Below are 111,868 nucleotides of genomic sequence, written 5' to 3' on the forward strand. Positions count from 1 at the left end.
GTGCCTGCAGCAGTTGCGCCGGCTCATCCACGCCCTGGTCGTCGAAATCGCCGGTCAAATCACCACCTGCGACCACCTGCGCGACCTCCACCGCCTCATTCAGTGGCCGCACGATACTGCGGGTGAACAACATGGCGAGGAACACCGTCAGCACTACGGCCACCAACATCAGACTAAGCGCCAGCGTGAAGGCACGCTCATAGGCCGCCTTGTTAGCCTCGGCCGCCTGTTGCGCGCCCGAGCTGTTCAGATCAGTCAGCTCGACCAGTGCCTTGGTCATGGCGTCTGCATGGGTGTTGAGCACACCGCTGGCCACGGCGATGGCCTCGTCAAGATCATCGGCCTCCGAGTGGCGCATGATCTTTTCCTGCTCGCGCAGATAAGCCTCTTGAGCCACCTCAAAACGCTTATAGGCGGCGCGTTCTTCAGGGCTTGAAATCAACGTCTCATAGCGATCCTGGGCGCGCCTGAGGTCCGCTTTGAGCTCACCCAGGCGCTGCACGTTCTGCTGCAGGATTGTTGGGTCCCGCACCACGATGAGCCGCAGAGTGGCGGCGCGAATTCGCAGAATATCCTGGCTAACATCACTAAGAGCCATGATGCTTGGCAGCCAATTCTCATCCACCTCCGTAGAAGCTTGATGCATCTGACGCATTTGCAGCAGCGAAAAGCCGCCAACCAGCAGAACGAGCAGCGCGAGAATGGTGAAGCCAAGGGCAGAGCGAGGGGCGATACGCAAATTTCTCAACAGCATGGCGATTTCCTTTCAGACGGACTGGCCCGCTACGCATCAGAGTAGTGCGCGCTGGTCTTGATGCCAGCCTGCGCAGCGGTCATTGCGCTACACCAGCGCATCGGCATTGCTGAAAAGAGCTTGAGCAGCAAATAAAAAACCCGGCACTTGGCCGGGTCTGGTCAGGCTGCAGGCAGGTTCAACGCACGGTGAAGCGCTGCTCAAGCAGTTTGCGGTCGCCCTGGAACACCATGAACTGCCACTCGCCCGGCACCACCTCATAATGTTCGGTGAACTCGAAGGCCATCACGTCCTGCGGCGCGCCCACCACCAGCTTCTGCTGCAGCTCGATCTTGTCCTGACGCTTGCCGTCCGGCCCGATCAGCCCCGGGGTGAAATACATCAGGGTGAGCGGCTGCTCGGTCTCACTCTTGCCCGCCAGCTGATAGCGCACGCCGAACTTGGTGCCCAGACGCGCCGGCACCACCTCGGTCGGCTCGATCGGCTGGTTGGCGCGGCTGAGAATCCGCTCGCCCGGCTGTGGGTCCTTGATCGGCGCACTGGCAAACACACCGTACTCGATCGGCCCCTCGACACGCACATCGGCCACGGCCAGGTTGGCGGAAAGGCCCAGGGCCAGGGCAGACAGACTCAACAGTTTCATCTCGCGCTCCTTGAGGAAAGTTGGCGCGAGGCTATGACGTCGCGGTTACAGGCTGATGACAGTCAGTCGCGCACTGCGGCCTGTCGCTGGCGAGGCAGTACGGCAAGAAAATTGTCACGCGCCACGCCCCGCGCCACTTTCTCCGGCAGCGCATCGAGAAACGGCGCGAAGGCCTGCATGGCCTCCGTCAGCCCGTCGAACTTGCCGACCACATCGGAGCCGAGCATGAAGCGCGTCGGGTAGCGGCTGACCAGCTCGACCCAGCGCGCGTCGGGTTTGCCATCAGTATCGAGCAGATAAGGCTGCAGCACGCTCCAGGACAGGTCGACGTAGAGGTTGGGATACTCGCCGAGCAGGCGCTCCAGGGTTGGCAGAAGGAAATCCAGCTTCTGCTGATGCCGATGGATCTCCATGCTCGTACCGGCGTGGGCCCAGATGAAACGCACATGCGGGTGGTTGCGCAGCGGCTCCTCGAGCTCCGCCAGGTACAGCGGATTGCGCTCGCGCTTGGAGGTGATGTTGCTGTGCAGCAATACCGGCAGGTCGTACTCGGCGGCCAGGTGGTAGACCCGCGTCATCGCCTCGTTGTTGGCCCGTGGCGTCTCGCCATAGGTCAGCGCGGTGAGGTCATCATGGCGGGTGAACACCTCACCGATACCCTGCCACAGCCCGGGGTCGAGCTCGAGCATGCGGCGGATATGGGCGTCGGAGTTCTTGTCGTTGGGATTGAATCCGCTGAGAAACGGATGGAAGCGCTCGCGCTGTTCGGCCGGCAGGCGCTTGACCGCATCGGCCACCAGCACATCGGTGGCGCTGTACCAGTAGGCGCCGGCGTCATCGCCCGCGTAGTAGCGCGGGCGCTTGGGCTCGTCCTCATGCCATTTCTTGGCCACCGGGATGCCACTGATCAGTACATGATCGATGCGCCCGGCGGCCATGGCCTCCAGCAGGGGCGTCATGCCCTCGCTTTCCTGGAAGAAGTCGACGTAGTGCAGATGGGCGTCGCTGTAGCGGTAGTCGCGAGCCTGCGCGCAAACGCTCAGCAGACTCAGCATGGCGGCCAGCACGGTGCGATGAATGAACAAAGGCGTCACTCCCTGGCGGTTGGGGCAAGAGTAGACCGCCATCCACGCCGTGCCGTTCACTGGCGAGAGCGTCAGCCAGGGACCATCATGACTATCCACCTGCGCCAACCCGGTGCCGCCCATGACCCGCTTCGTCGCCCTCCTCGCCATGCTCTGCGCCATGTCCTCGGTCGCCGAGACGCTCACCTATCCGCGGCACTCCAGCGGCGCGGACCCGGAAGCCTATGTGGTCGAACTGCTGCGCGGGGCCCTGAGCAGGAGCGGCGGCGACTACCGGCTGCAGCCTTCCTCGCGGCCCATGCCGCAAAGCCGCGCCGAACAGTCACTGGAGCAGAATGACGGTGCCGTGCAGCTGATGTGGAGCATGACCACCAGAGCGCGCGAGGAAACCCTGCTGCCAATCCGCATCCCCCTCTACAAGGGCTTGATCGGCTGGCGCGTGCCTCTGGTGCGGCGCGAGGACAAGGATTGGCTGGCCAGTGTCCGCAGCCTCGACGACCTCAAGCCCATGCGCTTTGGCCAGCGTGCCGACTGGCCGGATACCCGTATCCTGCGTGACAACGGCCTGCAGGTGATCACCAGCCAGAGCTATGAAAGCCTGTTTCGCATGCTCGGCGCCGGGCGTTTCGACCTGTTCCCGCGCGAAGTGGTAGTGGCCTGGAACGAACAGGCCCAGGCGGCAACTGATGGGCTGGAACTGGAGGTCGACGAACACATCGTCATCCACTACCCCACGGCCTTCTACTTCTTCACCTCGCGCGCCCGCGCCGATCTCGCCGGCAGCATCGAGCGCGGTCTGGAGGCGATGATCGCCGATGGCAGCTTCGAGGCGCTGTTTCAACAGCATCATGGCGCTACCCTGGAGCGTGCCCGCCTGGACAGGCGGCGAGTGATCGAGTTGGAGAACCTCGATCTGCCGGCACAGACGCCGTTTCGTCGCCCCGAACTGTGGTATCGCCCAGGCGCACCACCATAGCGCGCGACGCACCAGATAAGAGCAGCACAAAAGACAATTACCCGGCGCCAGCCTTGTGACGCAGCGCACAACACATGATGGCACCTTGCTTGCACTTCTCCCGATAGAACTCTCAGGGAGATGCACCATGCTGCAGTTACTGCGCAAACCCTCGCGGCGCGAACGGGATGAAGAAGCCCTCGCTGCGCTCTTTACCGGCCATGACCTCACCACCCGCTTGCCGGAGCAACAGCCCTGGATGGGCCGCCTCAATCGCTTCAGCGACGGCCTGCACCAGCGCATCCGCACCAGCCTGGGCGCCGCCGTCGGCATTGCCGCGCACGCGCCGCAGCTGGCCAGCATTGCCAGTGCCAACCAGGAAAGCGGCCAAAGCCTGGCGCAGACCTCGGAGTTGATTGCCAGCGCCAGCGAACAGGTCACTACCACGCTGGATGCCGAGTTGGTCCCCGGCGCCGCCGAAGTGGCACGCTTGTCCAGCGAAGTGGCGGCCACCCTGCGCCAGTGCCAGCAGAATGGCCAGGCTGTGCTTGTTCAGGTCGATGCCATCGGTGCCTGCGAGGCGCAGCTGGAGAGCGTGATCGGCAACCTGACGGCGCAGCTGGAGGAAGTCAGCAAGGTCATCGGCGTGATCGCCAGCATTTCTCAGCAGACCAACCTGCTGGCCCTCAACGCCGCGATCGAAGCCGCGCGCGCCGGCGAACACGGTCGCGGCTTCGCCGTGGTAGCCGAAGAGGTCCGCCGCCTGGCCGGTCACACCACCGAAGCCACCGGTCAGGTCGGACAGATCATCGAGCGTTTTCGCGATGGCATGGACCAGCTCGGCGCCGCCGGCGAGCGCATGCACCAGGCCGTGCAGGAGGGCCGCAACGGCATGCTGCAGGTCGGCAGCGGCCTGGACAGTACCCGCCAGGCCATGGACCGCCTGGACGAGCGGGTTGGCCACATCGCCACCGGTACCGAGCAGATCGGCGCGGCCGTGCGTTCGATCAACGGCGACGTGCAGCAGATCGCCCAGGTTGCCGGCGACCTGCTCGGCAAGGCCGGCCAGGTGCTGCGCCACAGCCAGGCCGTGCGTGAAGACGGCGATCGCCTGCTGCAAGGCCTGGGCGACTTCCGCCTGGAGCTGCACCGTTCGGTGCAGCAGAGCGTCGAGCAGCTGGCCGCCGATGCGCGCCTGAGCGGCGACATCGCCGCTGCCGAACGCCTGCTCAGCGAAACGCTGCGGCGTGATGCGCGCTTCGAGCTGTTCTACCTGGTCGACGCCAGCGGCGTGCAACTCTCGGAAAACATCTTCGCCAGCGACGTGCCGCATCAGGAAGGCCCCAGCTGCCGCGGCCGCCACTGGGGACAACGCCCCTGGTTCCGCAGCGTGGCGGACGACCTGCGCAGCCACATCACCCCGGTCTACCGCTCCTCGGCCACCGACGATTTCTGCTTCACCGTGTCGGCCCCCGTCCTCGGCGCCGATGGCCGTCTGCTGCGTGTTCTCGGCGCGGATGTGCGCCTCTCCGTGCTGGTCTGAGCCGAGCTACCTGGGCTAGGCTGGATCGACCCACCTAGCCCGGGAGCCACCATGATCCGCATCAGCACCGAATCCGGCCTGCGCCACAGCATCGAGATCGGCCCGCACCTGCTGCACACCGATGTCCCCGAATCCCTCGGCGGCGGTGCCTCCGGCCCCGAACCGCACGACCTGTTCGACGCCGCCCTGGGCGCCTGCAAAGCCCTCACCCTGATGCTCTATGCCAAGCAGCGCGGCTTGCCGCTGGACAGCCTGGACGTGCATCTGGTCCGCGACGACAGCCAGGAACGCCAGGGCATCTACCGCCTGGCCGTGGAACTGGACCTGCACGGCGCGCTGGATGAGGAGCAGCGCCAGCAGCTGCTGCGCGTCGCCGACAAGTGCCCGATCCACAAGCTGATGACCCACGTCGAGGTGCAGGTGGAGACCCGCCTGAGCGAAGGCGCATGAGCACGCTGCTGCTGATCACGCCCAAAGCCGAGGACATCGCCGGCCAGCCGATCCTGCGCCCGCTACCGGCGGCCAAGTGCCGCAGCGTCGGCCCCTTCGTGTTCTTCGACCACATGCTGGAAAAGGCCTACGCCCCCGGCAGCGGCATGAACATCAACCAACATCCGCATATCGGCCTGTCCACCCTCACCTACCTGTTCGAAGGCGAGCTGCAACACAAGGACAGCCTCGGCTCGGACCAGTTGGTGAGGCCCGGCGATGTCAGCTGGATGAGCGCGGGACGCGCCGTTGCGCATGTCGAACGAACGCCTGATCACCTGCGGCAGAAGGGCTCGCGCCTTCATGGCCTGCAGGTCTGGCTGGCGCTGCCGCAAGCGCTGGAGCAAGGCGAGCCGAGCTACAGCCACCACCCTGCCGCCAGCCTGCCGCGCCGCGAGTCCATGGGCGTGCAGATCACCCTGATTGCCGGCAGCGGCTTCTGCCTGCAGTCCCCCGTGCGGGTGCCCTCGCCGACGCTCTATGCCGAGCTCAAGCTGGCGGCGGGTGCCAACCTGCTGATTCCCGCCGAGCACCGCGAGCGGGCGCTGTACCTGATCGCCGGCGAGGCGCAACTGGAAGGCGATGATCTACCGCGACACAGCCTGGCCGTGCTGCCGGAGGGTGAGGAACTGCTGCTGTCAGCCTGCGGCGAATGCCACCTGGCGCTGATCGGCGGCGAGCCCTTGGGGCCGCGACGCATGTACTGGAACTTCGTCGCCAGCGACGCCGCGCTACTGGAAAAAGCCAAGCAGGACTGGGCGGCCTGGAACTGGCCGCGGGTGCCTGGGGAAACAGCGCGGATCGAGCTGCCGGCACGCACCCCGTAGGGCGGGAGAAACCCGCGAAGGAACAAGCAGGCAACGCTGCCCTACCAGGGGCCGCGCCGGTTGGGAGCTTGCTCCGCTCAGCCCTGCAGCTCTCTGGCCTCCTCTTCGGCCAGACGCCGGATATAGGCGGCAAAATCCGGGTCCTCGCCGCGCAGCAGGTGCGGCAGGCGCGCGCGGAAGTCCTCGCGGCGGCTCCATTCGCGCATGTAGTCCTCCCAGGAATGCCAGCGCCTGCGCTGCTTGGCGTCCATGTCTTCCTGGTAGGCCAGCAGGTAGGCACGCTCGAACAGCGAAATCAGCATGTCGAAGATCACCCACATGCGCTCGCGCTGCTCGTCGCTGAGGTTGGGCGTGGCGTTCTGGCTGCGCAGGCGCAGGTCCGGGTTGGCCAGCACCACTTCGAGGAAATCGATATAGGCGTCGGAAATCTGCTGCCAGATGGCTTCCTCCTCGTTGGCGCGCTCCTTGCGCTGCTCGAACAGGAACACACCGATGGCGAACGGCAACGCCACTACGGTGACGATATAGGACAACAGCTCCCAGTTTGACAGACTCATGATGGCTCCTGACGAGTGAAGCCGACATTGTGCCCTAGTCGCGCTCGGCCCAGCGCTCCTTGATCTCGAGAATGGCCGGCAGCTGGCCGAGGAACAGCTCCACCAGCTCGGGATCGAAATGCCGCCCGCTCTGCTCACGCAGCAGCTGAACGGCCTCCTCCACCGGCCAGGCCTTTTTGTACGGCCGTTCGCTGGTCAGCGCATCGAATACATCGGCGATGGCGATGATACGTGCCTCGACGGGAATCTCGGCGCCACTGATGCCGCGCGGATAACCGCTACCATCCCACTTCTCATGGTGATTGAGAGCGATCTCCCGCGCCATGCGCAGCAGGCCCGAAGGGTGTTCGCCGATGATGTCCGCGCCGATCTGCGCGTGCTGCTTCATCACCTCCCACTCCTCGCCATCCAGCTTGCCGGGCTTGCGCAGCACGGCGTCGGGAATGCCGATCTTGCCCACGTCGTGCATCGGCGCGGCATTCAGCAGTTCCTCGGCCTGCGCTTCGCTGAAACCGGCTGCCAATGCCAGCACACGGCTGTAGTGGCTCATGCGGATGACGTGCAGGCCGGTCTCGTTGTCCTTGTATTCGGCCGCCAGGCCCAGGCGCTGGACGATCTGCAGGCGGGTCTCGCGCAGCTCCTCAACCCGCACCAGTGACAGGTGGGTTCTTACCCGCGCCTTGACGATGGCCGGGCTGACCGGCTTAGTGATGTAGTCCACGGCGCCGACGGCGAAGCCTTGCGCCTCGTCCTCGACATCCGCCAGGGCGGTGACGAAGATAACCGGAATGGTGGACGTCGCCGGTGTCGCCTTGAGCTGCGCACAGACTCCGTAACCGGTCATTCCCGGCATCATCACATCCAGCAGGATCAGCTCGGGCTTCTCTCGTGCGGCAAGCTCCAGCGCCTTGGCTCCATCCTTGGCAAACAGCAGCCGATAGTCCTCCTGCAGGATATGCCGCAGCACCTGCAGGTTGGCCGGCTCGTCATCAACCACCAGCAGTTGCGGGCGGCGGTCCTGGGTAGATGTCTGGTTCACTCGGCAGTCTCCCGCGACAACAATTGGCGCACCGCACGCAAATGCTCCAGCGCCTGTTCGAATTCGAAATCATCCACGGCCTGGCGCACGGCACGCATTTCGTTCTGCGCTTCCGGCAGGCCCTGCTCCAGCAGGCGCAGCGCGGCCTCGTCAAGACCACCGCGCTCCAGTTCGGCGCTGAGGCTTTGTAGCGCCAGTAGCAGTTGCGCGGTATCGACACTCGTCACCGACATGGCAGCGGCTTCGGGCTGCAGCGGCAAGGCCGTGCGCACCGCAGCGAACGCCTCGGCCCAGGCCTCGATCAGCGCGCTGCAGCGCGCCGCGGCGCCAGCATGGGCAGCCTGCTCCAGATTGAAGGCCGCCTGGCTCAGCTTGACCAGGCCGAGGTTGCCGGCCACACCCCGCAGGCGATGCGCCAGTTGCTCCAGACCATTGAAATCCTTCTGTTGCAGGGCCGCGCGCAGCGGTTCGAGATCGGACTGTTCCTCGAGGAAACGGGCGATAGCCGCCGCCATCTGCAACGGCCCGCCCCACAGGCGGGCGCCCCGCACCCAATCGAACAAGCCCTGCGTCCTGTCGTTGGCAGTCGGCGCCGCCTGCGCGGTACCCGCCAGCCCGAGGACACTGGACATCTCCGCCACCAGCGCGGACATCTCCAGAGGCTTGCCGGCAAAACCGTTCATCCCAGCATCCAGCGCGTCCTGGCGATCGCGGTCGAGTACGCTGGCCGTGAGGGCAATGATCGGTACCGGCACGCGCTGCTCGCGCTGTTCCCAGGCACGAATCCGCCGACTGGCCTCCAGGCCATCGGTGCCGGGCATCTGAACGTCCATCAGCACCAGGTCGAAAGGCTCGCGGGTGAACCGCTCGACCGCCGCTTCGCCATCGGCGACCGTGGCCACCTGGTGTCCCAGGCGCTCGAGGTTGAGCACCAGCAACTCCAGGTTCTGTGCCACATCGTCAGCCGCCAGAATCCGCAGCGGCGGCAAGCGCGGGGCCTGGCGGCGCTCACGCGGGCGCTCGATACCCTGGCCGGCCGACAGCGGCAGCTCGACGGTGAAGCGGCTGCCAACGCCCAGCTCGCTCTCGACACGAATGCGCCCACCCATCAGCTCCACCAACTGGCGCGAAATGGTGGTACCCAGGCCGGTGCCACCAAAACGCCGACTCATCGAGGCATCGGCCTGGGCGAAGGGATCGAAGATACGTTCGAGGCGATCGGCAGCGATGCCGATGCCGGTATCGTGCACAATCAGGCGCAGCGCGCCCGGCGTGCCGGTCACCTGCAGACGCACCTCACCGCGCTCGGTGAACTTCACCGCATTGCCCAGCAGATTGCTCAGTACCTGCTGCAAGCGCAGCGGGTCACCCTTGAAGTAGTCGCCCAACGCCTCGGCGTAGTCGAGACGCAGCTCGAGCCCCTTGCGCTCGGCCGTCAGCCGCTGGGTATCGCAGACCTGCTCACACAGCTCGCGCAGCGAGAAATCCAGGCTTTCCAGCTCGATGGCGCCACGATCCAGCTTGGCGGTATCGAGAATGTCGTTGAGCAAGCCGAGCAGCGAGCGCGAGGCCTGCTGCACGGTGCGCAGGTGGCGGCGCTGGGTCTCTTCCAGTGCGGTATCGAGCAGCAGCTCGGTAAAGCCAATGATGGCGTTCATCGGCGTACGGATCTCGTGACTCATGTTGGCCAGGAAGCTGCTCCGCGCGGCAGCGGCCTGCTCGGCGCGGTCACGCGCGGTGCGTAGCTCCTGCTCCATGAGTCGGCGCGGGGTCAGGTCGGTAGCCAGCTTGACCACCTTGAACGGCTTGCCGTCGAGATTGAGGATCGGGTTGTAGGTCGCCTGGATCCACACCTCGCGCCCATTCTTGGCCAGACGCCGGTATTCGCCCTGGCGGAACTTGCCCCGCCGCAGGTCGCTCCAGAAGCAGCTGTAGGTCTCGCTCTGGACGTGGGCGGGGTCGCAGAACAGCGAGTGATGCTGGCCGAGCACCTCGTCCGGGCCATAGCCGAACAGGTCGAGGAAGTTTTCGTTGGCCGCCAGCACATTGCCCTGCAGATCGAACTCGATCATGGCCATGGCCTTGCTGATGGCCGTGACCTTGCCTTCATACTCGGCATTGCGCTGCTTGGTTTCAGTCTGGTCGAGCAGTACGCCGTCGATCCAGCGCGGCATGCCCTGTTCGTCGAGTACGGCACTGCCGCTCTCCCAGATCCAGTGCTCACGCCCCTGGCGATCGAACAGCCGGTACTCGATGACGTAGTTGCGTCCCTCGGCGATGGCAAGACCGACCTCCTCTGCCACCCGCTGCACGTCATCCGGGTGATACAGCTCGGCAAACGACTTGCGCCGGCGGATGAAGTCCTCGGCTGGCCAGCCGGTCAGCGGCTCCACTGCATCGCTGATGAACAGCATGGTCCACTCGGCGTCCAGCAGGCAGCGGAACGACACGCCGGGAATGTTGCGAATCAGCGAGCGGTACTGCTGCTCGCTGTCACGCAGGGCCTGCTCCATCTGCTTGCGCTGGCTGATGTCGGCGACGAACACGACGAACCAGGGCCTGCCTTCGTACTCGCTGATGCCGATGCTCAGGCGCACCGGGATCAGGCGCCCGTCCTTGGCCACGCCGGTGAGTTCCAGCTCGCTGCCGCTGAGCTGCGACGTGCCGCTGGCCACGTAGCGTTGCAGCGCATCGCCGAAGGCATGCGACTGCTCCTCGGTCATCAGCACCGACATGTGGCGCCCGACCAGTTCATCGGGCCGCCAGCCATACAGCCCTTCCACCGCCCGGCTGACCGAACGGATGATGCCCTGGTGGTCGACCGTGAAGATCGCCTCGAAAGCGGCATCCAGCAGCGAATTGAGGTGACGTTTGCCAGCCTCCAGCTGGGTGAACAGCTGGCGATAGCGCAGCAGGCCATTCACCGCACCGGCCGCCACGCTCAGGGTCAGGGTGGCCATGGCCACGGCCAGCGCCAGGTAGAAGCCGCCGTCGACGCCGCGCGGCTCTGCGAACTCCTGTGCACCAACGAAACGCGCCGCCGCCATGCCGGTGTAGTGCATGCCGCTGATGGCCAAGCCCATGACCACCCCACCGATGACGATGGCCGCCTGGCTGCTCATGCGCCCGCGCAGGCCGAAACGTACCCACAGGGCGATGATCGCTAGCAGCACGGCCACCAGGATCGACAGGGCAAACATCCAGGGGTCGTAACGCAGCAGGGGCGCCATTTGCATTGCCGCCATGCCGCTGTAGTGCATGGTGCCGATGCCGCCGCCGACCAGCACGCCACCGACGATCAGCTGCAGCGGGCTGACCACGCGGCGCGCCAGGAGGCCCAGTGCGACCCGCGACGCCGCCAGGCTGGGCAGCACGGACAGGCAGGTGATCACCGGGTCGTAGCGCACCGTGGCGCACAATTGCAGGGACAGCATGCCGATGAAGTGCATGGCCCACACGCCGCCGCCCAGCGCCACCGCACCGGTGGCCAGCGCCAGCTCCCGGTACAGCGGGCTGCGGCTGATACGCGCCACGCCGGCCAGCTGCAGCGCCATGCCCGAGGTGAAGGTTGCGACGACCAGCGACAGCACCACCAGCCAGGGGTTGTAGGTGCCGAACAGCAGCAGGCTGGGATCACTATCGAGAAGAAACAGTTTGATCAGGTACGACATGCGGCGGGAGACCACCCTGAACGGGGCGCGATACCGCAGTATCGGCCGAAATCGGACATGCAGCGCGAATCGCCATTAAATAGTCACTGCCCGGCAAGCTCCAGCGCTATTTGTCGCACCCATGAAAAAGCCCGCCGAAGCGGGCTTTTTCACAGCTGGGCAGATCAGGCGGACAGCTCGACCAGCAGCTTGTTGAGGCGGCGCACGTAGCTGGCCGGGTCCTTCAGGCTGTCGCCGGCAGCCAGGGCTGCCTGGTCGAAGAGGATGTGCGACAGGTCGGCGAAGCGGTCCTCGTCGGCCTCGGCATCCAGCTTCTCGATCAGCGGGTGGCCCGGGTTGATCTCGAAGATCGGCTTGGACTCCGGCACCTTCTGCCCGCTGGCCTCGAGGATCTGGCGCATCTGCAGGCCGAGGTCCTGCTCACCGATGGCCAGGATCGCCGGCGAATCGGTCAGGCGGTGCGACACGCGCACCTCGGCAACCTGCTCGCCCAGCGCGCCCTTGAGGCGCTCCAGCAGCCCTTCCTTGGCCTTGGCGACTTCTTCCTGGGCCTTCTTGTCCTCTTCCGAGTCCAGCTTGCCCAGGTCCAGGTCGCCGCGCGCCACGTCGACGAAGTGCTTGCCGTCGAACTCGGTCAGGTAGCTCATCAGCCACTCGTCGATGCGATCGGTCAGCAGCAGCACTTCGATGCCCTTCTTGCGGAAGACTTCCAGGTGCGGGCTGTTCTTGATCTGCGCGAAGGTCTCGCCGGTGAGGAAGTAGATCTTGTCCTGGCCTTCCTTCATGCGGCCGATGTAGTCGGCCAGGCCGACGATCTGCTCGCCATCGTCGCCCTGGGTGGAAGCGAAGCGCAGCAGGCCGGCGATCTTCTCCTTGTTGGCGAAGTCTTCCGCCGGGCCTTCCTTGAGCACCTGGCCGAAGGCCTTCCAGAACTGCTTGTACTGCTCGGGCTCGTTCTTAGCCAGCTTCTCCAGCATGTCCAGCACGCGCTTGGTCAGCGCGGACTTCATCGAGTCGATCACCGGGTCCTTCTGCAGAATCTCGCGGGAGACGTTCAGCGACAGGTCGTTGGAGTCGACCACGCCCTTGATGAAGCGCAGGTACAGCGGCAGGAACTCGTCGGCCTGGTCCATGATGAACACGCGCTGTACGTACAGCTTGAGGCCGCGCGGTGCTTCGCGCTGGTACAGGTCGAACGGTGCGCGGCCCGGCACGTAGAGCAGCGAGGTGTATTCCAGCTTGCCCTCGACCTTGTTGTGGCTCCAGCTCAGCGGGTTCTCGAAGTCATGCGCGACGTGCTTGTAGAACTCCTGGTATTCCTCGTCCTTGACCTCGGTACGCGGACGGGTCCACAGCGCGCTGGCGCGGTTGACGGTTTCCCATTCGGTTTCGGCCGGCTTGTCCTGCTCCTCGCCGTAGTGCTCTTTCGGCAGTTCGATCGGCAGGGCGATGTGGTCGGAGTACTTCTTGACGATGTTGCGCAGGCGCCAGCCATCGGCGAACTCTTCTTCGCCGCTCTTCAGGTGCAGGACGATGCGGGTGCCGCGCTCGGCCTTGTCGACGGTGGCGACTTCGAACTCGCCCTCGCCCTTGCTCGACCAGTGCACGCCCTCGCTGGCGGCGGCCCCGGCACGGCGGGTGTAGACATCCACCTGGTCGGCAACGATGAAGGCCGAGTAGAAGCCCACGCCGAACTGGCCGATCAGGTGCGAGTCCTTCTTCTGGTCACCGGTGAGGTTCTTCATGAAGTCGGCGGTGCCGGACTTGGCGATGGTGCCCAGGTGCGCGACCACTTCCTCGCGGCTCATGCCGATGCCGTTGTCCTCGAGGGTGACGGTCTTGGCGTCCTTGTCGAAGGACAGGCGGATCTTCAGCTCGGCGCCGCCTTCAAGCAGCTCGGGCTTGGCCAGCGCCTCGAAACGCAGCTTGTCGGCGGCGTCGGAGGCGTTGGAGATCAGCTCGCGAAGGAAGATTTCCTTGTTGGAATACAAGGAATGGATCATCAGGTGCAGCAGCTGCTTCACCTCGGTCTGGAAGCCCAGGGTTTCTTTTTGAGTTTCCACACTCATGGTCGTCGAACTCCACATGCAGGACAGGCCGCGTGATTGCGGCGGATGTCCTACAGATGGGGAGTTCGGGAGAGATTTCAAGGGTTTGTCTGCGCGACAAACCCTCGTCGAGGGACGCAACCCGGTTCTAGGGTTCAAGCAGCTCGATGCGGGCGATTTCGTCCGGCTTGAACCTGAAGCTGGCCACACCGCCACCGCCGCCCAGCTGCTGGGTGAGGCTGATGCTGCCGTCGCCTTCCACGCCGACGAAGCGCCCTTCCACCGTGCCACCGCCGGCCTTGCTCACGCGCATGCTGAGGTTGCGGTACTGCTCCGGGTTGCGCTGCAGGCGCGCCAGGGAGAAGCGTTGACGACGATCCAGAGGAGCCCTCGCGCTCTGCGACTGTGGCGCCTCTTCCGCAACAGCCGGCTTGGTCGCCTCAATGCGCCGCGGCTCGGCCAGTGCGGGATAGTTGTCGCCCTGTACCCGCCAGCCCAGCGCACCCTTCTCCAGCACCAGCGCCAGATTCTGCTCGGCGCCGTTGATTCGAGCCTGCACCGTCAAGGGCAGCTGGGTGGCCGGGAAACTCACGTCCGGCAACTCTGCCAATTGCACCAGGCGGGTGGCGAAGCGGCGCTGCAGATGGTCCTCGATCACCTTGGCCACTGTCTCGCGGGAGTCGAAGTGGGTGTCCAGGCGGCCGTCCTTGTAGCGCAGGCGGTCGGCGAACAGCTCCAGGCGCCCACTCAGGCTGGTCTTGAAGGATGGCGGCAGCACCAGGTGGAAGTCGCCCTGCAGTTTGTTCGGCGGCAGCGCCTGCAGGTCCAGGTGCAGGGTATAGCCCTTGCTCAACCGACGCGCCTCGGGCAGGTCCTGCTCGGGCAACAGCCAGCTGACCTCCACCTCCGGCAGGCGCCCCTCGTCACCGGGCAGCACATCCAGCCGCACCGGCCCCTTCTGCGCCTCGGGCAGGCGAATCTTCACTTCACGCCGCGCGAAGAAGTCATCGCCTTCGCGCAGCACCAGCACACCGTCGATCAGCTCGGCGTACTGCGGGGCGAAGGAATGACCGTTGAGTTCGCCGTGCAGGGCGATATCCAGCTCGGCCGGCGCCTTGGCCGGCTCCTTCAGCCAGCGCAGGCTGAGAATCGCCTCCAGGCGCGCGGCGTCATGCGCGGCCAGCAGGGTCAGGCCGACGATCAGCGGGATGCAGCCCAGGGCCAGCAGGCCCACGGCCTTGCGCGCGGTGCGCCAGTGACGCAGCACATAGATCAGGGTGACCGGCGGAATCAGGCTGCCCCAGCCCCACAACAGGCTGGTGGAGAAGGCCAGCATCACCAGCCAGACCAGGCCAGCCAGGATCAGCAGCAGGCCGCCGAGGATCAGCAACGCGTCCATTCGGTATTCCTTGTTATTGTCGCTTCGATCAGGGCTCGTCGACCTTGAAGTGGGCGCGAGCCGTGGCGATGGGTTCGCTCTGACTGGTCTGCCAGGCCGTCATGGCGACGTTGGCCACCCGACGCCCCTGGCGCCAGACCTGGCACTGAACGTAGGTGTCACGATAATGACCGGCGCGCAGGTAATCTATCGAGAAGTCGATGATTTTTGGCAAATGCGGGATGCCCATGAACATCAGCAGGTGGAGCATGGCAGCGTGCTCCATGAAGCCGGCGATCACCCCGCCGTGCAGCGCCGGCAGGATCGGGTTGCCGATGTTGTCCTTGCTCGCCGGCAGGCGAAACACCATGTCGTCGCCCAGGCGCAGGCACTCGATGCCGATCAGCTTGGCATAGGGAATCAGACTGATCAGGGCATCGTAATCGTTCTTCTCGTGGGCTTCTCGCACCAGGGTATTGAGGTTCAGAGCGGCCATCAGGCGGCACCTCCCTGAATCTCGCGCTTGAGGTCCTTGTCGCCCTGAGCGCCCTTGCCCATGCGCATGAAGGCACCGACCACATGGGCGATGGGCTCGTCGGGGTTGTCCTGATAGGCATAGCCACGGGTGAAGATGACGTTCTCGGTCACCCGGTAGCACTCGGCGAAGCCGTAGACGTCCTTGTGCGGCTGGGCCGGGCGCATGTAGTCGATGCGCAGGTCGAGGGTCGGACAGATTTCGAACTCCGGCAGCACGCAGACGGTGGAGATGCCGCAGGTGGTGTCCATCAGCGTGGTAATGGCGCCGCCATGAATCACACCGGTCTCGGGATTGCCGATGATCTGGGTGCTGTAGGGCAGGCGCAGGGTCAGCCCCTCGGGCTTGGCTGCGTGCACGCTCATGCCCAGCACCTGGCAGTGGCGCAGGGCCGAAAGGAAGCGCTCGGCACGCTCTAGAACAGGGTTATCGCTCATGACTGCAGTTCCTGGCGATGTTGCAAAAGGCGCGCATGATACCCCCTCGAACAACTCCGCACACAGCACTCGAGACGTGACCCAGCGCACGCTTGGCCGGATGCGGCGGAACTTTGGCCGCTCCGCCGCCCTCCTAAGTGAGGATTCAGAATAGTCCCGTCAGTAAAGGAGAGACGACATGAGCAAACCATTCACCTATGCCCTGCTGCTGGCCGCCATGCTGGGCCTGGCCGCTTGCGAACAGTCCGCCGAAGACAAGGTGGAGTCGGCCAAGGAAAATGCGTCCGAGGCCATGGAGTCCCTTGGCGAGGCGGCCAAGGACACCGGCGCGGCCATCGAGCAGAAGACCGACGAGGTGCTGGGCAAGGAGCCGACCACCGGCGAGAAAGTCGAAGACGCGGCAGGCAAGGCGGCCGATGCCATCGAGGAAGCCGGCGACGAAGCCAAGGATGCGATCGACGCTCAGTAAAACCAGAAGGCCCGCAATTGCGGGCCTTCTGCTATTCAGGCCAGCGCCGGACTGAGCATCAGCAACAGGCTGCAGAGCAGCCCCACCACCCAGACCAGGCTGCGCTGCCAGGCCAGGTCGATCCAGTACAGCAGCAGGTACAGCACCCGGGCGATCACGAACAGCACGGCGGCAGCATCCACCAGCACACCCTGGCTCTGGGTCACATGCGCGACCAGCACGCCCGCGGCGAACAATGGAAAGGCCTCGAAGCTGTTCTGGTGCGCCGCCAGGGCACGCGCCCCGAACCCCGTCAGGCGCGCCTGCTGGGCGCGAGGATGATGGTTGTCATAGCGCCCTCCTCCTTCCGTCGCCATGGCCTTGGCCACCGGGATCTTGGCCAGGAAGATCAGCACCGCACTGAAGAACAGGCACCACAGGGGTAGTGTCATGAAGGTCTCTCCTTGATCGCCTAGGGTTTGACCCTGCAGCATGGAGAGCAAATCGAAGTGCGGCAAGTCGCAACCGCTGGATTGGGCGAATGCCTGGAGAGGAACAGCGAGGATGGTGCCCGAAGCCGGACTCGAACCGGCATGCCATTGCTGGCGAGGGATTTTAAGTCCCCTGCGTCTACCGATTTCGCCATTCGGGCGGTAGCGCTGTGAAGCGAGGGCTGGACTATATACAGCCCGCGCCAGCCCGGCAAGGCTGAGAAAAGCTTGGCCGATGCAAACAAAAAGCCCCGTAGATCAACAACCTACGGGGCTTTTCTATAGTGGAGGCCGATACCGGAATCGAACCGATGTACGCGGATTTGCAATCCGCTGCATAACCACTCTGCTAATCGGCCTCAAACGAAGACGCCGCTTACCGCGGCGTCAACGTCAACAAACTGGAGCGGGAAACGAGACTCGAACTCGCGACCCCGACCTTGGCAAGGTCGTGCTCTACCAACTGAGCTATTCCCGCGTCTTGGTGACGGGCGCCATTTTATAGATTCACCGCGCCTCGTCAACCCCTTGATTCAAAAATACTTTATTTCTTTTCCGCGTCGATGCTGAGGTGCGGCCAGGCGGCCAACAGGTACTGCAACATGGACCACAGGGTAAGCGCGGCGGCGATGATCAGCAGTACATACCCCATGCCGACCCAGACAGTGAGCTGCGGCGGATTGCCCAGCAGGATGACCAGGGCGACCATCTGCGCGGCGGTTTTCCACTTGCCAAGCCGCGATACAGCCACCTGCGCGCGCGCGCCCAGTTCGGCCATCCATTCGCGCAATGCGGACACCACGATCTCGCGACCGATGATGATCACCGCCGGCAGGCTCAGCCACAGGTTGGCATGCTCTTCCACCAGCAGTACCAGCGCCACGGCCACCATCAGCTTGTCGGCTACCGGGTCGAGAAAGGCGCCGAATGGCGTGCTCTGCTCCCAGCGGCGGGCTAGGTAGCCGTCGAACCAGTCGGTGATCGCCGCCAGAGCGAACACAGCACTGGCTGCCCAATAGCTCCAGGAGAACGGCAGATAAAAGAACAAAATGAAGACTGGAATCAGGGCGACGCGCAGTACGGTGAGCAGATTGGGGATGTTCATCGGGACCACTGGCCAGCGAATTGAGCGCGCATTCTACTCGCTGTGCAGGGCCGCATAAATCGACTCGGCCAGCTTTTTACTGATGCCCGGCGCCTTGGCGATTTCATCGATGCTGGCGCGATTGAGCTCCTGCAGCCCGCCGAAATGCTTGAGCAGCTCGCGCCGACGCTTGGGTCCGACTCCGGCCACCTCCTCCAAGCTGGACGTGCGCCGCGCCTTGCCACGCCGCGCGCGATGGCCGGTGATGGCGAAACGGTGCGCCTCGTCGCGAATCTGCTGGATCAGGTGCAGCGCCGGCGAGTCGGCCGGTAGGGTGAATTCATGTTCGGCATCATTGAGGTAGAGGGTTTCCAGGCCCGGTTTGCGGGTTACGCCCTTGGCCACGCCGAGCAGGATCAGCTCCGGCACCGCCAGTTCCTGCAGCACCTCGCGCGCCATGGCCATCTGCCCCTTGCCACCGTCCACCAGCAGGATATCCGGCAGCTTGCCATCGCCGTCCTTCAGCTTGCTGAAGCGCCGGGTCAGCGCCTGGTGCATCGCCGCATAGTCGTCGCCCGCGGTGATGCCCTCGATATTGAAGCGCCGATAGTCGGACTTCAGCGGCCCCTCCGGCCCGAATACTACGCAGGAGGCCACCGTCGCCTCGCCGCTGGAGTGACTGATGTCATAACACTCCAGGCGCTGCGGCGGCTCGTCCAGATCCAGCGCCTCGGCCAGCGCCTCGAAACGCGCTGCCACATGTTGGCGATTGGCCAGGCGTGCGCCCAGCGCCTGTTCGGCGTTGGTCAGCGCCAGCTGCTGCCAGCGCGCCCGCGTGCCGCGAACCCGGTGGCTGATGGCGATTTCACGCCCGCGCAGCTCGGCGACGGCCGCTGCCAGGGTCGGCAGATCCTCGTGCATGACATTGACGATCAGCTCGCTCGGCATGTCGCGCTCGTGACTGGACAGGTAGTACTGCGCGAGAAACGCCATCAATACGGCGCCGCCCTCTTCCTCGATGCCCACCTGCGGGAAGAAGTTCTTGCTGCCCAGCACACGGCCGCCGCGCACACTGATCAGATGCACACAGGCGCCGCCCGGATTGACCACGGCCGCGATCACATCCACATCGCCACTGCCGCCCTCCATGCTCTGCTGGTCCTGCACCCGGCGCAGCAGCGATATCTGGTCACGCAGTTCGGCGGCGCGCTCGAACTCCAACCCCATCGCCGCGTGCTCCATGGCGGCGGACAGCTCATCGGCCAGAGCGTTGCTGCGCCCCTCCAGGAACATCACCGAGTGGCGCACATCCTCGGCGTACTCGGCCGGCTCCACCAGGCCGACGCAGGGCGCCTTGCAGCGCTTGATCTGGTACTGCAGGCAAGGCCGGGTGCGGTTCTTGAAGTAGCTGTCTTCGCACTGGCGCACCAGGAAAGTCTTCTGCAGCAGCGCGAGGCTCTCGCGGATGGCTCCGGCACTCGGATAGGGGCCGAAATAGCGCCCCTTCGCCGACTTGGCGCCGCGGTGAATACCCAGGCGCGGGTAGTCGCCGTCGGAGAGCAGCACGTAGGGGTAGGACTTATCGTCGCGCAGCAGGATGTTGTAGGGCGGACGCCATTCCTTGATCAGCGTCTGCTCCAGCAACAGCGCCTCGGTCTCGTTGGCTACGATGGTGGTCTCGACCTGAGCGATCCGCGCCACCAGTGCTGCGGTCTTGGGCGCCAGGCCGGTCTTGCGGAAATAGCTGGCCAGGCGCTTTTTCAGGTTCGATGCCTTGCCGACGTAGAGCAGCCGGTTCTGCTCATCGAACATCCGGTATACGCCCGGCCTGCCGCTGCAGGTGGCGAGAAAGGCAGAAGAGTCGAAAGCAGCAGCGGTCATCGCAACGAGCAGGCCAGAAAGAAAAAGAGGACGCAGTTTACGTCCTCTTTCATCGCTTACCCAAGGCTGTCAGCCGGCGGCGTCGACCATGCCGTGACGCACCGCCAGCAGCGCCAGCTCGACGTCGCTGGTGATCGAGAGCTTCTCGCAGATGCGGTAGCGGTAGGTATTCACCGTCTTCGGCGACAGGCAGAGCTTGTCGGAGATGGTTTGTACCTTCTGGCAGTTGGCGATCATCAGGGCGATCTGGATTTCGCGCTCGGACAGCAGATCGAAGGGCGACCCACCACTGTTCGGCTGGAAGGACTTGAGCGCCAGTTGCTGGGCGATCTGCGGGCTGAGGTAGCGCTGACCGGCAAACGCCATGCGGATGGCCTGAACCATCTCCTCCAGCGCCGCGCCCTTGGTCAGGTAACCGGCAGCACCGGCCTGCAACAGGCGAGTGGGGAACAGGTCATCCTCGCAGGCGGTAACCGCGACGACTTTCAGATCAGGATGACTGCGCAGCAGCTTGCGGGTGGCTTCGAGGCCGCCGATACCGGGCATCTTGACGTCCATCAGGACAACGTCCGGCTTGATCTCGCGCACCTTCTTCAGGGCTTCCTCGCCGGAATCGGCCTGGCCGATCACCTGCAGGCCATCGATATCGGCCAGCATGCGGGTGATGCCCGTACGCACCAGATCGTGGTCGTCGACCACCAGCACCTTAATCAAGCGACACCTCGCTGCCCCAAACAGCCAAGATAAGAACCTAGCTTGGCGCAAAACCGCCAGAAAGCAAACGCCAGAAAACCGTGCTTGGCGGATCAAAGGTCGAGAAAAGATGGCGGAGGCGGTGAGATTCGAACTCACGGATAGTTGCCCATCGACGGTTTTCAAGACCGTTGCCTTAAACCACTCGGCCACACCTCCGCATTCGCGGGCCGCCATACTACCCGAACGCAACACACTGTCAAACTCTGACGATTGGCAGCCGGATGCGCTCTGTTATGATCGACCCGACTACGGATTTTCACCCCCTCAGGAGGGACATCATGCACGAACAGGATTACGCACTCGCCCAGACGCAGGCGACTCAGCTGGAAGTCAGCAAGGTGCTGCGCAACACCTACGGCCTGCTGGCGCTCACCCTGGCCTTCAGTGGCCTGGTGGCCTACGTGGCCATGCAGATGAATGCGGTCTACCCGAACATCTTCGTCGTGCTGATCGCCTTCTACGGCCTGTTCTTCGCCACCGTCAAACTGCGCAACTCCGGCTGGGGCCTGGTCACCACCTTCGCCCTGACCGGCTTCATGGGCTACACCCTGGGCCCGATCCTCAACCACTACCTGGGCATGAGCAACGGCGGTGAAGTCATCAGCTCGGCCTTCGCCATGACCGCCCTGGTGTTCTTCGGCCTCTCGGCCTATGTGCTCACCACCCGCAAGGACATGAGCTTCCTCGGCGGCTTCATCACTGCCGGTTTCTTTGTCCTGCTGGGCGCCACGCTGGCCAACATCTTCTTCCAAGTCAGCGGCCTGCAACTGGCCATCAGCGCCGGCTTCGTGCTGTTCTCGTCGGTCTGCATTCTGTTCCAGACCAGCGCGATCATCCACGGCGGCGAGCGCAACTACATCATGGCGACCATTAGCCTGTATGTGTCGATCTACAACCTGTTCGTCAGCCTGCTGCAGATCTTCGGCATCATGAGCAGCGACGACTGATTCGATCAGGCACTGAACAAGCCCGCTTCGGCGGGCTTTTTCATGCCTCGACGTTTATCATGGCGGTATCATCACGGCTGCAGATTCACCATGAAGTTCGCCATCGCCCTCTTCGCCCCCGCACACGCGCCCTCCTCGCGCCGCGCCCTGCGCTTCGCCCAGGCAGCGCTGGACGGCGGCCACGAGATCGTTCGCCTGTTCTTCTATCAGGATGGCGTGCACAGCGCCTCCGGCAATGTGGTGAGCCCACAGGACGAACTCGACCTGCCACGCGAATGGCGCGAGTTCGTGCAGCAGCATCAGCTGGACGCCGTGGTCTGCATCGCCGCCGCCCTGCGCCGCGGCGTCCTCAATGCCGAAGAGGCGCAGCGCTACGGTAAGCCGGCAGCCAACCTAGCGGCACCCTGGGAGCTGTCCGGCCTCGGCCAGCTGCATGAGGCGGCGCAACTGGCCGATCGCCTGATCAGTTTTGGAGGCCACTGATGAGCAAGTCGATGCTGATCATCAGCCGCCAGGCGCCCTGGGCCGGACCGGCTGCCCGTGAGGCGCTGGACATCGCCCTGGCCGGCGGCGCCTTCGACCTGCCACTGGCCATGCTGTTTCTCGACGATGGCGTGCTCCAGCTGGTCGCCGGCCAGCAACCCTCCGCGCTACAGCAGAAGGACCTGGCCGCCAACCTGCAGGCCCTGCCGCTGTTCGGCGTGGAGGAGCTGTATGTCTCAGGCCGTAGCCTGAGCGAGCGCGGCCTGGGTGAAGCGCAGCTGGCCCTGCCGGCACAGGCGCTGGACGATGCCGCCCTGACCTTGCTGCTCGACCGTTTCGACCATGTGGTGACGATCTGATGGCGACCCTGCACCTGCTTTCCCACTCGCCCTTCAGCGACAGCCGCCTGAGCAGCTGCCTGCGCCTGCTCGGTGCCAACGACGGCCTGTTGATGACTGGCGATGCGGTCTACGCCCTGCAACCCGGCACCGCCCAGCTGCAGGCACTGGAGCTGATGCCAGCCGGCATTGCCCTGTACGCACTGGAAGAGGACCTGCAGGCCCGCGCCCTCAGCGCGCCTCCCCGCGCCCAGGTCATCGACTACCCGGCCTTTGTCGAGCTCTGTGGCCGTTACGCCAAGGTCAACAGCTGGCTATGACAGCACTGCACATCGACGGGCGCGAAATCGCCCTGGACAAGGACGGCTACCTGGTGGAGCTGGCCGACTGGTCGCCGGCCGCCGCCGAGGCACTGGCAGCCCGCGAAGAACTGCAGCTGACTGCCTACCACTGGGAAATCCTCGAACTGCTGCGCGGTTTCTACGCCGAGTTTCAGCTGTCGCCAGCCACACGCCCGCTGATCAAGTACGTCGCCCTCAAGCTGGGGCCGGACAAGGGCAACAGCCTGCACCTCAACCGCCTGTTCAAGGGCACTCCCGCAAAACTCGCCGCCAAGCTGGCCGGCCTGCCGAAACCCACGAACTGCCTATGAACCTCGTCACCCCGCCGGAACACCCCTTCGCCCAGTTCGTGCGCATCCTCGGCAAGGGCAAGCGCGGCGCGCGCAACATGACCCGCGAAGAAGCCCGCGAGGCCATGGGCATGCTGCTCGACGGCCAGGTCGAGGACACCCAACTGGGCGCCTTCCTCATGCTGCTGCGGCACAAGGAGGAAAGCGCCGAGGAGCTGGCCGGCTTTACCGAAGCGCTCCGTGCGCGCCTGCAGGCGCCGCCGATCCGCGTGGATATCGACTGGCCCACCTATGCCGGCAAGAAACGCCACCTGCCCTGGTACCTACTGGCGATCAAGGCCCTGGCGGCCAATGGCGTGCGCATTCTGATCCACGGCGGTGGCGCTCATACCGCCGGCCGCCTGTACAGCGAACAACTGCTGCAGACGCTGGAGATTCCGCTGTGCGGCAGCTGGAGCGAAGTCGGTGAGGCACTGGATGAGCGCAGCCTGGCCTTTATCCCGCTGGGCGCCTGGGCGCCGCAGCTGCAGCGCATGATCGACCTACGCAACACCCTGGGACTGCGCTCACCGATCCACTCCCTGGCACGCATCCTCAACCCGCTGGGGGCGCGCGTCGGCCTGCAGAGCATCTTCCATCCCGGTTACCAGGCGGTGCACCGCGAGGCCAGCCAGCTGCTCGGCGATCACGCCATCGTGATCAAAGGCGAAGGCGGCGAGATCGAGGTCAACCCGGACGGCATCTGCCGCCTGTATGGCACCGGGAACGGTGAGAACTGGGACGAGGAATGGCCGGCGCTGTCGGCGCAGCGCCACGTCAAGCCGGACAGCCTGGACCCGCAGCACCTGCTCGCCTTCTGGCGCGGCGAGGTGGAGGACAGCTACGGCCGCCTGGCCGTGCTCAGCACGCTGGCCCTGGCACTGCGCGGCCTGGGCGAGCCGCGCGATGCGGCGTTCGCCCGTGCCGAAGTGATCTGGCAGGCGCGCCGCTAGCTCTAGCCCTTGTCGAACCAGGCCAGCTTCTCACGCAGGGTCACTACCTCGCCGACGATGACCAGCGTGGGCGCGTGCACCTCGTGCTCGGCCACCAGTTGCGGCAGGCTGGCCAGGGTGCCGGTGAATACCCGCTGATTCTGCGTGGTGCCCTGCTGCACCAGCGCCGCCGGGGTGTCGGCTGCCCGCCCGTGGTCGATCAGGGCCTGGCAGATCTGCGGCAGGCCGACCAGGCCCATGTAGAACACCAGGGTCTGCCCAGGCGCGACCAGGTCGGTCCAGGGCAGATTGGTGCTGCCGTCCTTGAGATGGCCGGTGACGAAACGCACCGACTGGGCGTGGTCGCGGTGGGTCAGCGGGATGCCGGCATAGGCCGCGCAGCCAGAAGCTGCCGTGATGCCCGGCACCACCTGGAACGGAATGCCCTCGGCAGCCAGTTGCTCGATTTCCTCGCCACCACGACCGAAGATGAAGGGGTCACCGCCCTTCAGGCGCAGCACGCGCTTACCCTGCTTGGCAAGATCGACCAGCAGCTGGTTGATCTCCTCCTGCGGCACCGCATGCTCGGCGCGGCGCTTGCCGACATAGATGCGCTCGGCATCGCGGCGGCACAGCTCGATGATGGGCGGAGCCACCAGGCGATCATAGAGCACCACGTCGGCCTGCTGCATCAGGCGCAGGGCACGGAAGGTCAGCAGGTCGGGGTCGCCCGGGCCGGCGCCGACCAGGTACACCTCACCCAGCGCACGCGGCGAGGCGCCGGCGATCTTGGCCTCGAGCAGGCGTTCGCCCTCGCCCAGCTTGCCGGCGAACACGCTCTCGGCGATCTGCCCCTGGAACACATCCTCCCAGAACACCCGGCGTTGCTGCACGTCGGGGAACAGCTGCTTGACCCGCTCGCGGAATTTCTTCGCCAGGCTGGCCAGCTGGCCATAGGTGGACGGAATCCAGGTCTCGATCTTGGCGCGGATCAGCCGCGCCAACACCGGCGCGTCGCCACCGCTGGTGATGGCGACGATCAGCGGTGAGCGGTCGACGATGGCCGGGAAGATCACGCTGCACAGCGCGGGCGCATCCACCACGTTGACCGGAATGCCCAGCGCCTGCGCCTCAGCCGAGATGCGCGCATTGAGCGGCTCGTCATCGGTGGCGGCGATCACCAGGGCCACGCCCTGCAGGTCGGCGCTTTCATAACCGCGCAGGTGCACGCGGTCCTCGCCGGCCAGCGCGGCGAGTTCGCCTCGCACCTCCGGCGCCACCACACGCAACTGGCCGCCGGCGTCGCTCAGCAGGCGCGCCTTGCGCAGCGCGACCTCGCCACCGCCGACGACCAGCACGACACGCCCCTGGAGTTTGTGGAACAGCGGAAGGAAATCCATGACTCAGCCTCTCCCGAGGTAAAAAAACGGGGTGGCCATCGCCACCCCGCCATTGTGCATGTGCTATCGGCTTAGCCGATCACCTCGATGCCGCCCATGTAAGGCTTGAGCACCTCCGGCACGCGGATGCTGCCGTCGGCCTGCTGGTAGTTCTCCAGCACCGCCACCAGGGTGCGGCCCACCGCCAGGCCGGAGCCATTGAGGGTGTGCACCAGCTCCGGCTTGCCGGTTTCCGGGTTGCGGTAGCGCGCCTGCATGCGGCGGGCCTGGAAGTCGCCACAGTTGGAGCAAGAGGAAATCTCGCGGTACTTGTCCTGGCTCGGCACCCAGACTTCCAGGTCGTAGGTCTTCACCGCGGAGAAGCCCATGTCGCCGGTGCACAGGGCCAGCTTGCGGTATGGCAGCTCGAGCAGCTGCAGCACGCGCTCGGCATTGGCGGTCATGCCTTCCAGTGCCTCGAAGGACTTGCTCGGCTCGACGATCTGCACCATCTCGACCTTGTCGAACTGGTGCTGACGGATCATGCCGCGGGTGTCGCGACCGGAGGCGCCGGCCTCACTGCGGAAGCACGGTGTGTGTGCGACGAACTTCAGCGGCAGCTGCTTGGCGTCGAGGATTTCGCCGGAGACGATGTTGGTCAGCGACACCTCGGCGGTCGGGATCAGGTAGAAGTCCGCCTCGCCTTCGCGGCTGATCTTGAACAGGTCTTCCTCGAACTTCGGCAGCTGGCCGGTGCCCTGCAGCGCCGGGGCCTGCACCAGGTAAGGTGTGTAGGCTTCTTCATAGCCGTGCTCGCCGGTGTGCAGGTTGATCATGAACTGCGCGAGGGCGCGGTGCAGACGGGCGATAGGCCCGCGCAGCAGGGCGAAACGGGCGCCGGAGAGCTTGGCGGCAGTCTCGAAGTCCAGCCAGCCGTGCTGCTCGCCCAGGGCAACGTGATCCTTGATCTCGAAGTCGAAGCTGCGCGGAGTACCCCAGCGCGAGACCTCGACGTTGCAGTCTTCATCCTCGCCCACCGGCACCGACTCGTGCGGCAGGTTGGGGATGTTCAGCAGCAGGTTGTCCAGCTCGATCTGGATGCTGTCCAGTTCGCGCTTGCCCTCCTCCAGGTCGCTGCCCATCTTGTCGACTTCCGCCAGCAGCGGAGCGATATCCTCGCCACGCGCCTTGGCCTGACCGATGGACTTGGAGCGGGCGTTACGCTCGGCCTGCAGCTGTTCGGTGCGGGTCTGTACGGCCTTGCGCTGGGCTTCGAGAGCTTCGAAGCGCACGACGTCCAGCTGGAAGCCACGGGTGGCGAGGCGCGCCGCGACTTCTTCAAGCTGGCCGCGAACGAGTTTGGAATCGAGCATGGTGTAGGTCCCAACAAGCAGATGAACGCCGACGGAGGGTCGGTCTTGAATGTGGCGAAGTTTACGGACTTCGGCGCGCCAAGCCGAGTCCTTTTGCCCACGAATGGGTCAGAGCCTGAGCCGAGTCAACAGGCAGGACGGCTCAGCGCACCAGCAGCATCCCGAGCCAGGCCGCCAGCAAACCGCCGAGCAGGCTGCTCAGCAGATAGGCGATGGCCACGCCCGGCTGGCCGTTCTCGAACAGCCGCAGCACTTCCAGGCTGAAGCTGGAAAAGGTGGTCAAACCGCCGAGCACGCCCGTGATCAGCCCGGTACGCAGCGCCAGCGGCAGGTCGGTGCGGGCCAGGAACAGCGCCGAGAGAAGACCAATCAGAAAGCAGCCGACCAGATTCACCGCCAGCGTCGCCAGGTAGTAGTGCCGCGGCCAGTGCGCGACCACCCAGGCACTGGTAAGGAAACGCAGAACGGAGCCGGCGGCACCGCCGGCGGCCACGGCCAGTACGACCTGCATCATGGGCGACGCCTCCTCGGGCTCTGCCGGTCCAGCTGGGCCAGGCGTTCGAGTTTTTCGCGAATCTTCAGTTCCAGCCCGCGCGGCACTGGCTCGTAGTAGCGACGCGGCTCCAGCTCCTCGGGGAAATAGTCCTCACCGGCGGCATAGGCGTCCGGCTCGTCGTGGGCATAGCGGTATTCCTCGCCATAGCCCAGCTCCTTCATCAGCCTGGTCGGCGCGTTGCGCAGGTGCAGCGGCACTTCCAGCGAGCCGTGCTCGGCCGCCTCGCGCATGGCCGCCTTGAAGCCCATGTACACCGCATTGCTCTTCGGCGCGCAGGCCAGATAGACGATGGCCTGCGCGACCGCCAGCTCACCCTCGGGACTGCCGAGGCGCTCCTGCACATCCCAGGCGTTGAGGCACAGGGTCAGGGCCCGCGGGTCGGCGTTGCCGATATCCTCACTGGCCATGCGCACCACGCGCCGGGCCAGGTACAGCGGGTCGCAACCGCCATCGATCATGCGCGCATACCAGTACAGCGCGGCGTCCGGGTTGGAGCCGCGCACCGATTTGTGCAACGCGGAAATCTGGTCGTAGAAGGCCTCGCCGCCCTTGTCGAAACGCCGGCGGCTGTCGCCCAGCAGGTTGTGCAGCAGCTCCGGGCCCATCTCGCCGCCATCCTCGGCCAGGTCGGCGGCATTCTCCAGCAGGTTGAGCAGGCGCCGACCATCGCCATCGGCGGCAGCCAGGAGAATCTGGAAGCTCTCCTCTGGCAGCGAGAGATTGCGCTTACCAAGGCCCTTGTCCTCGCCCAGCGCGCGCGCCACCAGCTTGCGCATGGCCGCCTCGTCCAGGCTCTTCAGCACGTAGACGCGGGCGCGCGACAGCAGCGCGTTGTTCAGCTCGAACGAGGGGTTCTCGGTGGTAGCGCCGATGAAAATCAGGGTGCCGTCTTCGACATAGGGCAGGAAGGCATCCTGCTGGCTCTTGTTGAAGCGGTGCACCTCGTCGACGAAGAGGATGGTGCGGCGGCCATACTGGGCGGCCTGCTGCTTGGCCACCTCGACGGCCTGGCGGATTTCCTTGACGCCGGACAACACGGCGGAAATCGTCTCGAAATGCGCGTCGGACACCTGGGCCAGCAGCTTGGCCAGGGTGGTCTTGCCGACCCCGGGCGGCCCCCAGAAGATCATCGAGTGCAGCGCGCCCTGTTCCAACGCCTCGCGCAGCGGCTTGCCCTGCCCCAGCACGTGCTCCTGGCCGACGTATTCGTCCAGGCTGGTGGCGCGCAAACGCGCCGCCAGGGGCTGAGCGACGGGCGCGGCGCGAAACAGGTCCACCTGGGCCTCTTATTCCTGGATGACGTCGGCGCCTTCCGGCACCTGGAAGTCGAACTGTGCAGGATCCAGCTGCTCGTTCATCTTGACGCCGAGGAACAGGATATTGGTGCGCTGGCCGATGCTGTCGATCAGCTGCATGTCGTTGATCATGCCCTTGCGGAAAGACAGGCGCAGGTTGTCGAACAGGCTGTCCTTGGCCTTCGGCTTGAGGATGAAGTCGACCACGTCACCGCCTTCCTTGAAGGTGATCTCGAAGTTCTCGCGGATCTTCGATACGTCACCGGAAAGCAGCAGCGCCGGGGTGTGGGTCAGGCGCTGATCCAGCGTCTGGATGGTCACCTGCATCAGGTCCGGGTCATACAGCCAGACCTTCTGGCCGTTGGACACCAGCAGCTGCTCCTGCGGCGCGTCGGTATGCCAGCGGAACAGACCCGGGCGCTTGAGCGCCAGCTGGCCGGAGGTTTCCTGCAGCTGAGTGCCGCTGCCATCCAGGGTCAGCTGGGAGAAGCGTCCGCTCAGGGTCTGGGCGCGATCGAGCAAGCCCGTCAGGCGCTTGACCGCGGCCTCGTCGTCGGCATGGGCAAAAACGGGGCTGCAGGCCAGCGCGGCCAGCAGCAGCATGCGGATCAGGCGCATGAAAATCCTCTCAAGTCAGTCGCGGGACGGCCCCGGCGCTATGACCTCGCGCGAGCCGTTGGTGTTCATCGGGGTCACGACCCCGGCCATTTCCATGGCCTCGATCATGCGCGCGGCGCGGTTGTAGCCGATCTTCAGCTTGCGCTGCACGGCGGAAATCGAGGCGCGGCGGCTTTCCAGAACGAAGTTGACGGCCTCGTCGTACAGCGGGTCTTCCTCGCTGCCCTCGCCGCCTTCGCCACCGCTACCGCCACCTTCGAAACCACTACCGGCCTCTTCCACGCCGGCCAGGATGTCTTCGATGTAGTCCGGAGCGCCACGCTGCTTCCAGGCCTCGACCACGCGGTGTACCTCGTCGTCGGAGACGAAGGCGCCATGCACGCGAATCGGCAGGCCGGTGCCCGGCGGCAGGTAGAGCATGTCACCGTGGCCCAGCAGCTGTTCGGCGCCACCCTGGTCGAGAATGGTGCGCGAGTCGATCTTGCTCGATACCTGAAACGCCATGCGGGTCGGGATATTGGCCTTGATCAGGCCAGTGATCACGTCCACCGACGGGCGCTGGGTAGCGAGGATCAGGTGGATACCAGCGGCCCGCGCCTTCTGCGCGATACGGGCGATCAGTTCTTCGACCTTCTTGCCGACGATCATCATCATGTCGGCGAATTCGTCGACGACCACCACGATGGTCGGCAGGGTCTTCAGCAACGGCGCCTCGTCTTCCATCGACTGGCGCTTGTACAGCGGGTCGGACAGCGGCGTGCCAGCTTCCTCGGCGTCCTTCACCTTGCGGTTGAAGCCGGCCAGGTTACGCACGCCCATGGCGGCCATCAGCTTGTAGCGGCGCTCCATCTCGGCCACCGACCAGCGCAGGGCGTTGGCGGCTTCCTTCATGTCGGTCACTACTGGGCACAGCAGGTGCGGGATGCCTTCATAGATCGACAGTTCGAGCATCTTCGGGTCGATCATGATCATCCGCGCGTCTTCCGGGCCGGACTTGAACAGGATCGACAGGATCATGGCGTTGACGCCCACCGACTTACCGGAGCCGGTGGTACCGGCCACCAGTAGGTGCGGCATCTTGGCCAGGTCGGTGATCACCGGCTTGCCGCCGATATCGTGGCCCAGGGCCAGGGTCACCGGCGACTTGGCGTCGTCGTACTCGGGCGAGGACAGCACCTCGGAGAAGCGCACGATCTGGCGGTCCTCGTTGGGAATTTCGATGCCGACGGTGGTCTTGCCCGGGATCACCTCGACCACGCGCACGCTGATCACCGCCAGCGAACGCGCCAGGTCCTTGGCCAGGTTGGAGATGCGGCTGACCTTGACGCCGATGCCGGGCTGGATCTCGAAGCGGGTGATCACCGGGCCCGGGTGCACGGACTCTACCACCACCTCGACACCGAACTCCTTGAGCTTGATCTCCAGCAGTCGCGACATGGCTTCCAGCGACTCGGGCGAGAAGCTCTTCTGCTTCTTCTCGACCACGTCGAGGATGGAGATCGGCGGCAGCGTGCCGGCCAGGGCAGCATCCTCGAACAGCTGAACCTGCTTCTCCTTGAGCACGCGCTTGCTCGGCTCGGCAGCTTTGGGCGGCGGTGGCGGCGCGATCACCGGGGCGACGCGGGTCTCGCGCTCGACCATGTGTTTGGCCAGGGTTTCCTCGCGCTCGATCAGGCGCTCCTTGACCTTGGCCTGCTCGCGACGATCCGGCACCACCGGTGCAGCCACCTCGGCGACGCGCTCATCGACCTCGCGCAGCTGTGCCACCAGCTGCTTGCGCTGCAGGCGCGACTCCCACCAGCGGGTGATCAGGCTGTTGATCAGCTCGATCAGGTCGAGGGTGATCTTGCCGGTCAGGTCCATGACCTTGAACCAGGACAGGTCGGTGAACACGGTCAGGCCAAACAGGAACAGCGCCAGGAACAGCAGCGTGCTGCCCTGCACGTTGAGCGCATTGATCGCCAGCTGGCCCAGGCTTTCGCCCAGCGCACCACCGGCGGAGGCCGGCATGCCGGCGGCGGAATGGAAGTGGATAAAGGCCAGGCCGGAACCAGCCAGAACCAGGAATACCAGGCCGATCAGGCGCCAGGAAAACAGCCAGCCACTCCACTGCCAGGGCTGGTGGCGGTTGCGGAACACCTGCCAGGTTTTCACCCCGAGCAGCAGCGGGAACACGTAGGCGAAGTAGCCCAGGGCCATGAACAGCACATCCGCACACCAGGCGCCAGCGCGGCCGGCCGCATTCTGCACCTGCTGGGCGCTGCTGGTATGGCTCCAGCCCGGGTCGTTCTGGTTGTAGGTCAGCAGCGCCATCCACAGGATCAGGCAGAGCGCGCCGAGCGCAATCAATGCACCTTCCTTGAGGCGATAATGCAATTGCTGACGCCAGGCCGAGGCCTGGGCTGCTGTGCTGGAATTCTTCAAAACGCTGTCATTCCTGCGCGCGGGGCGCGACTGACGATCGGTGGAACACGCAAATCAGGCGACCATTGTACAAATTTACAGGTGTCGTGCCAGGCTGCCGAGCCGTTTTGCCGGCCCATCCCGCTTCGGTGTAGCATACCCGGCTATCCCTTACGTGCGGCTCAATTGGAGCATGCATTCTCTTTCGTGACAAAGGCTTATGGGGTCTTTTTATGAGCGAAGTCAAGCATTCACGCCTGATCATCCTGGGCTCCGGCCCGGCCGGCTACACCGCCGCCGTCTACGCCGCCCGCGCCAACCTCAAGCCTGTCGTCATCACCGGCATCCAGCCCGGCGGCCAGCTCACCACCACCACCGAAGTCGACAACTGGCCGGGTGACGTCCACGGCCTGACCGGCCCGGCGCTGATGCAGCGCATGCAGGAGCATGCCGAACGCTTCGACACCGAGATCGTCTACGACCATATCCACACCGCCGAGTTGCAGAGCAAGCCCTTCACCCTCAAGGGCGACAGCGGCACCTACACCTGCGACGCGCTGATCATCGCCACCGGCGCCAGTGCCCAGTACCTCGGCTTGCAGTCCGAAGAAGCCTTCGCCGGCAAGGGCGTATCCGCCTGCGCCACCTGTGACGGTTTCTTCTACCGCAACCAGGTGGTCTGCGTAGTCGGCGGCGGCAACACCGCCGTCGAGGAAGCCCTGTACCTGTCCAATATCGCCAAGGAAGTGCACCTGATCCACCGCCGCGACAAGCTGCGCTCGGAGAAGATCCTGCAGGACAAGCTGTTCGACAAGGCCGCCAATGGCAACGTGCGCCTGCACTGGAACCAGACCCTCGACGAGGTACTGGGCGATAACACCGGCGTCACCGGCGTACGCCTGAAGAGCAGCATCGACGGCAGCACCCAGGAGCTGCAGCTGGCCGGCGTGTTCATCGCCATCGGCCACAAGCCCAACACCGACCTGTTCAAAGGCCAGCTGGAAATGCGCGACGGCTACCTGGTGGTCCAGGGCGGCGGCGAGGGCAATGCCACTGCCACCAGCATCGAAGGCGTGTTTGCCGCCGGCGACGTGGCCGACCACGTCTACCGTCAGGCCATCACCTCGGCAGGCGCCGGCTGCATGGCCGCGCTGGATGCCGAGAAGTACCTCGACGTCTGAGCCTTGGGCGGGCATCTGCCCGCCCTACCCTCCCCATGCTGACCTGGCTGCGGCGCGACTCGCTGGATTTTCCAGCGCTAGAACGCGCATTGCGCGAACCCAATGGCCTGCTGGCTGCCGGCGGCGATCTCTCCGCTGAACGCCTGATCGCCGCCTATCGGCATGGCTGCTTCCCCTGGTTCAGCGAGGGGCAGCCGCTGCTCTGGTGGTCACCCGATCCGCGCACCGTACTGTTCCCCGAAGAATTCCACCTGTCGCGCAGCCTGGCCAAACTGCTGCGCCAGCAACGCTACCGCGTCACCTTCGACCAGGACTTCGCCGCCGTTATCGAGGGCTGCGCCGGCCCGCGCGACTATGCCGACGGCACCTGGATCACCGACTCGATGCGAGTCGCCTACCTGGAACTGCACCGACGCGGCCTGGCTCACTCGGTGGAAGTCTGGGATGGCGAGCAACTGGTCGGCGGCCTCTACGGCCTGGCCATGGGCCAGCTATTTTTCGGCGAGTCCATGTTCAGCCGCGCCGACAACGCCTCCAAAATCGGCTTCGCGACGCTGGTCAGCAAACTGCGCGAATGGAGCTTCGTCTTGATCGACTGCCAGATGCCAACCCGGCACCTGCACAGCTTCGGCGCCCGACCCATTGCGCGCGCGGAATTCGCCCACTACCTGCAGCAGCATCTGGACCGGCCCAGCACAGCCGACTGGCAGGCCTGTGGTAGCCGCCAATAGGCTGGCATACACTTGTGCCAGGGGTTCCCCGAGGGTTGACCATGACCGAGCTGGCTCGCCTCAAGTTCTACGCCACTCAGCCACATCCATGCAGCTATCTGCCCGAAGAGCAGGCGACCACCCTGTTCCTCGATCCCAGCCAGCCGATGGATGTGCAGGTCTATGCCGAACTGTCGGAGATGGGCTTCCGCCGCAGCGGCGACCATCTCTACCGACCACACTGCCAGCGCTGCACCGCCTGCGTGCCGGCGCGCATCCCTGCCGACCAGTTCATACCCAACCGCCAGCAGCGACGCATCCTCAAGCGCAACGCCGATATCCAGGTGCGCGCCGTGCGGCCAGCATTCAACGAGGAGTACTACGCCCTCTACGTGCGCTACATCGAACAGCGCCATGCCGACGGCGACATGTACCCGCCCAGCCGCGACCAGTTCAGCACCTTCCTGGTCCGCGACCTGCCGTTCGCCCGCTTCTACGAGTTCCGCCTGGCCGGTACCCTGGTCGCCGTGGCGGTCACCGACCTGCTGCCCAACGGCATCTCCGCGGTCTACACCTTCTATGACCCCGCCCTGGAGCGTCGCAGTCTGGGCCGCTTTGCCATTCTCTGGCAGATTGGCGAGACTGCGCGTCTGGGCTTGCAAGCGGTCTATCTCGGTTACTGGATCAAGAATTGTCGGAAGATGAGCTACAAGACGCAGTACCGCCCCATCGAACTGTTCGTCAACCAGCGCTGGGTCGTTCTGACCTGAGCACAACACCCGCAACCACAGCCTGACCCTCCAGCCACTTGGCGGCCATCCCCCTTTTCGGGCACAATGCACGCCGCTTTTGCCTGGGCACCGATGCGCCAGGCCTATCTTTGGATACCGAGGGCTTTACTGCATGTCGAAAGAAGACAGCTTCGAAATGGAAGGTACTGTCGTCGACACCCTGCCCAACACCATGTTCCGTGTGGAGTTGGAAAACGGGCACGTCGTTACCGCGCACATCTCCGGCAAGATGCGCAAGAACTACATCCGCATTCTGACTGGCGACAAGGTCCGCGTCGAACTGACGCCGTACGATCTGAGCAAGGGCCGCATCACCTACCGCGCCCGCTGATCGCCCCGCGATCCCGAATGCAAAAACGCCCGGCATTGCCGGGCGTTTGCGTTTCCAGAGCCCGCCGTCAGGCCGGCTCTGCCGCCGTTTCAAACTCGAAGTGCAGCTCGCCGCCCTCCAGGTCGATATGCACCACCCCGCCATGCTCGGCCAGCTCGCCGAACAGGATCTCCTCGGCCAACGGCCGCTTGATCTTGTCCTGGATCAGCCGCGCCATCGGCCGCGCCCCCATCTGCACGTCGTAGCCACGCTCGGCCAGCCAGCCGCGCGCCGCATCCGTGACATCCAGCTGCACTCGCTTGTCCTCCAGCTGCGCCTGCAGTTCGGTGAGGAACTTGTCGACGATGCTCTTGATGGTTTCGTGGCTCAGGCGACCGAACTGGATGATGGTATCCAGGCGGTTGCGGAACTCCGGCGTGAAGCTCTTCTTGATCACTTCCATGGCGTCGGACGAATGGTCCTGCTGGGTGAAGCCGATCGATGCGCGCGCCGCGGTTTCAGCCCCGGCGTTGGTGGTCATGATCAGAATCACGTTGCGGAAGTCCGCCTTGCGCCCGTTGTTGTCGGTCAAGGTGCCGTGGTCCATCACCTGCAACAGCAGATTGAACACTTCCGGGTGAGCCTTCTCGATCTCATCCAGCAGCAGCACGCAGTGCGGCTGCTTGGTGATGGCCTCGGTCAGCAGGCCACCCTGATCGAAACCGACGTAACCGGGCGGCGCACCGATCAATCGCGATACGGTATGCCGCTCCATGTACTCGGACATGTCGAAGCGCACCAGTTCGATACCCATGGCCTTGGCCAGCTGTCGGGCGGCCTCGGTCTTGCCGACACCGGTCGGGCCGGCGAAGAGGAAGGAGCCGACCGGCTTGTCCGGCGCCTTGAGGCCGGCACGGGACAGCTTGATGGCGGTGGACAACGAGTCGATCGCCGCATCCTGACCGAACACGGTGAGCTTGAGGTCGCGCTCCAGGTTGCGCAGCAACTCCTTGTCCGAGCTGCTGACATGCTTCGGCGGAATACGCGCGATCTTCGCGACGATGTCCTCGACCTGAGCCACCTCGATGCGCTTGGCGCGCTTTTCCTCCGGCTGCAGACGCTGGTAGGCGCCCGCCTCGTCGATCACGTCGATGGCCTTGTCCGGCATGTGACGATCATTGATGTAGCGTGCCGCCAGCTCAGCCGCCGCACGCAGCGCCTCGTCGCTGTACTCGATGTGGTGGTGCTGCTCGAAGCGCGCCTTGAGCCCCTTGAGGATGCCCACGGTGTCCTCGACGGACGGCTCACTGACATCGACCTTCTGGAAGCGCCGCGCCAGGGCACGATCCTTCTCGAAAATGCCGCGAAATTCCTGGAAAGTAGTGGAGCCGATGCAGCGAATTTCGCCAGAGGACAGCAACGGTTTGAGCAGATTGGACGCATCCATGACCCCACCCGAGGCCGCGCCGGCACCGATGATGGTGTGGATCTCATCGATGAACAGGATCGCGTGCGGACGCTTGCGCAACTCGTTGAGCAACGCCTTGAAACGCTTCTCGAAGTCGCCACGGTACTTAGTACCGGCCAGCAGCGCACCGAGATCGAGCGAATAGACCACGCTCTCGGACAGCAGGTCCGGCACCTGGCCGTCGACGATGCGCTTGGCCAGGCCTTCGGCGATGGCAGTCTTGCCGACACCGGCCTCGCCGACCAGCAGCGGGTTGTTCTTGCGCCGACGGGCGAGAATCTGCGCAACGCGCTCGACCTCATGCTCGCGACCGACCAGCGGATCGATGCGCCCCTGGCGCGACAGCTCGTTGAGGTTGCTGGCGTAGGCATCCAGCGGATTGCCGGAAGCCGAGGACTCTCCGCCCTCTTCGTCCTGCATCTCCTGCTCGCTTTCGTGCTGATCGGAATGACCCGGCACCTTGGAGATGCCGTGGGCAATATAGTTGACCACGTCGATGCGGGCCACGCTCTGCTGCTTGAGCAGAAACACGGCCTGGCTCTCCTGCTCACTGAAGATGGCGACCAGCACGTTGGCGCCCGTCACCTCACGCTTGCCGGAGCTCTGCACATGGAATACGGCGCGCTGTAGAACGCGCTGGAAGCCCAGGGTCGGCTGGGTCTCGCGATCCTCGTCATGCTGCGGGATCAGCGGCGTGGTGGAGTCGATGAACTCCTGCAGATCATGCCGGAGCTTATCCAGGTTGGCGCCACAGGCGCGCAGTACAGTCGCTGCAGCCTCGTTATCCAGCAAAGCCAGAAGCAGATGCTCGACCGTCATGAACTCATGGCGCTTGGCACGTGCCTCCTTGAAGGCCAGATTGAGGGTGACTTCCAGCTCTCGATTCAACATAGCTTCACCTCTTGCCCAAGCGGGACGGCGTCAGCCGTCCTTCTCTATCTCACAGAGTAGCGGATGCTGGCTCTCCCGAGCGTACTGATTGACCTGCATCGCTTTGGTCTCTGCGATATCGCGGGTAAAGACCCCGCAGATTGCCTTGCCTTCCGTATGCACCGTGAGCATGACCTTGGTGGCCACTTCCCGATTCATGCCGAAGAACACTTCCAACACTTCGACCACGAAATCCATCGGAGTGTAATCATCGTTGAACATCAGCACCTTATACATGGGCGGCGCCTGCAACGCCGGCTTCGCCTCCTGCACGGCCAAGCCGGAGGAATCATCCTCGTGCTCGTCCGGACGATCCTGATTGAATGTTAGTCGAATCTGGCTGGGTGAATGCATGCTGAACTGATGGTGTCGTAAGCGGTCGGAGGTAGATGCCAGGCGGATTATGACAGGCTTCTCAGCCGCCCGACCTGGTGCCTTGACTAAAGGCGAAACGGTGTTACAAACAGTGAATACCCTACTCGGGTATCGGGGTTCCGCGGCTAGCGCCCTTCAGGGCTGAAGTCGGACGTGGAGCTGAAGTGGATGATACTCCAGTGATGGAGTCCTTTGCAGAGGGATGTCAGCATGCTTAGCGGTAAGGTCAAGTGGTTCAACAACGCCAAGGGCTACGGCTTCATCGTGGCAGATGGCCGAGATGAGGACCTGTTCGCCCACTACTCGGCTATCCAGATGGACGGCTACAAGACTCTCAAGGCCGGCCAAGCGGTCAAGTTCGATATTCTGCAAGGCCCCAAAGGCCTGCACGCCGTGAATATCAGCGCGATTCTGGCAACCAGTGACACCCCGGCGCACGTCAGCGCGCCGCAAAGCACTCCAGTAGAAGCCTGAAAAGAGCAGAAATGAAAAAGGCCGGTCAGATGACCGGCCTTTTTGTTTGGCGCCTACTGCTTACATGTGGGTGATGATGGCATCACCGAACTGCGAGCAGGACAGCAGCTTGGCACCGTCCATCAGACGCTCGAAGTCATAGGTCACGGTCTTGGCGGCGATGGCGCCGTTGGTGCCCTTGATGATCAGGTCGGCGGCTTCGGTCCAGCCCATGTGGCGCAGCATCATCTCGGCAGAGAGAATGACCGAACCCGGGTTGACCTTGTCCAGACCGGCATACTTCGGCGCGGTACCGTGGGTGGCTTCGAACATGGCCACGGTGTCGGACAGGTTGGCACCCGGAGCGATACCGATACCACCCACTTCGGCCGCCAGGGCGTCGGACAGGTAGTCACCGTTCAGGTTCAGGGTGGCGATCACGTCGTACTCGGCCGGGCGCAGCAGGATCTGCTGGAGCATGGCGTCAGCGATGGCGTCTTTCACCACGATGGTCTTGCCGGTGTTCGGGTTCTTGAACTGCATCCACGGGCCGCCATCCAGAAGCTCGGCGCCGAACTCGTCACGCGCCACCTCGTAGCCCCACTCCTTGAAGGCACCTTCGGTGAACTTCATGATGTTGCCTTTGTGGACGATGGTCACGGAGCTACGATCGTTGTCCACGGCGTACTGCAGGGCCTTGCGCACCAGGCGCTTGGTACCTTCGAGGGAAACCGGCTTGATGCCGATACCGCAGTTTTCGGTGAAGCGGATCTTCTTGACGCCCATTTCCTCGGTGAGGAACTTGATGACCTTCTCGGCCTCGGGGCTGCCGGCTTTCCACTCGACACCGGCGTAGATGTCTTCCGAGTTCTCGCGGAAGATGCACATGTCGACATCACCCGGCTTCTTCACCGGGCTCGGCACGCCTTCGAACCAACGCACCGGACGCTGGCAGACATACAGGTCCAGCTCCTGGCGCAGGGCCACGTTCAGCGAGCGGATACCGCCACCGACCGGAGTGGTCAGCGGACCCTTGATCGACACGACGTAGTCGCGCACGGCTTCCAGGGTTTCTTTCGGCAGCCAGGTGTCCTGGTCATAGACCTGGGTGGCTTTCTCGCCGGCGTAGACTTCCATCCAGGCGATCTTGCGCTGGCCGGCATAGGCTTTTTCAACGGCAGCGTCGACGACCTTGATCATCACCGGGCTGATATCGACACCGATGCCATCACCCTCGATGAACGGGATGATCGGGTTGTTCGGTACATTCAAGGTCATGTCGGCGTTGACGGTGATCTTTTCGCCGTTCGCAGGCACCTGGATCTTCTGGTATCCCATGCTGGACTCCGTTTGTTTTCGTGGTCTGACAATCCACCGCACGGGTAATGCGGCGAACGATACTTCTGGGTCTCGGAAAGGTGCTGCATTCTTGTAGTTTTTCTACAGAAAGTCACGCACTTTTCGCCATTTACTGACAGCCCAGCGACAGCCTAGACTGCTTGAATACTGGTTTCGCGCCAAACATGTAGTCAAACTACATCAACGCTACAAAAAGCCCTCTTGGGGCGATTTCAATCCTAGCAGCTTGGCTCCAGATTGCTTCGATCCAAGCCTCGACCAATAGTTGCCGCAGACTCGCGGAGGTTCATTGCAATGCGTTTCACCCCACACGTCACCGTCGCCACCGTGGTCGAGGACCAGGGCCGTTTCCTCCTGGTCGAGGAGCTGGCCGGCGGCCAGGCGGTATTAAACCAGCCTGCCGGCCATCTGGAAGCCGACGAAAGTCTCATCGCCGCCGCTCTGCGCGAGACGCTGGAGGAGACCGGCTGGGAAGTTGAGCTGACCGCCGTCACCGGCATCTACCTGTATACCGCCCCCAGCAATGGCGTGACCTACCAGCGTGTGTGCTTCGCCGCCAAGCCGCTGCGCCACCTGCCGGACTCGCCACTGGACGAGGGCATCATCGGCCCGCGCTGGCTGACCCGCGACGAACTGGCGGCCCAGCCCGAACGTTGGCGCAGTGAACTGGTGCTGCGCTGCATCGACGACTATCTGGCCGGCGAACGCCACGCCCTGAGCCTGATCCGCGATCAGGCCGATTGCGGCCCGGCGTGATTCGCCGCGCGCCGCGCGCTCCTGATAGAATCGTCGCCTTTCTGCAGTCAGCCCTCTTCGAACTTCCATGCGCGAACCAGCCAATACCCGAGTGATCGTCGGCATGTCCGGCGGCGTCGACTCCTCCGTCTCCGCCCTCCTCCTGCTCGAACAGGGGTACCAGGTCGAAGGCCTGTTCATGAAGAACTGGGAAGAGGACGACGGCACCGAATACTGCACCGCCATGACCGATCTGGCGGACGCTCAGGCCGTGTGCGATCGCATCGGCATCAAGCTGCACACCGCCAATTTCGCCGCGGAATACTGGGACAACGTGTTCGAGCACTTCCTGGCCGAATACAAGGCCGGACGCACGCCGAACCCGGACATCCTGTGCAACCGCGAAATCAAATTCAAAGCGTTCCTGGACTACGCCCTGAGCCTCGGGGCTGACCTGATCGCCACCGGCCACTACGTGCGTCGCCGCGATGTCGCCGGCCGCAGCGAGCTGCTCAAGGGCCTCGACCCGAACAAGGACCAGAGCTACTTCCTGCACGCTGTTGGCGGCGAGCAGATCGCCAAGACGCTATTCCCGGTCGGTGAACTGGAGAAACCGCAGGTACGCGCCATCGCCGAGAAGTATGACCTGGCCACCGCCAAAAAGAAGGACTCCACCGGCATCTGCTTCATCGGCGAACGTCGCTTCAGCGACTTCCTCAAACAGTACCTGCCGGCACAGCCAGGCGATATCGAGACCACCGAGGGCCAGGTGATCGGCCGCCATGTCGGCCTGATGTACCACACCATCGGCCAGCGCCAGGGCCTGGGCATCGGCGGCATGAAGAACGCCGGTGACGAGCCCTGGTATGTGCTGCACAAGGACCTCGCGCGCAACGTATTGATCATCGGCCAGGGCAACGATCACCCCTGGCTGTTTTCCCGCGCCCTGCTCGCTTCGGACATCTACTGGGTCAACCCTGTCGACCTGTCCAGCCCGCGCCGCCTGACCGCCAAGGTGCGCTACCGCCAGGCTGATCAGGCCTGCACGCTGGAAAAGACCGAGCACGGCTATCGCGCCCTGTTCGACGAACCGCAGCGCGCCATCACCCCAGGCCAGTCCGTGGTGTTCTACGACGGTGAAGTCTGCCTCGGCGGCGGCGTGATCGAAGTCGCCGAGCCCTGTGCCGAAGGAGCGCCGCGCGCATGAGCCCGACTCAGGAACAACTGCTGGCCCTCTCCGCCGTATTCCAGGCCGCCAGCCTGGTGGACAAGCTGGCCCGCACCGGCCAGATCAGCGACGCCCAGCTCGGCTGCCTGCTCGGCAGTCTGCTGGTGCGCGACCCGAAGAACACCCTGGAAGTCTATGGCGGCGACGACCTCAACCTGCGCGAGGGCTACAAGGCGCTGGTCGGCGCCCTGGAGCGCAACCCGGCCAGCCTACAGCGCGAGCCACTGCGCTACGCCCTTGCCCTGCTCGGCCTGGAGCGCCAGTTGGCCAAGCGCGATGACATGCTGCAGGTGATCGGCAATCGCCTGGACCAGATCCAGAACCAGGTCGAACACTTCGGCCTGACCCACGACAACGTGGTGGCCGCCTGCGGTGCGCTTTATCAGGACACTATCAGCACCTTCCGCCAACGTATCCAGGTGCATGGCGACATGCGCTTCCTGCAGCAGCCGGCGGTCGCGGCCAAGGTGCGCGCCCTGCTGCTCACCGGCATCCGCTCCGCGCGCCTGTGGCGCCAGCTCGGCGGGCACCGCTGGCAACTGGTGTTCAGCCGCGGCAAGCTGCTCAAGGAACTCTATCCGCTGCTGCGGGGCTGAGGTGAGCCTGCCCAGCCGCAGCGTCAAACCGGTGCAGGGCGCCCTGCTGCTGGCGCTCTCCGCCCTGCTGTTCTCGCTGATGGGTGTGGGCATCCGCGAGGTCTCCAGCGGGGTCAATAATGAGTCGGTGGTGTTCTTCCGCAACCTGGTCGGCGTGCTGTTCTTCCTGCCACTGCTGCTGCTCAAGGGCGCCGCACCGCTGAAGACCGGTCGCATCAAGTCCCATCTGTGGCGCACCGGCTACGGCCTGGCGGCGATGTACTGCTTCTTCTACGCGATCGCCCACCTGCCGCTGGCCGACGCCATGCTGTTCACCTACTCGGCGCCGGTGTTCACCCCCGTACTGGCCTGGTGGCTGCTCAAGGAACCACTGACCAAGCGCATGCTGGTCACCACCGCCATCGGCCTGGTCGGCGTGCTGCTGGTGGCCAAGCCCAGCCAGGCACTGCTCGACAGCCAGGCGCTGGTCGGCCTGGCCGCCAGCATCCTGGCCGCATTCGCCTTCGTGTCTATTCGCGAGATGAGCGACAGCGAACCGGCTTTTCGCATCGTCTTCTACTTCTCGCTGTTCAGCGCACTGATCTCCGCCGTGCCGCTGACCTGGGCCTGGCAGCCGCTGGATTCGCACCAGCTCGGCCTGCTGCTGGTGATCGGCCTGCTCGCCACGATCAGCCAGATCGTCATGTCCAAGGCCTACGGCCTGGCGCCGCCTGGACTGATCGGCCCCTTCGCCTACCTCGCCATCGTCTTCGCCGGGGTCATCGCCTGGCTGCGCTGGGGCGAGATGCCGGATCTCAGCTCGCTTATCGGTGCCGCGTTGATCTTTGCCTCCAGCCTGCTGTCCATCGCACGACGTCCGACCGCCCGCTAATCGGGCGGGCCAGCACGGGCGACTTCATGTATGATGTGCGCCCTTTTCGTTGACCGACCTGTCCGAGAACGCCCCTCATGCAGCTCTCCTCGCTCACCGCGGTTTCCCCCGTTGATGGCCGCTACGCCGGCAAAACCAGCGCCCTGCGCCCGATCTTCAGCGAATACGGCCTGATCCGTTTCCGCGTGATGGTCGAGGTCCGCTGGCTGCAGCGTCTGGCCGCCCATGAAGGCGTCGCCGAAGTGGCACCCTTCTCTGCCGAAGCCAACGCCCTGCTCAATGAACTGGCAGAGAACTTCGCCATCGAGCACGCCGAGCGCGTGAAAGAGATCGAGCGCACCACCAACCACGACGTCAAGGCCGTGGAGTACCTGCTCAAGGAGCAGGCCGCCAAACTGCCGGAACTGGCTGCGGTCAGCGAATTCATCCACTTCGCCTGCACCAGCGAGGACATCAACAACCTGTCCCACGCCCTGATGCTGCGCGAAGGCCGCGACACCGTCCTGCTGCCGCTGATGAAGCAGATCGCCGGCGCCATCCGCGAACTGGCCGTCAAGTTCGCCGGCGTGCCGATGCTGTCACGCACCCACGGCCAGCCGGCCTCTCCGACCACCCTGGGCAAGGAACTGGCCAACGTCGTCTACCGCCTGGAGCGCCAGATCGCCCAGGTGGCTGCCGTGCCGCTGCTGGGCAAGATCAACGGCGCCGTGGGCAACTACAATGCCCACCTGTCCGCGTACCCGCAGATCGACTGGGAAGCCAACGCCAAGCAGTTCATCGAGGGCGACCTGGGCCTGCAGTGGAACCCCTACACCACGCAGATCGAGCCGCACGACTACATCGCCGAGCTGTTCGATGCCATCGCGCGCTTCAATACCATACTGATCGACTTCGACCGCGACGTCTGGGGCTACATTTCCCTCGGCTACTTCAAGCAGAAGACTGTGGCCGGCGAGATCGGCTCCTCGACCATGCCGCACAAGGTCAACCCGATCGACTTCGAAAACTCCGAAGGCAACCTGGGCATCGCCAACGCGATCTTCCAGCACTTGGCCAGCAAACTGCCGATCTCCCGCTGGCAGCGCGACCTGACCGACTCCACCGTGCTGCGTAACCTCGGTGTCGGCTTCGCCCATAGCGTCATCGCCTACGAGGCCAGCCTCAAGGGCATCGGCAAGCTGGAGCTGAACGAGGCGCGCATCGCCGAAGACCTGGACGCCTGCTGGGAAGTCCTGGCCGAGCCGATCCAGACCGTGATGCGCCGCTACGCCATCGAGAACCCCTACGAGAAGCTCAAGGAGCTGACCCGCGGCAAGGGCATCAGCCCCGAGGCGCTGCTTGCTTTCATCGATGGCCTCGACATGCCGGCGGCCGCCAAGGAGGAGCTCAAAGAGCTCACCCCGGCGCGCTACATCGGCAACGCCGTCGCCCAGGCCCAGCGCATCTGAGCGCCACCAGCCTCCTCAACGCCCGGCTGAGCCGGGCGTTTTTGTTTTAGCCATTTCATCTCTTTCAAGGGCTTAGCCATGAATCCTGATACTCCTCTGCAGCTGCTGGGCGGCCTTACTCCTCGCGAGTTCCTGCGTGATTACTGGCAGCAGAAGCCCCTGCTGGTGCGCCAAGCCATCCCTGGCTTCGAGAGCCCGATCAGCGCCGACGAGCTGGCCGGACTGGCCCTGGAAGAGGAAGTCGAGTCGCGCCTGGTGCTGGAGCACGGCGCCCACCCCTGGGAACTGCGCCGCGGCCCGTTCGCCGAGGACACCTTCAGCCAGCTGCCGGAGCGCGACTGGACCCTACTGGTGCAGGCCGTCGACCAGTTCGTGCCGGAAGTGGCCGAGGTCCTGAAGGACTTCGGCTTCCTGCCCAGCTGGCGTATCGATGACCTGATGATCAGCTTCGCCGCTCCGGGCGGCAGCGTCGGCCCGCATTTCGACAACTACGACGTGTTCCTGCTGCAGGCCGAAGGCCAGCGCCGCTGGAAGATCGGCCAGATGTGCGATGCCGACAGCAAACTGCTGCAGCACGCCGACCTGCGTATCCTGGCTGACTTCGAGCAGACCGACGAATGGGTACTGGAGCCCGGCGACATGCTCTACCTGCCGCCACGCCTGGCCCACTACGGCATCGCCGAAGACGACTGCATGACCTACTCGGTCGGCTTCCGCGCCCCCAGCGCTGCCGAGGTACTGACCCACTTCACCGACTTCCTCGCCCAGTTCCTGCCCGACGAGGAGCGCTACAGCGATGCCGGCATGGCACCGATCAGTGATCCGCACCAGATCCAGCAAGAGGCCCTCGACCGCCTCAAGGCTCTGCTGACCGAGCACATGAGCGACGAGCGCCTGCTGCTGACCTGGTTCGGCCAGTTCATGACCGAGCCGCGCTACCCGGAACTGGTCAGCGGCCCGGAGATCGAGGAAGCGGATTTCCTCGCCGCCCTCGAAGATGGCGCCGTGCTGGTGCGTAACCCCAGCGCGCGCCTGGCCTGGAGCGAGGTGGATGTCGGCCTGGTGCTGTTCGCCAGCGGCCAGAGCCGTCTGCTGCCAGCCCATCTCAAGGAGTTGCTGCGCCTGATCTGCGCCGCCGACGCTCTGCATGCCGACAACCTGGCGCCTTGGTTGGCGGACGAGGACGGGCGTACACTGGTGCGTGAACTGGTCCAGCAAGGAAGTTTGGAGTTTGCTGATGAGTGAGATCCACATCCGCCTCGCCCACTGGCAGAAGGACAATGCCGATCTGCGCCGCATCCGCGAGGCCGTGTTTATTGCCGAGCAGGCCGTTCCCGCTGAGCTCGAATGGGACGATGAGGATATCGAGGCGGTGCATTTTCTCGCCTGCGAGGGTGACTACCCGATCGGCACCGCGCGCCTGCTGGCCGACGGACAGATCGGCCGGGTCTCGGTGCTCAAGGACTGGCGCGGCCTGAAGGTCGGAGAAGCGCTGATGCGTGCCGCCATCGAAGCCGCTGAACAACGTGGCCAGCGCGAACAGAAGCTCAGCGCCCAGGTTCATGCTGCAGCCTTCTACGAGCGCCTCGGCTTCCACATCGAAGGTGACGAGTACCTCGAGGCCGGCATTCCCCACGTCATGATGGTGCGCCATAGCGACTAGGACGGCAGCAATGAGCGAAGAAAACGCCCCGAACGACACGAACGAACCGGATCTGCCGGCCATCGATTTCCAGTCGCCGGGGCGTTTTGCCGTGCACAATCCGCCGAACCTGCCCAGCCTAGCCGCCGAACCGCGCGAGCCGGCACCTTTCCTGCTCGGCAGCCACGCCGAGCTGCAACGCTTCCACCGTCCGGAACAGGCCCAGGCGCATGCCCTGGCCCTGCTGCAACAGGCACGCATCAGTCTGAGCCTCTACAGCCCCGACCTGGAGGCCTGGCTCTACAGCCACAGCAGCGTGCAGGACGCCTGTACCCAGTTTCTCCTGGCCAGCCCGAAAAACCGCCTGCGCATTCTCGTGCGCGATGTCGGCCGGCCAGTCAGGCAGGGGCATCGCCTGCTCAACTTGGCCAAGCGCATCACCAGCAACCTGCATATCCGCAGGATTAATCCGGAGCACCCCAGCGACGAAAGCGCCTACCTGCTGGCCGACGACCGCGGCCTGCTGCTGCGCGAGCAGCCCGAGCAATACGCCGGCTACGCCCTGTACAACGATCCCGGCCGAGTGCGCCAGCGCCAGGCGCAGTTCGACCAGGCCTGGGACATCAGCCTTTCCGACCCCGACCTGCGGAGCTTCCTGCTATGACCCTGCGCGACTGCCTCCTCGCCCTGACACTCGGCCTGAGCCTGCCGCTGCAGGCCGCCACCGAGCTGATCCAGCTCAACTATCGCACCGCCGAGGACGTGCTGCCGGTGGTGCAGGCGGCACTGGACGGCCAGGGCAAGGTCAGCCCCTATGGCAACCAACTGGTCATCAACGCCGCGCCGGAGAAAATCCAGGAGGTCCGCGACCTCCTGCAGCAGCTGGATACTGCGCCGCGCCGGCTATTGATCAGCGTCGACACCAGCGAGACCAGCTTCCAGGACCGCGACGGCTATCGCGTCGACGGCAGCGCCAGTGCCGGCGACGTCGAGGTGATCGCCGGGCGCGGCGAAGTGCAGGGGCGCGATCAGGTGCGCATCATCCGTCGCTCCACCAGCAGCAACAGCGGCGGCACACAGCAGGTGCAGGCCACCGAGGGCTACCCGGCGCTGATCCAGGTCGGCCAGAGCGTGCCGCTCACCACCACCAGCGTCGGACCCTATGGCCAGGTTTATCAAAACACGCAGTACCGCAACGTCAACCAGGGCTTCTACGTGACCGCCAACATCACCGGGGATATGGTTCACGTCAGCATCAGCAGCAACAACGACCGCGTGAACCAGTACCAGCCTGGCGTAATCGACACCCAGAGCACCAATACTCGGGTTAGCGGCCGACTCGGCGAGTGGATTCCCCTGGGCGGCGTCAGCGGCGAGAACCGCAGCCAGGACTCGGCCTTTCTGCGCCAGCATTCCACCCGTGGCGCCAACGACATGAGCCTGCGCATCCGCGTCGAGGCGCTCGACTAAGGTCTAGCCCTCATCCATGTAGTTGCACAAAAAAAGCACTACAAAACGATTGACGAACGCCCGTTTGAAAGCGCATGATGGCGCCGCTCCCGCTAGCCAGGGGCTCTTCGCAGAGCCTCCAGATCGATCCCGTACCACCATTCGGGCGGTCCGTGTTTTAACAGCCCACAAGGCGTTTTAACGAGGTTGCGACTGGAACGAAAGTTGTCCTGAGGGACGGGGAAGCCTAAGCGTTATCAGCCAGACCATTCGAGCAGAACCCGCATCGCCTAGCGGCATCCACGAGCCGCGCAGCCACAGCATCTGCTCACCGGACTGACTTGTTTCGTCCTCCCCCGCCTCCGCTGCACTCTCGTCTCCGTCAAAATCTCGAAGTCCGCCCTGTGTCGCCCGCAACACTGCAAGCTTTTTTGCACGTTGGTTTTGGGTGGGAAGTCGGTGCTCAACCAAACTCATACTTTGAAGGATTGACCATGTCAGCTTATCAAAACGACATCAAAGCCGTTGCCGCTCTGAAAGAAGCCGCAGGCAGCAGCTGGAGCGCGATCAACCCCGAGTCCGTCGCTCGCATGCGCGCTCAGAACCGCTTCAAGACCGGTCTGGAAATCGCCCAGTACACCGCTGACATCATGCGCAAAGACATGGCCGAGTACGACGCCGACTCGTCCAAGTACACCCAGTCCCTGGGTTGCTGGCATGGCTTCATCGGTCAGCAGAAGCTGATCGCCATCAAGAAGCATCTGGGCACCACCAACAAGCGCTACCTGTACCTGTCCGGCTGGATGGTTGCTGCTCTGCGTTCCGACTTCGGCCCGCTGCCGGACCAGTCGATGCACGAGAAGACTGCAGTTTCCGACCTGATCGAAGAGCTGTACACCTTCCTGCGCCAGGCTGACAGCCGTGAACTGGACCTGCTGTTCACCGCTCTGGACGCCGCTCGCGCTGCCGGCGACAACGCCAAGGCCGCTGAGATCCAGAACCAGATCGACAACTACGAAACTCACATCGTCCCGATCATCGCCGACATCGACGCTGGTTTCGGTAACCCGGAAGCCACCTACCTGCTGGCCAAGCGCATGATCGAAGCAGGCGCTTGCTGCATCCAGATCGAAAACCAGGTTTCCGACGAGAAGCAGTGCGGCCACCAAGACGGTAAAGTGACCGTTCCGCACGCCGACTTCCTCGCCAAGATCGCTGCCGTTCGCTACGCCTTCCTGGAACTGGGCATCGACAACGGTGTGATCGTTGCTCGTACCGACTCCCTGGGCGCTGGCCTGACCAAGCAGATCGCCGTGACCAAAGAGCCGGGCGACCTGGGCGACCTGTACAACTCCTTCCTGGATTGCGAAGAAGTTGCCGCCTCCGACCTGGGCAACGGCGACGTCGTGATCAACCGCGGCGGCAAGCTGCTGCGTCCGAAGCGTCTGCCGTCCAACCTGTTCCAGTTCCGTGCTGGCACCGGCGAAGACCGTTGCGTACTGGACTGCATCACCTCGCTGCAGAACGGTGCTGACCTGCTGTGGATCGAAACCGAGAAGCCGCACGTTGGCCAGATCAAAGGCATGGTTGACCGCATCCGTGAAGTCATTCCGAACGCCAAGCTGGTGTACAACAACAGCCCGTCCTTCAACTGGACCCTGAACTTCCGTCAGCAAGTGTTCGATGCGTTCGTTGCCGAAGGCAAAGACGTTTCCGCCTACGACCGCGCCAAGCTGATGAGCGTCGAGTACGACGAGACCGAACTGGCTCAGGTTGCTGACGAGAAGATCCGCACCTTCCAGCGTGACGGTTCGGCTCACGCCGGCATCTTCCACCACCTGATCACCCTGCCGACCTACCACACCGCCGCTCTGTCGACCGACAACCTGGCCAAAGGCTACTTCGCCGACCAGGGCATGCTGGCCTACGTGAAAGGCGTTCAGCGTCAGGAACTGCGTCAGGGTATCGCCTGCGTCAAGCACCAGAACATGGCTGGTTCCGACATCGGCGACAACCACAAAGAGTACTTCGCTGGCGAAGCTGCTCTGAAGGCCAGCGGTAAAGACAACACCATGAACCAGTTCCACTAATAGGAACCGGCTCTGCGGTTCACCGCAGGTGTTTTCAGGGGAAGCCCCGGCAGCAATGCCGGGGCTTCTTCGTTTCCAGCACTTGCATAACGATAGGCAACCGGCCTTAACTGGGCTACACCCGCCATCGCGATCACCGCCATGCCCAGACTGCCGCTAGCTGGCCTGCTCATTGCTCTCGCCTGCAGCGCCACGGCGAGCGACCTGCAGCAGGTGCTTCCCGCCAATACCGCTGCCGATATTCGCCAGCAATTGCAGGGCAATCGACATGCCCATTTCGCCGTGGTGGACTACGCCCGGCACTCCAGCCAGCCACGCCTGATGCTCTTCGAGCGCCACAGCCTGCGCCTGCTCGCCAGCTACAGGGTTGCTCACGGCCAGGGCTCGGACCCCGACCATGATGGTTTTACAGACCACTATTCCGACGCACCGGGCAGCCATGCCAGCTCACTCGGCACGCTGCGCACCGACCAGGTCTACCAAAGCAACGCGCCGGGACACGGTCTTTCCATGCGCCTGATCGGCCTGAGCCCCGGCAACACCAATGCCGAGCGCCGCGCCATCGTGCTGCATGCCAAGAGCTACATGGAGGACGACTTCATCCGCCGCCACGGCGTGGCTGGCCGCAGTCATGGCTGCCTGGTACTGGCCGGTACCGACCGGGACAAGGCCATAGCGCTTCTGCGCGGCGGCGCACTGATTTTCGTCATCGACTCGCGACTCAGTGCGCACCACTATCTCGCCCGAAATCGATAGAACTTGCTTTGCAATTAAGGACGCTCGGTAAAACACTGCGCTCCGCCCACGCATCAATAAGGCCAGGGCTGTAAACAATTACCGACAGAACCTTGCAGAAAAGCGTCATGCACGACTAATACCAAAGCAGTAATTACGCCTGCAGCCCACACCAGCCGGCCCATTACGGCCGTCTACAGCCTTGGAGCGTTCATTTTTTTATTCGGAAAAATTTACTTAGCGCGCCAAGCAGGCATAAAATTGCCGCCACTACTTTGCAGGGCAATCCCATGAGGTTGCTCTACCATTATTAAAAAGCCGCCCCTTTACCCAAGGAGCCCCGGCATGCCTGATGCGGTAACGACCATGTCCCACAACTGGGCCTTCGCTGTATTCCTGCTCGGAGTCTTCGGGCTCATTGCCTTTATGCTCGGCCTATCCAGCCTGCTCGGCAGCAAGGCCTGGGGGCGCAGCAAGAATGATCCCTTCGAATCGGGCATGCTTCCGGTCGGCAGCGCCCGTCTGCGTCTCTCGGCAAAGTTCTATCTGGTCGCGATGCTATTCGTGATCTTCGACGTTGAAGCCCTCTTTCTCTTCGCTTGGGCAGTCTCGGTGCGCGAAAGCGGCTGGGCCGGCCTGATCGAAGCTACAGTTTTCATAGCAATTCTGTTGGCTGGTCTTGTCTATCTTTGGCGTATCGGTGCGCTCGACTGGGCACCCGAGGGCCGTCGTACTCGGCAGGCGAAGCTGAAACAATGAGGCTTTGGCGATGCAATACAAACTTACTCGGATCGATCCGGATGCGCCTAACGAGCAGTATCCGATCGGCCAGCGGGAGACCGTAGCCGATCCACTGCTTGAGGATGAGGTCCACAAGAACATCTTCATGGGCAAGCTTGAAGATGTGCTCAACGGTGCGGTGAACTGGGGTCGCAAGAACTCTCTGTGGCCTTACAACTTCGGCCTGTCCTGCTGCTACGTGGAAATGACCACCGCTTTCACGGCACCGCACGACATTGCGCGTTTCGGCGCTGAAGTCATTCGTGCGTCACCGCGCCAGGCGGACTTCATGGTCATCGCCGGCACCTGCTTCATCAAGATGGCACCGGTCATTCAGCGCCTGTACGAGCAGATGCTGGAACCCAAGTGGGTCATCTCCATGGGTTCGTGCGCCAACTCCGGCGGCATGTATGACATCTATTCTGTGGTGCAGGGGGTCGACAAGTTCCTCCCCGTGGACGTCTACATCCCTGGCTGCCCGCCCCGTCCGGAGGCATTCCTGCAAGGCCTGATGCTGTTGCAGGAGTCCATCGGCCAGGAGCGTCGCCCGTTGTCCTGGGTCGTCGGCGATCAAGGCATCTACCGTGCCGACATGCCGTCGCAGAAGGAGCAGCGCCGCGAACAGCGCATCGCTGTAACCAACCTGCGCAGCCCCGACGAAGTGTGAGCCCGGCTCCCCGAGCCTGCTCACTGACGCCGTACACCGCCGATAGCGACCGAGACCATGACTGCAGACAGCATTCTGTCCGTTCCACCGTACAAGGCCGATGACCAGGATGTGGTCGTCGAGCTGAACTCCCGTTTCGGTGCCGAGACGTTCACCGTCCAGAGCACCCGTACCGGCATGCCGGTGCTGTGGGTCGCTCGTGATCGCCTGATCAACGTGCTGACCTTCCTGCGCAACCTGCCGCGCCCCTACGTCATGCTGTACGACCTGCATGGCGTCGACGAGCGCCTGCGCACCCAGCGTCGCGGTCTGCCGGGCGCCGACTTCACGGTGTTCTACCACCTGATGTCGATCGAGCGTAACAGCGACATCATGATCAAGGTCGCCCTCAAGGAAGGCGACCTCAACGTCCCCACCGTCACCGGCATCTGGCCCAACGCCAACTGGTACGAGCGTGAGGTCTGGGACCTGTACGGCATCACCTTCCAGGGCCATCCGCACCTGACCCGCATCATGATGCCACCGACCTGGGAAGGTCACCCGCTGCGCAAGGACTACCCGGCGCGCGCCACCGAATTCGATCCGTTCAGCCTGACCCTGGCCAAGCAGCAGTTGGAAGAGGAAGCCGCGCGCTTCAAACCCGAAGACTGGGGCATGAAGCGCCAGGGCGAGCACGAGGACTACATGTTCCTCAACCTCGGCCCGAACCACCCGTCAGCCCACGGTGCGTTCCGCATCATCCTGCAGCTGGACGGTGAAGAGATCATCGACTGCGTCCCGGACATCGGCTACCACCACCGTGGTGCCGAGAAGATGGCCGAGCGCCAGTCCTGGCACAGTTTCATCCCCTATACCGATCGTATCGACTACCTCGGCGGGGTGATGAACAACCTGCCCTACGTCCTGTCGGTCGAGAAGCTGGCCGGTATCAAGGTGCCGGACCGCGTCGACTTCATCCGCGTGATGCTGGCCGAGTTTTTCCGCATCACCAGCCACCTGCTGTTCCTGGGCACTTATATCCAGGACGTCGGTGCCATGACTCCAGTGTTCTTCACCTTCACCGACCGCCAGCGCGCCTACAAGGTGATCGAGGCCATCACCGGCTTCCGCCTGCACCCGGCCTGGTACCGCATCGGTGGCGTCGCCCACGACTTGCCGCGCGGCTGGGACAAGCTGGTCAAGGAATTCGTTGACTGGCTACCCAAACGCCTCGACGAGTACACCAAGGCCGCTCTGCAGAACAGCATCCTCAAGGGTCGTACCATCGGAGTTGCCCAGTACAACACCAAGGAAGCGCTGGAATGGGGCGTCACCGGCGCCGGCCTGCGCTCCACCGGCCTGGACTTCGACCTGCGCAAGGCACGCCCCTACTCCGGCTACGAGCACTTCGAGTTCGAAGTGCCGCTGGCCCACAACGGCGACGCCTACGACCGCTGCATGGTCCGCGTCGAGGAGATGCGCCAGAGCATCCGCATCATCGACCAGTGCCTGCGCAACATGCCGGAAGGCCCGTACAAGGCGGATCACCCGCTGACCACGCCGCCGCCGAAAGAGCGCACCCTGCAGCACATCGAGACCCTGATCACCCACTTCCTGCAAGTTTCCTGGGGTCCGGTCATGCCGGCCAACGAAAGCTTCCAGATGATCGAGGCGACCAAGGGCATCAACAGCTACTACCTGACCAGCGACGGCAGCACCATGAGCTACCGCACGCGTATCCGTACGCCCAGCTTCGCCCACCTGCAGCAGATCCCCTCGGTGATCCGCGGCAGCATGATCGCGGACCTGATCGCCTACCTGGGTAGCATCGATTTCGTTATGGCCGACGTGGACCGCTAATCACATGAGCCAGACTACTGTTTCTTCGCAAAACGTGATCCAAACCGACCGCTTCGAACTCAGCCAGGCCGAGTACGACGCCATCGAACACGAAATGCACCACTACGAGGACCCGCGCGCGGCGTCCATCGAAGCCTTGAAGATCGTGCAGAAGCAGCGTGGATGGGTGCCTGACGGCGCCATCTACGCCATCGCCGACATCCTTGGCATCCCCGCCAGCGACGTCGAAGGTGTGGCCACCTTCTACAGCCAGATCTTCCGCGTGCCGGTCGGCCGCCACGTGATCCGAGTGTGCGACAGCATGACCTGCTTCATCGGCGGCCACGAGAACCTGCTCGGCAGCCTCAAGGACAAACTCGGCATCACCCCCGGCCAGACCACCGCCGACGGCCGCTTCACCCTGCTGCCGGTGTGCTGCCTGGGTAACTGCGACAAGGCCCCGGCCGTGATGATCGACGACGATACCTACGGCAACCTCGATGCCGCAGGCATCGCCCAGCTGCTGGAGTCCTACGCATGAAAACGCTGACTTCCATCGGCCCGATCAACAGCATCGCCCGCAGCGAAGAGACCCATCCGCTGACCTGGCGCCTGCGTGACGACGCCCAACCGGTATGGCTGGAGGAATACCAGGCGAAGAACGGCTACGCCGCCGCGCGCAAGGCCCTGAGCGAAATGGCCCAGGCCGACATCGTGCAGACGGTCAAGGACTCCGGCCTCAAGGGCCGCGGCGGTGCGGGCTTCCCCACCGGCGTGAAGTGGGGCCTGATGCCGGCCGATGAATCCATGAACATCCGCTACCTGCTGTGCAACGCGGACGAGATGGAGCCGAACACCTGGAAGGACCGCCTGCTCATGGAGCAGCTGCCGCATCTGCTGGTGGAAGGCATGCTGATTTCCGCGCGCGCACTGAAGGCCTACCGCGGCTACATCTTCCTGCGCGGCGAGTACGTCGACGCGGCCGCCAACCTCAATCGCGCCATCGACGAAGCCAAGGCCGCCGGCCTGCTGGGCAAGAACATCCTCGGCAGCGGCTTCGACTTCGAGCTGTTCGTCCACACTGGCGCCGGTCGCTACATCTGCGGTGAAGAAACCGCGCTGATCAACTCCCTCGAAGGTCGCCGCGCCAACCCGCGCTCCAAGCCGCCCTTCCCCGCCGCCGTCGGCGTGTGGGGCAAGCCGACCTGCGTGAACAACGTCGAGACCCTGTGCAACGTCCCGGCGATCGTCGCCAACGGTGTGGACTGGTACAAGACCCTGGCCCGCCCGGGCAGCGAAGACATGGGCACCAAGCTGATGGGCTTCTCCGGCAAGGTGAAGAACCCCGGCCTGTGGGAGCTGCCGTTCGGCATCCCGGCCCGCGAGCTGTTCGAGGACTACGCCGGCGGCATGCGTGACGGCTACAAGCTGAAATGCTGGCAGCCCGGCGGTGCCGGTACCGGCTTCCTGCTGCCCGAGCACCTGGACGCGGCCATGTTCGCCGGCGGTATCGCCAAGGTCGGCACCCGTATGGGCACCGGCCTGGCACTGGCCGTGGACGACTCGGTCAACATGGTCTCGCTGCTGCGCAACATGGAAGAGTTCTTCGCCCGCGAATCCTGCGGCTGGTGCACCCCGTGCCGCGACGGCCTGCCCTGGAGCGTGAAGATCCTCCGCGCCCTGGAACGCAAACAAGGTACCCAGCAGGACATCGACACCCTGCTCGGCCTGGTCAACTTCCTCGGCCCCGGCAAGACCTTCTGCGCCCACGCACCGGGTGCCGTCGAACCGCTGGGTAGTGCGATCAAGTATTTCCGTCCGGAGTTCGAGGCTGGCGTGGCCAGCTTGGGCGCACCGGCTGCCGCGGCGCAATTCGTCCCGGCCTGAAGAATTGGCGTCGCGGCCGCGGCCGCGATGCAACCGTGATTCCATTAGCCAAGCCCGTTTCGACGGGTAAGAAGAAACCTGAAACCATGGCCACTATCCACGTAGACGGCAAAGATTTCGAAGTCGATGGGGCGGACAACCTGCTGCAGGCCTGTCTGTCGCTCGGGCTCGACATCCCCTACTTCTGCTGGCATCCGGCGCTCGGCAGCGTCGGTGCCTGCCGCCAGTGCGCGGTGAAGCAGTACACCGACGAGAACGACAAGCGCGGCCGCATCGTCATGTCCTGCATGACGCCGGCGACCGACAACACCTGGATCAGCATCGACGACGAAGAGTCCAAGGCGTTCCGCGCCAGCGTCGTCGAGTGGCTGATGACCAACCACCCGCATGACTGCCCGGTGTGCGAGGAAGGCGGTCACTGCCACCTGCAGGACATGACGGTGATGACCGGCCACAACCAGCGCCGGTACCGCTTCACCAAGCGTACCCACCAGAACCAGCAGCTCGGCCCGTTCATCTCCCATGAGATGAACCGCTGCATCGCCTGCTACCGCTGCGTGCGCTACTACAAGGACTACGCTGGCGGCACCGACCTCGGCGTCTACGGCGCGCACGACAACGTGTATTTCGGCCGCGTCGAGGATGGCGTGCTGGAGAGCGAATTCTCCGGCAACCTCACCGAGGTCTGCCCGACTGGCGTGTTCACCGACAAGACCCACTCCGAGCGCTACAACCGCAAGTGGGACATGCAGTTCGCCCCTAGCATTTGCCATGGCTGCTCCAGCGGCTGCAACATCAGCCCCGGCGAGCGTTACGGCGAGATCCGCCGCATCGAGAACCGCTTCAACGGCTCGGTGAACCACTACTTCCTGTGTGACCGCGGCCGCTTCGGCTACGGCTACACCAACCGTGACGACCGTCCGCGCCAGCCGCTGCTGGGCAGCCAGAAGCTCGGCATCGACGCTGCGCTGGACAAGGCCGCCGAGCTGCTCAAGGGCAAGCGCGTGATCGGCATCGGCTCGCCGCGCGCCAGCCTGGAAAGCAACCACGCCCTGCGCGAGCTGGTCGGCGAGGCCAACTTCTACAGCGGCATCGGCGCCGTCGAGCTGGACAACCTGCGCCTGATCCGCGACGTGCTGCAGAACGGCCCGCTGCCGGTGCCGTCGATCCGCGAGATCGAAGACCACGACGCCGTGTTCGTCCTCGGCGAAGACCTGACCCAGACCGCCGCGCGTATCGCCCTGGCCCTGCGCCAGTCGGTCAAGGGCAAGGCCACCGAAATCGCCGCCTCGATGAAGATCCAGGACTGGCACATGGCTGCGGTGCAGAACGTCGCGCAAGATGCTCTCAATCCGCTGTTTATCGCCAGCGTCGACGCCACCCGTCTCGACGACGTGGCCGAAGCTTGTGTGCACGCCGCCCCGGCCGACCTGGCACGCATAGGCTTCGCCGTGGCCCACGCCATCGACCCGAGCGCCCCGGCCGTGACCGGCCTGGACGCCGAGGCCGCCGAGCTCGTTCAGCTGATCGCCGAGGCCCTGCTGGCCGGCAAGCGTCCGCTGATCGTCAGCGGCGCCTCGCTGGGCGAGAAGAGCATCATCGAAGCCGCCGCGAACATCGCCCAGGCCCTGAAGAACCGCGAGAAGAACGCCTCCATCAGCCTGGTGGTACCGGAAGCCAACAGCATGGGCCTGGCCCTGTTCGGCGGCGAATCGGTAGACGCTGCGCTCGAAGCTCTGACCTCCGGTCAGGCCGACGCTGTGGTGGTGCTGGAAAATGACCTGTACCGCCGCGCCGACGCCGCCAAGGTCGATGCCGCACTCGCCGCCGCCAAGGCAGTGATCGTCGCGGACCACCAGCAGACCGCGACCGTGGCCCGCGCCCACCTGGTGCTGTCCGCCGCCAGCTTCGCCGAAGGCGACGGCACCCTGGTCAGCCAGGAAGGCCGCGCCCAGCGCTTCTTCCAGGTGTTCGAACCGAGCTACTACGACAGCAACATCCTCGTGCGCGAGGGCTGGCGCTGGATGCACGCGCTGCACAGCACCCTGCTGGGCAAGGCCGTGGACTGGACCCAGCTGGACCAGGTCACCGAGGCTGTTGCCGCCAGCAGCTCCGTGTTGGCTGCGATCAAGGACGCCGCCCCAAGCGCCTCGTTCCGCATCAAGGGCCTCAAGCTCGCCCGCGAGCCGCACCGCTACAGCGGCCGTACCGCCATGCGCGCCAACATCAGCGTGCACGAGCCGCGCCAGCCGCAGGATCAGGACAGCGCCTTCGCCTTCTCCATGGAAGGCTACGCCGGCAGCGCCGAGCCTCGTCAGCAGGTGCCGTTCGCCTGGTCGCCGGGCTGGAACTCACCGCAGGCCTGGAACAAGTTCCAGGACGAAGTCGGTGGTCATCTGCGCGCCGGTGATCCGGGTGTGCGTCTGATCGAATCCCAGGGCAAGACCCTGGCCTGGTTTGCCGTGCCGGGCGCCTTTGCCCCGGCCCAGGGCACCTGGCAGGTCGTACCGATGCACCACCTGTTCGGTAGCGAGGAGAACTCCTCGCGCGCTGCGCCGGTGCAGGAGCGCATCCAGCCGGCCTACGTCGCCCTGGCCAAGGCCGAGGCCGAGCGCCTGGGTGTTAATGACGGCGCGCTGATCAGCCTGACCGTCGCCGGCCAAGCCCTGCGCCTGCCGGTGAAAGTCAGCGAAGACCTGGCCCTGGGCCTGGTCGGCCTGCCGGTCGGCTTCGCCGGCATCCCGGCGGCCATCGTCGGCGCCACAGCTACCGCTCTCGGTCTTGTAGGAACCCAGGAGGCCGCCCAATGAGCTGGCTGACGCCCGAACTGATCGACGTCATCGTCGCCGTCCTGAAGGCCATCGTCATCCTGCTGGTGGTGGTGGTCTGCGGTGCGCTGCTGAGCTTCATCGAGCGCCGCCTGCTGGGCTGGTGGCAGGACCGCTACGGTCCGAACCGCGTGGGCCCGTTCGGCATGTTCCAGATCGCCGCCGACATGATCAAGATGTTCTTCAAGGAGGACTGGACCCCACCGTTCGCCGACAAGTTCATCTTCATGCTGGCGCCGATGATCGCCTTCGCCGCCATGCTGATGGCCTTCGCCATCATCCCCATCACGCCGTCTTGGGGCGTGGCGGACCTGAACATCGGCATCCTGTTCTTCTTCGCCATGGCCGGTCTGTCAGTGTACGCCGTGCTGTTCGCCGGCTGGTCGAGCAACAACAAGTTCGCCCTGCTCGGCAGCCTGCGTGCCTCGGCCCAGACCATCTCCTACGAGGTGTTCCTGGCCCTGGCGCTGATGGGCATCGTCGCCCAGGTTGGCTCGTTCAACATGCGCGACATTGTCGACTACCAGGCAGAAAACCTGTGGTTCATCATTCCGCAGTTCTTCGGCTTCTGTACCTTCTTCATCGCCGGCGTCGCCGTGACCCACCGTCACCCGTTCGACCAGCCGGAAGCAGAGCAGGAGCTGGCCGACGGTTACCACATCGAATATGCCGGCATGAAATGGGGCATGTTCTTCGTCGGCGAGTACATCGGCATCGTGACCATCTCGGCCTTGCTGGTGACCCTGTTCTTCGGCGGCTGGCACGGTCCGTTCGGCATCCTGCCGCAGATCCCGTTCTTCTGGTTCGCCCTGAAAACCTGCTTCTTCATCATGATCTTCATCCTGCTACGCGCCTCGATTCCGCGCCCGCGGTATGACCAGGTCATGGCGTTCAGCTGGAAGTTCTGCCTGCCGCTGACTCTGATCAACCTGCTGGTGACCGGCGCGCTCGTGCTGGCCTCGGCCCAGTAAGGAGAAACACACATGCTCAAGTACATCTGGGACGTGGTGCACGGCACCTGGACCCAACTGCGCAGCCTGGTCATGGTCTTCAGCCATGGCTTCCGCAAGCGCGACACCCTGCAGTATCCGGAAGAACCGGTGTACCTGCCGCCGCGCTACCGCGGCCGCATCGTGCTGACGCGCGACCCCGACGGCGAGGAGCGCTGCGTAGCGTGCAACCTGTGCGCCGTGGCCTGCCCGGTGGGCTGCATCTCGCTACAGAAAGCCGAGACCGAGGACGGTCGCTGGTACCCTGAGTTCTTCCGCATCAACTTCTCGCGCTGCATCTTCTGCGGCCTGTGCGAGGAAGCCTGCCCGACCACCGCCATCCAGCTCACCCCGGACTTCGAGATGGGCGAGTTCAAGCGCCAGGACCTGGTCTACGAGAAGGAAGACCTGCTGATCAGCGGGCCGGGCAAGAACCCGGACTACAACTTCTACCGCGTCTCCGGCATGGCCATTGCCGGCAAACCGAAAGGCGCCGCGCAGAGCGAAGCCGAACCGATCAACGTCAAAGGCCTGCTGCCCTGAGGAGAGGATGATGGAGTTTGCGTTCTACCTCGCCGCGGGCGTTGCCGTGGCCTCTACAGTGATGGTCATTACCGGGACCAATCCGGTACATGCCCTGCTGAACCTGATCGTTTCCCTGCTGGCCGTGGCCTGCACGTTCTTCGCCCTGGGTGCGCCGTTTGCCGGAGCCCTGGAGATCATTGTCTATGCGGGCGCCATCATGGTGCTGTTCGTCTTCGTGGTGATGATGCTCAACCTCGGCCCGGCTGCTTCCGAGCAGGAAAAACAGTGGCTGAAACCCGGCATCTGGACCGGCCCGGCGATTCTCTCCCTGCTGCTGCTGGGACAATTGCTGTACGCCCTGTTCGCCTCCCCGAGCGGCGCCGCCATCGGCCTTGAAACCGTGGATGCCAAGGCCGTCGGCATCCGCCTGTTCGGCCCCTACCTGCTGGTAGTCGAGCTGGCCTCCATGCTGCTGCTCGCCGCCCTGGTCGCTGCCTACCACCTGGGCCGCCACGAAGCCAAGGAGCCCACCGCATGAATGCCATTCCTCTGGAACACGGCCTGGCGCTGGCCGCTGTGCTGTTCAGCCTGGGCCTGATCGGCCTGATGGTGCGCCGCAACATCCTCTTCGTGCTCATGAGCCTGGAAGTGATGATGAACGCCACCGCCCTCGCCTTCGTCGTCGCCGGCAGTCGTTGGGTGCAGCCTGACGGCCAGGTGATGTTCATTCTGGTGATCACCCTGGCAGCCGCCGAGGCCAGCATCGGCCTGGCGATCCTGCTGCAGCTGTATCGCCGCTTCAACACCCTCGATGTCGACGCTGCCAGCGAGATGCGCGGATGAACCTTCTATTCCTCACCCTCCTTTTCCCGCTGCTCGGCTGGTTCCTGCTGGCCTTCTCCCGCGGGCGTCTCACGGAAAACACCGCCGCCCTGATCGGCGTCGGCTCGGTCGGCCTGGCCGCCCTGAGTGCGGCCTGGGTCATCCTGCAGTTCCTCAGCCTGCCGGCGGGCGGTGTCTACACCCAAACGCTGTGGCAGTGGATGAACGTCGGCAACCTGACGCCGAGCTTCACCCTGCACCTGGACGGCCTGTCGGCCACCATGCTCGGTGTGGTCACCGGCGTTGGCTTCCTGATCCACCTGTTCGCCAGCTGGTACATGCGCGGTGAAGAGGGCTACTCGCGTTTCTTCGCCTACACCAACCTGTTCATCTTCAGCATGTTGCTGCTGGTACTCGGCGACAACCTGCTGGTGCTGTTCTTCGGCTGGGAAGGTGTGGGCCTGTGCTCGTACCTGCTGATCGGCTTCTATTACAAGCACGTGCCCAACGGTAACGCGGCGCTCAAGGCGTTCATCGTCACCCGCATCGGCGACGTGTTCCTGATGATCGGCCTGTTCCTGCTGTTCCTCAACCTCGGCACCCTGAATATCCAGGAGCTGATGGTGCTGGCGCCGCAGAAGTACGTGGCCGGTGATACCTGGCTATGGGTCGCCACCCTGATGCTGCTCGGGGGCGCAGTGGGCAAGTCCGCCCAGCTGCCGCTGCAGACCTGGCTGGCCGACGCCATGGCCGGCCCGACCCCGGTCTCCGCGCTGATCCACGCCGCTACCATGGTCACCGCAGGCGTGTACCTGATCGCCCGTACCCACGGCCTGTTCCTGCTGACCCCGGAGATTCTCGAGCTGGTTGGCATCGTCGGCGCCGTGACCCTGGTGCTGGCCGGCTTCGCCGCCCTGGTACAGACCGACATCAAGCGCATCCTCGCCTACTCGACCATGAGCCAGATCGGCTACATGTTCCTCGCCCTCGGCGTGCAGGCCTGGGACGCGGCGATCTTCCACTTGATGACCCACGCCTTCTTCAAGGCCCTGCTGTTCCTCGCTTCCGGTGCGGTGATCCACGCCTGCCACCACGAGCAGAACATCTTCAAGATGGGCGGCCTGTGGAAGAAGCTGCCGCTGGCCTACGCCAGCTTCGTCGTCGGTGGCGCCGCTCTGGCAGCGCTGCCGCTGGCCACCGCCGGCTTCTACTCGAAGGACGAGATCCTCTGGGAAGCCTTCGCCAGTGGTCACAGCGAGCTGCTCTACGCGGGTCTGGCCGGCGCCTTCCTGACCTCGATCTACACCTTCCGCCTGATCTTCATCGCCTTCCACGGCGAGCAGAAGACCGAGGCCCATGCCGGTCACGGCCTGGCGCACAACCTGCCACTGGCCACTCTGATCGTACTGTCGACCTTCGTCGGCGCGCTGATCACCCCGCCGCTGGCCGGCGTGCTGCCGCAGAGCATCGGCCACGCCGGCGGCGAGGCCAAGCACGGCCTGGAGATCGCCTCGGGCGCCATTGCCCTGGCCGGTATCCTGCTGGCCGCATTGCTGTTCCTCGGCAAGCGCACCTTCGCCACGACCGTTGCACAGAGCGCCCCGGGCCGCTTCCTGTCAGCCTGGTGGTTCGCCGCCTGGGGCTTCGACTGGCTCTACGACAAGCTGTTCGTCCAGCCCTACCTGCTGATCTGCCGCCTGCTCGGCCGCGATCCGATCGACCTGAGCATCGGCCTGGTGCCGCGCCTGGCCCGTGGCGGCAACGCCCTGCTGGCCCGCAGCCAGACTGGCCAGGTGCGCTGGTACGCCACTTCGATCGCCGGGGGTGCCGTGCTGGTACTCGCCGCCCTCCTCTTTCTGAGTTAAGGAAAACAGCCTGATGATTCTCCCCTGGCTAATCCTGATTCCCTTCATCGGTGGCCTGCTGTGCTGGCAGACCGAGCGCTTCGGCAACACGCTGCCGCGCTGGATCGCCCTGCTGACCATGGGCCTGCTATTCGGCCTCGGCCTGTGGCTGTGGGCCAGCGCCGACTTCAGACTGGCCCCGGCCCCCGGCGCCGAGTTGGCCTGGGCGGCCGAGTTCCAGGTGCAGTGGATCGAGCGCCTCGGTATCAGCATCCACCTCGGCCTCGACGGTCTCTCGGTGCTGATGATCGTCCTCACCGGTCTGCTCGGCGTGCTGTCGGTGCTGTGCTCGTGGAACGAAATCCAGAACCGCGTCGGCTTCTTCCACCTCAACCTGATGTGGATCCTCGGCGGCGTGGTCGGCGTGTTCCTCGCCATCGACCTGTTCCTGTTCTTCTTCTTCTGGGAAATGATGCTGGTGCCGATGTACTTCCTCATCGCGCTCTGGGGTCATAGCGGCAGCAAGGGTCACTCGCGGATCAATGCCGCCACCAAGTTCTTCATCTTCACCCAGGCCAGCGGCCTGATCATGCTGGTGGCGATCCTCGCCCTGGTGCTGATCAACTACAACGTCACCGGCGTGCTGACCTTCAACTACGAAGATCTGCTCAAGACTCAGCTGCCCGCCGGTACCGAGTACCTGCTGATGCTCGGCTTCTTCGCCGCCTTCGCCGTGAAGTTCCCGGTGGTTCCGGTGCACTCCTGGCTGCCGGATGCGCACGCCCAGGCGCCGACGGCCGGCTCCGTTGATCTCGCTGGCATCCTGCTGAAAACCGCCGCCTACGGCCTGATGCGCTTCGCCCTGCCGCTGTTCCCCAACGCTTCGGCCGAATTCGCGCCGATCGCCATGTGGCTCGGTGTGTTCGCCATCGCCTACGGCGCCTTCCTGTCGTTCGCGCAGACCGACATCAAGCGCCTGGTGGCCTACTCCAGCGTGTCGCACATGGGCTTCGTGCTGATCGCCATCTACTCCGGCAGCCACATCGCCCTGCAGGGTGCCGTGGTGCAGATGATGGCTCACGGCCTGTCCGCTGCCGCGCTGTTCATCCTCTGCGGCCAGCTCTACGAGCGCCTGCACACCCGTGACATGCGCGAAATGGGCGGTATCTGGGCGCGCCTGCCCTGGCTGCCGGCGCTGAGTCTGTTCTTCGCTGCCGCCGCGCTCGGCCTGCCGGGTACCGGCAACTTCGTCGGCGAGTTCCTGATCCTGATCGGCAGCTTCCCGGCGGCTCCCTGGGTCGTGGTCCTGGCTGCCTGCGGCCTGGTGCTGGGGTCGGTCTACTCGTTGGCGATGATCCACCGCGCCTACTTCGGCCCGGCCAAGTCCGAGGCACCGCTGCAGGCCATGAAGGCTCGCGAGCTGTACATGGTGCTGGGCCTGGCCGTGCTGCTGATCCTGCTCGGCGTCTACCCGCAACCGGTGCTCGACACCTCCGCCGCCAGCATGCACGGCGTGCAGCAGTGGTTCAGCGGTGCCCTCACTCAACTCGCTTCGGTCCGGTAATCACGCGCTATGGAACTGACGACTCAACACTTCATCGCGCTGCTGCCGCTGCTGGTCACCAGCGCCACCATCATCGTGGTGATGCTCGCCATCGCGTGGAAACGCAACCACGCCATGACCTTCATCCTCTCGGTGCTGGGATTGAACCTGGCATTGCTGTCGATCATCCCGGCTCTGGGCGTGACCCCCATAGAAGTCACCCCGCTGCTGCTGGTGGACAAGTTCGCCTGCTACTACATGGCGCTGGTGCTTGCCGCCACGCTGGCCTGCACCACGCTGGTCCATGCCTACCTGGGCGGAGAATCCGGCAGGCAGGGCTACCCGGGCAACCGCGAAGAGCTGTACCTGCTGATCCTGCTGTCCGCCCTGGGTGGCCTGGTCCTGGTCAGCGCGCAACACCTGGCCGGCCTGTTCATTGGTCTGGAACTGCTGTCGGTCCCCACCTACGGCATGATCGCCTACGCCTTCTTCAACAGGCGCTCACTGGAAGCCGGCATCAAGTACATGGTGCTGTCTGCTGCGGGTTCGGCCTTCCTGCTGTTCGGCATGGCCCTGCTCTACGCCGAGTCCGGCAGCCTGAGTTTCGCCGGCATCGGCGCCAAACTGGCCGCCGATGGCCTGCCGAGTCTGATCGCCCAGGTCGGCGTTGGCATGATGCTGATCGGCCTGGCCTTCAAGCTGTCGCTGGTGCCTTTCCACCTGTGGACCCCGGACGTCTACGAGGGTGCCCCGGCACCGGTCGCCGCCTTCCTGGCCACCGCCAGCAAGGTCGCCGTGTTTGCCGTGCTGCTGCGCCTGTATCAGATCTCCCCGGTCACCGCCGGCGGCTGGCTGGAGGGCATGCTGAGTGCCCTGGCCATCGCCTCGATCCTGTTCGGCAATCTGCTGGCACTGCTGCAGAGCAACCTCAAGCGCCTGCTCGGCTACTCCTCGATCGCCCACTTCGGCTACCTGCTGATCGCCTTGATCGCCAGCAAGGGTCTGGCCGTGGAAGCCATCGGCGTGTACCTGGCCACCTATGTGCTGACCAGCCTGGGCGCGTTCGGCGTGATCACCCTGATGTCCACGCCCTATAGCGGCCGCGATGCCGATGCCTTGTACGAGTACCGCGGCCTGTTCTGGCGCCGTCCGTACCTCACCGCCGTGCTGACCGTGATGATGCTGTCGCTGGCCGGTATTCCGCTGACTGCCGGTTTCATCGGCAAGTTCTACGTGGTCGCCGCTGGTGTGCAGGCACAACAGTGGTGGCTGCTGGGCGCCATGATCCTGGGCAGCGCCATTGGCGTGTACTACTACCTGCGCGTGATGGTCACCATGTTCCTCGCCGAACCGAACCTCAAGCGCCACGATGCGCCGTTCAACTGGGGCCAGCGCGCCGGCGGCATCATGCTGCTGGTTGTCGGTCTGCTCGCCTTCTTGCTCGGCGTCTACCCGCAGCCGCTGCTGGAACTGGTGCAGCAGGCCGGGCTGGTAGCGGTCGCCCACTAAGCATCGGAAGTCAACGAAGAACCCGGCCCAGGCCGGGTTTTTTCTGTCCATCGAACTATTGGCGAGGCGTAGCCCGGCTCAGGCCGGTTTTTTATGGGCTGGCTCCCGGCACAGGCGCGAACACAGTTCGCGAAGCAGCCGTAGCCTGGAGGATGTCCGGGCTACCCGACTGAGCTACCGCAACAGACAGAACAAGGGCGCCCATGGGCGCCCTTGTTCTTTGCGCAGGTACTCAGATACGGAACTGTCGCACCAGCGCCCCCAGGCGCTCGCCCAAGCCGGCCAGGCTGCGCGAAGTCTCGGCGCCTTGACGGGTTTCGTCCGCCACGCTTTCCACCGCCACGGCGATCTGATGCACGCTGCGGTTGATCTCCTCGGCCACCGCCGTCTGCTCCTCGGCGGCGCTGGCGATCTGCGCGTTCATCGCATTGATGGTGCCGATCAGCTGGGCGATGGCATCCAGCGAAGCACCGGCCTGATTGGCCTGTTCGCTGGTGATCTCGCCGGCATCGCTGGAGCGGCGCATAGCGGTGACGGCGTCGCGGGTACCGCCCTGCAGGCGATCGATCATGCCCTGGATTTCCTGGGTGCTCTGCTGGGTACGGCTGGCCAGCGCACGCACCTCATCGGCGACCACGGCAAAGCCGCGCCCGGCCTCGCCGGCTCGAGCGGCCTCGATGGCGGCGTTGAGCGCTAGCAGGTTGGTCTGCTCGGCAATGGAGCGAATCACGTCGAGCACGCTGACAATCGACTGTACGTCCTGCTGCAGGTTGTCCAGTGACACGCCACTCTCGCGGATATCCTCGACCAGCGCGTGAATGCGATCGATGCTGCCATCGACCACCTTCTTCGCCGCCTGTCCCTCACTATCGGTCTGCTGCGCAGCCTCGGCCGCGCCCTGGGCACTGCGCGCCACTTCGTGGGCAGCAGCGGACATCTCGTTGATCGCCGTGGCCACCTGGTCGGTCTCGTGGCGCTGGCGCTCCATGGCCTGCTCGGAGCGCTGTGCCTGCGCCGCCACCTCACCGACCAGACCGGTCAGCTGGGTGGTCATCTCGGCAATCTGCCGCACCAGACCATGAATCTTCTCGACGAAGCGGTTGAAGGAGCCGGCCAACTCGCCCAACTCGTCCTGGCTGGCCACCGGCAGGCGACGAGTCAGATCACCTTCGCCGGCGGCGATATCGTCCAGGTTGGCCTTGATCTGCTGCAGCGGTCGCAGGAACGCATTACTCAGGGTCAGGCCAAGAACGCCGAACACCACCAGCATGATCACGGCAATCACCAGAATACTGGTCAGGATAGTGCTGACCCGCTCTTCGATAGCGGCCTCAACCTCGGCGACCTGAGCCTCCACACCGTCCAGGTTAACCGCTGTACCCAGGGCAAGATCCCACTTGGGCAGGTAGTAGCTGTAGGCCAGTTTGGGAACCAGAACGCTCTCGTTGTTGGGCAGCGGCGAGCTGTACTGCACGTAGTTGCTGCCATCTTTGGCCACACGCACCAGTTCGTCGTTAACCCTCACGCCGTTGGGATCCTGGCGGCCAGTGAAGCTCTTGCCGACATCCACAGGGCTGTCGCCCCGGAACAGGCGGATAACCTGCGAGTCGTAGCCGAAGAAGTAGCTGTCCTTGCCGTATTTGATCTTGGAAAGGATGGCGATAGCCTGGTCGCGGCTGGCCATGTCGCCCTGAGCGGCACCATCGTAGAGAGCCTGAACGGAGCCCATGGCGATCTGCATGTAGTGTTGCAGCTCGCGGCGACTCTCCTGCACCAGACGCTCACGCGTCTCCTTGACCTCGTCTTCGGCCAGATCAAGCAGGATCTTTGCCGCGGCTCCGCTGAGCACAATGGCAAACAGGATCACTGGCAGAAGTGCCAGCAGCAGCATTTTGCTTTTTAGTGTGAGGCGCATTGTCCTTTCCTCTGGAGAGCGTCTTTTCGAATAAGAAACGGGGCTGCCGTGTTATCGGCAGCCCCGTTGATTACCTGAGCGACCAAACAGTCACTCGGATCGGGATCAATGGGCGAGATGTACTCTAGAGCAACATTGCTGCGGCCCAGCCAAACACCAGCAACGGCACGTTGTAATGCAGGAAGGTCGGCACCACGGTATCCCAGATATGGTTGTGCTGGCCGTCCACATTCAAGCCGGAAGTCGGGCCAAGGGTCGAATCGGAGGCTGGTGAGCCCGCGTCACCCAGCGCACCAGCCGTACCCACGATGCAGACAATGGCCAGCGGGCTGAAGCCGAGCTGCACGCCCAGCGGCACGAAGATGGCAGCGATGATCGGCACGGTGGAAAAGGATGAGCCAATGCCCATGGTCACTAGCAGCCCTACCAGCAACATCAGCAGTGCACCCAGTGCCTTGCTGTTGCCGATCCACGCCGCCGAGGCATCCACCAGCGCGCGCACATCGCCGGTGGCATTCATCACCTCCGCGAACCCCTGCGCAGCGATCATGATGAAGCCGATCATGGCCATCATCTTCATACCTTCGGTAAACAGGTCATCAGCCTCTTTCCAGCGCACCACGCCGGACACCGAAAACACCACAAAGCCCGCCAGCGCCCCGACGATCATCGAGTCCAGCCACAGCTGCACGATAAAGGCGACCGCCACCGCAATGCCGGCCACCAGCAGGCTCAGCGGGCTGTAGCGCACCTCCACTCGCTCTGCCTGAACAATCGGCTGCAGGGCATAGTCGCGCTTGCCACGGTAGCTGAAGAATATGGCCAGCAGCAGGCCGAACAACATGCCGGCGGCGGGGATCAGCATGGCGTGCGTGACGTTCACATCGCTCACGTCCACCCCACCCTTGGCCACGTTGGCCAGCAGAATCTCGTTGAGGAAGATGTTGCCGAAGCCAACCGGCAGGAACATGTAGGGAGTGATCAGGCCAAAGGTAATCACGCAGGCGATCAGGCGACGATCGATCTGCAGCTTGCTCAGCACGTACAGCAGTGGCGGTACCAGTAACGGGATGAAGGCGATATGGATCGGCAAAATGTTCTGCGAAGCCACCGATACCGCCAGCAGCAGACCGACCAGCAGCCATTTCACCGCGTTCCCCTCTTCCTGCTGCCGCCCTACCAGCGCCAGGGCGCGATCAGCAAGGGCATGGGCCAGCCCCGACTTGGCGATGGCGACAGCGAAGGCGCCGAGCAGCGCATAGGACAGCGCCACGGTAGCACCGCCGCCCAGCCCCTTGTTGAAGGCCGCCAGCGAGCCCTCCAGGCCCAGCCCCCCAAGCAGACCGCCGGCAAGAGCGCCAACGATAAGCGCCACGACAACGTGGACCCGGCACAAACTGAGGACCAGCATGATGCCGACTGCGGCAACCACTGCGTTCATCGCAAAACTCCACTTAACAGCGTGCATGACCCGCCCAGGGCGGAAAAAGCGCGAGACTCTGCACGATCGGTCAGTTTCTGTCAAAAACCCCAGCGTGCGAAATTCTGGGCAACGCGTACATAATTCTGCTTGTCTACGCAGCAGCTTTGCGTAAAAACTCAGGTCGGTCATGAAAACGGTCAAGCTTCTGCCGCCGCCACCGATACATGGCTAAGACGTCTGAAATCCTAAGGACCCGACCATGCTGTCTCGCCTCTCGATTCAGTGGAAAATCACCTTGCTCGCCGGGCTCTGCCTGCTGGCTATCGTCACGCTGCTGGTGGGCGCATCTCTCTATCAGTCCACCCACAGCGCCTCGCTGGTGAAAAAATCCAGCTCCGAGATGCTCGAAGAGTCGGCACGCCTGAGCATGTCGGCCCGTGGCGAGCTGCAGGGTATCCGCATCCAGCGCTACTTCATGGACGCCTATCAGTATGGCAAAGGCTTCTCTCGCCAGGTCCTGTTCCTCAAGGACCAGGCCGAGAAACGCTTCCTCGACGCTTTCGACCTGCGCGAGGACATGACCAGACAAGTACGCTCCTCTCTCGAAGCCAATCCCAGCCTGCTAGGGCTCTACCTGGTGTTCGAGCCCAATGCGCTGGACGGCAAGGACGAACTGTTTGCCGGGCAGAGCGAAATCGGCAGCAACGACAAGGGTCGCTTCTCCCTCTATTGGTCGCAAAGCACGCCAGGCACCCTTGAAGCCGAGGCGATGAATGAGGATCAGCTCGGCGACACGACGGCAGGCCCCAGCGGTGCGCCCTACAACGCCTGGTACACCTGCCCGCGCGATACTCGCCGTACCTGTGTGCTCGACCCCTACTTCGATGACGTGAACGGCAAACAGGTGCTGATGACCAGTATTGCCTTCCCTCTGGAGCATGACGGCAAGGTAATCGGCGTAATGGGCGTCGATATCAGCCTGGAGAGCCTGCAGCAGATCGCCCAGAACGCCAGCAGCGAGCTCTATGAAGGCCAGGCCCATGTCAGCATCATCAGCCCGGCCGGCCTGCTGGCCGGCCATAGTCGGGATGCCGGCCAGTTGGGCAAGTCCCTGGCTGAAGCCTTCGCCAATCAGGACCGGGAGATCATCGGACTACTCGCCAGCGGGCAGGCGCAGTTCCTTGAACAGGACGACCGGCTGCAGGTAATCGAGCCACTGCTACCGATTCCTGAAGCCAAACCCTGGGGTGTGCTGCTGGAGGTTCCAACCGCCACTTTGCTCGCGCCGGCTCTGCAACTGCAGAAGCAACTGGATGAACGCCGTACTGGCGACACCACCTTCTCCATCACGCTGGCGCTGATTGCCATCCTGCTAGGCCTCGCGCTGATGTGGTTGACGGCACTGGGCGTTACCCGCCCGATCCTTGGCGTAGCCAGCATGCTGAAGAACATCGCCAGCGGCGAAGGCGACCTGACCCGCCGCCTGGAGTACGCCAAACAGGACGAGCTGGGCGAGTTGGCGAGCTGGTTCAACCGCTTCCTCGACAAGCTGCAACCGATCATTGCCGACGTCAAACTCTCGGTGCAGGACGCCCGCAGCACCGCCGACCAGTCTGCGGCCATCGCCACCCAGACCAGCGCCGGCATGCAGCAGCAGTTCCGTGAAGTGGACCAGGTCGCCACCGCTTCTCAGGAGATGAGCGCTACCGCCCATGACGTAGCCAACAATGCCGCCCAGGCCGCCGAAGCCGCGCGCAGTGCCGATGCTGCCGCTCGCGAGGGGTTGACGGTAATCGACCGCACCACCCTGTCGATCGAGCAACTGGCCAGCGAGCTGAGCTCGGCGATGCACGAGGTGGAGACGCTGGCTGGCAGTAGCGAGCAGATCGGCTCGGTGCTGGAAGTGATCCGCGCCATCGCCGAACAGACCAACCTGCTGGCCCTCAACGCAGCCATCGAAGCAGCCCGCGCCGGTGAAGCCGGCCGCGGCTTTGCCGTGGTGGCCGACGAGGTGCGCAACCTGGCCAAGCGCACCCAGGACTCGGTGGAGGAAATCCGCCAGGTGATCGAGAACCTTCAGAGCGGTACCCGCGACGTGGTCGGTTCCATGCACAGCAGCCACAAGCAGGCGCAAAGCAGTGTCGAACTGGTCGAGCAGGCGGTGACCTCGCTGCGCCGCATCAGCGACGCGGTCACCGTGATCAACGACATGAACCTGCAGATTGCCTCGGCCGCCGAGGAGCAGAGCGCGGTGGCCGAGGAGGTGAACCGCAACGTGGCCAGCATCCGCGATGTCACCGAAGCGCTGTCCGGCCAGGCCGACGAGTCCGCCCGGGTCAGCCAGAGCCTGAACAGCCTGGCCAACCACCAGCAAGGCCTGATGGACCAGTTCCGCGTCTGACGTTATCTCTGCGCCGCGCCCCGACCGGGGCGCTGGCGTCATCCGACCAGATCTCTGTCGCCCCGCCACTTGCCGCGTTCCAGAGCGGCCGGTAGCCTGCGCGCAATCATTCGCTAGGAATCCCCGCCATGCTCAATATCGCCCTGATCGCCGGCTCCAGCCGCAGCGGCAGCCAGTCCGCCAAGGTCGCCCGCTTCCTCCGCCAACGCCTGATCGAACTGGGTCTGACTCGCCATGAGCAAAGCAGCCTGCTCGACCTCGGCGAGCGCGGCCTGCCGTTGTGGCCTGGAGAGGACAAGGGCCCATGGAGCGAGTATCAGCAGCAGCTGGCCGCCGCCGACGCGCTGGTGGTGATCGCCCCGGAGTGGAACGGCATGGCCTGCCCGGCCGTGAAGAACTTCTTCCTGTACGCCAGCAACGCCGAACTGGCGCACAAGCCTGCGCTGCTGGTGGGCGTTTCCTCGGGCATCGGTGGTGCCTACCCGATCAGCGAACTGCGCGCCTCGGGCTACAAGAACTGTCGCATTGCCTATCTGCCGGAGCACCTGATCGTGCGTCAGGTGGAGGCGGTGATGAACGAAGGCCCGGCTACCGGCGAAGACGACCTGCGCATCCGCGCCCGCGCCGACTACGCGCTGGACATCCTCGGCAAGTACGCCGAAGCGCTGAAGCCGGTGCGCGCGGCCATCGACCTTAGCAATCCGGCCTTCACCAACGGCATGTGATCAACGCCGCCCGGGCAGGCTGATCGCGACCCGCAGCCCGCCCAGCGGGCTGTCCTCGAGGCTCAAGCTGCCGCCCCAGGCCTCGACCATGTCACGCACGATGCCCAGGCCCAGGCCGTGGCCGGCAACCTGCTCGTCCAGGCGGGTGCCACGCCCCAGTACCGCCTCGCGGCGCTCGGGGGCGATGCCGGGCCCATCGTCGTCCACCCACAGCCGATAGCCCTCGCCTTCCTTTACCAGGCTCAGGCGTACCTCGGCATCGGCCCATTTGCAGGCGTTGTCCAGCAAATTGCCGAGCAGCTCGAGCAGGTCTTCCCGGTCCCACGGCAGGCATAGCCCGGGCTCGGCCTGCCACTCCAGCTTCAGGCCGTGGCTGTGGATCATGCCCAGGGTGCTGAACAGCCCCGGCAGCTCCGCCGCACAGTCGAAATGCGCCCCCGGTAGCGCCTCCCCAGCCAGACGCGCGCGACCCAGCTCGCGCTCCAGGCGCTGGCGGATCTGCGCCAGCTGCTCGCGCAGGGTAGCCTGCAGCTCGGGCTGATCGCACAACTCCTCACGTTCACTGAGGCTAACCAGCACCGCCAGCGGCGTCTTCAAGGCATGCCCGAGATTGCCCAGTGCATTGCGCGAACGCTTGAGGGTGTCCTCGGTGTGGCTCAGCAGGTGATTGACCTGTGCCACCAACGGCTCCAGCTCCTGCGGCACCTGGCTGTCCAGCTCGGTGCGCCGGCCCTGCTGCAGCTGGGCGATTTGCTCGCGCACCCGCTCCAGCGGGCGCAGCGCCGAACGCACCGTGTAGCGCTGGGCCAGCAGGATCAGCAGCAGCGCTGCAGCGCCGAGTCCCAGCCCCAGCCATTGCAGGCGGCGAAAGCTCTCCAGAATGGGCGTGTAGTCCTGCGCCACGCTGATGGAAAAGCGCTGGCCAAAACGCAGGTAGTCGCCACGATAGACCAACAGCATCTGGCCATGCGGACCGTCACCGAGACCGTCCTGCAGGCCCGCGCGCGCAGGCTTGGGCAGGTCACGATCCCATAGGGAGCGCGAGCGCCAGGTCTCGTCGGCAAAATCGATACGGAAGTAGTGGCCGGAAAACGGCCGCTGGAACGTTGGGTCCAGGCGCCGCTCATCCAGCTGCACGCCGTTCTGGCCACGCACCAGGGCGACCAGCAGGGTCCGTGTCTCATCCTTGAGGTCTTCCCGCAGGTAGCGGCGCAGGCTGTGGTCGAACAGCCACAGACTGCTCTGCGCCAGGATCAGACCCACCACGATCAGTACACTGGCCAGGCCCAGGCTGAGGCGACGCTGGATCGACTTCAAGTGTCGACTCCGGCGTAACGGTAACCCTGGCCACGCCGGGTCTCGATCACCTCGCGCCCGAGCTTGCCGCGCAGGCGATTGACATGCACTTCCAGGACATTGGAATCGCGCTCGCTCTCGCCATCGTACAGATGGTCAGCCAGCTGGCTCTTGGACAGAATCTGCCCGGGGTGCAGCATGAAGTAACGCAGCAGACGGAACTCGGCGGACGTCAGCTCGATCTGCTCACTGCCACGCGTCACGCACTGGCGGCTTTCATCCAGCTGCAGCCCGGCAGCTTCCAGCTGTGGCTGGTTGGCCAGGCCGTGGGCGCGACGCAGCAGAGCCTGGATACGTAGGGCCAGCTCTTCGGGATGGAAGGGTTTGGTCAGGTAGTCGTCAGCGCCAGCCTTGAGGCCATCGATGCGCTCGGCCCAGGAGCCGCGCGCCGTCAGAATCAGCACGGGCGTGCTCAGGCCGCCGGCACGCCACTCGCGCAGCACCTCAAGCCCAGGCTTGCCCGGTAAACCGAGGTCGAGAATGATCAGGTCATAAGGCTCGATTGCGCCCTGATAGGCGGCATCACGGCCATCGGCCAGCCAGTCCACCGCGTAGCCCTGCCCTTTGAGGCTGACCAGCAGTTCATCGGCCAGGGGCACATGGTCTTCCACCAACAACAGGCGCATCAGTCCTCCACTTCGTCCTTGAGAATGCGGCCGTCACGGGCATCCAGCTCCAGCTCGCGAACGGTGCCGTCGGCGGTCAGCAGCTCCACCTCGTATACCAGCACGTCATCCTCCTCTTCCAGTTCCGCCTCCAGCAACTCGGCCCCGGGGTAACGCCCCAGGGCCGATGCCATCAGATCTTCCAAGGGACGGATGACTCCCTCCTGGCGCAGGCGCAAGGCCTCGTCCTGATCGAGGTCGCGGGCCTGGGCATCGAGAGCCAGTACCGCGACGATCAGGGCAAGGATGCCGCTATAGCGAAACACGAACTTCATCAGTCATCCCGGTGCTCTTGCAGGATCTGGCCATTGGTGGCGTCCAGCTCCACGTCCCACTGCACGCCCTGGGCATCACGCAGCTCGACCTGATAGACATAGCGGCCGTGCTCCTGCTCCAGTTCGGTGTCCTCGACCTTGCCGCCCGGGTACTTGGCCAGCGCAGCCGCGTTGAGTTTCTGGAAGTCCTGGATGGTGCCTGCATCGCGCAGCTTCAGCGCCTCGTCCGGGCCCAGGTCACGAGCCTGGGCAATACCGGCGGTGGCCGCGAGGGCTGCGATGGCAAAAAGGCTGGTCAGCTTGTTCATGGTGTTCTCCTCGTGGGGTATCCGTTGTCTACGGAGCCCAAGATAGCGATGCCAACTTAATTCAAGCTGAATCAGCACAAGGCTCACAACTGACGGGGTATTCATCCGCTGAAGCCGCTTGGCCTCTCAGACCACGCCACTATAATCGCTGGCCTGCAATACGGAGCCAAGCATGACCGCCATCCATATCAAGTCGCCTGCTCTCAGCCTGCGCGCCGGCAAGCGCGCCCTGACGCGTATCCGCGGGCAGGGCCTGCAGCCAGCCGATGTCGGCATTCTGCCTGGCGCTGCCGGCGGCCCCAAGGGCCTCGGCATCCAGGGACTCGATCTGGCCCTGTTCGGTGACTGGCTGCCACGGGCACCGCGCGAACGCACCCTGATCGGCGCCTCGATCGGTTCCTGGCGTTTCGCCAGTGCCTGTCTGCCTGATCCCTGCGCCGGTATCCGCCGCCTCGGCGAGCTTTATACCAGCCAGCGCTTCGCCAAGGGCGTGAGCATGGCCGAGGTCTCGCGCAGCTGTGTGCAGCTGCTCGATGATCTGCTCGAAGGCCAGGACCAGGCGGTGCTGAACAATCCGCTGTACCGCCTAAATATCGTGGTGGTGCGCAGCCACGGCCTGCTCCAGCATGATCATCGCGGCAAGCTTGGTCTGGGCCTGTCGTCGGTGATCGGCAACAACCTGCTGAGCCGCAGCCGCCTGGGTCGGCATTTCGACCGGGTCATCCTCCACGACGCCCGCCAGATGCCGCCACTGGGTGCCCTGAACGACTTCCGCTCGCACTTTCATACCCTCGCCGAGGGCAATCTGCGCCACGCCCTGCTGGCCTCCGGCTCGATACCCATGGTGATGGAGGCGATCCGCGAGATCCCCGGCCTCGCCCCGGGCGCCTACCGCGACGGGGGGCTCCTCGACTATCACCTGGACTTGCCTTACCAGGCCGATGGCGTGGTGCTCTATCCACATTTCACCGACAAGGTGATTCCCGGCTGGTTCGACAAGAGCCTGCCCTGGCGCCGCGCCGACCGCGAGCGCCTGCAGGACGTGCTCCTGCTGGCGCCATCCCCCGAGTACCTCGCCAGCCTGCCTCACGGCAAACTCCCGGATCGCAGCGACTTCAAGCGCTACCTGGGCGATGATCAAGGCCGTGAACGTTACTGGCACAAGGCGATGGCCGAAAGCCGCCGCCTCGGTGACGAGTTCCTCGAACTGGTCGACAGCGGTCGGCTGGGCGAGCGCCTGCAACCGCTTTAAAGACCCTGCAAGGAAGCCATAAATGCCTCTGTATCGAACCCTGGCGCTGTCCCTCCTGCTTCTTTCCACCAGCACGCAGGCAGCCCTGGATGGGCAAGGCCGCCAGGAGGTCGATGCCCTACTCGCCTTCGTCGAGAGCAGTGGTTGTCAGTTCATCCGCAATGGCAGCGAGCACTCACCCGCCGATGCGCGCAAGCACCTGCAGAAGAAACTCGAATACCTGGATGACAAGGGCCTGGTCGACTCGCCAGAGGACTTCATCGCCCGCGCGGCGACCGAGAGCAGCATGAGCGGAGAGCCCTACCAGGTGAATTGCCAAGGTCGACTGCAGCGTTCGGCCGACTGGCTGAATGGCGAGCTCATGCGTCTGCGCCAGACCCGCTAGTGCCCAAGCTGGTAAACTGCGAGGCAAGCTTCACGCCGCCTCGCGGCCTATCCAGCAGAGCGCTTACCTTGGAACTGTTCAAAGAATTCACCTTCGAATCCGCCCACCTCCTGCCCCATGTCCCAGCCGGCCATAAGTGTGGTCGCCTGCACGGCCATTCCTTCCGCGCCGCGATCTACATCGAGGGCGAGGTCGATCCGCATACCGGGTGGATTCGCGACTTTGCCGAGATCAAGGCGATCTTCAAGCCGATCTACGAGCGACTCGACCATAACTACCTGAACGACATCCCTGGCCTGGAAAATCCCACCAGCGAGAACCTGGCCAAGTGGATCTGGCAAGAACTCAAACCGCTGCTGCCCGAGCTTTCCCGCATCCGCGTGCATGAGACCTGCACCAGTGGCTGTGAGTACCGTGGCGACTAATCTGTTCGCGTATCGCAAAACGCAAAAGCCACCTTTACGGTGGCTTTTTTATGGCTATGTTCCCGTTAATTGTTGAAATACGAGTCTGTCAGCGGGCATTTCCAGTGGAGGTGTGCGATGGAAACCCCAGCCTTTGAGCACTGGCCGGCCTCAGCCAGCTAACGCCCCCGCCAAAAAACACGCTTCGTCATGCCCTTCTCATACCAGAAGCCAGCCAGTGGCTGGTGCAAGGTTCTTCCCGCGTTACGCCAGAGCCCGCATTGCAAGGCGACAGCAAGCCTGCTGGTACCTTGGAGCTGGAGGCGCGGGCTGCGCCGCTTTCGCTGCCGCGAGCGCCTGCATACATGTAACGCGCTAACAGGCAAAGGTTTGGCCCGCTTGCACATGCAGGGTCACCGGTTGAATTACTGCGACGCGCTGGTCGAAGGGCTGACCGTGCGTCGTGCGACGAAAGCCTGAGGCATCAGCAAGAACACGGCACTTCGCTGGCGGCATCGTTTTCTGACTCTGGCTGTAGGCCATGCAGCGCAACAAGAAAACGGCATCATCGAGGCTGACGAAACCCTCTTTCTGGAATCCTTCAAAAGTCAGCGTCAGTTACCCCGGCCGTCCCGTCAACGAGGCGGAATCAGCCTGACACGCGGCACAGCGCCGGACCAGATACCGATGCTGATGGTACGTGATCGCAGTGGCCAGACCGCCGACTTCCAGCTGGAAAAGCTCGACGCAGTCCATGTCCAACAGGCGCTAAGACCTCTGGTCAATAGTGACGCAGTGCTGTGTACAGACGGTGCTGCAGTCTATGCAGCATACGCCAAGAGCACAGATGCCACCCATCAGGTGGTTCAGGCACGCCCTAGACGCAGGGTATGCGAGGGGGCGTTGCACATGCAGAACGTTAATTCTTATCACAGTCGAGTGAAGAGCTGGATGGCGCGCTTTCATGGCTTGGCCACCCGCTATCCGCCAAACTATCTAGGCGGGCGCCGAATGCTGGAGCGCTACGCCACTTCTATCGCGCCCGAGCGCTGTCTGCAGGAGGCGCTCGGAGCGCCAATGCAACACGTAACGGCAATATAGCCTTTTTATTGGGCGCAAACGAAAAGGCCGCTGGTCACTCAGCGGCCTTTGGCGTCAGAGCAGACTAGGCACTCAGAAGCGCTCGATGTCAGCCTTGTCCTTGAGCTGCTCACGGTACGCCGCGAAATCCTGCTGACCGGCGCGCGAAGCGAGGAAGCGGCGATAGCTGGCCTTCTCCTCAGCGCTCAGCTCGGCCTTGGCCTGGCCGACACCGTCCAGGCGCAGCACCACGTAGTCACCATTGTTCAGCGTTACGCCGGCGAAGCTGGATTTGCCATCCTCCGGCTTGGCCATACGGAACAGCGCCTGCAGTACCTCGGGCTCGACACCCTCCTGGCTGCGGGTAGCGGCTTCCACGACCTTCCAGTCCTTGCCACTGGCACCGCCATCACGCAGCTGCGCCAACAGCGCCTCGCCCTCGGCCTTGGCCGCTTCACTGGCCTTCTTGCGCGACAGGGTGTCACGAATACCGGCAGACACCTCCTCCAGTGGCAGCAAGGTCGGCTTCCTGTGCTCCTTCACCCGCAGCACCAGCGTGGTATCCGGGTCCAGCTCGATGGCACTGCTGTTGGCACCGTCTTCCAGTACTTCAGGACTGAAGGCCGCCTGCACGACTTGGCGATTGGCAGCCACACCCTCGCCACCCTCACGCCCGAAGGCGCCACTGGTTTGCACCTGCAGCCCCAGTTCCTGGGCTGGTTGCGCCAGATCGGAAGCTTCGAAACTGGCCTCTTCCAGTTCCTTGGCCGCTTCGACGAAGCGCTGCTCGACCTGCTGCGCCTTGACCTCACGCTCCAACTTGGCCTTCAGGCTGTCGAAGCTCGGCACCTCGGGCGCCTGCACGTCCAGCAGCTTGATCAGATGCCAACCGAAGGAGCTGCGCACGGGAGCGGAGACTTCATCTTTCTTCAGGGCATACAGCGACTTCTCGAACTCGGGGTCATACACGCCTGGGCCGGCAAAGCCCAGATCACCGCCGTTGCTGGCCGAACCCGGGTCCTGCGAGACCTCCTCGGCCAGCTTGGCGAAATCCTCGCCCTGCTTCAGGCGCTCGGCGACTTCCGCGAGCTTGGCCTTGGCCTGCTCATCACTGAGCTTGTCGTTCACTTCCAGCAGGATATGCGCGGCGCGGCGCTGCTCGGCCAGGTTGGCGATTTCCTTCTGATACAGCGCCTGCAGTTCCTCATCACTGGCCTCGGCCTGGGCAAAGAAGCTCTCCTTGCGCAGTTCGACGTACTCGACCACGACCTGCTCCGGACTCATGTACTGGTCCTTGTGCTCATCGTAGTATGCCTTCAGCTCGTCATCGCTGACATCGACGGACTTGGTATCGATGTGAATGGTCTGGCTGGCGAAGTCTCGGGTCTGCCGGTCCAGTCGCACGAAGTTTTCCAGCTCTTCGTCGGTGACGAAGTTGCTGGCAGCCAGGCTGGCCTGCAACTGGCTGACCAGAACGTCCTGCTTGAGGCGCTCACGGAACTCCATGCGCCCCATGCCCTGCTGCTGCAGGATCTGATCGAAGCGCGCCGCATTGAACTTGCCGTCGACCTGGAAGGCCGGGGTCTGCAGGATCAGCTGGTCCAGCGAGGCCTCGGAGAAGCCCATGCCGGCGTCCTTGGCGCCCTGCAGCAGCAACGTGCGGTCGACCAGCGCATCGAGAGAGGCCTGACGCAACAGCTTGTCGTCCAGCAGAGAGGCGTCGAAATCCTTGCCAAACTGCTGAATCAGCTGACGGCGCTGCATATCAACGGCAGCGTTGAGGCTGCTCAGCGTAATCGTCTCACCGTTGACTTCAGCCGCATTCTGGCTGTTGCTGGTGGACTGGATGATGGCATCGAAGCCGGTAAAGGCCATCAGCACGACGATCACGCCAATGATGGTTTTGGCGATCCAGCCCTGGGAGTTGTCCCTGATGTTCTGCAGCATGCTTCCCCCGAAACGCCTGCACTGAACAAACAGCCATGCAGCGTGGGTATTGAGGTCCGGATAAAAGAAAGGCGCATCCGAGGATGCGCCTTCTCATAACTGTTGGAGCGCTTTCGCTGCTCCTGCCGAATCGGGTGACCCCGGCTCGGCGAGGGCCAAGCCCGAGAGACGCTTAGTTGACGGCGTCTTTCAGAGCTTTGCCAGCTTTGAAGCCAGGGATCTTGGCAGCAGCGATCTTGATCGGCTTGCCAGTCTGCGGGTTGCGGCCGGTACGAGCGGCACGCTCTTTGACAGCGAAAGTACCGAAGCCAACCAGCACCACGGAATCACCAGCCTTCAGAGCGCCAGTGACGGATTCGATCACTGCGTCCAGCGCGCGGCCGGCAACAGCTTTCGGGATATCAGCGGATGCGGCGATGGCATCAATCAGTTCCGACTTGTTCACTCTTAAGTCCCCTTATTTCTGTTGAGTTTGTTTCTTAGTTGTTTGGTGTAAGCAAAGCGGGTGCTGAAAGGCCTGCCGACACATAGGAGCCGCTTTATAACAAGGGCTCGAAAATAGTGTCAAGGAAGCCTTCCGGCTAATGCGTGCTGATTCGCTCCTTGGAATCAGTCTCGCGCGAGTCATCCTTTGCAACCATCTCGGGAGCCGCATCAGGCAAGGGCTCCGGAGCGTATTGCAGCGCAATTTGCAGGACCTCGTCAATCCATTTAACCGGCTTAATGGTCAGGTCCTGCTTAATATTTTCCGGAATTTCCTTGAGGTCGCGGACATTCTCTTCCGGGATGATCACCGTCTTGATTCCGCCACGGTGAGCTGCCAGGAGTTTCTCCTTGAGACCACCGATGGCCAGCACCTGACCACGCAGGGTGATCTCGCCGGTCATGGCGACATCGGCCCGCACCGGGATCTGTGTCAACGCGGAAACCAGAGCCGTGCACAGGCCGATACCAGCACTCGGACCATCCTTGGGCGTGGCACCTTCGGGCATGTGGATGTGTACGTCGCGCTTCTCGTGGAAGTCCGGCGCAATGCCCAGGCTCTTGGCGCGGCTGCGCACCACAGTCAGCGCAGCCGTCATGGATTCGGCCATCACGTCACCGAGCGAGCCGGTCTTGATCAACTGGCCCTTGCCCGGCACCACGGCAGTCTCGATGGTCAGCAGCTCGCCGCCGACTTGAGTCCAGGCCAGGCCGGTGACCTGACCGATCTGGTCCTGCTGCTCGGCAAGGCCATAGCGATAACGGCGCACGCCCAGGTAATGCTCCAGCGACTCAGCGGTGACCAGCACCTTGATGCGCTTGTCCTTGGCGTGCTCCTTGACCACCTTGCGGCAGACCTTCGACACCTGCCGCTCCAGGCTGCGCACACCAGCCTCGCGAGTGTAATAGCGAATCATGTCGCGGATCGCCGCCTCCTCGAACTCCAGCTCGCCCTTCTTCAGGCCGTTGGCCTGCACCTGCTTGGGCGTCAGGTACTTGATGGCGATGTTGACCTTCTCGTCCTCGGTATAACCGGGCAGGCGGATGACCTCCATGCGGTCCAGCAGCGGGCCGGGGATGTTCATGGAGTTGGCGGTGCAGATGAACATCACGTCCGAGAGGTCGTAGTCGACTTCCAGGTAATGGTCGTTGAAGTTGTGGTTCTGCTCCGGATCCAGCACCTCCAGCAGCGCCGAGGCGGGATCGCCACGCATGTCGCTGCCCATCTTGTCGATCTCGTCGAGCAGGAACAGCGGATTGCGCACGCCGACCTTGGTCAGCTTCTGGATCAGACGACCGGGCATCGAACCGATATAAGTCCGGCGATGACCGCGGATCTCGGCCTCGTCACGCACGCCACCCAGGGCCATGCGCACGAACTTGCGATTGGTCGCGCGGGCGATGGACTCGGCCAGCGAGGTCTTGCCCACGCCGGGCGGACCGACCAGGCAGAGCACCGGCCCCTTGAGCTTCTTCACCCGCTTCTGCACGGCGAGGTACTCGAGAATGCGCTCCTTCACCTCTTCCAGGCCGAAGTGGTCGGCCTCGAGGATATCCTCCGCCTTGGCCAGGTCCAGGCGCACCTTGCTCTCGGCCTTCCACGGCACGTTGGTCAGCCAGTCGATGTAGGAGCGCACCACGGTGGCCTCGGCCGACATCGGTGACATCTGCTTGAGCTTGTTCAGCTCGGCATTGGCCTTGGCGTGGGCTTCCTTGGTCAGGCCGGCGTTCTCGATGCGCTTCTTCAGCTCGTCGATCTCGTTGTGGCCTTCATCGATGTCACCCAGCTCCTTCTGAATGGCCTTCATCTGCTCATTCAGGTAGTACTCGCGCTGGCTGCGCTCCATCTGCTTCTTGACCCGACCACGGATGCGTTTCTCGACCTGCAGCAGGTCGATCTCGGCATCCAGCAGGGCCAGCACATGCTCGACGCGCTCGGCCAGACTGGTGATCTCGAGGATCTCCTGTTTCTGCTCGATCTTCAGAACCATATGCGCAGCCATGGTGTCGACCAGGCGCGCCGGCTCGTCGATGCTGTTCAGCGAGGACAGCACCTCGGCCGGCACCTTCTTGCCCAGCTGTACGTACTGCTCGAACTGGCTGAGCAGACTGCGGGTGAAGACCTCGGACTCGCGCTCGGCGACTTCGCTCTCGTCGAGCAGCTGCACCTCGGCGCGGCAATGACCGTCGACCTCGATGAACTTCTCGATAGCACCGCGCTGCTCGCCCTCGACCAGTACCTTCACCGTGCCATCGGGCAGTTTCAGCAGCTGCAGCACAGTGGCCACGGTACCCATGCGGTACAGCGCATCCTCGCCCGGATCATCGTCTGCCGGGTTGCGCTGCGCCAGCAGAAGAATCTGCTTTTCGCCAGCCATGGCGGCTTCCAGAGCCTCGATGGACTTCTCGCGACCGACGAACAGCGGGATGACCATGTGCGGATAGACCACGACATCACGCAGCGGCAGGAGAGGCAATTCGATGGTTGTCTTCATGATTTCAGCTCTACGGCGGCCATTCGGCCGTAAACGGACGGGGTACCCTTGACCCTAAGATGGGGCCACCCCCGGGAAAAAACAAGCGAGAACGGCGCAAAAGCAAAGGGCCCCGCAGGGCCCTTTGTTTCAGCGTTAGACGTCAGACGTCAGACGTCTGGCGCGGCTTTGGCTTGCGGCTCACTGTTCTCGTAGATCAGCAGCGGCTTGGAGGAGCCCTCGATCACGCTCTCGTCGATCACCACCTTGCTGACATCGGACTGCGAAGGGATCTCATACATGGTGTCGAGCAGCACGCCCTCGAGGATCGAGCGCAGGCCACGGGCGCCGGTCTTCCGTTCCAGAGCCTTGTGCGCGACGGCCTTGAGTGCATCGGCACGGAATTCCAAGTCCACCCCTTCCATCTCGAACAGCTTGGCATACTGCTTGGTCAGGGCGTTCTTCGGCTCAGTGAGGATCTGCATCAGCGCCGCTTCGTCCAGCTCGTCGAGGGTAGCGATGACCGGCAGACGGCCTACGAACTCCGGGATAAGACCGAACTTCACCAGATCGTCCGGCTCGACCTCACGCAGCGCCTCGCCAACCTTCTTGCCCAGATCCGGGCTGCGCACTTCGGCGTTGAAGCCGATGCCGCCCTTGGTGGAGCGGGCCTGGATGACCTTCTCCAGACCGGCGAAGGCGCCACCGCAGATGAACAGGATGTTGCGCGTATCGACCTGCAGGAACTCCTGCTGCGGATGCTTGCGGCCACCCTGCGGCGGAACCGAGGCGACGGTGCCCTCGATCAGCTTGAGCAGCGCCTGCTGCACGCCCTCGCCCGACACGTCGCGGGTGATGGACGGGTTGTCCGACTTGCGCGAGATTTTGTCGATCTCGTCGATGTAAACGATGCCCATCTGGGCTTTCTCGACATCGTAGTCGCACTTCTGCAGCAGCTTCTGGATGATGTTCTCGACGTCCTCACCCACGTAACCGGCTTCGGTCAGGGTGGTGGCGTCGGCGATGGTGAAAGGCACGTTGAGCAGGCGGGCCAGGGTCTCGGCCAGCAGGGTCTTGCCGGAGCCGGTCGGACCGATCAGCAGGATATTGCTCTTGCCCAGCTCGACGTCGTCTTTCTTGTCGCGCTGATTCAGACGCTTGTAGTGGTTGTACACGGCGACGGAGAGCACCTTCTTGGCGCGCTCCTGACCGATCACATACTGATCCAGAATGCCGCTGATTTCCTTGGGCGCAGGCAACTTGTGGGCGCTGCTTTCGGCCTGGGCTTCCTGCACCTCCTCGCGGATGATGTCGTTGCACAGGTCGACGCACTCGTCGCAGATAAAGACCGAGGGACCGGCGATCAGCTTGCGCACTTCGTGCTGGCTTTTGCCGCAGAAGGAGCAGTAGAGCAGCTTGCCGTTGTCCTCGCCGTTGCGGGTGTCAGTCATTAGATCGATCCAATACGGTAGGCATGAAACACAAGATGAAGGCAATTGCGGGCATTTTCAACCCTGCGGGACGGCCGGGCGAGCCCGGCCGCTGCGCTGAAGCGGGGATCAGACAGGGCGTTTTTCCAGAACCTTGTCGATAAGGCGGTAGTTGACCGCCTCTTCAGCGCTCATGAAGTTGTCGCGATCGGTGTCCTTGGCGATGACGTCGATCGGCTGCTGGCAATGATCAGCCAGGATCTTGTTCAGGCGCTCGCGAATAGTGAGGATCTCGCGAGCGTGAATCTCGATATCCGAGGCCTGACCCTGGAAACCACCCAGCGGCTGGTGAATCATCATGCGCGAATGCGGCAGGCAGTAGCGCTTGCCGGCGGCTCCGCCAGCCAGCAGCAACGCCCCCATGCTGCAGGCCTGGCCGATGCAGATGGTGGACACGTCGGGCTTAATGAACTGCATGGTGTCGTAGATCGACATGCCGGCAGTCACCGAACCACCCGGGGAGTTGATGTACAGGTGAATGTCCTTGTCCGGGTTCTCGGCCTCGAGGAACAGCAGCTGAGCCACCACCAGGTTGGCCATGTAGTCCTCGACCGGGCCGACCAGGAAGATCACCCGCTCCTTCAACAGGCGCGAATAGATGTCGTAGGCACGCTCGCCACGAGCGGACTGCTCGATGACCATCGGCACGAGGCCGCCGGCGGCTTGGATGTCTGGCATGGTGTTCATGAAAGAGTTATGCGACATGTCTAGCGATCTCTCCCTAATAGTCATGTCTCTAAAGACGCATAAGCCAGCACGAAGGCTGGCTTATGGTTGTGCTCGAACGAGGCGAGGGATCAGGCTGCTTGCGGGGCTTCCGCCGGCTTGACCGCTTCTTCGTAGGAGACCGCTTTATCGGTCACTTTGGCCTTCTGCAGAACAGTATCTACAACTTGTTCTTCCAGTACAACCGAACGCACTTCGTTCAGCTGCTGGTCGTTCTTGTAGTACCAGGCCACGACCTGCTGCGGCTCCTGATAGGCGGAGGCCATTTCCTCGATCAGCTCGCGAACGCGGGCTTCGTCGGCCTTCAGCTCGCCCTGCTTGACCACTTCGGCAACGATCAGGCCCAGTACCACGCGGCGCTTGGCCTGCTCTTCGAACAGCTCGGCCGGCAGCTGGTCCGGCTTGATGTTGCCGCCGAACTGCTGAACAGCCTGCACGCGCAGACGGTTCACTTCGTTACCGATCAGGGCCTTCGGCACTTCAACCGGGTTGGCGGCCAGCAGACCTTCCATGACCTGGTTCTTTACCTTGGACTTGATGGCCTGGCGCAGCTCGCGCTCCATGTTCTTGCGCACTTCGGCACGGAAGCCTTCCAGACCGCCTTCCTTGATGCCGAACAGAGCGAAGAAGTCGTCATTCAGCTCCGGCAGCTGCGGGGCGGAAACGCTGTTGACGGTCACGGTGAACTCGGCGGTCTTACCGGCCAGGTCCAGGTTCTGGTAATCAGCCGGGAAAGTCGGGTTGATCACGCGCTCTTCGCCCGCCTTGACGCCGACCAGAGCCTCTTCGAAGCCCGGGATCATGCGGCCGGAACCCAGCACCAGCGGGGTGCCCTTGGCGCTGCCGCCGGCGAACGCTTCGCCGTCGATCTTGCCGACGAAATCGATGTTCAGCTGGTCACCATTTTCAGCGGCGCGCTCGACAGCCTCGAAGCGGGTGTTCTGCTTGCGCAGGATTTCCAGCATGTTGTCGAGGTCGGCGTCGGTGACGTCAGCCTGCAGGCGCTCGATGGCGATACCGTCGAAGCCGGCCAGCTTGATTTCCGGGAAGACTTCGAAGGTGGCGACGTACTCGAGATCCTTGCCCTTCTCGAACACTTTCGGCTCGACAGCCGGAGCGCCAGCCGGGTTCAGCTTCTGCTCGACGATGGCTTCGTAGAAGGTGGCCTGGATCAGGTCGCCCAGCGCTTCCTGACGGGCAGCGTCTTCATAACGCTGACGAATGACGTTCATCGGCACCTTGCCCGGGCGGAAGCCAGGCACCTTGGCGCGGCGGGCAGTCTGCTGCAGACGCTTGGTCACTTCGGTCTCGATGCGCTCGGCCGGCACGCCGATGGTCATGCGGCGCTCGAGAGCGGAGGTGCTTTCAACAGAAACTTGCATGGATATTCCTCGTTGCACAGACATAGGCCGGCGTTCCGACCCAGAATCGAAAGGCAGGCATTCTATTAGCTCGAATAGCAGAAGTCACCTGCGCAAAATGCGTGAGCGCAGCGAACCCTATAAGGAGGGATTACAAGGGAGATGGTGCGGACGGAGAGACTCGAACTCTCACACCTTGCGGCGCCAGAACCTAAATCTGGTGTGTCTACCAATTTCACCACGTCCGCGTGGTAACGCTTGAAACGAAAACGCCAGGCTTGGGGCCTGGCGCTTTCTCGAATATGGGGTGGACGATGGGAATCGAACCCACGACACCAGGAGCCACAATCCTGTGCTCTACCAACTGAGCTACGCCCACCATATTGCGTTGCTTGTGCCTGATTCGCCAAATGGCGCACCCGGCAGGACTCGAACCTGCGACCATCCGCTTAGAAGGCGGATGCTCTATCCAGCTGAGCTACGGGCGCTTAATCATCTGCGTAACAGACTTCTAAGCTACAGCTCCAACCGCTTCCGGTCGTTGCCATCTCACCCAGCGGCTGGCTGTGCTCGACAAGCGGGGCGAATCTTATAGAGGCGTTCTGCAAGCGTCAACACGAAAATGAAAAAAATCCTGCTGGGAAAAGGAGTTACAGGAGCAGACGATGCATGCGCCTTTGCCCGACGGGGCTGCCGTGCGAGAATACGCGATCTTTTTTCCACCCCTCCTCATGGTTAAGCACGCGTCATGACTGCAAAACTGATCGACGGCAAGTCCATCGCCGCCAACCTCCGCCAGGATATCGCCAAACGTGTCGCCGGGCGCCGCCAGCAGGGCCTGCGCGCGCCTGGCCTGGCCGTGATCCTGGTCGGCAGCGACCCGGCCTCCCAGGTCTACGTCTCGCACAAGCGCAAGGACTGCGAGGAGGTTGGCTTCGTTTCCGTGGCCCATGACCTGCCCGCCACCACTACCCAAGGCGAGCTGCTCGGGCTGATCGACCAGCTCAACCGCGACAACGCCATCGACGGCATCCTGGTGCAACTGCCCCTGCCCGCCCATCTGGACGCCTCGCAACTGCTCGAGCGCATCAACCCGGACAAGGACGTCGACGGCTTCCATCCGTTCAACGTCGGCCGCCTGTCCCAGCGCATGCCGCTGCTGCGCCCCTGTACGCCGAAAGGCATCATGACCCTGCTGGAAAGCACCGGCGTTGACCTGCATGGCCAGCACGCCGTGGTCGTGGGCGCCTCCAACATCGTCGGCCGGCCGATGGCGCTGGAGCTGCTGCTGGCCGGCTGCACCGTGACCGTCACCCACCGTTTCACCAAGGATCTGCCGGGCCACCTGGCCCAGGCCGACATCGTGGTCGTGGCCGCCGGCAAGCCGGGGCTGGTCAAGGGTGAGTGGATCAAGCCAGGCGCCATCGTCATCGACGTCGGCATCAACCGCCAGGCAGACGGCAAGCTGGTCGGCGACGTGGAGTTCGACGCCGCAGCGGAGCGCGCCGGCTGGATCACCCCAGTGCCGGGCGGTGTCGGCCCGATGACCCGTGCCTGCCTGCTGGAGAACACCCTGTACGCCGCAGAGCACCTGCACGCGTAAGTCGCTTCGGCAATAAAAAACGGCGCCCGCGGGCGCCGTTTTCGTTTCCAGCACTGGCCTTACTGGGCCTGCTGCCAGGACTTCACCAGCTCGTCGTAGCTGACGGTCTCGCCCTTCGGCTTCTCGTTGGCCAGCTTCGGCTTGGGCGCGCCCGGCTGGTCCAGCCAGTACTGCGGGTCCTTCTCCTCGTTGAGTTTCGGGCCGCACTCACCCTGCACGCCGGAGCGCTCGATGCGCGCCATCATGCTGTCCTGGGCCGCGGCCAAGCCATCCAGGGCCTCCTGCGGGGTCTTGTCGCCACTGGCCGCCTCGGCGATGAACTGCCACCACAGCTGTGCCAGGCGCGGGTAGTCCGGCACGTTGGTGCCGGTGGGGGTCCACTGCACCCGCGCCGGGCTGCGGTAGAACTCCACCAGGCCGCCGAGCTTGGGCGCCGCGTCGGTCATGGCCTGGGAGTTGATGTCAGACTCGCGGATCGGCGTCAGACCGACCAGGGTCTTCTTCAGCGAAACGGTCTTGGAGGTGACGAACTGGGCGTACAGCCAGGCCGCCAGGCGCTGCTTCTCCGGGGTGGACGTGAGGAAGGTCCAGGAACCGGCGTCCTGGTAGCCGAGCTTCATGCCCTCCTCCCAGTACGGCCCCTTGGGCGACGGCGCCATGCGCCACTTCGGCGTGCCGTCCTCGTTGACCACCGCCAGGCCCGGCTTGGTCATGTCCGCAGTGAAGGCGGTGTACCAGAAGATCTGCTGGGCAATATTGCCCTGCGCCGGTACCGGGCCGGCCTCGGAGAAGGTCATGCCCTGGGCTTCCGGCGGCGCGTACTGGCGCATCCAGTCGACGTACTTGGTGGTGGCGTAGACCGCCGCCGGGCCGTTGGTGTCGCCGCCGCGGGCGACGCTGGAGCCCACCGGGCGGCAGCCTTCGACGCGAATGCCCCACTCGTCCACCGGCACACCGTTGGGCAGGCCCTTGTCGCCGCCGCCAGCCATGGAGAACCAGGCGTCGGTGAAGCGCCAGCCCAGCGACGGGTCCTTCTTGCCGTAGTCCATGTGGCCGTAGACGCGCTTGCCGTCGATTTCCTTGACGTGTTCGGTGAAGAACTGGGCGATGTCCTCGTAGGTCGACCAGTTGACCGGCACGCCCAGCTCGTAGCCGTAGATCTCCGTGAACTTGGCCTTCAGCTCCGGCTTCTCGAACCAGTCGGCGCGGAACCAGTAGAGGTTGGCGAACTGCTGGTCGGGCAGCTGGTAGAGCTTCTTGTCCGGCCCGGTGGTGAAGGACAGGCCGATGAAATCCTCCAGGTCCAGGGTCGGCGAGGTGAAGTCCTTGCCTTCATTGGCCATCATGTCGCTGATCGCCACCGCCTTGCCGTAGCGGAAGTGGGTGCCAATCAGGTCCGAGTCGTTGACCCAGCCGTCATAGATGTTCTTGCCGGACTGCATCTGCGTTTGCAGCTTCTCCACCACGTCGCCTTCCTGCATCAGGTCGTGGTTCAGCTTGATCCCGGTGATCTCGCTGAAAGCCTTGGCCAGCACCTTGGCCTCGTACTCGTGGGTGGCGATGGTCTCCGAGGCAACGTTGATCTCCATGCCGCGGAACGGTTCGGCAGCCTTGATGAACCACTTGAGCTCGGCGAGCTGCTGCTCCTTGGTCAGGGTGGACGGCGAGAACTCGCTGTCGATCCACTTCTTCGCCGCCTCTTCGTAGGCGTCGGCCCAGGCCGCACCGCTCAATCCGGACAACGTCAGCAGGGCCGCCAGCGCCATGCTATGTCGGGTCTTGTAATTGTTGTCGAACATAGACTCCTCCTTGCTTGAATAGAAAACCGACCGGAACGACAGGCCGCCGGTCAGCCCCAACGCATCACCACCAGTAACCACACGACGGACAGCGCCGAGGCTATCCAGGTGCTCCAGTCGGTTGCGCCCACCACCAGCAGGTGCAGGTAGGCGCTGCCGAGCAAACCGATGAACAGCCGGTCGCCACGGGTGGTGGCGATCGGCAGAAAGCCCCTGCGCTCGACGCAGGGCGAGCGGATTTCCCATACCGTCATGCCCACCAGCAGCAGCGCGATGCCGCCAAAGAAGGCCGCCGTGACGGGGGTCCAGGCCATCCATTCCATAGTCGTTCCTCCTCAGACCCGGCCCAGGGCGAAGCCCTTGGCCACGTGGTTGCGTACGAACCAGATCACCAGCAAGCCCGGCAGGATGGTCAGCACCCCCGCCGCCGCCAGCACGCCCCAGTCGATGCCGGAGGCCGATACGGTGCGGGTCATCACCGCGACGATCGGCTTGGCGTCCACCGAGGTTAGGGTGCGCGCCAGCAGCAGCTCGACCCAGGAGAACATGAAGCAGAAGAACGCCGTGACGCCGATGCCGGGGCCGATCAGCGGGATGAAGATCTTCACGAAGAACTTGGGGAAGCTGTAGCCGTCGATGTAGGCGGTCTCGTCGATTTCCTTCGGCACCCCGGACATGAAGCCCTCGAGAATCCACACCGCCAGCGGCACGTTGAAGAGGCAGTGAGCCAGGGCCACGGCGATGTGCGTATCGAACAGGCCGATCGACGAGTACAGCTGGAAGAACGGCAGGAGGAACACCGCCGGCGGCGCCATGCGGTTGGTCAGCAGCCAGAAGAACAGGTGCTTGTCGCCGAGGAAGCGGTAGCGCGAGAACGCATAGGCCGCCGGCAGCGCCACCAGCAGCGAAATGAGAGTGTTCAGGCACACGTAGTACAGCGAGTTGAGGTAGCCGTTGTACCAGCTCGGGTCAGTGAAAATCACCTGGTAGTTGGCCAGGGTAAAGTCCTGCGGCCACAGGGTCAGGCCACCGAGGATCTCGGTGTTGCTCTTGAACGACATGTTGAGCAGCCAGTAGATCGGCACCAGCAGGAACAGGATGTAGAGCAGCAGCACCAGGGTTTTGCGAAGGGTCATGGGCAGCTCCTCAGCGCTTCTGGTCGTTGTGCGTCATGGCCGTGTAGAACGCCCAGGACACCAACAGGATGATCAGGAAGTACACCAGCGAGAAGGCCGCCGCCGGCCCCAGGTCGAACTGCCCCACCGCCATCTTGGTCAGCGTCTGGCTGAGGAAGGTGGTGGCGTTGCCCGGTCCGCCGCCGGTGAGCACGAAGGGCTCGGTGTAGATCATGAAGCTGTCCATGAAGCGCAGCATCACGGCGATCAGCAGCACGCTCTTCATCTTCGGCAGCTGGATATGGCGGAACACCGCCCAGCTCGATGCGCGGTCGATGCGCGCGGCCTGGTAGTAAACGTCGGGAATGGCACGAAGGCCCGAGTAGCACAGCAGCGCCACCAGCGAGGTCCAGTGCCAGACGTCCATCACCAGCACCGTGACCCAGGCGTCCATGGTGTTGGCCGCGTAGTTGTAGCTGATGCCCAGCTTGCTCAGGGTCCAGCCCAGCAGGCCGATGTCGGCGCGGCCAAAGATCTGCCAGATGGTGCCGATCACGTTCCATGGAATCAGCAGCGGAATGGCCATGATGATCAGGCAGGCGGAAGCCCAACGCCCTTTGGTCGGCATGCACAGGGCAATGGCAATGCCCAGCGGGATCTCGATCAGCAGCACGCAGGCGGAGAAGATGAACTGGCGCAGCAGCGAATCATGCAGGCGTTCGTCCTGCAGCACCTGCTGGTACCACTCGACACCGACGAAGGTACGCGTGCTGGCGTCGAAGATGTCCTGCACCGAGTAGTTGACCACCGTCATCATCGGCAGGATGGCGCTGAAGGCCACCAGCAGGAACACCGGCAGCACCAGCCACCAGGCCTTGTTGTTGATCACCTTGTTCATGCCCGCACCTCCACCAGCACGTCGTCGGCATAGAGCATCAGCCACTGCGACGGGAAGCCGATGTAGGCCACCTTGTGCGGCACCGGCAGATCTTCCTGCAGGCGCGCCTTGAGCGTCACACCGTCCAGCTCCAGGGTGAGGATCTTGTAGGTACCCAGGTCCTCGACGTGGCGCACCTCGCCGCGCAGGGCGTCGACGAAGGGCTCGTCGCTGACGTGGACGAACTCCGGGCGGATGCCCAGCTTGAGCGGGCGGCCGGCCAGCTCGGCCAGGCGCTGGCACAGCGTCGGGGCCAGCGGCACGCGGGTCTGGCCGAAGCACACGCCGCCGGCGTAGGGCGTGACCTCGACCAGGTTCATCCCCGGGCTGCCGATGAAGAAGCCGACAAAGGTATGTTTCGGTCGCTCGAACAGCTCGCGCGGGGTGCCGAACTGGACGATCTGGCCGCCGTACATGACCGCGATCTTGTCGGCGAAGGTCGAGGCCTCCAGCTGATCGTGGGTGACGTAGACCATGGTGATGTTGAACTGCTCGTGGATCTGCTTGAGCTTGCGCCGCAGCTTCCACTTCAGGTGCGGGTCGATCACCGTCAGCGGCTCGTCGAAGAGGATCGCCGACACGTCGTCGCGCACCAGGCCGCGGCCCATGGAGACTTTCTGCTTCTCGTCGGCGGTGAGGTTGCGCGCCTTCCTGTGCAGCAGCGGGTGCAGGTCCAGCACCTCGGAGATCTCGTGCACCTTGCTGGTCACCCGCGACTCGGCCAGGCCCTGGTTGCGCAGCGGGAAGGCCAGGTTGTCGAACACCGTCATGGTGTCGTAGACCACCGGGAACTGGAACACCTGGGCGATGTTGCGCTCCTGCGGCGGCAGGTCGTTGACCTCGCGCATGTCGAACAGCACCTGGCCCTCGGACGGGCTGAGCAGCCCGGAAATGATGTTGAGCAGGGTCGACTTGCCGCAGCCGGACGGACCGAGCAGCGCGTAGGCGCCGCCCTGCTCCCAGACATGGGTCATCTCGCGGATGGCATAGTCGTCCGGCCCGGACGGTTGCGCGCTGTAGCTGTGCGCCAGGTTCTGCAAGCGTATTTCGGCCATGCTGCGCTCCTCAGGACCGGCGGATCGGCGCCAGGACCAGCTGGCCCCGGGCGTCGAAGACGAACAGCTTGTGGGTCGGGATGTAGATGCGGATCGGCGCATCCACGTCGTACTCGTGCACGCCCTGCAGGTGCAGGACCAGGGCGAAGTGCTCGCTGCGCACGTGGAGGAAGGTCTCCGAGCCGCTGATCTCGGCCAGCTCGACGATCACCGCCAGCTCCAGGTCGTCGTCGTTGGACGGCACCAGGCCGATATGCCCGGGGCGCACGCCGAAGCGGTAGTCGCCCTGCCCCAGGCCGCGCAACTCGGCGGTCAGCGGGAAATGCACGAAGTCCTCGAAGCTCACCTCGCTGTCGCTGATGCGCCCGCGCATCAGATTGATTGGTGGCTCGGAGAACAGCTCGGCGGCCAGCACCTGTTGCGGCCGGTGGTAGACCTCGGTGGTCTTGCCGCTCTGGATCACCCGGCCTTCATGCAGGATGGTGGTGGTGCCGCCCAGGGCCAGGGCCTCGTTGGGCTCGGTGGTGGCATAGATGGCGATGCTGCGGCGGGCGCGGAACAGCTCGCGCATCTCCTGGCGCAGCTCTTCGCGCAGCTTATAGTCGAGGTTCACCAGCGGCTCGTCGAACAGCACCAGGTCGGCATCCTTGACCAGCGCGCGGGCCATGGCCGTGCGCTGTTGCTGGCCGCCGGAGAGCTCCAGCGGGTAGCGCTTGAGGAACTTCTCGATGCGCAGCATTTGCGCGGTTTCCTGCACCTTGCGCGCGATCTCGGCCTTGGCCACGCCGGCCTGGCGCAGTGGCGAGGCGATGTTCTCGAACACCGTCAGGTTCGGGTAGTTGATGAACTGCTGATAGACCATCGACACGTTGCGCTGACGCACCGGCACGCCGGTGACATCGGCGCCGTGCATCAGGATGCGGCCGCTGCTGGGCTTGTCCAGCCCGGCCATCAGGCGCATCAGCGAGGTCTTGCCGGCAAGCGTGCGACCCACCAGCACATTGAAGGAGCCTGGTTCGAAGCTCAGGCAGGCGTCGTCGATATAGACCTGCTGGTCGACCACGCGACAGACATGTTCCAGCGTTAACGACATGGCGTGTCCTTATGATTATTGCGCCCATCGCCGCGAAGAGCCCTCGCGGCCGACACAGCCATAAGGCGACATTCGTGCCAGCGCCGCCGCGCGCCAGGAGTCACCTCACAAGCAATTGATTTATAAAGTTTTATCCATGGAATGGATGTACAGCACGCAGGCGCACTGAACAGCCTTGAACAGTAAAAGCTGAACAACTGAACAATTTGCCCTTTGACTTTGAACAGCAATGAACAACACTGGGCGGACGCTGTTTCCCCTGCCCGCACGCGGCCAGGGACCGGGAGGGCAAGGCACTCCCCCGGCCCACCTATTGCAGTAACGGTGAGCCCAGCACGGAAGCTGTCCCCATAAGAAAGACAAGAACCAGGCGACCCTCATGACTGCCACTGCCCCGGCGCCGAACCACGACGCCATCGTTCGCGATTCCTGGAGCCGCTGCCGCGACTTCGGCCTCACCCACCAAAGCCAGCCGGCCTTCGGCCAGGCGGCGCCCGGTGAGGTTTCCGCCCTGCTGGAAAGCCAGCACTTCCTGGTGCAGACCACCCATCAGGAGGTGCTGCCCTACTACGAGAACATCCTGGCCAACTCCAACTGCCTGATCATGCTGGCCGACAACCAGGGCCAGTTGCTGCAGTCCTGGGGCGACCGCCGCTTCGTCGAGCCGAGCCAGGCCGCCGGCTTCACTCCCGGCGCCTGGTGGCAGGAGCGCTACAGTGGCACCAATGCCATCGGCACGGCCCTGGCCTGCGGCCAGGCGGTGCACATCCAGCGCGACGAGCACTTCCTCAAGGCCAACCGCTTCATGACCGGTTCGGCCTCGCCGATCTTCGATGCCAGCAGGCAGATGATCGGCGTGCTCGACGTCTCCAGCGACAGCTACCTGCCACCCGCCCACACCCTGGGCATGGTCAAGATGATGAGCCAGTCGGTGGAGAACCGGCTGATCCTCAACCTGTTCAAGGACGACTACTTCCAGCTCAGCTTCAACACCAGCCTGGACAACCTGGACAGCCAGTGGGCCGGCCTGCTGGTGTTCGATGAAACCGGGCAGATCGTCTCGGCCAACCGCCGCGCTGACAGCCTGCTCGGTGTCGGCCTGTCGCGGGTGAATATCGAGAGCCTGTTCGACGTGCCGCTGCAGCAGCTGCTCAACCAGCCGGAGAGCCTGCCCTTCGCCCTGCGCGCCGCCGGCCGCTACCGCTTCCACGGCCTGCTCAAGCGCCCGCGCAAGCCGCGCATCCAGCCGCGTGACTTCCGCCCGCAAGCGGCCCCGGCGCCGCGCCAGGGAGGCTTCACCCTGGCCAATATCAACCTCGGTGATCCACGGGTGGACAAGGCCGTACGCCAGGCCGAGCGCCTGGTGGAAAAGGACATCCCGATCCTGATCCACGGCGAGACCGGCGCCGGCAAGGAGGTGTTCGTCAAGGCCCTGCACAACGCCAGCTCGCGGGCCGGCCAGCCGCTGATCGCGGTGAACTGCGCGGCGATTCCCGCCGAACTGGTGGAGTCCGAGCTGTTCGGCTACGAGAAAGGCGCCTTCACCGGCGCCAGCCAGAAAGGCAGCATCGGCCTGATCCGCAAGGCGCACAAAGGCACCCTGTTCCTCGACGAGGTCGGCGACATGCCACTGGCCGTGCAGGCCCGCCTGCTGCGCGTGCTGCAGGAGCGCAGCGTGCAGCCATTGGGGGGCGGCGAACCCTACCCGGTGGACATCCACCTGGTCTCGGCGACCAACCGGCCGCTGCGCCAGGATGTGGACGCCGGGCTGTTCCGCGCCGACCTCTACTACCGCATCAGCGGCCTCAACCTGGAGCTGCCGCCGCTGCGCGAGCGCAGCGACAAGGCCGCGCTGTTCCAGCGCGTGTGGGAACACCACCGCGAGCCCAGCCAGTGGGCCGGCCTCAGCCGCGAAGTGCAGGAGCTGTTCCAGCGCCACCCCTGGCCCGGCAACCTGCGCCAGTTGAGCAGCGTGATGCAGATCGCCCTGGCCATGGCCGAGGACCAGCCGATCCGCGCCGAGCACCTGCCGGACGACTTTTTTGCCGATCTGGAAACCACCCCCGACAATCCGCCCGGTCAGGAGCCGCCAATCGAGACCGGGGACCTGGCCAGTCAGTATCAGGCTTGTGGCGGCAACATCTCGCACCTGGCCCGCAGCCTGGGGCTGAGCCGCAACACCCTGTACAAACGCCTGCGCGAGCAGGGGCTGAAGGTGTGAATCAGGCCGGCAGCGCCTGCCGCGTGACGAAAGCGCTCAGTTCCGCCGCCGGCAGGGGCCGGGCAAACAAGTAGCCCTGCCCCTGATCGCCGCCCAGTTCGACCAGCAACTGGCGGGTCGCCTCATCCTCGACACCCTCGGCAACGGTATGCAGACCCAGGCTGCGAGCCATCTGCACGATGGCCGTGACAATCGCCTGGTTCTGCGGATTGCCGCCAAGCCCGCGCACGAAGGATTGGTCGATCTTCAGTTTGTCGACCTGGAACCGCTGCAGGTAGGCCAGGTTGGAGTAGCCGGTACCAAAGTCGTCGATCGACAGTTTCACGCCCAGATCCTTGAGCTGGCGCAGCTGCTCGCAGTCCTGTAGCAGGATGGACTCGGTCAGCTCCAGCTCGAGCCCGGACGGTGGCAGGCCGTAACGCATCAGCGCCGCCTGTACCACCTCGCCGAGGTTGCCACGGCGGAACTGCACGGCCGACATGTTCACCGAGACCACGAAACGAGGCAGACCGCCAGCCTGCCAAAGCATGGCCTGGCGGCAGGCCTCGCCCAGCACCCATTCGCCGATCTCGACAATCAGCCCGGAACGCTCGGCTGCATCAATGAAACGGTCAGGCCCCAGCAGGCCAAGCTCGGGATGGCGCCAGCGTAATAGAGCCTCTGCCGCCAGCAGCTTGCCAGTGTGCAGGTCGACAATGGGCTGATACTGCAGCACGAACTCATCACGGGTCAGCGCCTGGCGCAGATCCAGCTCCAGCGCCAGTCGCTCAAGGTTGTCCGCATTCATACGCTCATCGAAGAAGCAGAACGCATTGCGCCCCACCGATTTGGCCTGGTACATGGCCATATCAGCATGCTTGAGCAACGTCTCGAAATCGTCACCATCACCGGGAAACAGCGATATACCGATCGAGAGAGAAGTCACGATCTGCATGCCTTTGAGGGCAAAGGGCTGGGCTAGCCGTTGCTGCATCTGTGCCGCCAGCGACGAGACGACGGCCAGATCATCGACATCGGCCAACGCCACGAGGAATTCGTCCCCCCCCTGTCGACTCAGCGTATCCAGATCGCTCAGTGTCTCGCGCAGACGCCGCGCCACCTCCTGCAGCAGCTCGTCGCCGGCGGCATGTCCGAGGGAATCATTGATGGTCTTGAAGTTGTCCAGATCGAGAAACAGCAACGCCACCTGCCGACCATCGCGCCGCGCATGACCAATGGCCTGCTCCACACGGTCACGCAGCAACAGCCGGTTGGGCAGATTGGTCAGCGCATCATGCTGAGCCAGGTGAGTGAAGCTGGCCTCGGAGTCCTGTACGCGTGCGATCTCTTGCTGCAGGCGCACCAGCGTCATGCGCAGGTCGCTGGCCAGCAGCCAAACCGCAGCGGCACACATCAGCAAGATGCTGCTGACATTGATCATCCGGCCAAGCCCCATCGGCAAGGGCTCGAAGTGCTGGAGGCCGGTAAGCGCCGCATAGGTCAGCACCGCCACAGCCGCCAGCATACTCAACAGCAGACCGACGAACAGGCGCAATGGCGCGACCATGCCGGCGACGATAAGAATACCGGGGTAGGCCAGCAGCGCACCGCTATACAGGCCCTGACTGAACCAGAGTGAAACGGTGACCAGGGCGGTAAGAATGAACAGCACCAGGCGAATGGACGCATCCACCAGCCCGCACTGGTTCAGGCGCCTTCCCAACAGTACGGCCGCCAGCGCCAGCCCTACCAGCGCGGTGTCCAGCCATAGCTGAGCCAGCAGGGTCTGCATGCCGATCAGCAGCAACACGACACACAAGACATTGGCAATCTGCATCAGGCGCCGCGCCTGCAGGCGACGTTCGAGCAAGCTGCCGGACATGCCGGGAGCCGGCAGAGGGTGCGCACGCGTCATAACTACTCCACGTCCATGAGGCGACTGCTGCGGTGACGGCGAACGCTAACGAATCTTCCTTGTCATGGGCAAGTAGAAATAAGTCGCATACTTGCCAGCACAGCCCTGCGAGGCTAAAACGCCATCCCCGACCACAGCACGGCAGTCATTTGCATGAACGGCGAACTGAAAATCGAAGACCTGGTACTCGGCAGCGGCAAGGCCGCCGTCAAGGGTGCGCTGATCACCACCCAGTACCGCGGCTGGCTGGAGGACGGCAGCGAGTTCGATTCCTCCTACTCGCGTGGCAAGCCGTTCCAGTGCGTGATCGGCACCCGCCGGGTGATTCAGGGCTGGGACCAGGGCCTGATGGGCATGCAGGTCGGCGGAAAACGCAAGCTCTGGGTGCCGGCGCACCTGGCCTATGGGGAGCGCCAGGTCGGCTCGATTCCGCCGAACTCCAACCTGGTATTCGAGATCGAGCTGCTGGAAGTCATGACCCGCGACGACTGATCCCCCGCACCCCGAGCGAGAGAAAACCCATGCGACTCCTACTCAACGTGCTGGCATTGCTGGTGGCCGGACAGGTGCACGCCACCCAATCGGAGCTGCGCACGAGCGTCGACGCCGCGGTCATGCCGACCATCGCGCAACTGCAGATTCCCGGCATGGCCATCGCCATTGCCCACCGTGGCGAGCGCCACTTCTTCAACTATGGCCTCGCCTCCCGCGACGGCGGCCAGGCGGTGGACGAGCACACCCTGTTCGAGCTGGGCTCGGTGAGCAAGCTGTTCACCGCCACCCTCGGCGCCTACGCCCAGGCCGAGGGCAAGCTGCGCCTGAGCGATAAAGCCAGCCAGCATCTGCCGGCGCTGCGCGGCAGCGCCTTCGACCAGATCAGCCTGCTCGACCTGGCCGCCTACACCCCCGGCGGCCTGCCGCTGCAGTTCCCGGACGCAGTGCAGAACGCACAACAGATGCTCGACTACTACCGCGCCTGGCAACCTGCCTACCCGGCCGGCGGCCAGCGCCTGTATTCCAACCCCAGCATCGGCCTGTTCGGATACCTGACGGCCGCCAGCCTGGGCGAGCCGTTCGACCCGTTGCTGGAACGGCAGCTATTCCCGCAGTTGGGCATGACGGAGAGCTACATACAGGTGCCGCCGGCACAGATGGCGCGCTATGCCTGGGGCTACCGCGACGAGCAGGCGCTCCGCGTGCAGCCGGGACCACTGTATGCCGAGGCCTACGGGGTGAAGTCCACAGCCGCTGACATGCTGCGCTTCATCGAGGCCAATCTCGACCCATCGCAGTTGCCGACATCGCTGCGCCAGGCCATCGCCACCACCCACCAGGGTTATTACCGGGTCGGCGAAATGACCCAGGGCCTGGGCTGGGAGCGCTACGCCTACCCCATAACCCTGCCACGCCTGCAGGCTGGCAACTCCACGCAGATGGCCCTTGAGCCACATGCAGTGGAGCACTTCGCCACGCCGCAACCCGCCGAGGGCGACCTGCTGCTGAACAAGACCGGCTCGACCAATGGCTTCGGCGCCTACGTGGTGCTGTTGCCGGAGCGCGACACCGGCCTGGTGATCCTGGCCAACCGCAACTACCCGAATGCCGAGCGGGTGCGCATCGCCTTGCAGATCCTCGCCACGCTGGAGCCCTGAGCCGCTGGCCCATTGCCAGGGCAAAGCCCGTATGATGGCGGACCGCATCTGCTTTCCGAGTTGCCATGCTGTCCGCCGTCAAACGTTACCAGGCGCTACTCTCCAGCACCCTGGCGCGCTACTTCCCCCGCACCACCGAATACCTGCGCGCCGAACGCGAAGCCGCGGCCAAGCTGCGCCAGCCACAACCGCGCGCCAAGCGCCCCGCCAGCAGCAGCAAAGCCAAGGCCGGCGGGCGCAAGAAGAAGGCCAGCGACGGCCCAGCCCCCGCCCCAACCGGCATTTATTCCAGCGTCCGCCTGAAGGTCGATGACCATCAGATCGCCGCCATGCGCGCCCGCGTCGCCGAAGCGGTGGCAGCCGGGCTGATCGGCGCACCGTCCGACGAGCAGTGGGCGATGATCCTCTGCCGCGCGCCGCTGGCGCGCATCTTCGCCGGCGCCGGCTCGGGCAAGTCCACCACCCTGTTGCTGCGCGTGGTGTTCATGCTCTGCCATCTGCGGATCCCCGCCAGCAGTCTCACGGTGATCTCCTTCACCAACACCTCCTGCGCCGAGCTGCGTGGCCAGTTGCTGCGCCTGCTGGCCTTCTGGCAATTCCCGTTCGACGAAGCGCAGGCGCGCCAGTGCGTGCGCACCTTCCACTCCGCCATGGCGCAGCAGGCCAAGGTGCTGCTGGGCGCGCCGAACTGGTTCGAGCAGCTCGGTAGCGGCGCCAGCGAGGAGCCGGACGCTCCCGCCGGCGGACGTCTGCCCCCCGCGCAGCAACGGCTGCTGCGCCAGGCCTACGACGGGCTCTACGCCAGCGATGCTGCCTTCCGCCAGCAGGTGCATGAGCTGCTCGGTGTGGCCCTGCCCGAGGCCGTCGGTAAACCGCCACAGGAGGGCTTGCGCCTGGAGGGCGAACGGCGCGCCACGCCAATCTTCGAAGCCTTCTACCAACAGGGTTGCTTCGCCGAGAGCCTTGGCCTGCGCCCGGACCGTATCGACGCCGCCACCCTGCACTGCGCACCGCGCGAGCGCCTGTTCCTGCAGGCACTGGCCAGCTTCTGGGCGCGCTTCCAGGCGCTGCTGCAGGCGCAGGGCGTCACCACCTTCGATGCCGCCTTCGGCGAGCTCGGCGAGCGCCTAGCCAGCGCCCAGGAACTACCGGAGGAGGCCATCGAGCCGCTGCGCCATCTGCTGATCGACGAGTTCCAGGACATCTCGCCACAGATCGTCCACTGGCTGCAGGCCGTGCACCGCGCGCTGGCCGGCCGCGGCAAGGCGGTCAGCCTGATGGCCATCGGCGACGACTGGCAGTCGATCTACGGCTGGCGCGGCAGCTCGCCGGAACTGTTCCTCGACTTCGACCGCCACTTCCCCAGCCGCGGCAAGGCCAAGAGCCAGGTGCTGATGCTGACCACCAACTTCCGCAGCATCGAGCCGATCCTGCGCGACGCCGAGGCGCTGCTGCAGGGCGTCGCCTGCAAACAGGCCAAGCGCAGCCAGGCAATCAAGACCACGCAGCCGGGCGACCACGGCGTGCGCAAAATCGACAACTTCGACCTCAGGCGCCAGCTACCAGAACTGCTGCAGGAAATCGCCATGCAATGCGCGCATGTTGCCCAGCGCGGCAGCCGCGAGCGCCACCCGATCCTGCTGCTGAGCCGGCGCAACGACGCGCTGAAGCAGGTGCAGACCCAGCTGGCCCCGAGCCTGCCGGTACACGCCTACAGCATCCACCGCGCCAAGGGCCTGCAGGGCGAGGTGGCGATCATCCTCGACGATGGCGGCAGCGCCGAGTCGCATCCGCTGCGCAACGCGCTGTATGCCCACTGTGGCCTGTTCCGCAACAGCTACGACCAGGCCATGCGCGACGAGAGCCTGCGCCTGGCCTATGTAGCCGTAACCCGGGGCGTCAGCCGGGTGATCTGGTACAGCGCCAAGCGCTAAACACGCAGGCACGAAAAAGGCCGCCCGAGGGCGGCCTTTTTTATGGTGCGAAGCAGCTTACTCGGCCAGACGCCAGGTAGTACCACCCTTGCCGTCTTCCAGCACCACGCCCATGGCGGTGAGCTGGTCGCGGATGCGGTCGCTTTCCGCCCAGTTCTTGTCGGCGCGGGCCTGCAGGCGCGCGGCGATCAGGGCTTCCACTTCGGCGGCGTCGACCTTGCCGGCGGCGCCAGCCTGCAGGAACGCATCCGGCTCCAGTTGCAGCACGCCGAGCACGCCAGCCAGTTGCTTGAGCTGGGCGGCCAGGCCGGCGGCAGCCTGTTCATCCGACTCGCGCAGGCGGTTGACCTCGCGGATCATCTCGAACAGCACGGCGCAGGCTTCCGGCGAGTTGAAGTCGTCGTCCATGGCCGCGCCGAAGCGCTCGACGAATGCCTCACCGCCAGCCGGCGCGACTTCCGGCAGACCTTTCAGGCCGTTGTAGAAGCGCTCCAGGGCGCCCTTGGCTTCCTTGAGGCTCTCTTCGGAGTAGTTGATCGGGCTGCGGTAGTGGCTGGACACCAGCAGGTAGCGCACCACTTCCGGGTGGTACTTCTCCAGCACCTCGCGGATGGTGAAGAAGTTGCCCAGGGACTTGGACATCTTCTCGCCGTCCACACGCACCGCGCCGGCATGCATCCAGGCCTTGGCGTAGAGCTTGCCGGTGGCCGCCTCGCTCTGCGCGATCTCGTTCTCGTGATGCGGGAACACCAGGTCCGGGCCACCGCCGTGGATGTCGAAGGTCTCGCCCAGGCAGCAGGTGGACATCACCGAGCACTCGATGTGCCAGCCCGGACGGCCCTTGCCCCACGGCGAATCCCAGCTCGGCTCGCCCGGTTTGGCGCCTTTCCACAGCACGAAGTCCAGCGGGTCTTCCTTGATCTCGTCGACCTCGATGCGCGCGCCGATCTTCAGCTCGTCGATCTTGCGCCGCGACAGCTTGCCGTAGGTCTCGAACTTGGTGACGCGGTAGTACACGTCGCCATTGCCCGGGGCGTATGCGTAGCCCTTGTCGATCAGGGTCTGGATCATCTGGTGCATGCCGGCGATATGGCCGGTGGCGCGCGGCTCGATGTCCGGGCGCAGCACGTTCAGGCGCGCCTCGTCCTCGTGCATGGCGGCGATCATGCGCTCGACCAGCGCCTCGAACGGCTCGCCGTTCTCGTTGGCGCGCTTGATGATCTTGTCGTCGATGTCGGTGATGTTGCGCACGTAGGTCACGTCATAGCCGCGCGCGCGCAGCCAGCGGGTGACCACATCGAAGGCGACCATCACGCGGGCATGACCGATATGGCAGAAGTCGTACACGGTCATACCGCACACGTACATGCGCACGCTGTTACCTTCCAGCGGCTGGAAGACGTCCTTGGTCTTGCTAAGGGTGTTGTAGATGGAAAGCATCTTTAAATTTCCTCAAGAACGGCTTTCAAAGCAGCGAGCGAAGATCAGGCAAGGCGAAGCGGGGTGAGGAAGCGGAATGTACTGCGGTACATGAGCATTCCGAACCTCGCTTCAACACAGCATGATCGAGCGCAGCAATTTGACAGCCGTTATTGCCCCCAGGAGTCGCGCAGGGTGACTGTACGGTTGAACACCGGCTTGCCCGGCTGAGTGTCCTTCAGGTCGGCGACGAAGTAGCCTTCGCGCTCAAACTGGAAGCGCTCTTCCGGCGCGGCGTTGGCCAGCGACGGTTCGGCGCGGCAGCCGGTGAGGACGACCAGCGAATCCGGGTTGATGTTGTCGAGGAAGCTGCCGCCCTCCTCGCTCTTCTCCGGGTTGGCGGAGCGGAACAGGCGGTCGTACAGGCGCACTTCGCACTCGACGCTCTCGGCGGCCGGCACCCAGTGGATCACGCCCTTGACCTTGCGGCCTTCCGGGTTCTTGCCCAGGGTGTTCTCGTCGTAGGAGCAGCGCAGCTCGACGATATTGCCGGCGGCGTCCTTCACGGCTTCATCCGCGCGGATCACGTAGCTGCCGCGCAGGCGCACTTCGCCGCCCGGGATCAGGCGCTTGAAGCCGTCCGGCGGGGTTTCCTCGAAGTCGCTGGCGTCGATGTAGATCTCGCGGCTGAACGGCAGTACGCGCACGCCCATGTCCTGCTTCGGGTGGCGCGGCAGTTCGAGGTTCTCGACCTTACCTTCCGGGTAGTTGGTGATCACCACCTTGAGCGGCTTGAGCACGCACATGGCGCGCGCGGCGTTGGCGTCCAGGTCCTCGCGAATGGCGAATTCCAGCATACCGATATCGACCACGCCGCCGGCGCGGTTGACGCCGATCATGTCGCAGAAGGTGCGGATCGAGGCCGGGGTGTAGCCGCGGCGACGGTAGCCGGACAGGGTCGACATGCGCGGGTCATCCCACCCCTGCACATGCTTCTCGTCGACCAGCTGCTTGAGCTTGCGCTTGCTGGTGACGGTGTAGTTCAGGTTGAGGCGGGCGAACTCGTACTGGCGCGGCTGCGCCGGCACCGACAGGTTGGCCAGGAACCATTCGTACAGCGGGCGGTGATCCTCGAACTCCAGGGTGCAGATCGAGTGGGTGATGCCCTCCAGCGCATCCGACTGGCCGTGGGTGAAGTCGTAGCTCGGGTAGATGCACCATTTGTCACCAGTCTGGTGGTGATGGGCGTGGCGGATGCGGTAGAGGATCGGGTCGCGCAGGTTGATGTTCGGCGAGGCCATGTCGATCTTGGCGCGCAGCGAACGGGCGCCGTCCGGGAACTCGCCGGCCTTCATGCGGGCGAACAGGTCGAGGTTCTCTTCCACGGAGCGGTCGCGGAACGGGCTGTTCTTGCCCGGCTCGGTCAGGCTGCCGCGGTATTCGCGCATCTCGTCGGCATTCAGATCGCAGACGAAGGCCTTGCCGGCCTTGATCAGCTCGATGGCCCAGTCATGCAGCTGGTCGAAGTAATTGGAGGCGTAGCGTTCCTCGCCGGCCCACTTGAAGCCCAGCCACTCGACGTCGGCCTTGATCGCGTCGATGTATTCCTGGTCTTCCTTGGCCGGGTTGGTGTCGTCGAAACGCAGGTTGCACTCGCCACCGAATTCCTGGGCCAGACCGAAGTTCAGGCAGATGCTCTTGGCGTGGCCGATGTGCAGGTAGCCGTTGGGCTCCGGCGGGAAGCGGGTGATGATCTTCGTGTGCTTGCCACTGTCCAGATCGGCCTGGACGATGGGGCGCAGGAAATTCGCGGCTTTTTCGACGGTGGGCTTGCTCATGATGTCCTTAAGCTGAAATGCGGCGTGCGCGGGGCAGTAGGCCGGTCGAGGCAAAGCCCGTATGATACCCAACCCGTCAACCCCCTGACAGCCGCAAAGCGACCGGGAGTGGCCTTTTGGCGCGAACGCGCCGCCGCTTCGCCGGCTTTGCCCGTATTCGAGAGCGCATCTCCATGATCAAGCTGCACACCAACCACGGCGTCATCACCCTGGAACTGTTCGCCGACAAGGCCCCGGAAACCGCCGCCAATTTCGAGCAATACGTCCGCGAAGGCCACTACAACGGCACCGTGTTCCACCGCGTGATCAGCAACTTCATGATCCAGGGCGGCGGTTTCGAGCCGGGCATGAAGCAGAAGCCGACCCGCGCGCCGATCAAGAACGAAGCCAACAACGGCCTCTCCAACAAGGTCGGTACCGTCGCCATGGCTCGCACCATGGACCCGCACTCAGCCTCCGCGCAGTTCTTCATCAACGTCGCCGACAACGGCTTCCTCGACCACACCGCGCCGACCATGCAGGGCTGGGGCTATGCCGTGTTCGGCCAGGTGACCGAGGGCATGGACGTGGTCGAGAAGATCAAGGGCGTGGCCACCACCATGAAGTCCGGCCATCAGGACGTGCCGGTGGAAGATGTGGTGATCGAGAAGGCCGAAGTCGTCTGACAGACCGCCAAAAACTACTGCGCTAGGCTATGCGTCGTTGCGGCCAGCTTCGGAATGCTCATTTACCCTTTGTAAACTGCGCTTCCTCAGCTGTCCGCGCCTAGCCTAGCCGTCGCTCGCTACGTTTTTATCGGTCTGCTGAATGACATGATCCTGCTGATCTCCGATCTGCATCTGGAAGAGGAACGCCCGGACATCACCCGGGCGTTTCTGCATTTCCTGCAGACCCGTGCCCGCCAGGCCGAGGCCCTGTACATCCTTGGCGACTTCTTCGAGGTGTGGGTCGGCGACGACGGCATGTCGCCGTTCCAGCACGACATCGCCCGCGCCCTGCGCGAGTTGAGCGATGCCGGTACGCGCCTCTACCTGATGCACGGCAACCGTGACTTCCTGATCGGCCGCGCCTTCTGCCGCGAAGCCGGCTGCACCCTGCTGAAAGACCCGAGCATCGTGCACTTCAATGGCGAGCCGGTGCTGCTGATGCACGGCGACAGCCTGTGCACCCTGGATGTCGGCTATATGAAGCTGCGTCGCCTGCTGCGCAACCCGCTCTCCTTGTTCATCCTGCGCAACCTGCCGCTCGGCACCCGCCACAAGCTGGCGCGCAAGCTGCGCAGCGAGAGCCGCGCGCAGACGCGCATGAAGGCCCGCGAGATCATCGACGTGACCCCGGAAGAGGTGCCACGAATCATGGCCGAGCATGGCGTGCGCACCCTGATCCACGGCCATACCCATCGCCCCGCCGAACATGCACTCGAAGTGAACGGCCAAAGCGCCCGACGCATCGTCCTCGGCGACTGGGACCAGCAGGGCTGGGCCCTGCAGATCGACGAAGAGGGTCTGCACCAGGCGCCCTTCGCCCTCGCCTGACAGATCGGCGAGAGCCAGCCCACATACCGGCACAGTGCCACTTGACGCCTTCTTCGCGGCTGCGCAGCATGCGCGCACCTTTCCCGCAGTCAAGGAACGATCATGGAAATCCCCAGCGGCACTCCCTCGAAACTCTCCCTGTTCAAGTACGTTGGTGTCCCGGCGCTGGTCGCCGCCATCGGCTTCGTCGGCTTCAACGGCGTGTTCTTCTATAACGAGGCAGGCTTCGTCACCCACGTGCGGACCATCTTCGGCGAAGAGAAGATCGTCGACGACGTGGGCTACGCCACCAAGTGGTTCGGCCGCGCCACGCCCTGGAAAAAGGCCCTCAGCGTGCAGTCGGTGCTCACCGAAGCCCTGGAGATCGACGACACCAGCGACAACGACAGCCTGGGCGCCACCATCGAGGCCTTCCCGATCGTCTTCCTCGGCAACGTCGACGCCAAGGTCGAATCCTCGGCGCGCTTCCGCCTGCCTGGCGGCGACCAGTTCCTCAAGATCGCCCAGGAATACCGCAACCCGGAAAACTTCATCAAGACCGCCCTGGTCCCGGCCATCAAGGAAACCCTGCAGGCCACCGCCTCGCTGATGAGCGCCGACGACTACTACGCCGGCGCGCGCAGCGAGTTCGCCGCCGAGTTCGAGAACCAGCTCAATGACGGCCTGTACCTGATCAAGCGCAAGGAAATCCGCGGCCCGCGCGGCCACCTGCCGAGCCAGACTGCGATCCTCCAGGCCGGCACCGAGCAGGGCAACTTCGGCGACAACAACGCCAGCCAGTTCATCACCGAAAAAGTGGTGGACGACAAGGGCATACCGGTGCGCAAGCAACAGCAGTTCCGCAAGTACGGCGTGGAAGTGGTCGAGGCGCGCATCACCAACGTCGACCCCAACCCGCAGTACAAGCAGCGCATGGTCAAGGTCCAGCAGGCGCTGGCCGAACTGGCCGTGGCCCGGCAGAACCGCCTGAAGGAAGAGGAAGAGAAGCTCCTGGTCACCGCCCGCGGTGAGAAGGAGGTCGAAGCCCGCCGCCAGGAAACCCTGCGCGACCAGATCGAACAGACCACCCAGGCCGAAACCGAGAAGCAGCTGGCCGTGATCAACGCGGAGCGCGAGAAGCAGCGTGCCGAGATCGAGAAGCAGACAGCCGAGCTGCTGCGCGACAAGGCCAGCATCACCGCCCAGGCCACCAAGATCACCGCTGACGCCGAGGCCTATGCGCGCAAGGCGGTGATCGAGGCGGACGGCGCCCTGCAACCCAAGCTGGATGCCCTGGTGCAGATCAACAAGGTGTGGGCCGAAGCCGCCTCCCAGGCGCCGGTGCCCGGCGTGATGATGGGCGGTTCCGGCAACGGCGCCAGCGCCAGCCGCCAGGACGAGATCGGCCAGCTGATGGGCATCCTTGCCACCAAGGCCGCCCGCGACCTGTCGCTGGACATGAAGGTCAAGGAATAAGCCCTTCTGCAGTCAGCGAACGCCCCGCCCATGCGGGGCGTTCTCGTTTTTGCGCCCGCCTGCACTTCCCTTGATACGGATCAAACCCGCCACGTCACCGACGCGTAGGCTGCAAGCAAGCCCGAGCCGTGCGATGGAGGTCGTCATGAGCAACATTCTTCTGGTGTGTTATTCGCGCACCGGCAATACCCGCCTGGTGGCTGATGAGCTGGCCCAGCTCACCGGCTGGCCCCTAGCCCTGATTCAGGACACCCGCCCTCGAGCAGGCAGCAGTGGCGACTGGCGCTGCATGCTCGACGCCTGGCTGCGCAGCTGCCCCGACTATCACTACCAGGGACCGGCACTGGAAAACTTCGAGCACATTGTGCTGCTGACGCCGGTGTGGATGAAGGGCCTTGCGGCGCCGCTGCGCAGCTTCCTGAGCGACCATGACCTGTCATCCAAGCGCATTTCGGTCATCTGCACGCAGGGCGGTCGTGGCGGCTTCAATGCCGTGGAAGAAATCGCCACCCTGACCCACCAGGTACCCTCGCCCGTGCAGATTCTGCTGCAGAGTGAAGTGCTCAGTGGGCTCTCGCCGCAACGCCTGGAAGACTTCGTGGTACAGGTGCTGGCGTCCACCACCTACCAGCGCGATCGTCAGCGCCCCTCCTGGCTGTCACCTGTCGCTTCCTGAGCGGCAAATCGCAGGACCTTGAGCCCCGCGTCCAGGTCCGTCTCGATGAACTCCGGCGGGTTGGCCAGGCGCTCGATGAACTGCAGCCGTGGCGCTTCACGCGCCATCTCGGCGACCAGAAAAGCCGGCGTGATGGCCGGATCATTGCAGCAGGCCAGCACCTGCCCCGTCGGCGCCAGTAACTCCGGAAGCCGGCGCATGATCCTGGCGTAGTCGCGTGGCAGCACGAAGCTGCCTTTCTGAAAACTCGGCGGGTCGACGATGATCAGATCGAAAGGCCCCTCGCGCCGGAGCTTGCCCCAGGAGTTGAACAGGTCGTGCGCCAGAAAGCTCACCCGTGCCAAGTCGTGGCCGTTGAGCCGATGGTTGTCCCGCCCGCGGCTCAGCGCCGGGCGCGACATGTCCAGATTGACCACCCGCGCGGCGCCCCCGGCGATGGCCGCCACGGAAAATCCACAGGTGTAGGCAAACAGGTTGAGCACTCGCAGCCCGGCCGCACGCTCGCGCACCCAGCGACGCCCCAGGCGCATGTCGAGGAACAGGCCGCTGTTCTGCTTGCGTGCGAAATCCAGCCGATAGCGCAGGCCGTCCTCGACGATCTCGCCGCCGTCGATGCGCTCCCCCCACAGGAACTCGGTCGTGCTGTCGGGCAGATAGCGGTGCTGCAGGAGCAGGTGACCCGCGCCACTGCGCTGCCAGACCGGCTCACGGGTCAGCGCCAGCAACACACTGCGCAGCTCGGCCAACGACTCCTCGCCGGGCTCGCGGAACAGCGACACCAGCAATACACCCTGCAGCCAGTCGACGGTGAGCTGCTCCAGCCCCGGCCACTGCCGGCCACGCCCATGCAACAGGCGGCGGGCCTCATGCGGCAGGTCGCCGAAGGCGACGCTCAGGTGCTGCTGCAGGGTAGCGATGGCGGAAAGTGTCATGATGTTCGTGGCTGGCGGCTGGGGCGCCGCATTCTATGTCAGGCGCATGGCAATCGCGGGCAAAAAAACGGCCCATCACCAACAGGTGTGGGCCGCAAAGCACTAACGGGTCGTGCGTGGTGCCCGGCGGTACCCGATGAGGGAGTGGGCACTGCGGGGCTGAACGCGCGGCTGGACGACCGGCCAGCCGCGCGGGGGGTAGCTGCCCTTAGATGTGGGCGTCCTGGTATTCCTGCTCGGCTTCGTCGAAACGCTTGTGCATGGCGCTGGACGGGCCATTGCCGATGCGGCTGAAGATGACGATGGCGAGGGTGGCGAGGATGAAGCCCGGGATGATCTCGTACAGGCCCAGACCGATCCAGTTCTTCCACACCACCACGGTCACGGCACCGACGATCATGCCGGCCAGCGCGCCGTTGCGGGTCATGCCCTTCCACAGTACGGAGAGGATCACCACCGGGCCGAAGGCGGCACCGAAGCCGGCCCAGGCGTAGGACACCAGGCCCAGTACGCGGTTTTCCGGGTTGGAAGCCAGCAGGATGGCGATCACCGCGACCAGCAGCACCATGGCGCGCCCCACCCAGACCAGCTCATTCTGACTGGCGCCCTTGCGCAGGAAGGCCTTGTAGAAGTCCTCGGTCAGGGCGCTGGAGCAGACCAGCAGCTGGCAGCTCAGAGTGGACATCACCGCAGCCAGGATGGCGGACAGCAGGATGCCGGCGATCCAGGGGTTGAACAGGATCTTCGACAATTCGATGAACACGCGCTCCGGGTTCTCGCTGACCGGGCCGGCCAGTGCCGGGTTGGCCTGGAAGTAGGCGATACCGAAGAAGCCGACGGCCACGGCGCCGCCCAGGCAGAGGATCATCCAGGTCATGGAGATGCGACGGGCAGCCGGGATCGACTTGACCGAATCAGCAGCCATGAAGCGCGCCAGGATGTGCGGCTGACCGAAGTAGCCCAGGCCCCAGGCCATCAGCGAGATCACGCCGACGAAGGTGGCGCCCTTGAGCATGTCGAAGTTGGTGGCGTCCTTCAGCTCGATGGCCGCGAAGGTGGTGTCCATGCCGCCGGTGGCGATCATCACCATCACCGGAGTGAGGATCAGGGCGAAGATCATCAGGGTGGCCTGCACGGTGTCGGTCCAGCTCACCGCCAGGAAGCCACCGATGAAGGTGTAGGCGATGGTGGCGGCGGCGCCGGCCCACAGGGCGGTCTCGTAGCTCATGCCGAAGGTGCTTTCGAACAGGCGGGCACCGGCAACCACGCCAGAGGCACAGTAGATGGTGAAGAACACCAGGATCACCAGCGCCGAGAAGATGCGCAGGATGCGGCTGTTGTCCTCGAAACGGTTGGTGAAGTAGTCCGGCAGGGTCAGGGCATTGCCGTTGTGCTCGGTCTGCACGCGCAGACGGCCGGCGACGAATAGCCAGTTGAGGTAGGCACCGACGACCAGGCCAATGGCGATCCAGCTCTCGGAGATACCGGCGACGAAGATGGCGCCCGGCAGGCCCATCAGCAGCCAGCCACTCATGTCGGAGGCACCGGCGGACAGCGCGGTGACGAAGCTGCCGATGCTACGGCCGCCGAGAATGTAGTCGGACAGGTTCTTGGTACGCAGGTAGGCGATAAGGCCGATCAGGACCATCGCGGCGATATACACCACGAAGGTGATCAGCATGGGGGTACTGGCTGTCATGGGAGGATGCCCTCTCGCTTGTTGTTATGGCCGCGGGGTTGACCGCGACAGGGTTGGCAAACGCGCCCGCTCGTGACGAGCGCTTGAGTACCCAGGCCATGCGGCCCGGGTTATGAAGACTGACGCCCGCCGCCGGCGCCTCATCACGCCGCTCCCCTCCCGGAAACGGCCGCGGGCCGCCACTGGCGACCTCTGCATTGGGTTTAGCCCAGCACCCTGAGCGCGCAAGCGCGCAACTCCGGCGAAGGGATGCAGGACTCTAGTGACAGGGGGATGACGGCTTCTTGCAGAAAACTCCGGATTTTTTACGGAAAACTCCGGACCCGGGAACTTTCCGACCGCCCAGCACCACACCAGCCCGTTGACAGGACGGACCTCGCGCCGTCAGGCCAGCACGCTGCGATCGAAGATGAAGATGCCATCGGCCTGCGGATGGTGCTCCAGCAGAACCTGCGGCCGCCCCATCCGCGGTTGGTTCTTCTGCCCACTGTCCACCACCCAGCCCTGCTGCTTCATCTTTTCCAGCCGCCCACGCAGGGTGGTGTGCTGCACCGGCTGGCCGAGGCAGGCCTGGAACGCGGTTAGCGCCTCGGTGACGGTAAAGCGCGGCGCCAGCAGGTACAGCGGCAGCGCGGTGTACAGTGCCTTGCCGGCAAGCCGCTCTGCCGCCAGGGACACCAGTTGCGCATGGTCGAACGGCAGCGCCAGGCGGCCCTCCAGCACCTCGCCCAGGGCGACGAAGCGCAGATCAGCACCCTGCAGTTCGACATCCGGCGCCAGCAGGGCCAGATAGAGGGTCGACAGCGACCAGCCACGCGGGTCACGGACCGCGTTGCCGACAGTGGCCACCTGCTCCAGGTGCGCCGGGGCGATGCGCGCCTTGTCCTGCAGCGCGCGCGCGGCGGCAGCGTCGAGGCTGGTATCGGCGCAGCGACCATTGACCAGCACGCCGGGCAATGCCCATTGCTCCGCGAACGGCGCCTGGGCGCGGCGGATCAGCAGCAATTGCAGCTCGCCCTCCGCGCCCAGGCGCAACGCCACGATATCCACCCCGGCCAGCACTTCGGCAGTACTCATGCCTTCTCCTGAGAATCTTCAGACTTATTCCATCTTGACGAGTAACTCACAGAATTTCACCCCCGA

The 111,868-nt window shown here is 64.2% G+C and carries 100 protein-coding genes, 7 tRNA genes and 5 pseudogenes (1 of these 112 cut by a window edge); 57 read left to right on the forward strand and 55 right to left on the reverse strand.

Going from position 1 to position 111,868, the window contains the following annotated elements:
- Positions 1–703, reverse strand: partial view of a methyl-accepting chemotaxis protein gene (locus tag ACOAPY_RS12440; RefSeq protein ID WP_465156800.1) — the beginning only. The gene continues 872 nt to the left of window position 1, outside the view; 703 of the gene's 1,575 nt are visible here — the first part of the coding sequence; its start codon is at positions 701–703; the stop codon falls past the left edge of the window.
- Between ACOAPY_RS12440 and ACOAPY_RS12445 the strand changes: the two genes are divergently transcribed.
- A complete protein-coding gene (locus ACOAPY_RS12445) occupies positions 641–799 on the forward strand; it encodes a hypothetical protein (protein WP_465156898.1) in 159 nt (52 codons plus the stop codon). The two genes, ACOAPY_RS12440 and ACOAPY_RS12445, sit on opposite strands and share 63 nt — an antisense overlap.
- 133 nt (positions 800–932) lie before the next feature.
- Here ACOAPY_RS12445 and ACOAPY_RS12450 read toward each other — a convergent pair whose 3' ends face one another.
- The gene (locus ACOAPY_RS12450; protein ID WP_465153465.1) at positions 933–1,397 is read right to left on the reverse strand and encodes a DUF3859 domain-containing protein; all 465 of its coding nucleotides are present in this window, start codon (positions 1,395–1,397) and stop codon (positions 933–935) included.
- A gap of 62 nt (positions 1,398–1,459) precedes the next feature.
- Positions 1,460–2,452 (reverse strand): amidohydrolase family protein, encoded by a 993-nt coding sequence (locus ACOAPY_RS12455; protein WP_465156802.1) that lies wholly within the window; start codon positions 2,450–2,452, stop codon positions 1,460–1,462.
- Between the two features lie 151 nt (positions 2,453–2,603).
- Here ACOAPY_RS12455 and ACOAPY_RS12460 point away from each other — a divergent pair, with 151 nt between their 5' ends.
- From ACOAPY_RS12460 to ACOAPY_RS12475, 4 genes and pseudogenes are all read left to right on the forward strand, one after another.
- Positions 2,604–3,458, forward strand: a complete 855-nt coding sequence (locus ACOAPY_RS12460; RefSeq protein ID WP_465153466.1) for a substrate-binding periplasmic protein — start codon at positions 2,604–2,606, stop codon at positions 3,456–3,458.
- Between the two features lie 616 nt (positions 3,459–4,074).
- Positions 4,075–4,980: pseudogene (locus tag ACOAPY_RS12465) on the forward strand (methyl-accepting chemotaxis protein); the annotation flags it as partial.
- A gap of 51 nt (positions 4,981–5,031) precedes the next feature.
- The gene (locus tag ACOAPY_RS12470; RefSeq protein WP_465153467.1) at positions 5,032–5,430 is read left to right on the forward strand and encodes an OsmC family protein; all 399 of its coding nucleotides are present in this window, start codon (positions 5,032–5,034) and stop codon (positions 5,428–5,430) included.
- Entirely contained in the window at positions 5,427–6,296 is an 870-nt protein-coding gene (locus ACOAPY_RS12475; RefSeq protein WP_465153468.1) for a pirin family protein, read from the forward strand. Before ACOAPY_RS12470 ends, ACOAPY_RS12475 begins: the two co-directional genes overlap by 4 nt.
- 77 nt (positions 6,297–6,373) lie before the next feature.
- Here the strand turns inward: ACOAPY_RS12475 and ACOAPY_RS12480 are convergent, their stop codons facing one another.
- The 7 genes from ACOAPY_RS12480 to ACOAPY_RS12510 all read right to left on the reverse strand — a co-directional run bounded on the left by ACOAPY_RS12480 (position 6,374) and on the right by ACOAPY_RS12510 (position 15,961).
- Entirely contained in the window at positions 6,374–6,853 is a 480-nt protein-coding gene (locus ACOAPY_RS12480; RefSeq protein ID WP_465153469.1) for a hypothetical protein, read from the reverse strand.
- A 34-nt stretch (positions 6,854–6,887) separates the two neighbouring features.
- Positions 6,888–7,892, reverse strand: coding sequence for an HD domain-containing phosphohydrolase (locus ACOAPY_RS12485; protein ID WP_465153470.1), 1,005 nt, complete (start codon positions 7,890–7,892; stop codon positions 6,888–6,890).
- Entirely contained in the window at positions 7,889–11,563 is a 3,675-nt protein-coding gene (locus ACOAPY_RS12490) for a PAS domain S-box protein (protein WP_465153471.1), read from the reverse strand. The genes ACOAPY_RS12485 and ACOAPY_RS12490 overlap by 4 nt, the downstream gene beginning before the upstream one ends.
- Before the next feature lie 164 nt (positions 11,564–11,727).
- Positions 11,728–13,632 (reverse strand): molecular chaperone HtpG, encoded by a 1,905-nt coding sequence (gene htpG, locus ACOAPY_RS12495; RefSeq protein WP_076582950.1) that lies wholly within the window; start codon positions 13,630–13,632, stop codon positions 11,728–11,730.
- Between the two features lie 127 nt (positions 13,633–13,759).
- Positions 13,760–15,010: an MFS transporter gene (locus ACOAPY_RS12500; RefSeq protein ID WP_465153472.1), complete on the reverse strand. Its 1,251-nt coding sequence runs from the start codon at positions 15,008–15,010 to the stop codon at positions 13,760–13,762.
- A 28-nt stretch (positions 15,011–15,038) separates the two neighbouring features.
- Positions 15,039–15,485, reverse strand: coding sequence for a PaaI family thioesterase (locus ACOAPY_RS12505; protein WP_021700217.1), 447 nt, complete (start codon positions 15,483–15,485; stop codon positions 15,039–15,041).
- A complete protein-coding gene (locus ACOAPY_RS12510; RefSeq protein WP_021700218.1) occupies positions 15,485–15,961 on the reverse strand; it encodes a PaaI family thioesterase in 477 nt (158 codons plus the stop codon). Before ACOAPY_RS12510 ends, ACOAPY_RS12505 begins: the two co-directional genes overlap by 1 nt.
- A 178-nt stretch (positions 15,962–16,139) precedes the next feature.
- Between ACOAPY_RS12510 and ACOAPY_RS12515 the strand changes: the two genes are divergently transcribed.
- Positions 16,140–16,430 (forward strand): hypothetical protein, encoded by a 291-nt coding sequence (locus ACOAPY_RS12515; protein ID WP_021700219.1) that lies wholly within the window; start codon positions 16,140–16,142, stop codon positions 16,428–16,430.
- A gap of 35 nt (positions 16,431–16,465) precedes the next feature.
- Here ACOAPY_RS12515 and ACOAPY_RS12520 read toward each other — a convergent pair whose 3' ends face one another.
- The 8 genes from ACOAPY_RS12520 to ACOAPY_RS12555 all read right to left on the reverse strand — a co-directional run bounded on the left by ACOAPY_RS12520 (position 16,466) and on the right by ACOAPY_RS12555 (position 20,777).
- Positions 16,466–16,861: an MAPEG family protein gene (locus ACOAPY_RS12520; RefSeq protein ID WP_076429085.1), complete on the reverse strand. Its 396-nt coding sequence runs from the start codon at positions 16,859–16,861 to the stop codon at positions 16,466–16,468.
- Between the two features lie 113 nt (positions 16,862–16,974).
- Positions 16,975–17,061 (reverse strand) — tRNA-Leu (locus ACOAPY_RS12525).
- A gap of 124 nt (positions 17,062–17,185) precedes the next feature.
- Positions 17,186–17,259 (reverse strand) — tRNA-Cys (locus tag ACOAPY_RS12530).
- Positions 17,260–17,302: 43 nt separating this feature from the next.
- Positions 17,303–17,378, reverse strand: a tRNA-Gly gene (locus tag ACOAPY_RS12535).
- 66 nt (positions 17,379–17,444) lie between these two features.
- Positions 17,445–18,005: a CDP-diacylglycerol--glycerol-3-phosphate 3-phosphatidyltransferase gene (gene pgsA, locus ACOAPY_RS12540; RefSeq protein ID WP_076429087.1), complete on the reverse strand. Its 561-nt coding sequence runs from the start codon at positions 18,003–18,005 to the stop codon at positions 17,445–17,447.
- Between the two features lie 33 nt (positions 18,006–18,038).
- Positions 18,039–19,865 carry an excinuclease ABC subunit UvrC gene (gene uvrC / locus ACOAPY_RS12545; protein ID WP_169919847.1) on the reverse strand — a complete coding sequence of 609 codons (1,827 nt, stop codon included), beginning with the start codon at positions 19,863–19,865 and terminating at the stop codon, positions 18,039–18,041.
- A gap of 69 nt (positions 19,866–19,934) precedes the next feature.
- Positions 19,935–20,579 (reverse strand): response regulator transcription factor GacA, encoded by a 645-nt coding sequence (gacA, locus tag ACOAPY_RS12550; RefSeq protein ID WP_465153473.1) that lies wholly within the window; start codon positions 20,577–20,579, stop codon positions 19,935–19,937.
- Positions 20,580–20,689: 110 nt separating this feature from the next.
- A tRNA-Ser gene (locus ACOAPY_RS12555) sits at positions 20,690–20,777 on the reverse strand.
- A 122-nt stretch (positions 20,778–20,899) separates the two neighbouring features.
- On the opposite strand from ACOAPY_RS12555, the gene ACOAPY_RS12560 reads away from it, so the two are divergent.
- The 6 genes from ACOAPY_RS12560 to ACOAPY_RS12585 all read left to right on the forward strand — a co-directional run bounded on the left by ACOAPY_RS12560 (position 20,900) and on the right by ACOAPY_RS12585 (position 24,012).
- Entirely contained in the window at positions 20,900–21,568 is a 669-nt protein-coding gene (locus tag ACOAPY_RS12560; RefSeq protein WP_076429093.1) for a Bax inhibitor-1/YccA family protein, read from the forward strand.
- Between the two features lie 90 nt (positions 21,569–21,658).
- Positions 21,659–22,051, forward strand: coding sequence for a sulfurtransferase complex subunit TusD (gene tusD, locus ACOAPY_RS12565; protein ID WP_465153474.1), 393 nt, complete (start codon positions 21,659–21,661; stop codon positions 22,049–22,051).
- Positions 22,051–22,410 carry a sulfurtransferase complex subunit TusC gene (tusC, locus tag ACOAPY_RS12570; RefSeq protein ID WP_465153475.1) on the forward strand — a complete coding sequence of 120 codons (360 nt, stop codon included), beginning with the start codon at positions 22,051–22,053 and terminating at the stop codon, positions 22,408–22,410. The genes tusD and tusC overlap by 1 nt, the downstream gene beginning before the upstream one ends.
- A complete protein-coding gene (gene tusB / locus ACOAPY_RS12575; protein ID WP_465153476.1) occupies positions 22,410–22,709 on the forward strand; it encodes a sulfurtransferase complex subunit TusB in 300 nt (99 codons plus the stop codon). Before tusC ends, tusB begins: the two co-directional genes overlap by 1 nt.
- Positions 22,706–23,041, forward strand: a complete 336-nt coding sequence (locus ACOAPY_RS12580) for a TusE/DsrC/DsvC family sulfur relay protein (RefSeq protein ID WP_465153477.1) — start codon at positions 22,706–22,708, stop codon at positions 23,039–23,041. The genes tusB and ACOAPY_RS12580 overlap by 4 nt, the downstream gene beginning before the upstream one ends.
- On the forward strand, positions 23,038–24,012 hold the full coding sequence (locus tag ACOAPY_RS12585; RefSeq protein WP_465153478.1) for a glycosyl transferase family protein: 975 nt from the start codon (positions 23,038–23,040) through the stop codon (positions 24,010–24,012). The genes ACOAPY_RS12580 and ACOAPY_RS12585 overlap by 4 nt, the downstream gene beginning before the upstream one ends.
- A gap of 2 nt (positions 24,013–24,014) precedes the next feature.
- Here ACOAPY_RS12585 and cysG read toward each other — a convergent pair whose 3' ends face one another.
- The 6 genes from cysG to ftsK form a co-directional block, all read right to left on the reverse strand.
- Positions 24,015–25,391 carry a siroheme synthase CysG gene (gene cysG / locus ACOAPY_RS12590; RefSeq protein ID WP_465153479.1) on the reverse strand — a complete coding sequence of 459 codons (1,377 nt, stop codon included), beginning with the start codon at positions 25,389–25,391 and terminating at the stop codon, positions 24,015–24,017.
- Between the two features lie 71 nt (positions 25,392–25,462).
- Complete coding sequence (gene serS / locus ACOAPY_RS12595) at positions 25,463–26,743, reverse strand: serine--tRNA ligase (RefSeq protein WP_465153480.1); 1,281 nt, start codon at positions 26,741–26,743, stop codon at positions 25,463–25,465.
- A gap of 142 nt (positions 26,744–26,885) precedes the next feature.
- Entirely contained in the window at positions 26,886–27,257 is a 372-nt protein-coding gene (crcB, locus tag ACOAPY_RS12600) for a fluoride efflux transporter CrcB (RefSeq protein WP_203792141.1), read from the reverse strand.
- On the reverse strand, positions 27,254–28,576 hold the full coding sequence (locus ACOAPY_RS12605; protein WP_374323072.1) for a replication-associated recombination protein A: 1,323 nt from the start codon (positions 28,574–28,576) through the stop codon (positions 27,254–27,256). The genes crcB and ACOAPY_RS12605 overlap by 4 nt, the downstream gene beginning before the upstream one ends.
- A gap of 9 nt (positions 28,577–28,585) precedes the next feature.
- Positions 28,586–29,212 carry an outer membrane lipoprotein periplasmic chaperone LolA gene (gene lolA / locus ACOAPY_RS12610; RefSeq protein WP_021700234.1) on the reverse strand — a complete coding sequence of 209 codons (627 nt, stop codon included), beginning with the start codon at positions 29,210–29,212 and terminating at the stop codon, positions 28,586–28,588.
- Positions 29,213–29,227: 15 nt separating this feature from the next.
- Positions 29,228–31,636, reverse strand: a complete 2,409-nt coding sequence (ftsK, locus tag ACOAPY_RS12615) for a DNA translocase FtsK (protein ID WP_465153481.1) — start codon at positions 31,634–31,636, stop codon at positions 29,228–29,230.
- 212 nt (positions 31,637–31,848) lie between these two features.
- Here ftsK and trxB point away from each other — a divergent pair, with 212 nt between their 5' ends.
- From trxB to infA, 4 genes are all read left to right on the forward strand, one after another.
- Complete coding sequence (trxB, locus tag ACOAPY_RS12620) at positions 31,849–32,796, forward strand: thioredoxin-disulfide reductase (protein ID WP_465153482.1); 948 nt, start codon at positions 31,849–31,851, stop codon at positions 32,794–32,796.
- Between the two features lie 35 nt (positions 32,797–32,831).
- Positions 32,832–33,527: a leucyl/phenylalanyl-tRNA--protein transferase gene (gene aat, locus ACOAPY_RS12625; protein WP_465153483.1), complete on the forward strand. Its 696-nt coding sequence runs from the start codon at positions 32,832–32,834 to the stop codon at positions 33,525–33,527.
- A gap of 41 nt (positions 33,528–33,568) precedes the next feature.
- Complete coding sequence (locus tag ACOAPY_RS12630; RefSeq protein WP_021700238.1) at positions 33,569–34,276, forward strand: arginyltransferase; 708 nt, start codon at positions 33,569–33,571, stop codon at positions 34,274–34,276.
- A 133-nt stretch (positions 34,277–34,409) separates the two neighbouring features.
- Positions 34,410–34,628, forward strand: coding sequence for a translation initiation factor IF-1 (infA, locus tag ACOAPY_RS12635; protein ID WP_002553999.1), 219 nt, complete (start codon positions 34,410–34,412; stop codon positions 34,626–34,628).
- Positions 34,629–34,695: 67 nt separating this feature from the next.
- Here infA and clpA read toward each other — a convergent pair whose 3' ends face one another.
- Entirely contained in the window at positions 34,696–36,966 is a 2,271-nt protein-coding gene (gene clpA, locus ACOAPY_RS12640) for an ATP-dependent Clp protease ATP-binding subunit ClpA (RefSeq protein ID WP_465153484.1), read from the reverse strand.
- 30 nt (positions 36,967–36,996) lie between these two features.
- A complete protein-coding gene (clpS, locus tag ACOAPY_RS12645) occupies positions 36,997–37,359 on the reverse strand; it encodes an ATP-dependent Clp protease adapter ClpS (protein ID WP_021700240.1) in 363 nt (120 codons plus the stop codon).
- Positions 37,360–37,590: 231 nt separating this feature from the next.
- On the opposite strand from clpS, the gene cspD reads away from it, so the two are divergent.
- On the forward strand, positions 37,591–37,854 hold the full coding sequence (cspD, locus tag ACOAPY_RS12650) for a cold shock domain-containing protein CspD (RefSeq protein ID WP_465153485.1): 264 nt from the start codon (positions 37,591–37,593) through the stop codon (positions 37,852–37,854).
- Between the two features lie 60 nt (positions 37,855–37,914).
- Here the strand turns inward: cspD and icd are convergent, their stop codons facing one another.
- Positions 37,915–39,171 (reverse strand): NADP-dependent isocitrate dehydrogenase, encoded by a 1,257-nt coding sequence (gene icd / locus ACOAPY_RS12655; RefSeq protein ID WP_021700242.1) that lies wholly within the window; start codon positions 39,169–39,171, stop codon positions 37,915–37,917.
- Positions 39,172–39,486: 315 nt separating this feature from the next.
- Between icd and ACOAPY_RS12660 the strand changes: the two genes are divergently transcribed.
- From ACOAPY_RS12660 to nuoN, 24 genes are all read left to right on the forward strand, one after another.
- A complete protein-coding gene (locus ACOAPY_RS12660) occupies positions 39,487–39,948 on the forward strand; it encodes an NUDIX hydrolase (RefSeq protein WP_076583006.1) in 462 nt (153 codons plus the stop codon).
- Positions 39,949–40,015: 67 nt separating this feature from the next.
- Entirely contained in the window at positions 40,016–41,134 is a 1,119-nt protein-coding gene (mnmA, locus tag ACOAPY_RS12665; protein WP_465153486.1) for a tRNA 2-thiouridine(34) synthase MnmA, read from the forward strand.
- Entirely contained in the window at positions 41,131–41,751 is a 621-nt protein-coding gene (hflD, locus tag ACOAPY_RS12670) for a high frequency lysogenization protein HflD (protein ID WP_465153487.1), read from the forward strand. The genes mnmA and hflD overlap by 4 nt, the downstream gene beginning before the upstream one ends.
- Position 41,752: 1 nt before the next feature.
- Complete coding sequence (locus ACOAPY_RS12675; protein ID WP_465153488.1) at positions 41,753–42,622, forward strand: DMT family transporter; 870 nt, start codon at positions 41,753–41,755, stop codon at positions 42,620–42,622.
- A gap of 77 nt (positions 42,623–42,699) precedes the next feature.
- Positions 42,700–44,070 carry an adenylosuccinate lyase gene (purB, locus tag ACOAPY_RS12680; protein ID WP_465153489.1) on the forward strand — a complete coding sequence of 457 codons (1,371 nt, stop codon included), beginning with the start codon at positions 42,700–42,702 and terminating at the stop codon, positions 44,068–44,070.
- A 78-nt stretch (positions 44,071–44,148) separates the two neighbouring features.
- Complete coding sequence (locus tag ACOAPY_RS12685) at positions 44,149–45,315, forward strand: ribosomal protein uL16 3-hydroxylase (protein WP_465153490.1); 1,167 nt, start codon at positions 44,149–44,151, stop codon at positions 45,313–45,315.
- Positions 45,308–45,733, forward strand: a complete 426-nt coding sequence (locus ACOAPY_RS12690) for a GNAT family N-acetyltransferase (protein WP_076583021.1) — start codon at positions 45,308–45,310, stop codon at positions 45,731–45,733. The genes ACOAPY_RS12685 and ACOAPY_RS12690 overlap by 8 nt, the downstream gene beginning before the upstream one ends.
- A gap of 10 nt (positions 45,734–45,743) precedes the next feature.
- Positions 45,744–46,376 carry a DUF7931 domain-containing protein gene (locus ACOAPY_RS12695; RefSeq protein ID WP_465153491.1) on the forward strand — a complete coding sequence of 211 codons (633 nt, stop codon included), beginning with the start codon at positions 45,744–45,746 and terminating at the stop codon, positions 46,374–46,376.
- Complete coding sequence (locus ACOAPY_RS12700; protein ID WP_465153492.1) at positions 46,373–47,182, forward strand: secretin N-terminal domain-containing protein; 810 nt, start codon at positions 46,373–46,375, stop codon at positions 47,180–47,182. The genes ACOAPY_RS12695 and ACOAPY_RS12700 overlap by 4 nt, the downstream gene beginning before the upstream one ends.
- Before the next feature lie 473 nt (positions 47,183–47,655).
- Positions 47,656–49,251, forward strand: a complete 1,596-nt coding sequence (locus tag ACOAPY_RS12705; protein ID WP_076583027.1) for an isocitrate lyase — start codon at positions 47,656–47,658, stop codon at positions 49,249–49,251.
- A 141-nt stretch (positions 49,252–49,392) separates the two neighbouring features.
- Positions 49,393–50,007, forward strand: coding sequence for a murein L,D-transpeptidase catalytic domain-containing protein (locus ACOAPY_RS12710; RefSeq protein WP_465153493.1), 615 nt, complete (start codon positions 49,393–49,395; stop codon positions 50,005–50,007).
- Between the two features lie 324 nt (positions 50,008–50,331).
- A complete protein-coding gene (locus tag ACOAPY_RS12715) occupies positions 50,332–50,745 on the forward strand; it encodes an NADH-quinone oxidoreductase subunit A (RefSeq protein ID WP_076429141.1) in 414 nt (137 codons plus the stop codon).
- Between the two features lie 10 nt (positions 50,746–50,755).
- Entirely contained in the window at positions 50,756–51,433 is a 678-nt protein-coding gene (locus tag ACOAPY_RS12720) for a NuoB/complex I 20 kDa subunit family protein (protein ID WP_021700255.1), read from the forward strand.
- A gap of 57 nt (positions 51,434–51,490) precedes the next feature.
- Complete coding sequence (gene nuoC / locus ACOAPY_RS12725; RefSeq protein ID WP_286948765.1) at positions 51,491–53,272, forward strand: NADH-quinone oxidoreductase subunit C/D; 1,782 nt, start codon at positions 51,491–51,493, stop codon at positions 53,270–53,272.
- A 4-nt stretch (positions 53,273–53,276) separates the two neighbouring features.
- A complete protein-coding gene (nuoE, locus tag ACOAPY_RS12730) occupies positions 53,277–53,792 on the forward strand; it encodes an NADH-quinone oxidoreductase subunit NuoE (RefSeq protein ID WP_465153494.1) in 516 nt (171 codons plus the stop codon).
- Entirely contained in the window at positions 53,789–55,138 is a 1,350-nt protein-coding gene (nuoF, locus tag ACOAPY_RS12735) for an NADH-quinone oxidoreductase subunit NuoF (protein WP_465153495.1), read from the forward strand. The genes nuoE and nuoF overlap by 4 nt, the downstream gene beginning before the upstream one ends.
- Positions 55,139–55,224: 86 nt before the next feature.
- On the forward strand, positions 55,225–57,948 hold the full coding sequence (gene nuoG / locus ACOAPY_RS12740) for an NADH-quinone oxidoreductase subunit NuoG (RefSeq protein WP_465153496.1): 2,724 nt from the start codon (positions 55,225–55,227) through the stop codon (positions 57,946–57,948).
- Positions 57,945–58,937 (forward strand): NADH-quinone oxidoreductase subunit NuoH, encoded by a 993-nt coding sequence (gene nuoH, locus ACOAPY_RS12745; RefSeq protein ID WP_076583053.1) that lies wholly within the window; start codon positions 57,945–57,947, stop codon positions 58,935–58,937. The genes nuoG and nuoH overlap by 4 nt, the downstream gene beginning before the upstream one ends.
- Before the next feature lie 12 nt (positions 58,938–58,949).
- Positions 58,950–59,498, forward strand: a complete 549-nt coding sequence (nuoI, locus tag ACOAPY_RS12750) for an NADH-quinone oxidoreductase subunit NuoI (protein WP_076583056.1) — start codon at positions 58,950–58,952, stop codon at positions 59,496–59,498.
- Between the two features lie 10 nt (positions 59,499–59,508).
- Positions 59,509–60,018, forward strand: a complete 510-nt coding sequence (nuoJ, locus tag ACOAPY_RS12755; RefSeq protein ID WP_465153497.1) for an NADH-quinone oxidoreductase subunit J — start codon at positions 59,509–59,511, stop codon at positions 60,016–60,018.
- Positions 60,015–60,323 carry an NADH-quinone oxidoreductase subunit NuoK gene (gene nuoK / locus ACOAPY_RS12760; protein ID WP_076429156.1) on the forward strand — a complete coding sequence of 103 codons (309 nt, stop codon included), beginning with the start codon at positions 60,015–60,017 and terminating at the stop codon, positions 60,321–60,323. Before nuoJ ends, nuoK begins: the two co-directional genes overlap by 4 nt.
- Positions 60,320–62,167 carry an NADH-quinone oxidoreductase subunit L gene (gene nuoL / locus ACOAPY_RS12765; RefSeq protein WP_465153498.1) on the forward strand — a complete coding sequence of 616 codons (1,848 nt, stop codon included), beginning with the start codon at positions 60,320–60,322 and terminating at the stop codon, positions 62,165–62,167. The genes nuoK and nuoL overlap by 4 nt, the downstream gene beginning before the upstream one ends.
- A 13-nt stretch (positions 62,168–62,180) precedes the next feature.
- Entirely contained in the window at positions 62,181–63,710 is a 1,530-nt protein-coding gene (gene nuoM, locus ACOAPY_RS12770) for an NADH-quinone oxidoreductase subunit M (protein ID WP_465153499.1), read from the forward strand.
- Between the two features lie 9 nt (positions 63,711–63,719).
- Positions 63,720–65,198 carry an NADH-quinone oxidoreductase subunit NuoN gene (nuoN, locus tag ACOAPY_RS12775; protein ID WP_465153500.1) on the forward strand — a complete coding sequence of 493 codons (1,479 nt, stop codon included), beginning with the start codon at positions 63,720–63,722 and terminating at the stop codon, positions 65,196–65,198.
- 232 nt (positions 65,199–65,430) lie between these two features.
- Here nuoN and ACOAPY_RS12780 read toward each other — a convergent pair whose 3' ends face one another.
- The 3 genes and pseudogenes from ACOAPY_RS12780 to ACOAPY_RS12790 form a co-directional block, all read right to left on the reverse strand.
- Positions 65,431–66,252 (reverse strand): methyl-accepting chemotaxis protein, encoded by an 822-nt coding sequence (locus ACOAPY_RS12780; RefSeq protein WP_372237637.1) that lies wholly within the window; start codon positions 66,250–66,252, stop codon positions 65,431–65,433.
- Between the two features lie 36 nt (positions 66,253–66,288).
- Positions 66,289–67,113: pseudogene (locus tag ACOAPY_RS12785) on the reverse strand (cache domain-containing protein); the annotation flags it as partial.
- 124 nt (positions 67,114–67,237) lie between these two features.
- The gene (locus ACOAPY_RS12790; RefSeq protein ID WP_465153501.1) at positions 67,238–68,554 is read right to left on the reverse strand and encodes a Na+/H+ antiporter family protein; all 1,317 of its coding nucleotides are present in this window, start codon (positions 68,552–68,554) and stop codon (positions 67,238–67,240) included.
- Between the two features lie 559 nt (positions 68,555–69,113).
- On the opposite strand from ACOAPY_RS12790, the pseudogene ACOAPY_RS12795 reads away from it, so the two are divergent.
- From ACOAPY_RS12795 to ACOAPY_RS12805, 3 genes and pseudogenes are all read left to right on the forward strand, one after another.
- Positions 69,114–70,079 (forward strand): annotated as a pseudogene (locus tag ACOAPY_RS12795) (methyl-accepting chemotaxis protein); the annotation flags it as partial.
- Between the two features lie 261 nt (positions 70,080–70,340).
- A pseudogene (locus tag ACOAPY_RS12800) lies at positions 70,341–70,937 on the forward strand (methyl-accepting chemotaxis protein); the annotation flags it as partial.
- A gap of 128 nt (positions 70,938–71,065) precedes the next feature.
- Positions 71,066–71,662, forward strand: coding sequence for an NADPH-dependent FMN reductase (locus tag ACOAPY_RS12805; RefSeq protein ID WP_465153502.1), 597 nt, complete (start codon positions 71,066–71,068; stop codon positions 71,660–71,662).
- Here the strand turns inward: ACOAPY_RS12805 and ACOAPY_RS12810 are convergent, their stop codons facing one another.
- The 4 genes from ACOAPY_RS12810 to ACOAPY_RS12825 are packed head-to-tail and all read right to left on the reverse strand — an operon-like array spanning position 71,663 to position 74,266.
- Positions 71,663–72,979, reverse strand: coding sequence for a sensor histidine kinase (locus tag ACOAPY_RS12810; protein ID WP_465153503.1), 1,317 nt, complete (start codon positions 72,977–72,979; stop codon positions 71,663–71,665).
- Complete coding sequence (locus tag ACOAPY_RS12815) at positions 72,976–73,644, reverse strand: response regulator transcription factor (RefSeq protein WP_465153504.1); 669 nt, start codon at positions 73,642–73,644, stop codon at positions 72,976–72,978. The genes ACOAPY_RS12810 and ACOAPY_RS12815 overlap by 4 nt, the downstream gene beginning before the upstream one ends.
- Entirely contained in the window at positions 73,644–73,958 is a 315-nt protein-coding gene (locus tag ACOAPY_RS12820; RefSeq protein WP_076583080.1) for a PepSY domain-containing protein, read from the reverse strand. Before ACOAPY_RS12820 ends, ACOAPY_RS12815 begins: the two co-directional genes overlap by 1 nt.
- Positions 73,958–74,266: a PepSY domain-containing protein gene (locus tag ACOAPY_RS12825; RefSeq protein WP_465153505.1), complete on the reverse strand. Its 309-nt coding sequence runs from the start codon at positions 74,264–74,266 to the stop codon at positions 73,958–73,960. Before ACOAPY_RS12825 ends, ACOAPY_RS12820 begins: the two co-directional genes overlap by 1 nt.
- Positions 74,267–74,438: 172 nt before the next feature.
- Here ACOAPY_RS12825 and ACOAPY_RS12830 point away from each other — a divergent pair, with 172 nt between their 5' ends.
- The 4 genes and pseudogenes from ACOAPY_RS12830 to ACOAPY_RS12845 all read left to right on the forward strand — a co-directional run bounded on the left by ACOAPY_RS12830 (position 74,439) and on the right by ACOAPY_RS12845 (position 77,408).
- Complete coding sequence (locus ACOAPY_RS12830; RefSeq protein WP_076583084.1) at positions 74,439–75,518, forward strand: patatin-like phospholipase domain-containing protein; 1,080 nt, start codon at positions 74,439–74,441, stop codon at positions 75,516–75,518.
- Between the two features lie 22 nt (positions 75,519–75,540).
- Positions 75,541–75,903, forward strand: a complete 363-nt coding sequence (locus ACOAPY_RS12835; protein ID WP_465153506.1) for a YfeK family protein — start codon at positions 75,541–75,543, stop codon at positions 75,901–75,903.
- A 68-nt stretch (positions 75,904–75,971) separates the two neighbouring features.
- On the forward strand, positions 75,972–76,328 hold the full coding sequence (gene queD, locus ACOAPY_RS12840; protein ID WP_021700277.1) for a 6-carboxytetrahydropterin synthase QueD: 357 nt from the start codon (positions 75,972–75,974) through the stop codon (positions 76,326–76,328).
- 140 nt (positions 76,329–76,468) lie between these two features.
- Positions 76,469–77,408, forward strand: a pseudogene (locus ACOAPY_RS12845) (IS1595 family transposase).
- A 72-nt stretch (positions 77,409–77,480) separates the two neighbouring features.
- Here the strand turns inward: ACOAPY_RS12845 and ACOAPY_RS12850 are convergent.
- The 9 genes from ACOAPY_RS12850 to ACOAPY_RS12890 all read right to left on the reverse strand — a co-directional run bounded on the left by ACOAPY_RS12850 (position 77,481) and on the right by ACOAPY_RS12890 (position 86,356).
- Positions 77,481–79,334 carry a SurA N-terminal domain-containing protein gene (locus ACOAPY_RS12850; RefSeq protein ID WP_465153507.1) on the reverse strand — a complete coding sequence of 618 codons (1,854 nt, stop codon included), beginning with the start codon at positions 79,332–79,334 and terminating at the stop codon, positions 77,481–77,483.
- 172 nt (positions 79,335–79,506) lie between these two features.
- On the reverse strand, positions 79,507–79,779 hold the full coding sequence (hupB, locus tag ACOAPY_RS12855) for a nucleoid-associated protein HU-beta (protein ID WP_003087931.1): 273 nt from the start codon (positions 79,777–79,779) through the stop codon (positions 79,507–79,509).
- A 136-nt stretch (positions 79,780–79,915) separates the two neighbouring features.
- Positions 79,916–82,312, reverse strand: a complete 2,397-nt coding sequence (lon, locus tag ACOAPY_RS12860) for an endopeptidase La (RefSeq protein ID WP_465153508.1) — start codon at positions 82,310–82,312, stop codon at positions 79,916–79,918.
- Between the two features lie 149 nt (positions 82,313–82,461).
- Positions 82,462–83,742, reverse strand: coding sequence for an ATP-dependent Clp protease ATP-binding subunit ClpX (clpX, locus tag ACOAPY_RS12865; protein ID WP_021699592.1), 1,281 nt, complete (start codon positions 83,740–83,742; stop codon positions 82,462–82,464).
- 108 nt (positions 83,743–83,850) lie between these two features.
- Positions 83,851–84,486 (reverse strand): ATP-dependent Clp endopeptidase proteolytic subunit ClpP, encoded by a 636-nt coding sequence (gene clpP / locus ACOAPY_RS12870; RefSeq protein WP_021699593.1) that lies wholly within the window; start codon positions 84,484–84,486, stop codon positions 83,851–83,853.
- Between the two features lie 92 nt (positions 84,487–84,578).
- Entirely contained in the window at positions 84,579–85,889 is a 1,311-nt protein-coding gene (gene tig / locus ACOAPY_RS12875) for a trigger factor (RefSeq protein WP_465153509.1), read from the reverse strand.
- Positions 85,890–86,031: 142 nt separating this feature from the next.
- Positions 86,032–86,116: transfer RNA gene (locus ACOAPY_RS12880), tRNA-Leu, on the reverse strand.
- Positions 86,117–86,171: 55 nt separating this feature from the next.
- Positions 86,172–86,247: transfer RNA gene (locus ACOAPY_RS12885), tRNA-His, on the reverse strand.
- 32 nt (positions 86,248–86,279) lie between these two features.
- Positions 86,280–86,356 (reverse strand) — tRNA-Arg (locus tag ACOAPY_RS12890).
- A 260-nt stretch (positions 86,357–86,616) separates the two neighbouring features.
- Here ACOAPY_RS12890 and folD point away from each other — a divergent pair.
- Positions 86,617–87,471 (forward strand): bifunctional methylenetetrahydrofolate dehydrogenase/methenyltetrahydrofolate cyclohydrolase FolD, encoded by an 855-nt coding sequence (gene folD, locus ACOAPY_RS12895; protein ID WP_465153510.1) that lies wholly within the window; start codon positions 86,617–86,619, stop codon positions 87,469–87,471.
- Positions 87,472–87,530: 59 nt separating this feature from the next.
- On the opposite strand, the gene ACOAPY_RS12900 is transcribed toward folD, so the two are convergent.
- The 6 genes from ACOAPY_RS12900 to ACOAPY_RS12925 are packed head-to-tail and all read right to left on the reverse strand — an operon-like array spanning position 87,531 to position 93,470.
- Complete coding sequence (locus ACOAPY_RS12900) at positions 87,531–89,270, reverse strand: ABC transporter substrate-binding protein (RefSeq protein ID WP_465153511.1); 1,740 nt, start codon at positions 89,268–89,270, stop codon at positions 87,531–87,533.
- Between the two features lie 50 nt (positions 89,271–89,320).
- Positions 89,321–89,593 carry a DUF2160 domain-containing protein gene (locus ACOAPY_RS12905; protein WP_237044891.1) on the reverse strand — a complete coding sequence of 91 codons (273 nt, stop codon included), beginning with the start codon at positions 89,591–89,593 and terminating at the stop codon, positions 89,321–89,323.
- A gap of 12 nt (positions 89,594–89,605) precedes the next feature.
- Positions 89,606–90,406, reverse strand: coding sequence for a carbohydrate ABC transporter permease (locus ACOAPY_RS12910; RefSeq protein ID WP_465153512.1), 801 nt, complete (start codon positions 90,404–90,406; stop codon positions 89,606–89,608).
- 10 nt (positions 90,407–90,416) lie between these two features.
- The gene (locus ACOAPY_RS12915) at positions 90,417–91,283 is read right to left on the reverse strand and encodes a carbohydrate ABC transporter permease (RefSeq protein ID WP_465153513.1); all 867 of its coding nucleotides are present in this window, start codon (positions 91,281–91,283) and stop codon (positions 90,417–90,419) included.
- Entirely contained in the window at positions 91,280–92,377 is a 1,098-nt protein-coding gene (locus ACOAPY_RS12920) for an ABC transporter ATP-binding protein (RefSeq protein WP_465153514.1), read from the reverse strand. Before ACOAPY_RS12920 ends, ACOAPY_RS12915 begins: the two co-directional genes overlap by 4 nt.
- 10 nt (positions 92,378–92,387) lie before the next feature.
- Positions 92,388–93,470: an ABC transporter ATP-binding protein gene (locus ACOAPY_RS12925; RefSeq protein WP_465153515.1), complete on the reverse strand. Its 1,083-nt coding sequence runs from the start codon at positions 93,468–93,470 to the stop codon at positions 92,388–92,390.
- A 379-nt stretch (positions 93,471–93,849) separates the two neighbouring features.
- Here ACOAPY_RS12925 and ACOAPY_RS12930 point away from each other — a divergent pair, with 379 nt between their 5' ends.
- Positions 93,850–95,691 (forward strand): sigma-54-dependent Fis family transcriptional regulator, encoded by a 1,842-nt coding sequence (locus ACOAPY_RS12930; RefSeq protein ID WP_465153516.1) that lies wholly within the window; start codon positions 93,850–93,852, stop codon positions 95,689–95,691.
- Position 95,692: 1 nt separating this feature from the next.
- Here ACOAPY_RS12930 and ACOAPY_RS12935 read toward each other — a convergent pair whose 3' ends face one another.
- Positions 95,693–97,585: a putative bifunctional diguanylate cyclase/phosphodiesterase gene (locus ACOAPY_RS12935; RefSeq protein ID WP_465153517.1), complete on the reverse strand. Its 1,893-nt coding sequence runs from the start codon at positions 97,583–97,585 to the stop codon at positions 95,693–95,695.
- Positions 97,586–97,738: 153 nt separating this feature from the next.
- Here ACOAPY_RS12935 and ACOAPY_RS12940 point away from each other — a divergent pair, with 153 nt between their 5' ends.
- The 3 genes from ACOAPY_RS12940 to ACOAPY_RS12950 all read left to right on the forward strand — a co-directional run bounded on the left by ACOAPY_RS12940 (position 97,739) and on the right by ACOAPY_RS12950 (position 101,171).
- Complete coding sequence (locus tag ACOAPY_RS12940) at positions 97,739–98,077, forward strand: FKBP-type peptidyl-prolyl cis-trans isomerase (RefSeq protein ID WP_465153518.1); 339 nt, start codon at positions 97,739–97,741, stop codon at positions 98,075–98,077.
- Positions 98,078–98,106: 29 nt separating this feature from the next.
- Positions 98,107–99,237 (forward strand): class C beta-lactamase, encoded by a 1,131-nt coding sequence (ampC, locus tag ACOAPY_RS12945; protein ID WP_465153519.1) that lies wholly within the window; start codon positions 98,107–98,109, stop codon positions 99,235–99,237.
- 65 nt (positions 99,238–99,302) lie between these two features.
- Positions 99,303–101,171 (forward strand): UvrD-helicase domain-containing protein, encoded by a 1,869-nt coding sequence (locus tag ACOAPY_RS12950; protein WP_465153520.1) that lies wholly within the window; start codon positions 99,303–99,305, stop codon positions 101,169–101,171.
- Positions 101,172–101,228: 57 nt separating this feature from the next.
- Here ACOAPY_RS12950 and cysS read toward each other — a convergent pair whose 3' ends face one another.
- The gene (gene cysS, locus ACOAPY_RS12955) at positions 101,229–102,611 is read right to left on the reverse strand and encodes a cysteine--tRNA ligase (protein WP_465153521.1); all 1,383 of its coding nucleotides are present in this window, start codon (positions 102,609–102,611) and stop codon (positions 101,229–101,231) included.
- 149 nt (positions 102,612–102,760) lie between these two features.
- Positions 102,761–104,428: a glutamine--tRNA ligase/YqeY domain fusion protein gene (locus ACOAPY_RS12960; protein ID WP_465153522.1), complete on the reverse strand. Its 1,668-nt coding sequence runs from the start codon at positions 104,426–104,428 to the stop codon at positions 102,761–102,763.
- A 173-nt stretch (positions 104,429–104,601) separates the two neighbouring features.
- Here ACOAPY_RS12960 and ACOAPY_RS12965 point away from each other — a divergent pair, with 173 nt between their 5' ends.
- The 4 genes from ACOAPY_RS12965 (at position 104,602) to ACOAPY_RS12980 (ending at position 108,094) form a co-directional block, all read left to right on the forward strand.
- A complete protein-coding gene (locus ACOAPY_RS12965; RefSeq protein WP_465156804.1) occupies positions 104,602–105,093 on the forward strand; it encodes a peptidylprolyl isomerase in 492 nt (163 codons plus the stop codon).
- A gap of 147 nt (positions 105,094–105,240) precedes the next feature.
- On the forward strand, positions 105,241–105,963 hold the full coding sequence (lpxH, locus tag ACOAPY_RS12970; RefSeq protein ID WP_465153523.1) for a UDP-2,3-diacylglucosamine diphosphatase: 723 nt from the start codon (positions 105,241–105,243) through the stop codon (positions 105,961–105,963).
- A 102-nt stretch (positions 105,964–106,065) separates the two neighbouring features.
- Positions 106,066–107,418: an SPFH domain-containing protein gene (locus ACOAPY_RS12975; protein ID WP_021699613.1), complete on the forward strand. Its 1,353-nt coding sequence runs from the start codon at positions 106,066–106,068 to the stop codon at positions 107,416–107,418.
- Positions 107,419–107,563: 145 nt separating this feature from the next.
- The gene (locus ACOAPY_RS12980) at positions 107,564–108,094 is read left to right on the forward strand and encodes a flavodoxin family protein (protein WP_465153524.1); all 531 of its coding nucleotides are present in this window, start codon (positions 107,564–107,566) and stop codon (positions 108,092–108,094) included.
- Here ACOAPY_RS12980 and ACOAPY_RS12985 read toward each other — a convergent pair.
- The 3 genes from ACOAPY_RS12985 to ACOAPY_RS12995 all read right to left on the reverse strand — a co-directional run bounded on the left by ACOAPY_RS12985 (position 108,058) and on the right by ACOAPY_RS12995 (position 111,802).
- Positions 108,058–109,026, reverse strand: coding sequence for a class I SAM-dependent methyltransferase (locus tag ACOAPY_RS12985; RefSeq protein ID WP_465153525.1), 969 nt, complete (start codon positions 109,024–109,026; stop codon positions 108,058–108,060). The genes ACOAPY_RS12980 and ACOAPY_RS12985 overlap by 37 nt on opposite strands.
- Positions 109,027–109,234: 208 nt before the next feature.
- Positions 109,235–110,725: a sodium/proline symporter PutP gene (gene putP / locus ACOAPY_RS12990; RefSeq protein WP_465153526.1), complete on the reverse strand. Its 1,491-nt coding sequence runs from the start codon at positions 110,723–110,725 to the stop codon at positions 109,235–109,237.
- A gap of 384 nt (positions 110,726–111,109) precedes the next feature.
- Positions 111,110–111,802 (reverse strand): NUDIX hydrolase, encoded by a 693-nt coding sequence (locus ACOAPY_RS12995; protein WP_465153527.1) that lies wholly within the window; start codon positions 111,800–111,802, stop codon positions 111,110–111,112.
- Positions 111,803–111,868 lie beyond the last annotated feature (66 nt).

This window comes from Pseudomonas stagnisoli, assembly GCF_048595745.1.
Lineage (GTDB): Bacteria > Pseudomonadota > Gammaproteobacteria > Pseudomonadales > Pseudomonadaceae > Aquipseudomonas > Aquipseudomonas alcaligenes_A.

What these genes read in the sequence shown, in the direction of transcription:
- ACOAPY_RS12445 (WP_465156898.1), top strand. Translation starts at nt 641, where the DNA reads ATGCATCTGACGCATTTGCAGCAGCGAAAAGCCGCCAACCAGCAGAAC.
- ACOAPY_RS12450 (WP_465153465.1), bottom strand. Translation starts at nt 1,397, where the DNA reads ATGAAACTGTTGAGTCTGTCTGCCCTGGCCCTGGGCCTTTCCGCCAAC.
- ACOAPY_RS12455 (WP_465156802.1), bottom strand. Translation starts at nt 2,452, where the DNA reads ATGCTGAGTCTGCTGAGCGTTTGCGCGCAGGCTCGCGACTACCGCTAC.
- ACOAPY_RS12460 (WP_465153466.1), top strand. Translation starts at nt 2,604, where the DNA reads ATGACCCGCTTCGTCGCCCTCCTCGCCATGCTCTGCGCCATGTCCTCG.
- ACOAPY_RS12470 (WP_465153467.1), top strand. Translation starts at nt 5,032, where the DNA reads ATGATCCGCATCAGCACCGAATCCGGCCTGCGCCACAGCATCGAGATC.
- ACOAPY_RS12475 (WP_465153468.1), top strand. Translation starts at nt 5,427, where the DNA reads ATGAGCACGCTGCTGCTGATCACGCCCAAAGCCGAGGACATCGCCGGC.
- ACOAPY_RS12480 (WP_465153469.1), bottom strand. Translation starts at nt 6,853, where the DNA reads ATGAGTCTGTCAAACTGGGAGCTGTTGTCCTATATCGTCACCGTAGTG.
- ACOAPY_RS12490 (WP_465153471.1), bottom strand. Translation starts at nt 11,563, where the DNA reads ATGTCGTACCTGATCAAACTGTTTCTTCTCGATAGTGATCCCAGCCTG.
- htpG (WP_076582950.1), bottom strand. Translation starts at nt 13,632, where the DNA reads ATGAGTGTGGAAACTCAAAAAGAAACCCTGGGCTTCCAGACCGAGGTG.
- ACOAPY_RS12500 (WP_465153472.1), bottom strand. Translation starts at nt 15,010, where the DNA reads ATGGACGCGTTGCTGATCCTCGGCGGCCTGCTGCTGATCCTGGCTGGC.
- ACOAPY_RS12505 (WP_021700217.1), bottom strand. Translation starts at nt 15,485, where the DNA reads ATGGCCGCTCTGAACCTCAATACCCTGGTGCGAGAAGCCCACGAGAAG.
- ACOAPY_RS12510 (WP_021700218.1), bottom strand. Translation starts at nt 15,961, where the DNA reads ATGAGCGATAACCCTGTTCTAGAGCGTGCCGAGCGCTTCCTTTCGGCC.
- ACOAPY_RS12515 (WP_021700219.1), top strand. Translation starts at nt 16,140, where the DNA reads ATGAGCAAACCATTCACCTATGCCCTGCTGCTGGCCGCCATGCTGGGC.
- ACOAPY_RS12520 (WP_076429085.1), bottom strand. Translation starts at nt 16,861, where the DNA reads ATGACACTACCCCTGTGGTGCCTGTTCTTCAGTGCGGTGCTGATCTTC.
- pgsA (WP_076429087.1), bottom strand. Translation starts at nt 18,005, where the DNA reads ATGAACATCCCCAATCTGCTCACCGTACTGCGCGTCGCCCTGATTCCA.
- uvrC (WP_169919847.1), bottom strand. Translation starts at nt 19,865, where the DNA reads ATGACCGCTGCTGCTTTCGACTCTTCTGCCTTTCTCGCCACCTGCAGC.
- ACOAPY_RS12560 (WP_076429093.1), top strand. Translation starts at nt 20,900, where the DNA reads ATGCACGAACAGGATTACGCACTCGCCCAGACGCAGGCGACTCAGCTG.
- tusD (WP_465153474.1), top strand. Translation starts at nt 21,659, where the DNA reads ATGAAGTTCGCCATCGCCCTCTTCGCCCCCGCACACGCGCCCTCCTCG.
- tusC (WP_465153475.1), top strand. Translation starts at nt 22,051, where the DNA reads ATGAGCAAGTCGATGCTGATCATCAGCCGCCAGGCGCCCTGGGCCGGA.
- tusB (WP_465153476.1), top strand. Translation starts at nt 22,410, where the DNA reads ATGGCGACCCTGCACCTGCTTTCCCACTCGCCCTTCAGCGACAGCCGC.
- ACOAPY_RS12580 (WP_465153477.1), top strand. Translation starts at nt 22,706, where the DNA reads ATGACAGCACTGCACATCGACGGGCGCGAAATCGCCCTGGACAAGGAC.
- ACOAPY_RS12585 (WP_465153478.1), top strand. Translation starts at nt 23,038, where the DNA reads ATGAACCTCGTCACCCCGCCGGAACACCCCTTCGCCCAGTTCGTGCGC.
- cysG (WP_465153479.1), bottom strand. Translation starts at nt 25,391, where the DNA reads ATGGATTTCCTTCCGCTGTTCCACAAACTCCAGGGGCGTGTCGTGCTG.
- serS (WP_465153480.1), bottom strand. Translation starts at nt 26,743, where the DNA reads ATGCTCGATTCCAAACTCGTTCGCGGCCAGCTTGAAGAAGTCGCGGCG.
- crcB (WP_203792141.1), bottom strand. Translation starts at nt 27,257, where the DNA reads ATGATGCAGGTCGTACTGGCCGTGGCCGCCGGCGGTGCCGCCGGCTCC.
- lolA (WP_021700234.1), bottom strand. Translation starts at nt 29,212, where the DNA reads ATGCGCCTGATCCGCATGCTGCTGCTGGCCGCGCTGGCCTGCAGCCCC.
- trxB (WP_465153482.1), top strand. Translation starts at nt 31,849, where the DNA reads ATGAGCGAAGTCAAGCATTCACGCCTGATCATCCTGGGCTCCGGCCCG.
- aat (WP_465153483.1), top strand. Translation starts at nt 32,832, where the DNA reads ATGCTGACCTGGCTGCGGCGCGACTCGCTGGATTTTCCAGCGCTAGAA.
- ACOAPY_RS12630 (WP_021700238.1), top strand. Translation starts at nt 33,569, where the DNA reads ATGACCGAGCTGGCTCGCCTCAAGTTCTACGCCACTCAGCCACATCCA.
- infA (WP_002553999.1), top strand. Translation starts at nt 34,410, where the DNA reads ATGTCGAAAGAAGACAGCTTCGAAATGGAAGGTACTGTCGTCGACACC.
- clpA (WP_465153484.1), bottom strand. Translation starts at nt 36,966, where the DNA reads ATGTTGAATCGAGAGCTGGAAGTCACCCTCAATCTGGCCTTCAAGGAG.
- clpS (WP_021700240.1), bottom strand. Translation starts at nt 37,359, where the DNA reads ATGCATTCACCCAGCCAGATTCGACTAACATTCAATCAGGATCGTCCG.
- cspD (WP_465153485.1), top strand. Translation starts at nt 37,591, where the DNA reads ATGCTTAGCGGTAAGGTCAAGTGGTTCAACAACGCCAAGGGCTACGGC.
- icd (WP_021700242.1), bottom strand. Translation starts at nt 39,171, where the DNA reads ATGGGATACCAGAAGATCCAGGTGCCTGCGAACGGCGAAAAGATCACC.
- ACOAPY_RS12660 (WP_076583006.1), top strand. Translation starts at nt 39,487, where the DNA reads ATGCGTTTCACCCCACACGTCACCGTCGCCACCGTGGTCGAGGACCAG.
- mnmA (WP_465153486.1), top strand. Translation starts at nt 40,016, where the DNA reads ATGCGCGAACCAGCCAATACCCGAGTGATCGTCGGCATGTCCGGCGGC.
- hflD (WP_465153487.1), top strand. Translation starts at nt 41,131, where the DNA reads ATGAGCCCGACTCAGGAACAACTGCTGGCCCTCTCCGCCGTATTCCAG.
- purB (WP_465153489.1), top strand. Translation starts at nt 42,700, where the DNA reads ATGCAGCTCTCCTCGCTCACCGCGGTTTCCCCCGTTGATGGCCGCTAC.
- ACOAPY_RS12685 (WP_465153490.1), top strand. Translation starts at nt 44,149, where the DNA reads ATGAATCCTGATACTCCTCTGCAGCTGCTGGGCGGCCTTACTCCTCGC.
- ACOAPY_RS12690 (WP_076583021.1), top strand. Translation starts at nt 45,308, where the DNA reads ATGAGTGAGATCCACATCCGCCTCGCCCACTGGCAGAAGGACAATGCC.
- ACOAPY_RS12695 (WP_465153491.1), top strand. Translation starts at nt 45,744, where the DNA reads ATGAGCGAAGAAAACGCCCCGAACGACACGAACGAACCGGATCTGCCG.
- ACOAPY_RS12700 (WP_465153492.1), top strand. Translation starts at nt 46,373, where the DNA reads ATGACCCTGCGCGACTGCCTCCTCGCCCTGACACTCGGCCTGAGCCTG.
- ACOAPY_RS12705 (WP_076583027.1), top strand. Translation starts at nt 47,656, where the DNA reads ATGTCAGCTTATCAAAACGACATCAAAGCCGTTGCCGCTCTGAAAGAA.
- ACOAPY_RS12710 (WP_465153493.1), top strand. Translation starts at nt 49,393, where the DNA reads ATGCCCAGACTGCCGCTAGCTGGCCTGCTCATTGCTCTCGCCTGCAGC.
- ACOAPY_RS12715 (WP_076429141.1), top strand. Translation starts at nt 50,332, where the DNA reads ATGCCTGATGCGGTAACGACCATGTCCCACAACTGGGCCTTCGCTGTA.
- ACOAPY_RS12720 (WP_021700255.1), top strand. Translation starts at nt 50,756, where the DNA reads ATGCAATACAAACTTACTCGGATCGATCCGGATGCGCCTAACGAGCAG.
- nuoC (WP_286948765.1), top strand. Translation starts at nt 51,491, where the DNA reads ATGACTGCAGACAGCATTCTGTCCGTTCCACCGTACAAGGCCGATGAC.
- nuoE (WP_465153494.1), top strand. Translation starts at nt 53,277, where the DNA reads ATGAGCCAGACTACTGTTTCTTCGCAAAACGTGATCCAAACCGACCGC.
- nuoF (WP_465153495.1), top strand. Translation starts at nt 53,789, where the DNA reads ATGAAAACGCTGACTTCCATCGGCCCGATCAACAGCATCGCCCGCAGC.
- nuoG (WP_465153496.1), top strand. Translation starts at nt 55,225, where the DNA reads ATGGCCACTATCCACGTAGACGGCAAAGATTTCGAAGTCGATGGGGCG.
- nuoH (WP_076583053.1), top strand. Translation starts at nt 57,945, where the DNA reads ATGAGCTGGCTGACGCCCGAACTGATCGACGTCATCGTCGCCGTCCTG.
- nuoI (WP_076583056.1), top strand. Translation starts at nt 58,950, where the DNA reads ATGCTCAAGTACATCTGGGACGTGGTGCACGGCACCTGGACCCAACTG.
- nuoJ (WP_465153497.1), top strand. Translation starts at nt 59,509, where the DNA reads ATGGAGTTTGCGTTCTACCTCGCCGCGGGCGTTGCCGTGGCCTCTACA.
- nuoK (WP_076429156.1), top strand. Translation starts at nt 60,015, where the DNA reads ATGAATGCCATTCCTCTGGAACACGGCCTGGCGCTGGCCGCTGTGCTG.
- nuoL (WP_465153498.1), top strand. Translation starts at nt 60,320, where the DNA reads ATGAACCTTCTATTCCTCACCCTCCTTTTCCCGCTGCTCGGCTGGTTC.
- nuoM (WP_465153499.1), top strand. Translation starts at nt 62,181, where the DNA reads ATGATTCTCCCCTGGCTAATCCTGATTCCCTTCATCGGTGGCCTGCTG.
- nuoN (WP_465153500.1), top strand. Translation starts at nt 63,720, where the DNA reads ATGGAACTGACGACTCAACACTTCATCGCGCTGCTGCCGCTGCTGGTC.
- ACOAPY_RS12780 (WP_372237637.1), bottom strand. Translation starts at nt 66,252, where the DNA reads ATGACCACCCAGCTGACCGGTCTGGTCGGTGAGGTGGCGGCGCAGGCA.
- ACOAPY_RS12790 (WP_465153501.1), bottom strand. Translation starts at nt 68,554, where the DNA reads ATGAACGCAGTGGTTGCCGCAGTCGGCATCATGCTGGTCCTCAGTTTG.
- ACOAPY_RS12805 (WP_465153502.1), top strand. Translation starts at nt 71,066, where the DNA reads ATGCTCAATATCGCCCTGATCGCCGGCTCCAGCCGCAGCGGCAGCCAG.
- ACOAPY_RS12815 (WP_465153504.1), bottom strand. Translation starts at nt 73,644, where the DNA reads ATGCGCCTGTTGTTGGTGGAAGACCATGTGCCCCTGGCCGATGAACTG.
- ACOAPY_RS12820 (WP_076583080.1), bottom strand. Translation starts at nt 73,958, where the DNA reads ATGAAGTTCGTGTTTCGCTATAGCGGCATCCTTGCCCTGATCGTCGCG.
- ACOAPY_RS12825 (WP_465153505.1), bottom strand. Translation starts at nt 74,266, where the DNA reads ATGAACAAGCTGACCAGCCTTTTTGCCATCGCAGCCCTCGCGGCCACC.
- ACOAPY_RS12830 (WP_076583084.1), top strand. Translation starts at nt 74,439, where the DNA reads ATGACCGCCATCCATATCAAGTCGCCTGCTCTCAGCCTGCGCGCCGGC.
- ACOAPY_RS12835 (WP_465153506.1), top strand. Translation starts at nt 75,541, where the DNA reads ATGCCTCTGTATCGAACCCTGGCGCTGTCCCTCCTGCTTCTTTCCACC.
- ACOAPY_RS12850 (WP_465153507.1), bottom strand. Translation starts at nt 79,334, where the DNA reads ATGCTGCAGAACATCAGGGACAACTCCCAGGGCTGGATCGCCAAAACC.
- lon (WP_465153508.1), bottom strand. Translation starts at nt 82,312, where the DNA reads ATGAAGACAACCATCGAATTGCCTCTCCTGCCGCTGCGTGATGTCGTG.
- clpX (WP_021699592.1), bottom strand. Translation starts at nt 83,742, where the DNA reads ATGACTGACACCCGCAACGGCGAGGACAACGGCAAGCTGCTCTACTGC.
- clpP (WP_021699593.1), bottom strand. Translation starts at nt 84,486, where the DNA reads ATGTCGCATAACTCTTTCATGAACACCATGCCAGACATCCAAGCCGCC.
- tig (WP_465153509.1), bottom strand. Translation starts at nt 85,889, where the DNA reads ATGCAAGTTTCTGTTGAAAGCACCTCCGCTCTCGAGCGCCGCATGACC.
- folD (WP_465153510.1), top strand. Translation starts at nt 86,617, where the DNA reads ATGACTGCAAAACTGATCGACGGCAAGTCCATCGCCGCCAACCTCCGC.
- ACOAPY_RS12900 (WP_465153511.1), bottom strand. Translation starts at nt 89,270, where the DNA reads ATGTTCGACAACAATTACAAGACCCGACATAGCATGGCGCTGGCGGCC.
- ACOAPY_RS12905 (WP_237044891.1), bottom strand. Translation starts at nt 89,593, where the DNA reads ATGGAATGGATGGCCTGGACCCCCGTCACGGCGGCCTTCTTTGGCGGC.
- ACOAPY_RS12910 (WP_465153512.1), bottom strand. Translation starts at nt 90,406, where the DNA reads ATGACCCTTCGCAAAACCCTGGTGCTGCTGCTCTACATCCTGTTCCTG.
- ACOAPY_RS12915 (WP_465153513.1), bottom strand. Translation starts at nt 91,283, where the DNA reads ATGAACAAGGTGATCAACAACAAGGCCTGGTGGCTGGTGCTGCCGGTG.
- ACOAPY_RS12920 (WP_465153514.1), bottom strand. Translation starts at nt 92,377, where the DNA reads ATGGCCGAAATACGCTTGCAGAACCTGGCGCACAGCTACAGCGCGCAA.
- ACOAPY_RS12925 (WP_465153515.1), bottom strand. Translation starts at nt 93,470, where the DNA reads ATGTCGTTAACGCTGGAACATGTCTGTCGCGTGGTCGACCAGCAGGTC.
- ACOAPY_RS12930 (WP_465153516.1), top strand. Translation starts at nt 93,850, where the DNA reads ATGACTGCCACTGCCCCGGCGCCGAACCACGACGCCATCGTTCGCGAT.
- ACOAPY_RS12935 (WP_465153517.1), bottom strand. Translation starts at nt 97,585, where the DNA reads ATGACGCGTGCGCACCCTCTGCCGGCTCCCGGCATGTCCGGCAGCTTG.
- ACOAPY_RS12940 (WP_465153518.1), top strand. Translation starts at nt 97,739, where the DNA reads ATGAACGGCGAACTGAAAATCGAAGACCTGGTACTCGGCAGCGGCAAG.
- ampC (WP_465153519.1), top strand. Translation starts at nt 98,107, where the DNA reads ATGCGACTCCTACTCAACGTGCTGGCATTGCTGGTGGCCGGACAGGTG.
- ACOAPY_RS12950 (WP_465153520.1), top strand. Translation starts at nt 99,303, where the DNA reads ATGCTGTCCGCCGTCAAACGTTACCAGGCGCTACTCTCCAGCACCCTG.
- cysS (WP_465153521.1), bottom strand. Translation starts at nt 102,611, where the DNA reads ATGCTTTCCATCTACAACACCCTTAGCAAGACCAAGGACGTCTTCCAG.
- ACOAPY_RS12960 (WP_465153522.1), bottom strand. Translation starts at nt 104,428, where the DNA reads ATGAGCAAGCCCACCGTCGAAAAAGCCGCGAATTTCCTGCGCCCCATC.
- ACOAPY_RS12965 (WP_465156804.1), top strand. Translation starts at nt 104,602, where the DNA reads ATGATCAAGCTGCACACCAACCACGGCGTCATCACCCTGGAACTGTTC.
- lpxH (WP_465153523.1), top strand. Translation starts at nt 105,241, where the DNA reads ATGATCCTGCTGATCTCCGATCTGCATCTGGAAGAGGAACGCCCGGAC.
- ACOAPY_RS12975 (WP_021699613.1), top strand. Translation starts at nt 106,066, where the DNA reads ATGGAAATCCCCAGCGGCACTCCCTCGAAACTCTCCCTGTTCAAGTAC.
- ACOAPY_RS12980 (WP_465153524.1), top strand. Translation starts at nt 107,564, where the DNA reads ATGAGCAACATTCTTCTGGTGTGTTATTCGCGCACCGGCAATACCCGC.
- ACOAPY_RS12985 (WP_465153525.1), bottom strand. Translation starts at nt 109,026, where the DNA reads ATGACACTTTCCGCCATCGCTACCCTGCAGCAGCACCTGAGCGTCGCC.
- putP (WP_465153526.1), bottom strand. Translation starts at nt 110,725, where the DNA reads ATGACAGCCAGTACCCCCATGCTGATCACCTTCGTGGTGTATATCGCC.
- ACOAPY_RS12995 (WP_465153527.1), bottom strand. Translation starts at nt 111,802, where the DNA reads ATGAGTACTGCCGAAGTGCTGGCCGGGGTGGATATCGTGGCGTTGCGC.